The organism is Mesorhizobium sp. WSM4841, assembly GCF_055811515.1.
This window is the reverse complement of sequence record NZ_JBVVQC010000021.1, coordinates 1-109,298: the sequence shown is the minus strand read 5'-3', so window position 1 is coordinate 109,298 and position 109,298 is coordinate 1. Positions and strand designations below refer to the sequence as shown.

Genomic DNA, 109,298 nt, shown 5'->3' with positions numbered 1-109,298 from the left:
CCCCTCAGTTGGGACAAAGCGCTCCAACGCAGATCACTTTCAAGGTTGACGCGAAAATCGCTTTCTTCACGGACGACCGTTTACAGTCTTGAGTGGATGTGGACGGAACTTGATGTTCACGACCTACGCCGGTAGCGTCTGGCATCCTCAACGCTCCAAGCGCACCACATGCCGACGCGAGCCGGCCATGCCGATCTCGTGGAATCCGCGGGCCACGAACATCTCTCGAAAGCCCATGAAACGGTAACTCGGCGACGCCTGGTCGACCGGATAGGCCTCGATGGTCCTGGCGCCTTTGGCGAAGGCGTGATCGATGGCCGCGTCGAGCAGGGCGCTTGCCAGTCCACGGCCGCGCGACGCCCTCGGCACATAGAAGCAGACGATCGACCATACGCCCGCCTCGCTGTCGTCCTGCGCCTGCGACAGCTTGCGATAGGTCTCGCGTGGCGCCACGGAGCACCAGCCGACGGTCTTGCCTTCGGCATGGGCGACGATACCGACCGGCGTGCCGGCGTCGATGAGCGCCATCATGGCCCGTCTCCGCTCATCGTTGGACGCATGCTCGCGGTTTTCAAGGTGGCGCCAGGCCATGCACCAGCAGTATTTTGGTGCGCCAGGCTGCTCGAACAGGTTCTCGAAATCGGCGCGCGTGGATCGCGTCACCTCAGTAAAGCGGATTTGCCTCCGGTCAGCCTTTCCTGGCGAGCCGCTCGAGCGTTTTGGCATCGGAAAGCTCCCTTGCAGCGTCCTTGCCGATCCAGCGCGCCGTCTTGTCGGTCGATCCGGCCAGCTTCTGTGCCAGGGCAAGGGCAGCGCCGTGCAATTTCATCGATCGCTTGCCGATAGAGCGAAGCGCCCAGTTCACCGCCTTCTTCACAAAGTTACGGCCATCGCCGGCGTGCGCTTCGATGATCGACAGGAAGTCGAGGAAGGTCGCCTCTGGCTCCTTCTTCCGGTGGACGACCGACCAGGCCATCATGGCAAAAGCCGTTCGTCGAATGAACTCCCGTTCGTCGGCCGCGAACTCTTCTATCAGTTCCTTCCAGCAATCCGTATCGACAAAGAGATCGGAGACGCCGTCGACGATATCCCACGAGTCGAAAGTCGCCGCCCATCGTCTTGCATCCGCGGCAGAAAACCGCTTCGGATCGGCTGTGACGGAAGCGATGAACTGCGCTTCCATGATGCCCGACTCCCATAGTTCGAAGGCACGCTCATGGTTGCGCTTGATTTTCTTGGCAATCTGGCGCTGCACGCCATGCGAGATTCCGAGCGCACGTTCGATCTTGATGCCGTAGCGCAGCATGCCAAGGCGGTTCTCTTGCGAGCCGATCGAGCGCAGATGGGCGACAATCTCCTCGGCGCTGGATTGAGGCGAAAGCTCGGCCACGACAAAATCTACTTTTCCAATCGCGCCAGCAGCGAGGACGTGTCCCAGCGTTTGCCGCCCATCCCCTGCACATCCTTGTAGAACTGGTCGACAAGTGCCGTCACCGGCAGCTTGGCGCCATTGCGATCGGCCTCCGCCAGGCAGATGCCGAGATCCTTGCGCATCCAGTCGACGGCGAAGCCGAAATCATATTTGCCGGCATTCATCGTCTTGTGGCGGTTCTCCATCTGCCATGAGCCGGCCGCTCCCTTGGAGATCACCTCGATGACTTTCTCGATGTCGAGCCCGGCCTTCTTGCCGAAATGGATGCCCTCGGCCAGTCCTTGGACAAGACCGGCGATGCAGATCTGGTTGATCATCTTGGTGAGCTGGCCGGAGCCGGCCGGACCCATCAGCCCGACCATGCGGGCATAAGCATCGATGACGGGCTTTGCTTTGTCGAAGGCTTTCTGTTCGCCGCCGACCATGACGGTCAGCACGCCGTTTTCGGCGCCTGCCTGACCGCCGGAGACCGGTGCGTCGAGGAACGAGAAACCGCGCACTTGCGCCTTCTCAGCCAGTTCGCGCGCGACTTCAGCCGAGGCCGTGGTGTTGTCGATGAAGATGGCTCCTTTCTTCATCGACTGGAACGCACCCTCGGCTCCAATCGTCACCGCGCGCAGGTCGTCATCATTGCCAACACAGGAAAAGACAAAGTCCTTGCCGTCGGCCGCCTCAGCCGGCGTGTTGGCAACACTGCCGCCATGCTGGGCAACCCATTGCTCGGCCTTTGCCTTGGTGCGGTTATAGACGGTGACGTCGTGGCCGCCCTTGTTACTGAGATGTCCGGCCATTGGATAGCCCATGACGCCAAGACCGAGAAATGCCACCGATGCCATGTTTGCGAATCCCTTAGAAGCCTGTTTCCGGCCTTCTTAGCGGATCAGGCAAAGCTATGGGAGTCAGCGGTGCAGATGTATGGTAATGCGCCGTTCTATCCACTCGACCGCGTGGCGGAGCATCTCGACAATGATCAGATAGATGATCGCCGCCCAGATATAGGACTGGAAGTCGAAAGTGCGCGAATAGGTGAGCTTCGTAATGCCCATCAGATCATAGACGGTGATGAGGGCCACGATGGCGGAGCCTTTGATCATCAGGATTATCTCGTTGCCATAGGGACGCAGCGCCACGATCAGCGCCTGTGGCAGGATGATCTTGCGCAGTGTTTGCAGTTTGTGCAGGCCAAGCGAGGCAGCGCCTTCCCACTGACCTCTGGGGACGCTCTCGATAGCGCCGCGCAGGATCTCAGCCTGATAGGCCGCTGTATTGAGGGTGAACGAGAAAATGGCGCAGTACCAGGCTTCACGAAAAAAGCCCCACAGGCCGACAGCTTCAAGTGCCGGTCGAAACGAACCCACTCCATAGTAGATAAGAAAGACTTGTGTCAAAAGCGGAGTGCCGCGAAAGAAGTAGACATAAGCGTAGGCAACGCTGGACAGGATCCGGTTCCTGGACATCCGCGCGTAGGCGACAGGAACTGAAAGGACGGCTCCCAACACGATCGACACGGCGACAAGCGTGAGCGTCACGCCAAGGCCAGAGATGTAGCCCGGAGCGTATTTTTGGAAGAGTTCGGAATTCCACGCCTCGACCAAGTATACAATCATGCCGATGCCGAGCACGATCCAGAGACCGACCAACGCATATCCCAATACACGTTGCCGGGACCAGCCGCGCGGGATTGCTGGCGGTTTTTCGACCTTGGTCGCCACGTCGGCTGCTGCCGCACTCATCGTTGCACCTGTTGTCGGCCAACCCTGCGTTCAATGGCATTGATGCCGAAGGACGAGATGACGGCGAGGAGCAGATAGATAAGAGCAGCGACCCCAAAAAACAGGAATGCATGCTTGGTGACGCGAGCGGCGACGCCTGCCTGCCGCAATATGTCGGCAAGACCGATGGCGGATACCAGCGCTGTATCCTTGAGCAGGATAAGCCACAGATTGGCAAGACCCGGCAGGGCAATACGGATAAGCTGCGGCAGCACCACCAGTCGCATCGTCTGCCCGCCTGACAGGCCAACCGAATAGCCGCCCTCATACTGTCCCTTCGGAATGGCGCGGAACGCGGAGAGGAAGACCTCGCTGGCATAGGACGAGAAGACGACGCCGAGCGCGATCATGCCGGAAACAAATGCGTTCACTTCGACCGCAGCGGTCGGGTCATATAGGCGCATCAATTGCTGGATGCCGATTTGCGCGCCGTAAAAGATCATGAACAGGGTCAGCAGCTCGGGCAATCCACGAAAGATCGTGGTGTAGATATTGCCGGCCAGCCGCAGTGACGGTTCGTCAGATTGCTTGGCCAGTGCAACCAGGAAGCCGATCATCAGACCGACAGGCAGGGTCGCGGCTGCAAGCGAAACGGTGATGAAAACACCATAGGCGATGTCGTCGAGCCAGCCTTCGGGTCCCCAACTGAGCAGCGTCCAAACGCTTTGCATCCGCCTGCCTGTTCTCCTCTATGGCTTTTTTTGAGAGCGGCGCGTCACCCCTCCCGCGCCGCTCCTTGCAAACGGCGGGGATGTCCCGCCGTTCGCTGTCAATCCGGAAGGATTAGGACTCGCCGCCGTAGACGTCGTACTTGAAGTACTTGTCGTTGATTTCCTTGTACTTTCCGTTGGCGCGGATGGCGTCGATCGCCTTATTGAACTGATTGACCAACTCGGTCTCGCCCTTGCGTACGGCGATACCGGCGCCCGGACCATGGATCTCGATGTCGGGCGTGATCGCACCGATCAGCTTGCAGCAGGCGCCGTCCGGCGTGGCAAGCCAGCCTTCGAGAACAGTGATATCGTCGTTGACCGCATCAACGCGGCCATTGGCGAGATCGAGCTGATATTCCTGCGCGGTCGGGTACGGCTTGATTGTACTGTCGGTATAAGCCTTGGTTGAATAGTTGAAGTGGGTGGTGGACGCCTGCACGCCGATCGTCTTGCCGGCGAGATCTTCCTTGGTCACGCCCTTGATGTCGCTGTCCTTGGGCGCGGCGATCGCCGGCGGCGTGTTGTAGTATTTGTTGGTGAAGTCGACCTTCTCGGCACGCTCCGGCGTGATCGACATCGAGGCGACGATGGCGTCGAACTTGCCGGCCTGAAGCGCCGGGATGATGCCGTCCCAATCCTGCGCAACGAAATTGCATTTCACCTTCATCTCGTCGCAAAGCGCCTTGGCGATATCGATGTCGAAGCCCACGAGCTGGCCATCGGCAGTCAGGTTGTTGAACGGCGGATAGGCTCCCTCCGTGCCGATCCTCAAAGTTTTCTCCTGAGCTTGGGCAACGCCCAATGTCAGCAGCGCGGCCGAAGCGGCGAGCGCTATACGCAGTGCAGTACGCATGATGGTCCTCTCTGTATGTTCCCGGCCGTCGTTACAAACGGCTCTGTGGGCGGTTCTTTTGACCGCCCGCTGGCGCGATACTCCCATTCTTTCCCAAGAAAAAGCAACTGTAAAACCGTTGCTTGCGGGGTTTCGCATTCCCAGACAATGCTGACGTTGGGGCAGGCATACCAACGAGGAAATAGGGGGCGGCCGAATGTCCGTCGGCAGTGGCTCAGCGCGTCAAACCTGTCGTGCGCTCGATGAAGTCGGCTATCGATTTCGTGTCGTCGAGATCGAAGACAGGCAGGCTTTGGCCCGCTATGGCGAAGTCGGCGGCGATGGCGACGATATGCGGATCAGTTGCCGAAAGCGGTGCCCGGTCCTTAGCCTCCAGCCGCCGCGTCTCGATCTTGCTGTGCGCTTCGCGCTTGTAGCCTTCGACCAGCACGATGTCGGAGGTGCCGAGCCGCGACAGGATCGCATCCAGCGTCGGTTCGTCCTCGCCGCGCAATTCGTGCATCAGGGCCCAGCGCCTGTCCGACACGATGGCGACTTCCGTGGCTCCGGCCTGCCGGTGGCGAAAGCTGTCCGCTCCCGACTTGTCGATGTCGAAATCATGGTGGGCGTGTTTCACCGTCGACACCTTCCAGCCACGCCGAACGAGTTCGGCGACCAGCTTTTCGGTCAGTGTCGTCTTGCCGGAATTCTTCCAGCCGGTGACACCGAAGACGCGTCTCATCATGGCTCCATCCTCTGCAACAGACGTTCGGCCCGAACAAGGTCATCTGACGTATTGATGTTGAAGAAAGGGTCGTGCAGATGGCCTCCCGAGGTCAGCATCGGGAATTCCACATCGACAAATTCATGCCGGTCGATGAAAGCGGAAACCCGCCTGATGTCCTCGTCGACCAGAAAACGCCGCAGAGCCTCACGGAGCTCCAACGGCCAGAGCGCGAATGTCGGATGCCGTTTGCCGCCGGAACAGGCGACGGCGATAGTGCCGGGACGTTCGTCGACCGCCGCGGCCAGCCGTTCAACCAGATTTTCGGGCAGGAACGGTGTATCGCCCGCGGCCGTGACAAGGGCCTCGCAAGTCGTGTTCGCGGCAGCCCACTCGAGGCCGGTCAGGATCCCGGCGAGCGGTCCGGCAAAACCTTTTACCGTATCGGCAACCACCGGAAGCCCAACCCCGGCAAACCGTGCCGGGTCGCCATTGGCGCTGAGCACCAGCGGACCGACCTGCGGAGCAAAGCGCGCAACGACTTGGTCCAGCAGGCTGCCGCCGCCAAGCGCAAGCAGGCCCTTGTCGCCGCCGCCCATTCGCCGCGACTGGCCACCGGCCAGAATGACGCCGGCAATCTCTTTAGTCATCGTCTATCGTCCATGCGGTCACTCGCCGCGAACGGCAAGCCTATATGCCGTCCGGCGCCATATCAGGTCCAGCGCTTTCGGCGGCTGTCTTTCGCCGGCCGACGATCCGTTCGCGGTAAAGTGCGTAGAGGCCGGAGCCGACGATGACGATGGCGCCGAGGATCATCGGCAGGTCGGGGACGTCGCCGAAGATGAACAGGCCAAGCAGGATCGACCAGAGCAGGGCTGTGTAGCGGAACGGCGCGATGAACGAGATGTCGCCCACCCGCATCGCCATGATGATGAACTGGTAACCGATGACCACGAGCACTGCCGCCAATGCCAGGAACGCCGTGCTTTCACCCGTCATCGGTGTCCACCCGCCCATTGGCAAAAGCAGCGCCGCGCCGAGCATTGTCATGGCGAGTGCCGTTGTGGTCGACACCAGCAATGTCGGAATGGCTTGCGGTATCCGCTTGGTGGCCAGGTCACGCACCGCACAACAGCCGACGCAGGCCAGCGCCAGCAGCGAATAGATGCTGAACCCGTCGAAGCCGGGCCGCACGATGATCAGCACGCCGGCAAAACCGATGGCGATGGCCAGCCAGCGCCGCCAGCCGACGCCTTCGTTGAACACAAGCGCTGTGCCCATCGTCACGGCCAGCGGCAGCGCCTGCAGCACGGCCGAGACATTGGCAATCGGCAGATGGGCAAGGGCGATGAGGAACGACACCGTGGCACCGGCTTCGCCGGCGACGCGCACCGCAACCATCGGCTGCAGCATCGAGCCGGGCAGGGCAAGCGCACCGCGTTGCCAGGCAAGCAGGCCCACGAAAAGCGAAGCGAAGGCGCCGCGGATCAGCATGACCTGCGCCATGTTCATGGATTCCGACGAGACTTTGGTGATCGCGTCGTTGAGGGTGAAACCAATCATGGCCACCACCATGAACAGCGCGCCGCGAAGATTTGGGGAAAGAAGCAAAGGCGTTACCGGTTGTGGCTTTGCATCAAGCCTGTAGCAGCCGGTCATAAGACAGCAACGTCAAAGGGCTGGGCCACAGCCTTTCGGCCGCCCCTTACATCCTTCTCGCAAGAGCGGCAGGATGTGTTTCGGCGTTGTGACCGAGAAGATCAGCCGCCGGTGACACTCATGTGCCGCGACACCGAGGGACGGTTGGTACGGCGGTCGATGATGAAATCATGGCCCTTCGGCTTGCGGCCAATGGCTTCATCGATGGCGTCGGCGACCAATTCATTTCCTTCGGATGCACGCAATGGTGCACGCAGATCGGCGGCATCCTCCTGGCCGAGGCACATATAGAGCGTGCCGGTGCAGGTCAGCCGGACGCGGTTGCAGCTCTCGCAGAAATTATGCGTCATCGGCGTGATGAAGCCGAGCCTGCCACCAGTCTCGGCGACGTGGACATAGCGGGCCGGACCACCGGTCTTGTAGGGGATGTCGGTCAGCGTAAACTGCCGCTCCAGTGCCGCGCGCAATAGCGACAGCGGCAGATACTGGTCGGTGCGGTCGGCGTCGATCTCGCCCATCGGCATGGTTTCGATGACCGTCAACTCCATGCCGCGGCCGTGCGCCCAGCGCAGCATCTCGGGCAGCTCGGCGTCGTTGAAATCCTTCAGCGCCACCGCATTGAGCTTCACCTTCAGCCCCGCTGCCTGAGCGGCGCCGATGCCATCCATGACCTTGTCGAGATTGCCCCAGCGGGTGATCCGGCGGAATTTTTCCGGGTCCAGCGTGTCCAGTGAAACGTTGATGCGCTTGACCCCGCAATCGGCGAGCTCAGCGGCAAAGCGCGAAAGCTGCGAGCCGTTGGTGGTCAGCGTCAGTTCTTCCAGAGCGCCGCTCTCGAGATGACGCGAAATCTGACGCACCAGATGCATGATGTTCTTGCGCACCAGCGGCTCGCCGCCGGTAAGACGCAATTTCCTGACGCCCTTTTCGATGAAAACCGTGCATAGCCGGTCGAGCTCTTCCAGCGACAGCAGATCCTTCTTGGGAAGGAACGCCATGTCCTCGGCCATGCAATAGGTACAGCGGAAGTCGCAGCGGTCGGTGACCGACACGCGCAGATAGCTGATCGTGCGACCAAAAGGATCGATCATGTCCATGCTGGTGCGTTTCCCGTGGCTGCGAACGGCTTCGTTATATATGGCTATGTGATACGATCCAACCTGCCATTCAAGATAAGAAGTTTCGATCCTAGGCAACATCGCGCCGCCGACAGATCGTGTCGGAAGTTTCGAAGCGGCCTTTTCCCGCTGCGCGAAGCGGCGTAGGGAAAGGATAGATGATGCGGAACTTATCACCATGACGGCGCCGAAGGAACTCAGGGTCTCGAAGGACCGCAGGCTGCTTACCGTGACATTCCCGGACCATCAGCCATTCGAACTGCCGGCGGAGCTGCTGCGGGTGGCCTCGCCATCGGCCGAAGTGCAGGGCCATTCGCCCGAACAGCGCGTGACCGTTCCCGGCAAGCGCAATGTTGCGATCCTGAATGTCGAACCGGTCGGCAACTATGCCGTCCGCATCACCTTCGACGATTTTCATGATACCGGCATCTTCACCTGGAATTACCTGCATACGCTGGGTCATGAGAAGGACGCACGCTGGGCCGCCTATCTCGCCGAGCTGGAAGAGAAGGGGCTAAGCCGCGATCGGTAGCGCCGGCCCAGGCCCCGTCGTCAAAACGTCACCGATATCGAGTAGCGGCGGCGGATACGCGGAGACGAAAACATGTCCGTCATTACCACGGTCGAACAGCTCGAAGCGCTCTATGGTCTGCCCGGCGAGACCTCGCTGGTCAAGGAACTCGACCATGTGATCCCCGAGTACGCCGCCTTCATCGAGGCCTCGCCCTTTGTCGCGCTCGCGACCAGCGGGCCGGAGGGGCTGGATTGCTCGCCGCGCGGCGATCTCGCCGGCTTCGTCCGCATCCATGATCCGAAAACCCTGATGATGCCGGACCGGCGCGGCAACAACCGTGCTGATTCGCTAAGAAACATCATTCGCGATCCGCGCGTCGGCCTGTTGTTCCTGGTCCCAGGCTGCGGCACGACGCTGCGCGTCAGCGGCCGCGCCCACATCACCACTGATGCCGCGCTGTGTGCCTCGTTCAGCGTCGACGGCCGACCGGCGCGTTCGGTCACGGTCATCGATATCGATTCGGTCTATTTCCAGTGCGCCCGCGCCATTGTCCGGTCGGAATTGTGGAACCCGGCGAGGCATGTCGACCCGAAGTCGCTGCCGACACCCGGAAAAATCCTGGAAATCACCAGCCGGAAAGCCATCGACGGCGAGGCTTACGACAGGGAATGGCCGGAGCGCGCGAAAAAGTCGATGTGGTGAGCGGGTCACGCTTCCTTGAGCACGTCGGCAATCTTGCGCATCTGCTCGCCGATCATGTCGCATTGCTCCGGCGTCGACTGGCTCATCGCTTTCTCGATCAGCGCCATATGGACCTTCAGCGCCTGCATCAGCAGTTCCGTGCCGGCTTCGGTCAAGGTCAGCCGCAGCACCCGCTTGTCTTTCCGATCGCCTTCGCGGCGCAGCAGGCCGCGTGTCTCGAGTTGCGGCAAAAGCATGGTGATGTTGGAGCGGCCGACCAGCAGTCGGCGGGCGAGATCGTGCTGCGACATGCCGGGATGGCGGTACAGGTTCATCAGCACGTCGAGCTGCGCCGGCTTGAGGTCCAGCGGCGCGAGCTTCACCGCCAGCGTGCGCTCCAGCACATGGCAGGCGCGCGCCACTGCGACCCAGTTGCGAAAACGCGGGTTGTCCCAGGGTAGCTCTTGTTTAATGTTCATGTTTGAACTATTATGTTCATGCTTGAACGAATGGATGGATCGCCACTATGGCATCATTTGGATTGAAGGTCATCCGGGGCGTGTTTGCTGCCGCCGAACACGTGGCTCCGCGCCTTACCGGGCGCGCGGCATTCGAACTGTTCTGCCGCACGCCGAACGCCAAAATTCTCAGCGACGGCGAGCGACGCGCCGTCGACCGCGCCGCCGGCTTCATGGCCGAGGCGCGCCATCATCGGCTGAAGACCAAAAACGGCTGCGTCATGGTGCATGAATTCAGGCCAGAGCCGGGCAGGCGGGCCGCCGGCACGGTGCTCGTCATCCATGGCTGGCGTTCGCGCACTGAATATATGCGCACGCTGATCGAAGCCTATCGTGACGCCGGTTATAAGGTTGTCTCGCTCGACCTGCCGGGCCACGGCCAATCGCAGGGCCGCCGGCTCACACTGGTCAGCGCTGTCGAAGCCGCACGGCTGACCGGCGAATGGTTCGGCCCGTTCTTGGCGGTCGTCGGCCATTCCTTCGGCGGTGCCGTCGCCGCCAATGCCGTTGTCGGTTCGGTCAAGAACATTCCGCCGCTGGCGGCCGAGCGGCTGGTGCTGATCGCGGCGCCGAGCTCCCTGCCGGCGATTTTCAATGATTTCAGCCGCATGCTCAGTGTCGGCCCACGCTCGCAGGCCGCTATGGCCGACCGGGTCGAACGCATCGCCGGCCGACCGCTGCACGAATTCACCGGCGACCGCCAGCTTGCCAGCACGCCGGTGCCAACGCTGGTCATCCATGCGCCAGACGACCGCGAAGTGTCCGCCGACCATGCAAGGCTCTATGCCGGCGCCGGCGACCATATCAGGCTTTACTGGGCCGATGGGCTCGGCCATCGCCGCATTCTCGCCGATAGGGGCGTGGTCGAGCGCGCGATCGGTTTCGTTGCCGAACACCGGGAACCGTCGCTGCTGCATTGACCTGAACATCTTGCTTTTCCGGCCCAACCCGGAGTCCAGCCGCCATAGCGGTCGCGGTTGTCATGCCGCGTCCGTGCCGGCCATCACCTTCCACGCCGCCATGGCCCCAGACACCGTCGCCAGAAGGGCGGCGCGCGATGCGCCGTCGCGCGCCTGGATCGACATGCCGTGCTGCACCGTCGCATAGAAGGTCGCAGCCGTGCGGCAGTCGAAATTTTCCGGCAATTCGCCTTCCGCCACGCCGCGTTCCAGCCGTCTCAGCAAGGCTGCGCGGTTTTCGGCGCGACGGCGGCGCAGGTCATCGCAGATGGCGCCGCGGCTTGAGTCCTGATGCAGCGCGCCGAGTGCGATCAGGCAGCCTTGCGGACGATCGGTCTGCGAATAGGCCTTGGCCGTCTGGCGCAAGAAGCGCTCGACCGCCTGGCGCGCCGTCGGCGACTTTTCCAGTGCGGACCAGATATCGGTGCCTTCGACCTGCGTGTAGAGCTCGACCGCTTCGAGGAAGAGCGCTTCCTTGCTGCCGAAGGCGGCGTAGAGGCTGGGCGAGTTGATGCCCATCGCCGCGGTCAGCTCGCTCATCGATGCCCCTTCGTAGCCCTTGGCCCAAAACACCTCCATTGCGCGCCGCAAGGCAGCGGTTCGATCGAAGGTGCGGGGACGGCCTCGTTCGGGCATGGCATCCTTTCTGTGTTGATTGATACATAAATCTATTGACGCACCCGGGCAAGGCTGGCAGACATTTATGTATCGATCATTACAAAAAAGGAGAAAAGAATGTCATCGCAAGGCTTGAACGGCAAGGCTGCGCTCGTCACCGGCGGCAGCCGCGGCATCGGCGCAGCGATTGCGCGAAGGCTCGCGGCCGACGGCGCCAGCGTCGCACTCACTTACGTGAATGGCGAGGAGCAGGCCCGCGCTGTCGTCGGGGAAATCGAGGCAGCCGGCGGTCGCGCCATTGCTCTCAAAGCCGACAATCGCGACGCTGCCGCGATCCAGGAGGCGGTCAGCGAGGCAGTGAAGACCTTCGGGCGACTGGACATCCTCGTCAACAGCGCCGGTATCTGGCGCGCCGCGCCGATCGATGAATTGCCGCTCGCCGACTTCGATGAAACCATGGAGGTCAATGTCAGAGCCCCGTTCGTGGCCTCGAAGGCGGCAGTCGTGCATATGGGCGAGGGTGGCAGGATCATCTCGATCGGCAGCAATCTGGCGGAGCGTGTCACCGACACCAGCCTCAGCGCCTACTCGGCCAGCAAGGCGGCACTGGTCGGCTTGACCAAGGCATTGGCGCGCGACCTCGGTTCGCGCGGCATCACCGCCAACGTCGTTCATCCTGGCTCGACCGATACCGATATGAACCCGGCCAGTGGCCCGCACGCCGAGCACCAGCGACAGAAGATGGCGACGCCCCGCTTCGGCAAGGCGGAAGAGATCGCCGGGATGGTCGCCTGGCTGGCCGGTCCCGAAGGGCGCTTTGTGACAGGCGCCGCACTGACGATCGACGGCGGCGCCAACGCCTGACCCGTGCACTATTTTCGGGAACCGGAGCGGGCCCAATTCGCTTTAGTTGTCACGGCGTTGTGAAACTGTTCTGCAACAGGATAGCCGAAATTTATGGAAGCTTAACGAAATCGGTATGAATCGGTGTGGTCGCGTCTTACATCCCGCCGTGCGGTGGGCGAGACCGTCAAGCGATACGGAACGGGAACCGGTTGCAGCCGGAGCGGGTGATCCATGAAATTCCTCGGAAACAAAGCAACCGTGATGCCGCTTGCAGTTGTCACGGTAATGCTGGCCTTCGGCATGCCGCAGGCGGACGCGCAAGGGCTTTTCGAGAGGCTTTTCGGCGGTGGTATCAGGCGCGCGCCCCACGGTGATTTCCCTCCGCCGCCGAGGCACAGACCGAGGCCGAGAGAATTCGCTGGTGGTGGCAGCAGGATCAACAGCCCGTCCTACTATACCTATAAGGCCGACCGGCTGGTGCGTGTCGATTTTGCGACATTGATGGCAGCACCACAGCCGGTGGCACCACAGGACGCTGCCTTTGTACCGTCGCTCACCAGCGACGCCTTTCGCGAAGCGATTGCCGGGCTCGGCGACTACGAGCTCTATGCGGAACCTGACATTGCCAAGGCGTTGATCGCTTATTACTCGGCCAATCCGGATTTCATCTGGGTGACCGGGACCGGCCCAAACGGTCGCGCGCAGGATGCGGTGCGGGTGCTTGGCGAGGCGACGAGCTATGGCCTGACGCCGGCCGACTATTCGGTTGAAGTGCCCGCCGCCGGCGCATCGACCGGCGGGGCCGATGCGCGGCTGCAGGAGCTCGTCCGCTTCGAGATGGCGCTGTCGGCGCGCGTCTTGCGCTATGTCCACGACGCGCAAAGCGGCCGCGTCGATCCCAATCGCATCACCGGCTACTATGATTTCCCGGCCAAGCCGCTCGACATCGAAGGCGTGCTGAAAACGCTGGTGCGCACCCAGCAAGTGCGCACCTATCTCGAATCACGGCATCCGCAGAATGCGGAATACCAGGCGCTGCGCGTCGAACTGGAATCACTTCAGGCCAGCGCCGAAGACGAGATCGTCGTTGACCCCAAGCTGTTGCTGAAACCTGGGCAGACCAGCCCCGAACTGCCGAAGCTTCTGGCGAAGATCGCGCGCAATCTAGACGACGAGATGGGCGGCGCCTATGGCGAGATATTGGCCAGGCTCGCCACCAGCGAGGTCTATGATCCGGAACTGGTGCCGGTTATCAAGGCAGTGCAGAAGAAGGCTGGCATGAAGGGCGACAGCGTCATCGGTCCGCGCACCGTCGCGGCGCTGGTCGGGACGTCCAAGGCCGACAAGATTCAAAAGGTGCAGGTCGCGCTGGAAGAGTTGCGTTGGCTGCCATCCGATCTCGGCAGTCCGCGCGTCTTCATCAACCAGCCGGCCTTCACGGCGAGCTACATCGAAAATGGCGAGGAGAAGCTGAAGACCCGCGCCGTCATCGGCAAGACCACCAACCAGACTTCCTTCTTTTACGATCAGGTCGAGCAGGTCGACTTCCATCCCTATTGGGGCGTGCCGCAATCGATCCTCGTCAACGAGATGCTGCCCCGGCTGCGCAGGGATCCCGGCTATCTCGACCGCGCCGGCTACGAAGTGGTCAACGCGCGCGGCAAGCGCATTCCCTCCTCCTCGGTCAACTGGGGTGCCTATGGCGCGAAAGTACCTTATGGCGTGCGCCAGCTGCCGAGCGAGGCCAATGCGCTGGGCGAACTGAAGATCCTGTTCCCCAACAAGCACGCAATCTACATGCACGATACGCCGCAAAAGTCGTTTTTCCAGCGTGACATGCGCGCGCTCAGCCATGGCTGCGTTCGTCTGCAGGATCCGCGCGGCATGGCGGCGGCCGTGCTCGGCACCTCGGTCGACTACATTGCGGAGAAGCTGAAGCACGGACATTCGACCGAAAAGGTGGCGCGCACGATCCCGATCTATGTCGCCTATTTCACCGCCTGGCCTGATATGTCCGGCAAAGTCGAATATTTCAGCGACGTCTATGACCGCGACACGCGGCTGCAGCAGGCACTCGACAGCACGGAAGCGGTGCGCTCGCCGGCAAGCTGAGATTCTAAAGCGCGTCGCGTTTGACCGGCCTCATGCGACGCGCTTTAGGTTGCTGTTTTGTTTTATGCATGTCGTTATCGCAAAACCGCTGCACACTTTTGCGCGACATACATTAGCGTAGGGAGAGCGGGCGCCGGAAGCCGGCCTCGCGCCCGGCAATCAGCCAGTAAGCCAGGCCGGCGACCAGACCGGCGGCGGCGATGATGCCGATATCGGCCCAGCGCTCGGGGCTCAGGTCCTCCGGCGCGCTCGGCCAGATCAGGAAGAAGCCGGCAGCCGCTGCTGCGGCGCCGAAGACCATATGCAGCCAAAAACTGCGCAGCGAAAACAATTCGGCGATCAGCGCGAAGATCAGCGTCTGCAGGCCGGTCATCATGATCGTCAGGAAATAGATCAACATGCCGAGCGGCGGCACGACCAGCGCCGCGATGGGGGAGACCCCCATGAGATCGAAATACGCCGGTGCATCAGGCAGCGAACTCAATGCACCATAGATCGTTACTACTGCGAACAGTCCGACCAGCACCGCAACGAAATAGCCGGCGAGCATCATCAGAACGCGTTTCGCCACATGCTTTGCCGTCGCCATGCCCACCCCCGTGCGGCTCAATGATCACGCCGCAGTCAGCCATCAAAGGCGCATCGGCGCAAGGGGATGCCGAAAAGCGTGCGGGAACCGTCGCCCCGCTCTTGGTGAAGCCACGCCGCTGCCCGCTTCCGAGGGATCGTCCCCAGGCTGCGCTGTAACCTGCCGGAATTGTTCCCGGTCCTTCAAGAGAAAGCCGGCCGCACATATCGGCTGGGGGAAGATGGCCGCGATCTATTTCGGCTCGGCTGTCACCGGATCGTAGGTGATTTCGACCTTCGCCTTGTCGGTCGTGTAATAGGTGACGGTGTAGGAGCCGCTGTCCCAGCCGACCTCGTCGACGTAGCGAAAGTCGTCGCGCTGCTCGACCTTGGCGATTATTTCCGACAGTTTCCTGGCATTCTGCGGCGGCAGCTGGGTTCCGTCTGCGGCAAGGGCCGGTCCGCCGAGAAGGAGGACTACGACACCTGTCGCCAAAACACGTCTGGACATGGCTTTCCCTCACTCTTCAAGGAGTAGAAACTCGCGGCCATGCAGGTTTGTTCCGGGGTTCTGGAATGGACACTCGCGAATCGCGCCGCCGCATCGCGTTGTCGTTGCTCACGTCTGCAACTCACGCCTCGTCGGGGAAGAGATGGGCTAAGGCCGTGTCGAACGTGAGCTCCAGGGCGTCACCCGGTTCAAAGATCTTGTCTTCATCGAAGGCGGCAATGAGCTCGTGATCGTCGCGAAGTGTCAGGTCCACGACCGTCTCGCTGCCCAACCGCTCGGTATGTGCCACGACGCCATGCAGCATGCCTTCTCCAGGCTGCGCCGCCCGGAGGTACTGCGGACGGATACCCAGGATGGCCTTGCCGTCTTTCCGGAAGGAGCGCCTTCTGGTCGCTACCCTGATCGGCTCCAGGGATTGATTGCCAACTGTTGCCGCTTCGCCATCGAGGTCGAGGACGTCGACCTTCAGGAAATTCATCGACGGGGCTCCTAGAAAGCCGGCTACGAACCTGTTGGCCGGCTCGTGATAGAGTTCCATCGGCGCTCCTATCTGCATGACTTGACCGTCCTTGAGGACGACGATCCTGTCAGCCAGCGTCATCGCCTCGACCTGGTCATGGGTGACATAGATCATCGTTGTGCCAAGTTGCCTGCGCAGCCGGCCGATTTCCATACGCATGTCCATGCGCAGCGCGGCATCGAGGTTGGAGAGCGGCTCGTCAAACAGGAATACGGACGGTTTCCGGGTGATTGCGCGCCCGATAGCGACTCGCTGGCGCTGGCCGCCCGAAAGTTGACTTGGGCGGCGGTCGAGCAGATGTTCCATTTGCAGGATGCGTGCGGCCTCGGCCACCTTCTGCTCCTTTTCCTGCTTGGAAGCGCCCGCGATCGTAAGGCCGAACGCGATATTCTCGCGCACCGTCATGTGCGGAAAGATGGCATAGTTCTGGAACACCATCGCAACACCGCGTTCCTTGGGTGGGAGTTCGTTGACCACCCGGCCTCCGATCTCGAGGATGCCTTCGGTTATGTCCTCGAGTCCGGCGATCACCCGCAGCAAGGTGGACTTCCCGCAACCTGACGGTCCGACAAAGACGACGAACTCGCCATCGTTGATGTGGATATCGACGCCTTTGATGACGTCGACGCGACCATAGGATTTCTTGACGGCCTTGAGCGAGACCTCAGCCATAAGCAATGGCTCCCTGGTTCATGTGCGGCAATCCGGGATCACCGATCGATTGGTCGGCCTTGAGGAAATAGCCGTGCCCGCGCTTGCCGTCATGGGCGTACCAGTCGTCCCAGATCCACTGGCGTTTGAGCGCGAGAACCATGCATTCAGCCCTTCACACCGGTCGAGGCGATCGATGCGATGAAGGCGCGCTGCAGGAAGAGATAGAAGATCAGCACCGGGACGGTGATAAGGGTGAGATAGGCCATGACTTCGCCCCAGGCGACGTTGAGTTGAAAGAAGTAGCCGAGACCGACCATGACCGGGCGGTAGTTTTCCTGCTGCACGACGATGAGCGGCCAGAGATATTGGTTGTACATCACGAGGAACTTCAGGATGGCGGCAGTCGCCAGAACCGGCCCTGAAAGCGGCATGACAACGCGACAGTAGACCTGCCACCAGCTCGCGCCCTCCACCCGGCTTGCCTCGATTAGCTCGCCCGGCAGTCCTTTGAAATACTGCACGAACAGGAAGATCGTCAGCCCATCGGCGATCCAGGGGATGATCTGTACCCTGTAGGTGTTGAGCCAGCCCCAGTGCAGCCCATCAAGCCCGATCCAGGGCAGTTTCGAGACCAGGAGCAGGAGCGGGATAGCGATGGTCTCGAAAGGGATGATCAGCGTGGCGATGACGATCGAGAGCACCACGTCGCGCCCCTTCCACCGCAGGAAAGCGAAGGAGAATGCGGCCAGCGAACAGATCAACAATGAGAGAAGGACGGTCGCCCCGGTGACCAGAACCGAGTTTAGGACGAACAGGCCGACAGGCGCCCGCCGGAACGCTCCGAAATAGTTGTTGAGGCTGATGTCCCCGACGGGCAGGAAAGCACGCAGGCTGGAGGTGTCCGCGAGGAGCTGACTGTCGGGCTTGAAGCTCGAGTTGATCATGAACACGAGCGGAAAGATGAAGATCAAGGCAATCAGGCACAGCACCAGATAGCGGACGAAGAGCCTCAGGCCGTAATTGTCAGGATTGAAGGCCATCTTAACGCTCCCGTGTCAGCCAGCGCTGAGTGAGTGAGATCGCCAGCACGATCGCGAACAGGATGACCGAGATGGTCGAGCCGCCGGAGATGTCCTGCTTGCCGTAGCCGCGCTCGACCGCCTGGAAGACGAGGGTCTGGGTGCTGTCGAGCGGACCGCCATTGGTCATCACGTCGATCTGGGCGAAAAGCGCGAAGCCCTGCATGGTGATCACGACAAGGACAAGCACGGCGGTGTTGCGCAGGCCCGGCCAGGTGACATAGCGGAAGGTCTGCCATATCGAAGCCCCCTCGATGGCGGCGGCCTCGTAGAGCGTCGGGCTGATCGTCTGCAACCCGGCCAGCCAGATGACCATATGGAAGCCGACGGCCTGCCAGATCGACATGGCCATGACTGCGGGCAGCGCGGTCGAGGGATTGCCGAGCCAGTCGACGGGCGGGAAGAGGCCGAAGGTGAGGGCCTGGAGGATGCTGTTCAACAGCCCGTTCTGGCCGTCATAGATGAACCGCCAAAGGAGCGAGACCACGACGATGGAGACCACCACCGGCATGAAGTAGATGGTCCGGAACAGGTTGATGCCCCTGACCTTGTGGTTGATCAGCAAAGCAAGCATCAGCGCGAGGCTGCCCTGCACCGGCGCCACGACCAGGACGAACAGGACGGTGTTTACCAGCGCCTTCATGAACACAACGTCGCTGGCGATGACGATCATGACGTTCTCGCCGGACTGCCAGCGAAACCACTCGCGCATGCCGCGATACTGAGGATAGTCGTCGCTACGGGTGATCGCACGCAGGCGCGGATACTGGATTTCGCCGGCCTCGTTTCGGATCATTTCGCCAGCATCGTTGCGCTCTGGCTCAAGGGTCACCACCGCAAGGCCCAGGAGCTGCTGATAGTTTTCCAACCCGACGAACTGGGTGGGGTTCGGCGACAGCAGCCGCTGATTTGTCAATGACAGACCGATCGCGAAGAAAAACGGCAGGACGATGAATGTAAAGATGAGTGCGAAGCCCGGCAGGGCGAATGTCCAGCCCGCCCGGTTCGACAGGGTTAGTTTCGACGCCATTTGCCGTATCCGCCCAGCAAGCCAAAGAGGGTGGAGTCCGCGGCTGGCGAGGACCCCGGCGCGACAGATCTAGCGGTGGCCGTAGCCACCATTGCTTTCGATGTCGGCGTCGATCTCGTCGACCGCCGCGTCAAGCGTGTCGGCCACGTCGGCACCATTGGCGATATCGGCCAATGACTTGGTGAAGACCTTGGCCTGGACCACGTAGCCCGGGGTGACCGGGCGCACCAGAGCTTGTGCTTTGGAGAGGTCGAAGAACACCGCGAGCGGGCCGCCATCCTTGTAGTTCTTCGTCATCTGCGCCGCCGAGGGCGTCGGCGGGATCAGGCCGATGCCGTCGGAGAAGGCGGCCAGGTACTTGTCCTGCGCGGCGAACTTGATGAACTCGGCAGAGCCTTCCGGATGCTTGGACTTGGCCGAGACGCCGAATTGCCAGGATCCCGCGCCGATCTTGTTGCCGGCGCCGAAATCGGGGGCTGGAAGGAAGACAACGTCATCCACGGCTTCCATCGTTGCCACCGCGCGCCAATTGCCGTTCCACTGGAAGGCGAACTTGCCGCCGATGAAACCGGTCTGCTGATCGGCCGGGTCCTCACTGGTGCCCGGCGCATAGCCTCCGGTGAATAATGATTGCCACCACTTGCCAAAGGCCTGCGCAGCCTCGCCGTTCAGCGCGCCTTCCGCGGTCTTGTAGGTCGAACGGTCGACAATGTCGCCGCCGAAGCTCTGCAGGAACGGCGAGAAGGCATAGGAGTACCACTCGGCCTGGTCGTTCATGCCGAGATCAAGGGCGAATTCATATTTGCCGGAGGCCTTGGCGGCATCGAGCGCGGCCATGAATTCCTCTCTCGACCAGGGCTTGTCGAGGGTCGGGGTGCGCAAGCCCAATTCATCCAGCGTCGATTGGCGTGCAAAAAGCGCCACCGCCGCCTCCCACAGACCGACCGAATAGAGCTTGCCATCCCACACGCCTTTGGTGCCGGGCAGGAAGTCGGCGAACTCGCTCTCGTCGATCGGCAGCGGCTGCAGATAGCCGGCCCAGGCCCAATTGGGCATGACGGGCCCGTCCACATCCAGGATGTCGGGCAGGTTGCCCGCCAGGGCCGCCGCCGCAACGGAATCGTTGTAGCTCTTCTCGGGGAAGCTCTCGATGGTCACCGTCCAGTCGGACTGGCTGGTGTTGAAGTCGGAGATGATCTGGTTGAGGATTCGCGACTCCACCTCATTGCCGGCGCCGTGATACCACATGGTCAACTTGGTCTGCGCCAGCGCCGGCACACACAGACAGGTCGACGCGATCACCACACCGGCAAGGTGTTTTGTCAGGTTCATCGGTTATTCCTCCCTTTTGACTTTAAGGTCGCTGGCTGGATCCAGGGTCATCCCCGAGGCCGCCATGACAGCGGGCTGGGAAGCCAGGGCTCAGTTTCGGGTCGGCCGCTACGGGCCCTTGATGGGGTCCAGCAATGTTCGCGGAAGCCGGACGCATTTGCAATTGCGCAGTTTCAACTGGTCGGAGCAGGAGGTCGACGGCGATTCCCCTCGTCAGTTCGCGGGCCACTGAGATAGCAGTTCACCTAGGACGATTTTATCGTCCGTCAACTTTCTCCCGGCCGCGTTCAATGTGCAGCTCGAGCGATTCCAAGGGTAGACAGCGCTTAGTGATGTGTACCCAGCTGCCTGGCGAATCGCATGAACCGGGTCATGGCAAACCTGGCCATGAGGCGGAAGTTCGAAGCGTAGGCGGCTGCGAAGCGGATGGTAGCTTTGTACCGGAAGCGGGTATTGGTGGGCGATGCAGGGATTGAACCTGCGACCCCACCCGTGTGAAGGGTGGTTCTGCGCATTTCCGAAGGTTGCTGGCGATTTCCGGAATGGTGAATCTGATTGATTTCCTTGCATTGTTTGGTGCTGGTGTTTACCGTTGATTACGGAGAATTTCGTTTCGGTGACGATCCGAAAATTCGTGTCGTCACCGACCAGCAAGGGAATTCGATGCAAAAGCGATCGAAGAAACTGACCAAAACGACCGTTGAAGGTCTGGAGCCGGCGGCGAAGCCCTATCGCGTCTTCGACAGTGAGATGAAGGGCTTTTGTGTGCGGATCGCCCCGAGCGGCGACAAGCGCTGGCAGGTCGAATACCGGCCACATCCGGGAGGAAGAGGCATCGCTGTTAAGCGCATGACGCTTGGCGCCACCAACGTGCTTACTGCGGACGAAGGGCGCAAGGCAGCGCAGGCGATCCTCTCCGATGTCGCCAAGGGCGAAGACCCCGCCAGCGACCGCACGAAACAGCGGCGCGAAAAGAAAGTCATCGACTTGATCGATACCTATGAGGCCGAGGGCGGCTTCATCCTGCGCGGTGTCCGCATCGGCCAGCCTATGAAGCCGCGAAACAAGCAATGGATGGTGAACCGGCTGCGGCATCACGTCGTGCCGCTTCTCGGGTCCAAGCGCGTCTCCGAGGTCACGCCGACCGATATAGAGCGCATGGCGAAGGACATTGCTTCTGGCAAGACGGCCAAGGACGAAAAGGTCGGGCCGCGGAAGCGCATCATCGTGAAAGGCGGCGAAGGGCAGGGTCGAAAGGTGGTGCGCGATCTGTCTAGTGTCTTCACCTTCGCGATCCGACATCCGGCCTATGACGTGTCCGAGAATCCCTGCGAGAAGGCCGCGGTCAACAAGGTTGACGGTCGGCGGACGCGCTATCTGACCCTGGAGGAGGTTGGCCGGTTCGGCAAAGCGCTGGAGGAGTTAGAGGCCGAGGGCGCCAATCCGAAGGCGCTCGACATCGCGCGCCTTTGGGCGCTGACCGGCTGCCGTCGCGACGAGATCGCCGCTCTCAAATGGTCCGAGGTCAGGACCGATCTTGGCAGCCTCGTCCTTGACGACACGAAGACTGGAAAATCCGTCCGACCGCTAGCCGCGCCGGCTGCAGCGCTGCTGGCGTCGCTACCGCGCTATGCCGACATCAGTCAGTCGGACGGCCTGTCGCCGTGGGTTTTCCCGGCATCGCGCGGTGATGGCCATTTCCAAGGTACGAAGCGGATATGGCCGAAAGTCGTCAAGAAGGCCGGCTTGCCCGGCGTGACGCCCCACACGCTGAGGCATACGCTCGGCTCGCATTCCGTGTCGAGCGGCCAAGCGCTACCGATGGTCGGTGCTATTCTCGGTCACAAGGACGCGCGGTCTACGACAATATATGCGCACATGCAGCAGTCACCCGCCGTGAAGGCGGCAACACGCTCGGTCGGCGGTATAGCGGCGGCTCTTTCAGGCCAGAGGCCCGGTAAGCTGCTGCCAATTCGCAAGGCTGGCGAGAAGTAGGAATGCGACCTCGCCGGCCACATCGAACAGTCATCAGAGTCGCCGACCGCAAGCGCCGCCCAGCCGCTTACAAGGCGCGCCTGATTTCATGGTGCCTTGCTCGCTGGTACTCCCTGCCGCCGCTCGACAAATTACAGCTGGCTGAACTCACCCGAAGTCTCGAAACCGAACTCAGATGGAAGGCTGTGAGGGAGTCCTATGGCGAACTAACTCAGCCCGCGCGGCGAAACTGGTGGCGTCGCTGGCTGGCGATACGTGCGGAGCTTATCGAGCTTACCGGAGACGATAGCGCTGGCCATTTCCGTGACCTTTTCAAGCTGTCTAGCGAACAGGAGGAACTGGCCTTATTGGATCTGGGAACCCGGCTGCCGAACCTTACGCTGGTCCAGCCTTTCATAGAAAAGCACGGTTCCTCCCGACTCGACCTACGCACCTTCCTGATTGGGCACCGACTGCCGATGTTGTTCAAGGCCACATATCTCGGTGGCAAGCTGGAACGCCGGCACGACAGCGGCCCTCTCAGCGAACGTTGCGCCAAAATTCCGATGCGGTGGGGCCCTGGTGCGCTCTTCATCGCCATTGCGGCACGATTCCTCGGCGTCGAGCCGCCGGTTGATGTCGCCGAAATACACAAGGCGAGACGGCAGGTCGCCGCCTTGCGATCCAACGGAACTTGATCGATCAAATTCTTGGGCCGTGAGCTTCGACCGCAATTCATGCAGCTTTCCCGAAACATCTCGGGAGAGAAGTCATGCAAATGTTCACCCCTCGTGAGGCAGTTCAGTACTGGCGGGAAACCTACAATATTGTCCGTTCCAAGAACACGCTGGCCAAGTGGCGCGTAGTTGGCGGCGGCCCTGATTTCCGCAAGATCGGTCCCGATGTTCTCTACATGAAAGAAGCGCTCGACCGATGGGTTGCGCAGCATCTGTCGCAGCCGGTCCCTTCGACGTCGAGTCTGATGAAGCGCTCCCGCGCCCAGCCTGCCGAGAAATCCGCCGGAGTGGAACTCGACGACGAACTCGCCGCCTGCTTGGGCTCGACCGACAAGATGCCGTGGGACAGCTGACCGTTGGTTCGCAGGTTCCAATTTTTGGCCTTTCCGGCGCAGGTCCAAACAAATGAGCTTCGATGACATCAAATGGGCTCGCAACATCACTGGGCTGGATGACCCCATGCCTCGATTTCTCTTGATACTGATTGCGACCTATACAGGCGACGGAACCTCACCGAGCTCTCGCCCGCCACGCAGACATGAGCGGCCGGTTTGTTTTGCGTTGCGTTCGACATTGGCCCGCCAGATGGGTATTTCGACGCGCATGCTCGATCGGCACATCGCAACTCTGAAAAGAGCCGGGTTGATCCGCAGCGTACAGGTTGGCCGAGGCCCGGCGGAGATCACCCTGGTTCGCCATTTAGGCGGCGAAGCAAACAAAGCTTCGGTTCGCCACCCAGCCGCCGAAGCAAACGAAGTCTCGGTTCGTCACCCAGAAGGCGAAGCAAAAGCGGACCTTGGTTCGCCATCGGAGACCGGCTTGCTTCGCCAACAGGATGGCGAACATAAAGCCCTTAAAGCCCACTCGACGCCGCCGACGCCGTCGGAGCGGCCATTCCGCAAGGCAGGTGACGACGGCGTCTCGTGCAAACCTTCAATCGCAGCGCCTGAAATTCCGCCTGAGCAAAAAATCAATGACGCAGCCTCGGCGTCGCTAGGCTCGCCTAGCCGCTTGAATGGCGGCTCGCTCGCTCCGCCTTCGGAGACGGCGAGCCCATCTCCAGTGCGTGACGGGTGGGCGCCGGAGACATCGGGGCCCACCGACCAGACCGCCGGTCCGCAGCAGCGGGGGGTCAATCGAAAGCCAATCCTGCCGCCAATCCAAGATCAGGCGCTGTATGACCGTCTCACCAAGCGGTCGGTCCATAGTCCGGTTCCACCATCCCCGCGGAACAGGGGAGATCCCGACCCCACGGCAAACTCACAAACTCGAATGCGTCCGAACACACAGCGTCGCTGAACCGGCGATCTCAACTTGCAGCCGGCGCCCGGCGGTTCCGGGCAAATATGGAGGTAACGATGAGACAACCCAGCACCTCAAGGAGGAGAAATGACGTTGACCCTCGTGATGCGTCAATTTTTCAGGCGCTGCTCGATTTCTTCACCGATCGTTTGATGCACTCGGATCGTGATCCCACTGACAATATCGATGATGAGTTCAAGGTTGCCTTGTCAGCGGCGTTCCCCAATCCCGATGACGGGCTAGTCTCGGTGGCCTGGCGTCCCAAGATGATGCTGTTAGGTTTCGAGGTCTTTGAGGTCGCCGCCGAGTACGAAGCCGACGACAGACTGGTCGCGACCGGGCTGGTGGTGCGCCTACCGGGCGGAGGCTTGTGGTCCCTGGAAAAAGCACGCGACCTGGTCGCGTTGCGTGCAAGGGTCAACTCTGATCTGGCGCCGGCCGTAGTTGCCGGAGACCAAGCGTCGGCGCCGGGCGCAGGGCAGGTCCGCATCGATCAAACCAAAGGCGAGGACCCGCTTTGAAGTCGGCTCCACGCCCCTTCGGCGATTTCGGTTGCAACCGACGCCCGGCGGACCCGGCCAAACAAGGAGGTACGAATATGGATGAGCAACAGATTGAGAAGTGCACTGATCTTATCCAGGCGATCATGTGTGTCATTGGCCAGGAGGTCGAGATTGATGGCGTTGCGGGTATCAAGATCGGTCCCGATCTGGGACCTGCCATCGATGCCCTCATTACCTGCCTTGCCGCCACGATAAGTGGCCGCGCGAAAATGGCCGATCCAGCTTGCAGACCAGAGGTCTACCGCTACGTTTTGGACCTGCTAGAAGCGAACATTAACCGGTTCACCAGCGCTCCACAGTGCAAGTACATCCCCAGCCAATGATCGACTAGCGATGGGCATGACGAGGACAGCGCTTCTAATTCATTTCCCACCGGCATTGCCGACAGGCAGTTTTTTTGAAATGTCGACGATAGTGCACCCTACGGCCTGTCCTGTGGCGCAAGCCCAACATATGAGGTATCCTAACTCCGCAATGCCACATGCCAAATTGAACACACGTCAGGAGCGTTTCTGCCTTGGCCTCGCCGAGGGCCTTCCGCAATCTCGCGCCTATGTCGAGGCCGGCTATACAGCCCGCGGCAATGCGGCCGAGGTTGCCGCCGCACGCCTGTTCAGAAAAGTTCAGGTTCGGTCCCGCGTCGCCGAGCTGCAGGCCAAAGCCGCAAGGCGCTCGGAAGTCACGGTCGACAGCCTCGTCGCCGAGCTTGACGACATGTTGCAGTTGGCCACGAAGCTCGGCCAGCCGGGGGCTGGTGTGAGCGCGGTCATGGGCAAAGCGAAACTTTTGGGCTTGGTGATTGACCGCGCAGAGGTCGAGGGCACGCTCAGGAAGCCTTCGCGGACACCGACAACTGACAAATCGATATCTATGGACGACTGGGTCAGAAAGTTCGCGCCGAAGCGTGTCAACTAGGCGGGCCGCCCAGACTCGCATTCGGTGGCGCCCGGTCGAGGGCCGACCAAAGCGTTCGACCTACCGTGCGGCCTTCCTTGGCCCTGCGCGGGCCGATTTCGGGATCGGGGACGGCATCCGGTCGGCCGAGGCGGCCCGACGGGCGAGGTCAGCTTGCCTTAGGCACCAAACCCAATCACTCTGAGCGACCGAGTGCACGCTCTTGGACCCCAAAGGCGACCTACACGAGCCCATTTCGCTTCCGGAAAGCCGACATTCGAAAGACCAGCGCTTCTGGCCCAAAGGTGACCTTCATCGACGTAGCGTTGAATATTAGCTGTTGACGGGAAGCTGCAGTTCCGCCTGGCTGGGCGAGCGCATACGTGCGCCCACGGGTCGGCAACGTTGCTGCGGCCGCTGCTTACTGTCGATTTCTGAACCACAGCGGCTGTTCGGCTTCGGCGGCCCGAGGTACTCGAGGCGGCCCTTGTCGCCGAGCCCTTCGAGCAGTGCGCGGGCGTTCGCTTCGTCCTTGGTCGTCAACATGTCGTGCCCGCGCCGATCGTCGCCGAACCGATCGACCTCATAGGTGATGGGCTCGGGCATGGCGGTGTGGACGCGCCGAGGGCGCAATACCTCTATTTGGTGGCGCGAAGTTGGAAGTTGGTCACGCCGGCTGCAACGTTCAGGCCAGTCTGCGCCTGGACACTGACTGGCTGCAAGGTATAGGTTCTGTTGGATCCTCCAACCAGAAGATTGGCACCGGCGCCTACCACGACCGTTGCTTCGGCGCCGACGCCGCTGTAGTCGCCGGCCAGCACGCCGGGCGCATAGACGTTACCAGTTGGCGCAAGGATCCGCCACCGCAGCACTGCCCTCGGCGTCGGACCGACGTCCAGCCCCAACTTCGTGATGACCCCTACATATGTTTCGGGTGCGACCTTCGGGTTGGCCGACGTGAAGGTGCATGTCAGAGCTTTTTTTGAACCGATGATGAAGCGTGTGCCAGCTGCGACAACGCAGTCGAGCAGGCCGACCGTCGTGTTGGCCTGCTGAGCCGCCGCGCTGGGCACAATGGACGCTGCGACCGCGACAAGAGTGATGGCCGTGAGACGTTTACGCATTGTGGTTTCTCCTTGTGAGATGTTCAAGACTTCCCCGGAGGTGTGAGCGCTTCTAAGCATAATACAAAAGGATATTACCGGGACTTTGTTCCGGAACCTGTTTGGCCTGCGGCTATTGGGGCGGGTCGGCGTCTCGTCTCGCCCGGGTCATCACAGCACGCATCTCGGCGATTGGCGGCAGCCAACTGATTGAGGTTGCCCCTAGGCCGAGACCTGCCGCAAAGCCGCACAGGCGGGCCCTGGAGGCGGAAGCGGCCCGCCCGGTGAGATTTCTCTTCATGAGACATCGCGCGGTTCCACGAACGCCGACCGGCCTGCGATGCATCCGGCCCGGCGGCCGACAATGGACCATCTCCGGCTCTTGTAAGAACTTAGAACTAGCGTATAGTATCCTTACACTGTGCAGGATCGCTCATGAAACCCGTCATCTCCTATCTTCGCGTGTCGACCAACGGCCAGAGCAGAAGCGGCCTAGGCCTTGAAGCGCAGCGTCGAGCCATCGCCCGTTTTGCCGAAGCTGAAGGGTTCGACATCACCGCCGAGTTCGTCGAGGTTGAAACCGGCAAGGGTGCCGACGCCCTGTCGCGTCGTCCGCAGCTTGCCAGGGCCCTTGCTGCGGCGAAAAAGGCCGGGTGTTCAATTGTCGTCGCCAAGTTGGATCGGCTCAGCCGCGACGTTGCCTTCATCGCTGGCTTGATGGCAAGACGTGTGCCGTTCATCGTCGCCGAGCTTGGTCCGAACGTCGACCCCTTCGTGCTGCATCTTTTCGCGGCTGTGGCCGAGCGTGAGAGAGCTATGATCTCTGAACGCACGCGTGCCGCACTTGCCGCTGCCAAAGAGCGTGGTGTCAAACTTGGCGGCCCAAAGCTTGCCGAGGCACAGCAAAAATCGAGGGAGGCTCGCATGACGCAGGCCGACGCCTTCGCAGCCAATGTCCTCCCGATCATCCGCGACATACAAGCGAGCGGGGTCAAATCCCTAAGGCAGATCGCGGTGGCACTCAATGCGCGCGGCATCGCCACGGCGCGCGGCGGGACGTGGACTGCGGTTCAGGTGACGGACATCATCAACCGCGACGTTCGCTTGAAGTCCAATCCGCGTGAGCCAATCCCTGCTGCGTTGCAAGACGAGGCGGCAGAGGGTGCTGAACCCGCATCGCGGACACCACTTGGTTCGCGCTGGTAGCCATGCGACAATTTCTTTGTTTTTTGGGCGCGGAAATGGCTCTGCAGCTTTGGATAAACGATTGCGGCCACTATTTCGTCGACACCACGCTTGGCGGCATACAGGTTGGCCAAACTTGGTGCACGCCCTATGGCGACTGGGCGGTTGAGGTTAACGACGAGGAGCTTTCCGCTCCCGACCTCGAGGCAGCAAAGCGGCTGTTTGTCGACCTATATGATCGATCCAAGATAATGGTGAGCCCATTCGCTATCTCGGCGGAAGGAGACGGCTTGGAAGCGGATTTCAGAATTATCGACCTGCGCCGATGAGAACGCACAAGCAATCTGCCATCGTAGGCGCCCCGAGCCCCGCCCCGCCGGGTTTGTCGGTGGGCGGGGGTAGGGGTGGCTTGTGGGGCCCCTATAAGGCGCGCCCGGCCCCTCGTTCAGGTTCAAGACCCTCATAGCCGCCTCTCTCGCCCCCAAAACCCAAATCGCTCCGAAAGACGGAGTTCGACCCCAACGGCGTTGCGAATGACAGCTTTGCGCCCAATAACGGTCATCAAAGTTAGCTGTGTCACTGCCTAAAGCCGGACGTTAGTGAAGACCGCGCTGGAAGTGGCGGTAGCGCCAAAAAACAGACCGCCACAGCAATCGTGGGGCGCTCCGCCTTCCGTGCCAAGGTGACCCGGGTCGTCATGCCGGACCACCAAGTCGACCGGCATGACGATTTGCTGCGGGGGGATCGTTGGCGAACACCATCGCGGCGGCAAGCCGCCCCAGTGGCCGACGGAGAAACGCGATGGATTTTTCCATAGTCGACACGGTATGAGTGGTGGACGCCCCCACCCATACCAATTGGACGGAACTTCGGGTATCTTTCTCTATTGAATTGTCCGACGTCTCGTCGGTCGCTTTTGTGGGGCCAAAGCCGCTCCCATGCGTCGATCGCTATTCCGGAAATACTTTCTGGTCTTGTTCGCGGCGGCCATTTTTCCAATGGCTGCCGGTGGCATCAGCAACACGTGGTTCAGCTATGTCGACCAGCGAGCGATCCTCAGTGCCCTGCTGCGGTCCGAGGCAACATCGGCGGCCGACAAAATTGAGATCTATCTTGACGGCATCAAGATTCCGCTCGGCTCGACGATCCCGGAGGACGTGTCGGCCAATGCCGGCGTGAAACAGCTTCGGCTTCTTGTCCTGCGCGTGATGCACCAGGTCCCGGGAATTCTCAGCATCAGTTTCGTCGACGGCGCCGGCGCGGAACGGCTGCACGTCTCGCGCATTGGCTCAAACAGGACGGAAGGCGGGGCGGATCGCTCGGGCGATCCCGCTGTCGTGGGCGCCAGGACGGCGAAGGTCTGGTATGGCCCGGTCGCCTATCGCCAGGGTTCCGAACCGTCGGCAACCATGGCGATGGCGAACTACGACGATACAGGCCTAGAAAACACGATCATCGCCGAAATCAGTCTTAAGCCTATCTGGCTCATCGTTTCCGAAATCCGCGTGGGCCGCAGCGGCATGGGACTTGTCGTCGACCAGACCGGCCACCTCATCGCTCACCCCACGATCAGCAAAGTGATGCAGGGCGCCGACGAGAAAGCAGCTTTGGCGCTACGCGGATTGGGGGATGCGATCGCCGCCGCGGGCGGCACTGCGATTGCAAACCGCAACGCCGAGAATGAACGCGTTGTGACCGCCGGCGCGCCCGTTGCCGCGGCCGGGTGGACGGTATTTGTCGAGCAGTCGCAGGCAGAGGCTTTTGCACCCCTATACGCTTCATTGTGGCGGACCGGCGGGTTGTTCCTCGCCGCCACAGTCCTTGCGGCGGTACTCGCCTATTGGCTTGCCAGACGGATGAGCGGACCCATCCGATTGCTGGAAGAAGGCGCCCTCAAGATCGGTGCCGGGCAATTCGATCATCGGATCAACATTGTCAGTCGAGACGAACTCGAGCGGCTGGCTGCGCGGTTCAACCAAATGGCGCAGGAACTCGCCATATCGCGAGACCGCGCTGAGCGAATGACGCGTTTGAAGCGCTTCCTGGCACCACAGGTGGCGGAGCTCGTAGAAAAGGCCGGCGACGAGAGAATACTCGCCGGGCAGCGCGCGGAAGTGGTCGCTGTTTTTTGCGATTTGCGTGGCTTCACCGCATTTTCGGCGCACGCTGCGCCTGAGGACATCATGCAGCTCTTGCGTGAGTACTACGAGGCGCTCGGCGCGATCATCACCCGGTATGAGGTGACGCTGACCAGTTTTTCGGCGGATGGATTGATGATTCTCGTCAACGCCCCGGTTCCATGTGAAGAGCCGGCGCTTCATGCCGTAAAAATGGCTGTCGACATGCAGGAAGCAATTCAAGGACTCATATCCGGGTGGCGGCAGCGTGGCTATCAGATTGGCTTCGGCATGGGGCTTGCGATGGGGTGGGCAACGGTGGGTCGCATTGGTTACGAAGCCCGCGTCGACTACACCGCGATCGGCAATGTCGTTAACCTAGCGTCGCGGCTGTGTTCGTCCGCTGAGGATCGACAAACACTCATCGATTATTCCGTAGCGCGCCATCTGCATGACAAAATACCGATCATCGACCTCGGCACTCGCCAACTCAAAGGCCTCGACGGGCTCGTTCGCGTCTTCAATGTCGAGACGAAAGACAGACCGGATTTGGCTCCCAATCCGAATGGTGTGCCGCGCAAGGCTAGGCTCTAAGCTTGATGTCCGCTTTCCCTGCCTTTGGCAAACACGAGCTGCCAGTCTGGTTTCGGCCCCCAAAAAGCGACGTCCGAGTAGTGGCTTGGCGATGTCCGTAGTTGGCGCAACGTGCTCGTTCTGGCTATTGAGTCGAACGGCAACTTCCCATCCATCTCGCACATTGGCGGCAGCCAGCAGATAGAGTTTTGACCTTAGAACGCCAGCGTGTGAGATCGCCGCCGCCGGGACGGCCGGTCGGCGGCACCCGCCCCGCCGGGGTTCGTCGGTGGCGGGGGTGGGGGTGAATGTGGAGCCCCTATCAGGCGCGCGCTACCGACACCCTGGTTCAGGTTCGGGACCTACTCATGGCCGGCCGCTCTCGCCTCAAACCCAAATTACTCTAAACGGCCGAGTTCGACCCTTTTGCGGTCATTCAGTTGCGAGCGTTGCATGACGCGATCTGACCCGTTGAAGACGTTCATCCGCCACCCGGTCAAAAGTCAGGAACGGCTGACGAGCGGTCATTCACCGCGCGGCCAACGGCGCGTTCTGGCTCCGGCGCTTCCATGGGTGTAGGGTTGTGCCATAAAGAGGCGCATATGGCGGTTCCCCCTCTCAATCGGAAGCTGCTGGCGATCTTGGCGGCAGACATGGTCGGCTATTCGAAGGCTATGGAGGCCGACGAGGCCGGCACCATCGCGCGACTCAGAACCATCCGTGCCGAACTGACCGATCCGACCATCGCCCGGCACCATGGCCGGATCGTCAAGCTGATGGGCGATGGCGCGCTTGTCGCCTTCGACAGCGTGGTCGACGCAGTCGCCTGCGCAGCGGAAATCCAAAGCGCGGCGGCCGCACGCAATGAAGGTCTGCCAGAGCCTGAGCGCATCGTGTTCCGCATCGGGGTCAATCTGGGCGACGTGGCGCTGGTGGATGGCGATGTCTATGGCGACGGCGTCAATGTCGCCGCGCGGTTGCAGCAACTCGCTGAGCCGGGCGGCGTGATCGTATCGGGCACGGCCTTTGACCATCTGCAGGGCAAGCTTGATTGGCCCCTCGATTTCGCCGGCGAGCAGCAGGTCAAGAACATCAGCCGCCCGGTGCGGATGTATCGGCTGAGACTCGATGGCAAGCGGGTGCGCTGGACCTTACGCAAGGCGATGCCGCGCTGGACCAGGACGGCTGCGGCGGCCATCGCGGTGCTGGCTTTGGCGGGTGGAGGGACTTGGTGGTTCTTTCGGCCTGCTCCACTGGGGGCCAAGCCGTCGGTCGCGGTGCTGCCCTTCAATAATTATGGCGGCGACGAGGCCACCGGGCGTTTGGCCGATGGCTTGACTGAGGATATCATCACCGACCTCGCGCGGTTTCCCGAGCTTGAGGTCGTGGCGCGGAATTCGACGGAAGTTTACAAAGGCAAGCCGGTGGATGCCCGCCAGGTCGCAAGTGCGCTCGATGTCGGCTTCGTACTGGAAGGCTCTATCCAGCGGCAAAATGGGCGGGTGCGGATCACCGCGCAGCTGATCGATGCAAAAACCGGCAACCATCTTTGGTCGGATCGTTGGGATCGGCCCGCTGAGGACGTGTTCGCAGTCCAGACTGAGATTGCAGAGCAAGTCACCAACCGTCTGGGCGGCGGCGTAGGGTTAATTCAGGCGGCCGGGCGGGCTGCAGCCAAACGTAAACGGCCTGAAAACCTGAATGCCTATGATTATTATCTGCTCGGGACCGAGAAGATTGAAAAGATCACCATAGCGGATGAGGAGGAGGCCATCGCGCTTCTCAACCGCGCCGTTGAGCTGGACCCCGGGCTGGCCCGCGCCTGGGTCGAACTTTATCATGCTCATGGTATATTGGCTGGCTTCGGTATCAATCCCGAGAGCGAGATCAAGGCGGCTGCCGATGTGGCCGAACGCGCGGTGCGGCTCGATCCAAGTGACGCTGAGGCACACGCCGTGTTTGGTATGAGCCTCAGCCAGAAGGGCGACAACGCCCGCGCCAAGGCTGAGCTGGACACGGCCCTTCGTCTTGCTCCCGGTTCGTCCGAAATCCTGACATTCTATACCGGCTTTGCGGCACGCTTCGGTGAACCCGAACGCGGCGCTCAGATGGTCGACCAAGTAATCCGGCTCGACCCGAACTACCCGATGTGGACGTCCAACTTCTTCGCCCCTGCCTATTTTATGGCCGGCCGGTATGAAGACGCGTTGAAGATGCTGGAGCGCATGACGCCTAACAACTACGACAAGTGGAAGTGGGTGGTGCTTAGCAGCTCCCTTGCGGCTCTGGGTCGAATGGATGAGGCGAATGCTTCGGTTAGGGAAACTCTCAAGCAGTACCCGGACCTGACCGTCGAGAGCATGATTAATGAAGTCGGCTTGAGCACTAAAGAGCGCAGCCGGTTTATTGAGACAATGCCGCTCGCCGGCTTCCCGGCGTGCGCCAAGCCCGAGGCGCTGGCGAAACTCGCCAAATCTGTGCGACTGCCGGAATGCGAGGCGGGGAAGGCGAAGCCTCTCGGGCAGCCATAGAACACCCCTGTGCAAAGAAAGGCGAGGGCCGCTGCTCGCCAGCGCGCGAACGGCGCGCGTTGCCAGGAACGACCGCTGTGCATCGAAAGCGACAGTTCACTGGCCAAACTATAAATGGCGGCAAATGGCGCAACGTACTCGTTCTGGCAATTGAGCCGAACGGCAACTCCCCATCCATTTCGGCCGCTGGTGGCGGCCAGCTGGTAGAGTTTTGACCTTAGAACGCCAGCGTGTGAGATCGCCGCCGCCGGGACGGCCGGTCGGCGGCACCGCCCCGCCGGGGTTCGCCGGTGGCGGGGGTAGGGGGTCGAATGTGGGGCCAGGCCCCATCACCCCGCACGCTCGGCCTGCGTTAGGCCGAGGCGCTTGTGGATGGCACGGAACTCGGTCGGGGATAATGGCGGAACGATCCGCTCCGATTTCGCATGAGATGGATGACGATTATAAAAATAGACGGTCTGTGGAGTTGCATCGCTCATGAAACTTGCCTCCATGACTCGGGGCCACGCCAATCTTCGCAATCAGATTAGGCCATCAAAACAGCAAAAATGGCGCCGAGCAAAATAGGAAGCTATGAGCGCGTTTGATATAGCCGTGCGCTGATGGAACCGAATTGATCCGGTGTGACTTATCAGGCCCATGAGCAGCGATCCTGATAGAAGCGCGTCTCTTGCGCCGTGATCTACGGCCGAAGCTTTAAGGCTTCCCTGCGGCCGATCATCACGAACCTAGATAGGCCAGCCGGTTCTCATCATGGCACGGGCGATCGCGAGCTGCGCCTCGACCTTGGCATTTTCCTTTCGACGGCGATCAGCCGGCGTAGCGAGCGCACGATTTCCCCGCGTGTCCAGCCGGCCTCGAGCATGCAATCGACGATCGCCTGAAAGCCGGGCTCCATAGCCTCCTGGCAATCAATCTCACGGTCGAGATACTCGTCCTGTTGCCTTGGCGGTCTGATCATCAGGCTTCCTCATAGATATCGCTCGCCTTCGACGCGGTGCTCGAAACAGAATCAGTGGGATGGCTGCCTCGGCCTGGCAAAGCCCCATCCCGCATTCTTGCCGCAGCCGGGGATCCCAAAATCGGACGCTTTTTCAGCCGGAATAAATCGGGCGGGAGGAACGTTATCTCCTCATGGACGGCGGGTGAGGCAAAAGGGATATTTCGAGACATCCCTTCGTTGAAGCCGCCAGAATGGCTGCGGCTCGTTCTGGCCACTCAAAGGAGTCCAGAGATGAAAACGAACGCACTTATCCTTGCTGTCACATGCGCATCGCTCCTCGCCTTTGCTGGCGTTGCCAAGGCAGACGACCATCTGTTCGATGCCCTTCAGCATGGTCTCAGTCCGGATAGCCAACCCTTCCAGACCAACAAGGCTGGCCACAACGGCGATCTTGCGCCCGGGCAGGGCAGCCCGTTCACCGGTCATGATACACAGACCCCGGCCACGGACACGGAAGCAGCTAACGACCATGCGAATGTAAAGGCTCGCGAGCCGAAGTGATCAGAATCCGACGCGAGGGCCGGGCGCCAATCGGGCCGTGGATGGCATTGGACGAAAAAGGCCGGCGTTTCGCCGGCCTTTGAGTCATGAAGCAGTGATCCGGGCCTGTAGTCGTGCTTGAACAGATCCACCGCCCTTTGAACCGTGATGGCCTCGGCCCGTGGGATGTAGAGCGGCCGAACGCGCTCGCCTGTTTCAGGCGCAGTTTTGGCAGGGAGACGGACAACGCTCGACCTCATTCCGCGCGCCCTCCCGGCCAGCAGCGCCACAACTCGCGATCGAGCACGGCGGCCACCATGTCGACAGACGGCGATCGTGGCGCGTCATGCGCGGTCTGGTGCTCTGCGAGGAACACCGCTTCCGGCCTCGGCGAAGCAGGCAAGGGCCGTCTCAATTCAGGCCGCGGCCGCACGAAACGCGGCGCTTTTTTCCGGGGTCGCGAACTCTTTTCTACACGAATTGCGCAGGTGTTGGCCCCAGCGGTATCCGCTTGCGCGGCGCCTGAGATTGTTGCCCTCCCGCCCCTGGTCATGGCGCGTGCCCATTTGCGACAGCGTAGGTCCGACGTCGGAACGAAAGGCGGCTCCGCGAATTCTACTGCTAGATAATCGGAATCGTCGCCCATGAGGCTCGCGACCCTCCACCTTGAAACTGCGAGATACGGGGACGTTTATCGCGCCGCAAGGCTCGTGCTGCTAAGGCAGCAAATGATGCGGCACATCAAGCGCACGGACGCCTCGGCGCAGAAAGTCGAGCAAGCGCTGGCCAGGTTGGCTGAAGCCAACGCGCTCACTGACTGGCAGTAGGGCAGCGCTCATGCGCGCCTCCGCAACATCGGCACGATGTGCGGGGGATTCAAAGAAGGTCGAGGCGCACGCCAACGCGGTTGGCCTCCACTTCATGTACTACAATTTTGTCCGCATTCATGCTTCGCTTCGCATGACCCCCGCGATGGCCGCTGGCGTCACCGGCAAGCTTTGGGAGATTGGCGATATCGTGGCGCTGATCGAGCCCAAGGAGGCCGAAAAACCGGCCGCTCGCGGGCCATACAACAAGCAAAAAATCTGATATTGTCTTTTCCCCCACGTCGGTGAGCGTCAGTGTTGATAGGAACGGCACGCCACTCGGTCGCGTTCCACGTCATCCCCTGTTTCTAGGAGCGGTCGCGGCGGCCTGCGCGTGTGAAGGCCATCAAAACCGCCAACATATCCCGCTTGGGATGAAGTGGAACGCTTCGCTGCTCCTTACCGTTGAAGCGGGAAGGAGAACGCCCGTGGCCGACCAAAATGTGCCATTTCGATCCGGCAGCTGCATTTGCCGTGGCGTGACGTTTCGAGTAACTGGCGATCCGCTCCGGGTTGGCATTTGCCACTGCACAGACTGTCGCAAGGCCAGCGGGTCGACTTTCTCTGCGTTTGCGGTGTGGCCACTGGAGGCATATGAACAAAGGACGGGCTTCACCGGCACATATGCGGAGAGGAGCTTCTGTTTGACTTGCGGCGGACGTGTCACCTCGATCCGCGACGACGAAGTGGAGGTTATGATCGGCAGCCTCGACGAAGTACCAACGGACCTGACGCCCGAATATGAACTTTGGATCGGACATCGCGAGAGCTGGCTTAATCCTCTGCCATCCGCAACGCAGTTCGAAAAAGACAGAGAAGACCCCGGAAAAGAAACCGAGGTGGAACCACCTGAGCAGCCAGATCCCGACGCTGCAACTGAGCGCAATCCGCGTGGCTGACAACCTCGCCGGGCCGGGCCCTAACTTTAGCGACGCCTAGACGTATTGGGCGGTGTTCGGCGCGGCTCAACGCTGCCTCCTCTCAACCCTTATCTGGTGAGGGCCGCGCGCCACACCGAGCACGGTCTCGAGCATGTTCCTTGGAGCGTGGCGCCGAGCCACCGGAGCAATCCAAGGGCGGCAAGTTCCGTCAGATCGTTCCGCTTAAGTAAGGTGCCCTCCGCAACAATGGGATCATGGATTTGAATGCGTCGCTCCGCCGTGCCGTTATCGTCGTGGCGGCCCTCAATCTGAGTTATTTTGGCATCGAGTTCGCCGTGGCGCTGGCCATCGGCTCGGTGTCGCTTTTCGCCGACAGCGTGGATTTCCTTGAGGATACCTCGATCAATCTGCTGATCGCCTTCGGCCTGGGCTGGACGGCCCGCAATCGGGCACGGCTTGCCATGGTCCTGGCGGGCGTCATTCTGATCCCCGGTCTGGCGACGCTGTGGACGGCTTGGCAGAAGTTCAATGCCCCCGTGGCACCTGAACCTTTCATTTTGTCGGCCGCGGGTCTTGGTGCACTCGCCGTCAATCTGACCTGCGCACTCATCCTCGCCCACTATCGGCACCACAGCGGCAGCCTCACTCGCGCGGCCTTTCTGTCAGCGCGCAATGACGCGCTTGCCAACATAGCCATTGTCGGCGCGGGCCTGTTAACGGCGTATGTCTGGGCGACGGCCTGGCCCGACCTGATCGTGGGGCTGGCGATCGCGGCCATCAATGCCGACGCAGCCCGCGAAGTTTGGGAGGCCGCGCGCGAGGAGCATCGGGTCGAGACTTAGTGCGCCCCGAGGCCAAGAGCTGCCATGGCGAGGTCGTTAAGACGCGCTCGTCGGTGCCCGCACCATGTCATCGGCATGGCTCACGAGGGTCGAGATGTGAGCATCATTGGGGAAGTAAGTCGCTTCGCACCGGGGCAGTCTCGCCACATTCGCGCGTGCCTGAGCGACCGAAATTTCCTTGTCGCGTTCGCCGTGCCAAAGGCGCACCTGCGGAACACGATGTCTTCTAGCGAAAAGCCACCGGGACTCTGGACTGTGCGTTGGCGCGCGTTCGCTGCCCGGTGCTGGCGATCCACGGCGAGCGCGACGAGTACGGGATCGATCGAGCACCCTACGCGCATTGCGAACGGACGGGGAAGAGCCGAAATCCTACGTAACGTCGGACATGTTCCCTTTCGCGAGAACGAAGAGCACGTCCTGGACATGATCCGGCGGTTTCGGTCATTAAGCGCGTGCAGCGGCTCCCTCTGCGCTGGCCTCGGCCCGACTCTCCGACGTTGGTCATTTCGATGTTAGGCTATGTCACATCAAGCGTGCATTTCGATCTTGAAGGACGAACTTCCGCTTAGGGTCCGATCTCTGGCTTCCCCAATAAACGAAAGGTGGAAATCCACCCCTAAGGATCTGCAGTGAGCGGATGAGCTACCTGCTCCGGCTTCACGCGCTCTCCCGGCGTAGTGCGCGACCGCCGGAGGATGAGTAGCCTCTGTCGCATTACTAAATGGCTGCTACACTTTGACATTGCCTGATATCGATTATGGCGCTCCAACGGGGAGCGGAGATTAAGGGAATGGCCACACAGCAACCAAAGAGGGAGTTGAACGTCGCCACAGCTCATTTTGGATATGAGGTCAGGAGGCGCTCGCCATGGATACTTCTGAGCGTGGCCGCAGGAATCGTGATGATCTGGGTCGGCCAGACCTATGAGGAGGAGCTTTCCGAGCGCATCGAGCTAGTCTTCTTCGTTCCGATGATCGTCTATATGAGCGACAGCATCGGGACCGAGACGCTTGCTCTTTTTGTGAGAGAGCTAGCTCTGGGTCGTATACGTGCCCGGCGGATCTTCTTCAAGGAGTTGCTGGTCGGCCTGTGTCTCGGACTCGCGAGCGGACTGCCAATGGGCATTTTCAGCTATTTCTGGTTCCAGGATTTCGGCCTCTCCGTGACCGTGGCGACCGCGATGATCGTCAACGGCGTGATTGCCGTGCTGGTGGGCATGATCATTCCGATCGCTTTCCACAAGCTGGGAAGGGATCCCGCCGTCGGCACAGACGAAATCACGACCGCCGTATCCGACAATCTGAGCATGCTCGTTTATCTGATCGTGGCCACCGTGATTCTCTTCGGAACGTGACGGTCGAACAGGTTCTGGAGTTGATCCTCGCAGCAAACACTGCACAGGTCTCGGATCCGGCCCTTGCCGCGGAAATGAAATCCTGGTTGCGGTGGACTTGAAGGCAGCCAATATTACCTCCGTGGTCTGGGGCACGGGTTATGAGTTCGATTTTGGCTGGCTAAAGGTTCCGGTGCTCAACGAATGCGGTGCAACCCGTGCAGGAGCTAGGGAGTTACTGATTGTGCCAGCTTGTATTTCCTAGCTTCATTGGACGCACACATTCAAATCGGGCGTGCTTTTCGGTGTTGGTCATGCCGGTTACCTCGCCGATTCCTATCACGGCGAGAGCATAGGGGCCATTGTGTTGGCAGTGACGCTGTGTCAGGCGGCGCCGCGCATCTAATCGCACCAAACCAAATGTCCGGATCTGGTCAAAGACGGGCCAAAAATCTGCCGTCAGTGGCGGAACGCGACACATGACCAAAGCAGACGTATCAAAACCAACAGCCGCCGCCATCAGCTTTACGTCAGGCGCTCAGTCCTTCTTGAACTCGAATAGCTCGATGACGTTGCCCGACGGGTCTTCGAGCAAGATGGCGCGTCCGGCACCGCCGTCGCTGATTTCGCCACGGAATCTTGCATCAGCCCGGCGCAACCGCTCAATGAGGACATCGATCTCGTTCGTAACGATCATAAATCGGTTCCACCCGCCCGGCTTCGGATCGCCGCCCGCCTGACCACCGCTCCCCGCACCGGGGGCGCTGAGATACAGCGTCAAGTCGTCGCGCAGCAGCGCGGCGAACTTGCCCGGATTGTGCTTGTCGATCTTGAAAGCGAGATTGTCTCGATAGAACGCGACCGCCTCGTTAACGTCCGCAACGATGTATCGGACGGATGCCATTCAACCTTCTCCTCTGTCTTGTGGCCACAACGGTCAACTCGTGCAAAAGGTTTCCTGTCGGTGGCGCTGAATGCAGAAGCGGGCTGTCTGCGTGCCAGCCGAAGTAGTCGGATTGAGGGTTTTTGGACGTTTATGACACCCTATACGACCGAGATTGGGTCGCGAGCTGAATGGCTGCTTTTGCCAACTGGATGCTCGAAAGCTTCCGATCTGCTTACGGCCCCAATTGGAACAGCCGAATCGACAGGGGATGATGGCGCAGAATGCTCGGAGAAGCCGGCCAGAATAGCCGAGAGAGACGACTCGCCCGTCGAGTGAGCAGCTTTCCAGCCCGCATTTTCTGCCGCGGCGACGTTCGCAAGAGTGTCATCAACGAGCAAGATTTCGTTCGGAACGCGGCCCGTGCGCAGGCCGATCTTCTGGAAGAAATGCCCTTCGGGTTTTCGGCAGCCCATCTCTGCGGGGTAGAATATCCCGTCAACGTGCTCGGCGAGCCCAAGAACCTGCATCAGGTAGATGGCTCTCATATGCTCCTGGTTCGTCGCCAAGGTCGACGTCGCGTTCTGCGGGACAAGACCGCGCACGCTGGGGCGCGGTATCGGATGGTCTGGATTCATCCCAACCGTTACTGGAGACGCCCAGCGGTCCGGGTGACGGAATTTTTTGATCGCCTGCAACGTTTATATTCATTCGGCTGCATTCCGTTTCGCGCGGCCAGAACCCGCGAACCCGAGATGACCGCCGATTGGCAATCGTCTTTGGGAGGGACGTGTCATGCCTATGCGTTTCAACGGTACAGGGATAATTTTCGCCCTACTGCTCTCTTCAACCTTGATCCCCGCCGCGGCTCAAATGAGCTCGAAAGGAAAAATAAGCGGGAAGGATTTCGACAATGCTGCCGCCGAGCAGGCCAAGCGATATCTCGAGGAAGGCCGCGAGACATTCCGCTTTGACACGTTTGGCAGCGAGGATTTCTGGGGCGGCAAACTTAAACTCCACGAGGCAATCGCAGGTGAGAAGCTGGGCGGCACAGGACCCGGCCTGAGCCCAGAGAAAGCCCTCGAACTCGGCCTCAAGGTCGATGTGAACGCCATTCCCAAGGATGTGGCCGATGCGCTCAACAAGGGCGAGGTCGACCTCGCGGATCCCGCGAGCACGCTTGTTCTGCTGAAAGCCAATGCCGTTGTCGGGGTGACCGGGTTCTTCGCTGAGGATGGAAAGACGCTGACCTCGGTCGGCATCCAGTGCGCCGTGTGCCATTCGACGGTCGACGATACCTACGCCCCTGGCATCGGGCACAGGCTCGATGGCTGGCCCAACCGCGACCTCAACATAGGGGCGATCGTCGCCCTCGCGCCTGATCTCACGGCGTTCACCGAGATGCTGCAGATATCCGAAGCGGAGGTGAAGAAGGCGGTTGAGGCATGGGGGCCCGGGAAATTCGATGCTGAACTGAACCTCGACGGCAAGGCATTCCGGCCGGACGGCAAGACCGCCGCCACCCTCAATCCGCCCGCATTTGGATTGGCCGGCGTGAACAATCACACCTGGACGGGAGCCTGGGGCACGGTGAGCTACTGGAACGCTTATGTCGGCAATCTCGAGATGCATGGGAAAGGCGTGTTTTACGATCCGCGTCTTGATGACGCCGAGAAGTATCCGGTCGCAGCACGAACGAAGCAGGGCCACACACAGGACAAGCAAGACCGGATCACCTCTAAGCTGCCGGCGCTTCATTTCTATCAGCTTTCGCTACCGACACCGAAACCGCCGGAGGGCGCCTTCGAAAACGCCGCCGCGGAGAAGGGAGAGGCTCTCTTCAACGACAAGGCCAAATGCGGCACTTGCCACGTCCCGCCGCTCTTCACCGAACCCGGCTGGAACCTGCATACCGCCGATGAGATAGGGATAGACGATTTCCAGGCGATGCGATCCCCGGACGAGCGCTACAGGACGGCGTCCTTGCGGGCCTTGTGGGACGTGGAAAAGATCCACAAGGGCGGATTTTACCACGACGGCCGGTTCGCCACGCTCAACGATGTTGTCGAGCACTATGAGGGCCATCTGGGCCTTGATCTGACCGATCAGGAAAAGAGTGATCTGATCGAGTACCTCAAATCGATCTGACCCGGCACTTGACGGCACCGGCGCTTCTTTGGGTTGCTAAGGGAGGAAAGATCATGAAAGACGATCGTGGTGAGGCAAACGGCGGGTCGGCACACGGTGAGCCAAGCCAAGCGCTGTCTCGTCGGAAATTTCTGAAGGTGTCGATGACCGGCGCGGCGATTGCTGGGGCAGGTGGGCTTGCTTCCTGCATGACGGGCCAGCCTACGGCTCGAGGCGCGGGAACGACGCCGAAGCCCGTTGCGCTTTATCAGGATTCTCCAAACAAGGGCCGCCGCTGCGGCGGCTGCAAGCATTTCCTGAAGCCGAACGCATGCGAGATTGTTGCGGGTGAAATCAGTCCCGACGGCTGGTGCCGCTTCTACAAACCGCGGCCGGCCTGACGGGTCGAGCGGTTCCATGGCCGATTGGACGGCGTACGGCTACCTGTAAAGGTGCCTGCCACCTGGGGGTGGTCGAGGGGGTGCGGGCGATGATCGCCCTTCGGCGCTGGCAGGCAAATCGCTGCTCGGGCTTTGCGGGTCCACCGCGTTGCACTCATGACACTGCCGAAAGGCAGGCGCTCCCCACCATCTCCGACCCTCCGGAAGTCAGGCCTTTGTCCGTAACGGGATCGACTCCTGCCGTAGCGTTAATGTCCGCAAATGGAGACGCGCCACGAACGTCCATTATTGGCGTGCGCCGTGACAAGGCGGCGCTTTCCAGTGGGTGCAAGTCCCACCCGGCAAGATGCTCCAGCCGGAAGCAACCGGAGCAGGCATGGAGGAGACAAAATGTCTGAAGCCTTCGGATAGTGGTCACGTAGGTGACCGCGCGAGTGTGCAGGCCGCAACGTGAGTGAACGCTGAGCAAGCCTCGAAAAGGACGATGTGCAGGCCGACCCACCAGCCATTGTGGGGAAGGCTGACACGAAATGGGTGAGTGTGAGCGACGATTGAACCCACTTTCGCTGCACCGGGGTACTGGCGGCAGCATGTACACAAGGAAAGCGCACGCAACACGGGAAGCCCCAGGACGTGGTCAGGGATGATCAACCGGACGCCCGCGAGGGACAGGCCGGGCGCGCTGGGGTGGCGGAGAGGCGCGTAGTACCGTGGAAGCCGGGTAATGCCGGTGGAGGGAAGGGGCCTCAGTTCAAGACGAACGCAACAAGTGGAGAGGGACCGGAGATTGGGAAACCTATCAACTCCGAAAAGTGTCCAGAAACTGCAGATGGTGTTACACGCGAAAGCGAAGGCAGAAGCCGGTTATCGCTTCTACGCCCTGTACGACAAGATCAGCCGCGACGATATTCTTGCGCATGCCTATGCCCAGTGCCGCTCCAACAAGGGCGCGCCGGGTGTGGATGGTCAGGACTTCGCGGATATCGACGCGTACGGGCTTGAGCGATGGCTCGGCGAACTGGCGCTTGCGCTCAGGCAGGAGACTTACCGACCGGAACCGATCAGACGCGTGTTCATACCGAAGGCCAACGGCAAACTCAGGCCGCTGGGCATCTCGACCGTGCGGGATCGGGTCTGCATGACAGCAGCGATGCTGATGCTGGAGCCGATCTTTGATGCCGACCTTCCACCGGAAATCTATGCTTATCGTGCCGGGCGCAATGCCCAGCAGGCGGTGATCGAGGTGGAGGAGCTGCTGTTCCGTGGTCATCCGGAAGTGGTGGACGCCGACCTCGCGGACTACTTCGGGAGCATTCCCCATGCCGAACTGATGAAGTCAGTAGCGCGCCGGATCGTTGATCGGCGCGTGCTGCATCTCATCAAGATGTGGCTGGAATGCCCTGTCGAAGAAACCGATGATCGAGGACGGAAGACACGCACGACCGAGGCGCGGGACAACCGGCGCGGCATCCCGCAGGGCTCACCCATCTCACCATTGCTGGCAAATCTGTACATGCGCCGGTTCGTGTTGGGATGGAAGAAGCTCGGCCTTGAGCAAAGCCTCGGCACTCGCCTCGTCACCTATGCCGACGACCTTGTGATCCTGTGCAGGAGGGGTAACGCCGAAGCGGCGCTGCATCAACTGCGCGCGATCATGGGCAAGCTGAAGCTGACGGTGAACGAGGACAAAACACGAATCTGCAAGGTTCCGGAAGGCGAGTTCGACTTTCTGGGCTACTCGTTTGGACGGATGTACTCTCCGACAACTGGCAAAGCCCGTCTGGGCTACCGGCCGTCGAAGAAAAGCATCAGGCGGGCTGTGGAGAATATCCACGCGCTCACCGAACGCCGAACGACATGGCAAGAGACCACAAAGCTGGTGGCTAAGGTGAACCGGGCATTGCGTGGGTGGGCCAACTACTTCTCTGTAGGGACCACCAGCAGAGCATACCGAGCGCTCGACAGCTACACAGCGGTGCGGTTGCGTCGGTGGTTGCGCCTCAAGCACAAGACCAGACGACGCAAGGGCGGGGCTTATCCAGACTCGCACCTTTACGAGCATATTGGGCTCGTACGTCTGACACGGCTTGGGCGCGATGTGCCGTGGGCGAAGGCGTGAGATCTTGTCCGAGAGCCGGATGCGGGAGATCTGCATGTCCGGTTCGATGAGCGGGGTGTGGAAACGGAGCCATGGTCGAACCAGTGAGGCACCGCCAGACGAAAGAGGCGGCAAACAGATATGTTCAACCTACCGCCACCGCGCCACATCTCGACTCTACGCACCTTTCCGGTCCACGCTTTCAGAGATCGGAAACGCGGAAACTAGCATCGGAGGGTGGCTCCTGGCCTTCCCCAGGATGTCGCGATCGGTTTGAGGTACATCAAGGCGCCCCGGACTCCAGCGAATAGGATGGCACAAAGTGGATTTCGAGAATGGCGGTCATGGTCGGGATCAGATGGTTGTTATTGGCGGTCTCCATCGTTGTGCTGGCCGCCGGCGGACTGGTTTTCCTGTTCTACAACAATGAGATCAGCCGCGCGCGTGCCGCGGTCGAGAGCGGAGCCAAGGTTGCGAAAACCGCCGCCGGGCCGATCGAATACGCTGATAGGGGCGATGGCATTCCGTTCCTTTCTATCCACGGTGCGGGTGGCGGATGGGATCAGGGCTTGGCCAACGTTGCCGATCTCGTCGGGGACGGCTTTCGGGTCATCGCCCCGTCGCGTTTCGGCTATCTGGGGACACCAATCCCCTCCGTTGCTTCGCCCGCCGCTCAGGCCGACGCGCATGCGGCGCTGCTCTCCTCACTTGACGTCGACAAGGTCATCGTTGTCGGCATCTCGGCTGGCGCGCGCTCGGCAATCGAACTCGCTCTTCGCCATCCGGATAAGGTGACGGCGCTCATTCTGATCGTCCCTGGAACATACGCGCCCGAGAGCCCTGTCATGGTCGAGGGCAGTCGTGGCAGCGCGTTTGTCTTCTGGCTGGTCAATGCCGGAGCTGACTTCGCCTGGTGGGCGACCGAGAAGATTGCTCCGTCGGCTCTCATCCGTTTCATCGGCGTGCCGCCGGAATTGGTCGATGCAGCCTCGGAAGAAGAGCGGAATCGGGTGATGACCATCGTTAGGAGCATCGAACCGCTTTCGCGGCGCTTCCCCGGCTTCAACATCGACAGTACGCCCGATCTCCAACGCCTGCCTCTCGAAATGATCGCCACGCCAACTTTGGTCATGTCGGCCCGAGATGATCTGTTCAACACGCTGCCCGCGGCCGAGTTCGCAGCGAGCACGATTCCAAACGCAAAGTTGGTCGTCTACCACACTGGCGGGCATCTCCTTGTGGGGCACGAGGAGGACGCAAGGGAGGCGGTCGACGACTTTCTTGCCCGGGCCAGGGTGGCGCCGTCGTCTAAACCTCCCCTGGCCGCATCAGCCCGGCCATAGCCCCCGCTTTGAAACGGTCGCGACCTTCCCGGACTAAGGAGGAACGCATCAGATGACCAGGCGCATCGCTATTGTCCAGGGCCATCCAGACCCGGCTGGCCAACACCTCCTTCACGCTATGTCCGGCGCTTATGCCGAAGGCGCGACTGCAGCGGGGCACCAGGTACGCCGCATCGAAGTGGCCAAGCTCGACTTTCCGCTGCTGCGTACGATCGAGGATTTCGAGACCGGGGCGTTGCCGCCCGCCCTGGAGCAATCCCGGGAGGATCTGCGCTGGGCAGAGCATTGGGTGTTTCTGTTTCCGCTTTGGCACGGAACCATGCCAGCTTTGTTCAAGGCTTTCTCGAACACATTTTCAGGCCCGGATTTGCTATGGAATACAAAGAGGGCGGCTTTCCAAAGCGGCTACTCGCCGGGCGCTCCGCTCGCCTCGTCGTCACCATGGGAATGCCGGTGTTTCTTTATCGCTGGTACTTCGGCGCCTACGGTGTTCGCGGAGCGTAGCATCTTGAGCTTCGCCGGAATCAAGCCAATTCGCGAAAGTCTCTTTGGCCTCTCATTTTGCGGATGAGAAGAAACGCGCTCGCTGGATCGAGGACATACGCAATCACGGAGGGCGGGGAGACTGACCACCGCCCACACCAAAGACAACAAGAGTCCAGAAGCAGCCTAGCGCTCATGACCCGAACTAGTCATTGCTGCTGCACGGCGGCAACGTGAAGGTGGTTTGCGGTCGGCCCGTCTTCGAATACGGTTGCGACAAAGGGGACTTAGGTTGGCGGTCACTGGACCCGGTTGGTCCCAATCGCTCCGCCAACGGCTACGACAATTGCAGCCAACCCCCGGTGAATCCCGCCTTGTGCAGACCCTCGACAATGAGCGGGCATTTCTTCATCAACTCCCAAAGAAATCCCGTGCGGTGGTTCTCGATCATCAACACGATCGGCCCTTGATCGAGTCCGTAATAACCTTTTGAGATCCAACCCGGCTTGCTTTGATGCCCTGATTCGAAGGTTGGATTAAAGCTGCACTTGAAGCCGTACTCACTGGTCACTTCGGGGTATACTTCATTAAAGTGCCGCAGCGCTGGCAAGACGATCTCGGGGGCGAAAGGTAGCGATGCAATCGCGGCCCAGGGCGCGATGGTGCCATCGTCCGGACCAAATGGGATGCCGCGCGCCGTGTAGTCGAAAAAGTGACGCTCAACGCCCTCGATCTTCACACAGGTCGGACCCGGACCATCACTCGCGGTAATGCCCCAGCAATGCTCGCTGTACCCTTTGTAGTCCAATGGATTACGGATCGCGTATTGCTGTTGTGCGTAAGTTGCACGGCGGCTGTTCTCGAAATAATCGATCCCCTTTTCGCGCATGAATTCGTCCTGAATGCCGCGAAAGTCGATCCACATATGTGAGAGCTGATGAATGAATAATGGGCCGGCATAGAGAAACTCCACCCCATAGAGATTCTTCCAGCAGTAAGTCCCGGTTTGGGCCTTGTAGCTCTCGGCTGGAATTGGATGGGCCGGCGAAGCCATTGCCAACACGTAAAGGATCAGGGCTTCGTTATAGCCCTCCCACCGATCCGGCAGAAACCCGCACTCCGGCTTCCAACCCATCGATACGGTTTCTCCGGCGTTAAGCGCCCACTGCCAATCGGCCCGGGCGTAGAGCTCTTCAGCGAGCGAACGTATTTCGCGCTCTTCGGGCGCGTCCCCATCAAAGTACGCAGCGGCGGCCAACATGCCAGCCAGCAGAAATGTCGAATCAATCGTCGACAACTCCGACTCCCAGGCGCGACGGCCAGTGTCCATGTAAAGAAAGTGGTAATAGAAGCCTTTGTAACCGGTCGCATCCGCCTCCTCGCTCTGCTCACTGTTTCTAAAGAATTGAAGTGTCGTGAGTGTGCGCTCGATAGCTTCGGCTCGTGTGATAAAGCCGCGCTCGACGCCGATGGTGTAGGCCGTCAATGCAAACCCTATCGGGGCGATGCTCGCATGCGAGCCAGTGCGCGTGTTGTCAGGGACCATTCCATTGGCGCGATTGCTCTCTTTCAGGAAATATTCGAATGTGTCCCGTTGGAGTTTGTCCAACCTTTGCTCTCTCTGATTCATGCGGCCTCCTGGTTCGCGGTATTCCAGTCTCGATAAGGGACTTGGCGACCACGCTCACTGAGTGAAGCTATCGTATTGTCCTTGGGTTTCTGATTTCACGACCGTCTTGATCTTTGCCACGGCTTCGAGCGTGCGATAGCGGGGTCGGCGCCGAGGTTGCATCGGCGCCTTTGAGAGGCGCATTTTCAGCGCTCGTCGTCCTAGACTGTCTTGTCGAAGCCAGTGAATGTATTCGACTTTAAAAATACGTTCGGTCCATGGTTTCATGCATGCGGACCAAGGATGTTCGCCCTCGCTTCCATAATATGGTTGTACATACTTAGCTCCGCCCCTACGCTGTCCCGGTCCCTGATGGCCGCTAGAATTTCTCGATGCTTGGTGATGTATCCCCTCATTCTGTCCGGTGTGAGTGATTGCTCTTTCATCCGACCCCAAAGGTTTCCCGCCCGCACCTCATGGATTACTTCGTACAGTGACGAAAGAAGACCGTTTCTTGCCGCCTCAACGACGATGCGGTGAAAGACGGCATCCCACTTTTCGAACTCGACAAGCGTCTCGGCGGCGCTCCCCTTGTCGATCGATTTTTGTAGTTCATCGATCTCCTGCGGCGTCGCTCTGAGCGCGGCCAATCCGGCGACTTTTGGCTCGATGATCAAACGCGTCTCGAACACTTCTGCTGGATAGGTGCGGACCGCGTCGCCCGCGCTGCCTGGCGGACGGCGTAGTGCCGTTGACGTGACTCCGCTGCCTGCGATGAAAGTGCCCCTTCCCACGTGCCTTGTCAGGCGCCCCTCGTTCTCGAGCGAAGCGAGCATCCTCCGCAACGCGGTGCGAGGCAGGCCAAGCTTTAGCGCCAAATCGCGCTCGGGTGGCAGGCGGTCGCCTGGCGCCAATCCCTCCGCCTCGATGAAATCCTTCAGTACGACGCTCATCATCCTCCTCCCTTGAAACTTTTTTTCGCAACCAATTTGATCCATGTTGACACCAATATCAAGACCAATGTTAAGTTGATCGCAAGTTTTAAGCCAATTTGGTTGCGAATGGTGTCCTACGTGAAGCCAAATCCAGTGCAGAAGACTTACGCGGAATCCCAGAGTGACGTGGCCGCCGTCGCCGGCAAAGCGCGGATGCAACTCTTCATCGGCGGGGGGTGGCTGAATGCGAAAAACGCACTCGCCTTCGACGTGGTCGATCCTTCGACGGCCCGAGTCATTGCAACACTCCCCGACGGCGAAGTCGCGGATGCGATCGCCTCGGTAGATGCTGCCGCTGCTGCCGCCGAGCCTTGCAAGGAGGCGGCCGACCAAGTCGTCAGCTGCTCCATGGAACTCGGCGGGAACGCATCGTTCGTCGTGTTCGACGACGAGATGGTCGGTATCGCCAAGGCAGCTGTCGATGGCGTGCTCGAAGATCTGGACGCGCAAGGCGCGGTGGCCAGTTAGCTATGCTCTGTCGTAAGGCCTCACGCATGGGCGAAGTCCTGAAGGTCAAAGATCTCGTTAAGGTATTCGGTTCCACGAAGGTGCTGAGCGGCGTCAGCTTCAGCATGAAGGAGGGCGAGGTCGTCTCGATGATCGGATCGTCGGGATGCGGGAAAAGCACCGCGCTTCGCTGCACCAATTTTTTGGAGACGCCAACCTCGGGACAGATCGAATTCATGGGAGAGGCCTGTGACCTCCGACACGCGCGGAGAGCCGAAGATTGTCAACGCGGCCGCCGTCAGAGCATTTCGACGCCAGATCGGAATGGTGTTCCAGAACTTCAATCTCTGGCCGCATCGCACCGTCCTCGGCAACGTGACGGAGGCACTCGTTTACGTTCTTAAGCTTTCTCGGAAGGAGGCAGAAGAGATCGCGCTCTGGGCGCTGTCGAGGGTCGGCATGGAAACCTTCCGCGACCGCTACCCGCAGCAGCTTTCGGGCGGCCAGCAGCAGCGCGTCGCCTTCGCGCGCGTCCTGGCGATGCGCCCGAAATTGATGCTGTGCGACGAGCCGACCTCCGCGCTCGATCCCGAACTGGTCGGAGAGGTCTTGAAGATCATACGCAAACTTGCGGAGGATGGTGCGACAATCCTCCTCGTGACGCACGAAATGAGGTTCGCGAGAGACGTGTCGAACCGAATGATATTCCTGCAAAAGGGCCGCCTCGAGCAGGATGATACGCCGGGAGAGCTGTTTCGAAACCCCGCGAGCGAAGCGGTGAAGCGGTTTCTTTCGAGCGTCATGCCGGCCAATGCCTGATCGCAGGCCACCAGATAATTAGAAGCCAAACTTAGAAACCAAACAAAGGGGTAACAGAGATGAACGTCAGCAAGTTTATCAGGTACGTATTCGCATCCGGGCTGCTCGTCGCCACGGCGGCGACTATGGCCTCGGCCGAGGAAGGTGTTTTGCGAATCGGCACCGAAGGCGATGCGCCGAAGTTCAGCATGGCCGACCCGAGCGGCAACGTCACCGGCTTCGACGCGGACATCGCCAATGGCATCTGCGCCGAACTGAAGGTCCAATGTAAGTTCGTCGTCCAGACGTTCAGTTCGCTTGTCCCGTCAATGGACACCGACCGATTTGACGTCATCATCTCAGGTCTTGGCATTACAGCCGAGCGGGAAAAGAAGATCGATTATTCAATCCCTTATGCAACGACGCCTCTTTACTTCGTGGTCGCAAAGGATTCGCCGCTGGCCGCCTTGAAAAGCCTTAATGAAATCAAGGAGGCGATCGCCGGCAAGACCGTCGGTGTCGTCACAGGCACTACCTACGCTAGGTTCATCGAGAAGCGGATGACGGGCGCCGATCTGAAAACGTACGATGCTGTTACCCAGTTGACTGCAGACCTCGCTAGCGGCCGCATCGACGTAGCTTTCGGAGATTCACCGACCTGGGTCGACTTTCTGGCAACGCCGGACGGCGCGAACTTCGCGAAAATCGATGTCAGGATAATTTCCATGGACGATCCGGAAGTCCTCGGCCGAGGCATGGGCGTCGGGATGCGCAAAGGCAACACCGATCTCAAGGCAAAGGTCGACGCGGCCCTGTGCAAGATGATCAACGACGGCACGGTCAAGAAAGCTTCCATGCAATGGTTCCAGGACGACTACACCATTCCCTGCAAGCAGTGATCCTTCGATAGTAGCGGCCTGCCTTGGCGTCGCCCAAGGCAGGCGGATGGGATGGAGTTTATGCAGGATTTCGCGGTTCTGATGGTGGAGCATGGCTGGGCGCTGGCTCTCCTGCGCGGCAGTGCAGTGACAATTGCGATCGGGCTGCTCGGCATGCTGCTTGGTTTCGTGGTGGCGACGCCACTGGCCATCCTGCGCTGGCAGAAGGTCATGGTCGTCTCACAGATGGTGGACGCCTACAGCATCTTGATCCGCGGTATTCCGGGACTGCTGGTGATCTACCTGCTGTTCTACGGTTCCTTGGACTGGGTGAGAACGGTCGCGGGGACGTTCGGCTATGAGCAGGTTGCCGAGAATGCCTATCCGATGATCGTCGGCGTCATAGCGATTGCCTCGATCTCCTGTGCGTACTCGATCGAGGTCATCCGCGGCGCTCTCCAAGCCGTGCCCCCCGGGATGCTGGAAGCCGCCCGGTCCTTGGCGCTCCCGCCAATGGTGACATTCTTTCGCATCACCTTTCCGCTCGCCTTGCGGCTCGCGCTCGGCGGCATCAACAATGTGTGGCAGATGACGATCAAGGATACGTCGCTGATCTCGGTCGTTGGCCTCCAGGAACTGATGCGGACCGCTGCGATCGCCGCCGGCATCACCCGGTCGCCGCTGCTCTTCTACTGCATTGCCGCAGCCTTGTTCTTCGCCATGACGCTCGCGAGCCAAACCGCATTCTCGAGGATCGAACGGGTCCTCAACCGCGGCTTCGGAGGGATGTGACATGGACTTGGGCATCGTGACGTATGCGTTCCCGTTTCTGCTGGAAGGCGTCAAGATCACGCTTCTCATCGCAGTCTTCGGCGTTGTTCTGGGTCTGCCGCTAGGAGTCCTCGTCGGCCTTGCGCGCGGATCGAGAAACCGGGTGCTTCGCGGTTTTTGCGACGCCTATTGCGCGATATTTCGCGGCACGCCGATGTTGGTCCAGATCTTCGTAATCTATTTCGGATTGGCTCAAGTGAGCTTCATACGCCACAACCCGATCCTGTGGTGGATGATAGGCGACGGCCTAAACGCGGCCATTCTTGCCGTGGTGCTGAACTCCGGCGCCTACACCGCCGAGACATTCCGCACGGCTTTTCTCTCCTTGCCCAAGGGCGTGATCGAAGCCGCGCAAGCCTGCGGAATGTCGCCTTGGCATATTTTCGCGCGCGTCAAGTTCCCGCTGGCGGTGCGACAGGCGCTGCCCGCCTACAGCAGCGAAGTCGCCATCATCATCAAGGAGTCTAGCCTCGCCTCCACGATTACCGTTCTGGAGGTCACCGGCTACGCCAAGCGCCTGATGAGCGAGACGTTCGCGGTGATGGACATCTTCATCATAACCGCCGCCATCTATCTCACAATCAGTGTCGTTGCACTGATGGTGATGAAGCTCCTCGAAAAACGATTGTCGATCCCCGGCTGAAGCCAGTCCTGAAAGGCCAACAACATGTCCAACCTCACCTTTATCGACCAGAACGAGTTGCCCCGGCCCCGCGAAGGCAAGCCTGCGCCGGACAGGCTCATCGAAGGCGATCCGCGCTTTCTGAGCTGGGACATCGCACAGACCGCCGACGGAGTGATCCGGTCCGGCGTATGGGAGGCGACGCCGGGCGCCTATCGCTCGATAAAAGGCAAGACTTTCGAGGTCTGCGTCATCTTATCAGGCGTATCCGAGCTGACCGAGGACGGCAAGGAGCCGCGTCGCATTATGGCCGGCGACGCCTTTGTCATGCATCCGGGCTTCTCCGGCGTCTGGAAGGTCATCGAAACCACGCGCAAGCTCTGGGTTAGTCGAGACTAGTCGGCGCCCCAGCCTTCCTTGAAACGCAGCAGCAGTATCGGTTCATGACACAGACGCTTTCCACATCGATCAAATCGACGCCATACTGGTGGGAGGATTGCGCCTTTCCGCCTTTGCCGATCCGCAAGCTCGATCGGAGCTGCGACGTGGCGATCGTTGGCGGCGGCTATACGGGCCTGTCGGCGGCGATCGAGTTGACGCGTGCGGGCAAGCACGTCCAGCTTTTTGACCGCCAGTCGCTCGGTCAGGCGGCCTCCAGCCGCAACGGTGGAATGGCAAGCGGCAGCATCCGGCCCAGCCGCAAGGAGTTGATCAGGCGCTTCGGTCTGGACAGGGCGAACGGCATCCTCCTGGAGGGGCAGGCCGCGCGGCAGGACCTTTGGCGGTTTCTCGAGGCGGAGAATATTGATGCTGAGTTCGTGCTGACCGGATCGTTCCAGGGCGCGATGACCGCCGGGGAGACGGAAGAGCTTCGCCGTCATGCCGGCTTTCTTGGCGACAGCCTTGGCATCGAAGCCTTCCCCGTCAACGGATCGGACGTCCGGAAATATATCGGAACCGACCTCTATGTCGGTGGCATGGTCCGTATGGATATCGGCGGTCTTCAGCCCGCGAAGCTGCTCGCCGGCATGATCCGCGTCGCGCGCGCGACCGACGCCATTGTGCACGAGAACACTGCGGTCCTAGGTTCCACCAGCGATACCGCTGGCGTGCGGGTCACTACCGATCGCGGCGACGTCCTAGCGAAGAAACTCCTCGTATGCACCGACGGATACACGGACGGGTTCGATCCCTGGTTACGGCGTCGGCTCGTGCCGGTCCGCAGCCGGATTATCGCGACCGAGCCCGTCGGCAAGGAGTTTATGGACCGGCTGATGCCCGCGCGCATGATGCATGGCGACATGCGCAGGCTGAGCTACTACTACCGCCCGTCGCCCGACGGGTCCCGTATCTTGTTCGGCGGACGCGACGGCACGACCGCAGGCGATCCGCTCACGCCGACCGACAATCTGCGGACGGAGCTCGCCAGGCTTTTCCCGGAACTGGACAATATCGGCATCACGCATAGCTGGTTCGGCAATGTCGCCATGCACCGGGATATGATCCCGCGCATCTTTTCGCGCGGCAACACCATTTACGCGACTGGCTATTGCGGTTCCGGCATCGTCTGGGCGCGGTGGCTCGGCAAGAAGGCGGCGCTCAAGATCCTCGAAGACGCGGAGCAGCCGCGTTCCGCGTTCGATTTCGATCAGTCGCCCAAGGCCGTGCCGTTTTACCGCGGCCGTCCATGGTTCATTCCGCTCGTGTACTGGATGTATGAGCGCCATGACCGGAAGACGCTGCGCCGTCGCAAGGATGCGTGAGGCGGTATGGTATTCCTGTTCCTCTGTGATGCGACGCGAGGGGCCGTGTTCGCCGAGGTGTTCTCGAAGCACCTGCCGGACGTTCGGTTCTATGGACCCGGACGCGACGACATCCGCTTCATCAATGACGTGGGACGTGCCAGCAAACCTTCGGCGGTATCCCAACCTCCAGTCTGTGTTCTGCATCGGCGCGGGAGTCGACCAGTTTGCCTGACGCTACCTGCTCGTTCTGATTGACGAGGAAGGATGGCAACATTCCACCCTAGACGGTAATTTAGTGTCAGGAGGGGGGCGGGTGCAAACTTGCCGAACGCGCAGCACCGGGCCGGCGCGGGCAATACGCGCGGAATTTTTTCTGGCGGCGAAAAAATCGTGGCTCTGCTTCCGGGCATTTTAGGGATTCCGTAGATGGAGAAATGACGACGCAGCCAAACAAACGTGGCCGGCCGCCGCACAATCGGACGCGAGCAAGGCGGTTGGCGGTGGAGGCGCTCGCCGGTTCCGCCGTCCCGATCGCCCAAATATGCGATGTGCTCGATATCCCGCGATCAACGCTTGATCGACATTATCAGCCTGAGCTGCGCCGAGGCGCCGCGGGTCGAAGCCAAGCTCGTCGGTCATCTGCTGAGGCTGGCCGGTGGCGATGACGACGTGGCGCTAAAGGCGGTGATGTTCGCGCTCAGGTGCCGGTTCGGTTGGTCGAAATTTGCGCCGCAGAGATGAGCTCCGATGGCTCATTGCGGGCCGCCCATCACGATGCAAATCCGAAGCGTTTCAATAATTCTTCTCTACAGGGCTCTACGGCATCACCAGCGTCGCCGATGGCACTACTGCCGAGATTGTCGCGTGCGTTCGCGCCGTCACAAACAAAACCGGCCCTGTCCGGTAGAGCGCAGATCGCATCACTCTTGCGAACCATTATCAATCCGCCGCTGTGACCCACACCGTGCCAGATCAGACAGCCTTTGAATCTGGCGGCCAAATCTCGGATCACTTCGCTGTCCGTAGTTTGCAACGCTTCTGCGTCGCAAATGACCAGCCTGTCGGCACCGTTGGTAAGCGGCGTCCGCGGGTCCGGGAAATTGTCGTTGCGAATGTCCGTTAGCTTACCGAGAGGACAACCTTGCACATCCTGAAAATCAACCGTTATGGCCCCCGGGTGCGGTGCGTCTGGCAACCATTCATAGATGGAAATTACGCCGGAAACGAAACCTACACCAATGACTACTCCAGGCCACCAGCGACGCCACCACCCGCGCTTTTCAGGCATTTGGGGCCACCATATAGACAATCCAGACTTCCCCCACTTGGAATCCGATGCGCAGCCAGCCGCTAGTTGTGCCGACGCTGCAAGAGAACGGTGGTTTCGAAATTCCCTGGAATCCTCGCTTGCCTTCCCCCCAAGCTTTGAAGCTCTGGGTGCATTGAGCAATTCGTTCGCTGTTCTTATCGATAAGGGCCGGTATCTGCTTGCGCGCCTCGTCTAAGTCAAGCTCGACAGTTCTGCCCCCTGTGTCTGCGTAAGTGCTAAGAAACGCCTCGCTCTGTTCTCTTAGAAACCCAGTCAATGACTCCGGCGCATCGGCGTATTTGAACAGCGCCGCCACATGGTTCTGATGGTCACTACTCCCCTCCAGGCTTTGAACAGCAATGTCGCACCACTGCCGTTTCTCACTCTCTGTTGACCAGCACGCCGACGCATTACTGACCCTAGCGCCATTGTCCAAGGGTGAACCGGGAACAACGTCACAGGTGCATTTTTCCCTGTCGGGGTTCTCTGCATTGGCAACGACAGTAGACAGCAATCCAGTAGTGACCAGAAGCAATATTCCGAGAAATCGCGGCAATTTGTTCCCCCCGTGGCACGCCCATTCTTTCAACGGGCGATGCCGACCCCACGGCGGCCGTCGCCGACTCGCCACGATGCAAGGTGCCACATTGCTGCGAGATCGTCCAAGCATGCCCGGAGGTTATCGGCCGCCGTCAGCCGGCTGCCGACAGGAAGATTTTGTGGCCGTTGATGCTGGCAACAACCGAGGCCTCGCGATACGCCGCGAATTGCCGGTTATATTCCTCCGCGCCCCCCTGTTCGACTAGGTGGGCGCGGGCGACGGGATCGTTCCGGTCCATGGCGATCAGCTCGCTGCCTTGGCGGCTTTCCGCTGGGCTTCCAAAGCGGTTACCGCGAGGTTCCGATAGTGGTCCATTGCCTTCGGCGAGGAGGAAATCGGATTGATCGGTAGGCCTTCAGCGCCTTGATATCGCCAGCTTCGACAAGGGCGATAATCTCATCAAGCTTCTTGCGAAAGCGCGCGTGGGTCGCCGCCGAAAAATCCGGCTTGGCTGGCAAGGTTCCGGCCTCGGCGCTGGCGAGAATTTCCGCGCGCTTGCGGGCGGGCTTGTCAGCTTTCGCGGCCTTTGCCGCCTTGGGCGCCTGCGGGGCCTTGGCGGCTTTCGGGGCCTTGGATGCCTTTTCCGCCTTCGGGGCCTTGGGCGGTTTCGGAGCCTTTTCCGCCTTTGCCTTGGGCGCCTTGTGCGGCTTGCCAGAAACAACCGTCTGATTTCCGGTCGCGTCGAAAGCGACAATGATCGGCTTCGCGGTGGCGTTCGGATTGTCGGCAGAAAGCTGGGCGGCGGCGGCGTCGATAGCCTCGCGGGTATCAGCCCCGGCGTTGGCAAATTTGCCGCGCCCGAGGAAAAGCGAGGTGGCAAAGCGGGTGGCGTTCGCGGAAACCTCGGCGTTGTAGGCGTCGGCGGATTCCATGGTCGGGGTGTTGGTCTTGATGATCATTGCCTGAGTCCTTTTGGTTGGCGCGCCTCATTGGCGCGGACCCACACCCAATCGGAGCGGTCGTCGAAGCAACTCCCAAGTGCTTGTTTTTACTCCAAAAACCGGAGAAAAATGACACATCGCAAAGGCAGGCGGGTCGGTCGCCGCATGGCGCCGACCGACAAGGATAAGCAATGGTCGAAGTCCTCGCGGGCTTCGCAATTCCGACCGCCAAGATCGCGGCGGTGCTCGATATCACGCAAGCGACGCTGTTCAAGCACTACAGGCGCGAGCTGGTTCGCGGCGCGGCAAACGCCGAGGCCAAGCTGATCGGCAACCTGTTGCGGCCGGCCTATGGCAATGACGGCAGAAAAACCCGACGACCTAGGGGATGCCCGTCCCCTAGGTCGCAAGGCCGCAGCCGATGCCGCCGACCTTCGCCCGGTCAAGCCAAGACCATGTTTGCCGGCAGCCAAAAAGGGAAAGTCGGCGGCCCATCTTTCGATGGGCGTTGCCTGAACCCGCCGACCCGCGTTGCCACTGGCCTCGCGATTCGGAGCTTTGCGGAAAAGAAGGCGCGCCGTCTAGCAACGGGCGCGTGTAGCGGGCGTGTTTCCCGGCCGCCGCTACAAACCCGAAACGCGCGCTGACGGCCGGATAGGCGGCAAAGCGGGCCATCTACCGCCGCCGCGTCGCGATACCCCACAAGGCGGCAAGATCGTCCAGGCACATCCGCAGCATGTCGGCCGCCGTCAGCCTTTCGCGCTTGCTGGCGGCGATCTCGTGCAGCGCCATGCCCTGACCGTAGACGAGCGCCACGAGCCGATAGCCGCGAACGCCGAGCAGCGCCCGGCATTTTCTCAATTCGTGCCCGGCCGCGATCTGCCGCTGGCTGATCCCGTCCGGCATTTTGCCGCCGTCCACGACGAGCCGGCCCGGATCGATCGAGGAGGCACCCTTGCCGCCCATGGCCTCCCATAGCGCGCGGAACCGCTCGGCCGCCTTGATCTGCGCGGCGTCGAGCGTGCCGCGCGAGGCCAGCGTCGCGATTGCCGATTCTCGGATATTGACGGCGCCAGGATCGTGCGCGGGTTACTCGCGTCCTCGCGATGGGCGCGGCTGTAGAACGGGTTGTCGACAACGGTGGGGCGTAGGCGGGCTTGCGGCGACATGGCGGCGGCAAGGATGCCACGGCGAGACCGAATCGTCACCAGCGGCGCTGGGGCCAGCGCGTTCGCCAAAATACGCCGACGTTTATTTCACCTATATTTCACGGTTTTCAGTCAGGCGCCGCTAAGTGTTTGATTTTGCTGGTACGCCCAAGGGGAATCGAACCCCTGTTACCGCCGTGAAAGGGCATGAGTTCACAAGATTTACAGCCCGGCGCCAAAATGCTTCAGGTATTCAGTGAGGTGACGACACTGTGACGACACAGCAAAACACGATCCGATCGTCACTGCCGCAAGCTGCTCTTAACGCTTTGCTTTTATTGGGGAATATGGTGGGCGATGCAGGGATTGAACCTGCGACCCCACCCGTGTGAAGGGTGTGCTCTCCCGCTGAGCTAATCGCCCGCTCGTTGCCCGAAGGCCAAGCGCGCCGCGATATAAGGGAGGCCGGCCGGGGAAGTCAAGGCGATGTCCGGGCGTTCCGACGAAGACCGAATGCAACTCCGCCGGGAGCGACCCGGTCGCCGTCGTTCAGTGCCCCGCAGCGGCAATCAGGCGTTCGGCCAGACCAAGCGTCAGCGCATCGAAATGCGAGATCACCGCCGATGGTTCGAATTCGCGCACATGGCGGTCGGTGTAGCCGAAATCGACCGCCACCACGGGAATGCCCGCGGCTTTCGCCGTATCGATGTCGGTCTGCGAATCACCCACCATCAGCGCGCGGTGCGGATCGCCGCCGGCCAGCACGATGGTTTCGGTCAGATGGCGCGGGTCGGGCTTGCGGAACGAAAACGTGTCCTGACCGCAAATCGCCGCGAAATGCTTCGCCAGGCCGAGCGCCTCGATCAGCGCCACCGAGTTGGCTTCGTACTTGTTCGTGCAGACGGCCAGGAGATAGCCGGCTGCTTCGAATCGGGCGATCGTCTCGACGACGCCGGGGTAGGGGCGCGATTTGCCCGGGATGTTGTCGGTGTAGTGATCAAGGAACAGCTTTAGCAATCGGTCGTGTTCCTCCACTGCCAGCGATCTTTGCTGCGCGGCATGCGCGCGCTCGATCATCACCCGCCCGCCATGGCCGACGAAACGCTTGAAGCCGGCCTCGTCGACGGCTACCAGTTCGCTGGCGGCAAGGCTGTGGTTGAGGCTGTCGAGCAGGTCTGGCGCTGTATCGATCAGCGTCCCGTCGAGGTCGAACACGATGATCGGTCGGGTCATGGCCTGTCCTGTGACGATTGCGCTGCCGGCAGGCGATAGCCGCTTCAGCCCATCCAGGCAAGCAGTGCTTGGTCAATCCACAGGGCAAAGTCTTTGACCGGACGGGCAAAGATGCTAGGAGCGCCGATACAAATTTTGGGGCGCGACATGGATGCGAGACAATTGAAGGTCGAAGCCGCACGGGCAGCGCTCGCCCATGTGAGCGACGGCATGCGGCTCGGCATCGGCACCGGCTCGACGGCCGAAGAGTTCGTCCGCCTGCTCGCCGAAAAGGTCGCCACCGGCCTCACCATTATCGGCGTGCCGACCTCGGAGCGCACCGCCATCCTTTGCGGCGAGCTTGGCGTGCCGCTGTCGACGCTGGAAAAAACGCCCGAACTCGACCTTACCATCGATGGCGCCGACGAGATCGATCCGGCGCTGACATTGATCAAGGGCGGCGGCGGTGCGCTGCTACGCGAAAAGATCGTAGCGGCGGCTTCCGCTCGGATGATCGTCATTGCCGACCGTTCGAAGATGGTCGAGACGCTCGGCCGTTTTCCACTGCCCATCGAGGTCAACCCGTTCGGCCTGCGTGCCACGGAAATCGCGGTCGCCGCGGCGGCCGAAAGGCTCGGCCTTTCCGGTCCCGTCACATTGAGGATGACGGGGGGGCAGCCTTTTGTTACAGACGGCGGCCACTTTATCCTCGATGCATCTTTTGGCCGCATTCCGGATACAAGAGCGCTTTCGAATGCTCTCCATGCCATTCCGGGCGTGGTCGAGCATGGTCTTTTCATCGGGCTGGCATCAGCGGCCATCATAGCCGGCGACGGCATCCAAACCGTCCATGCCGCCCGAAAACCAGGGAGTTCTATCGATCATGACGTTGCATAACCGGGTTCGCCGTTTTTCTGCCATTCTGGCAGCTTCAGCCGTCTTTGCGTTTTCATCGCCGGCGTTCTCGCAGGACGTCACCGACGGGCATCTGAAGGCGGCCCGCGCCGCCGTCGCGGCGATCCACGCGACGGACCCGTTCGACAACATCCTGCCGCAAGCCGCCGCCGCGCTTCAGCAGCAGCTTATCCAAAAGAACCCGGACATGCAGGAGCTGATCGGCAGAACGGTTAGCGAAAAGGCTCTGGCGCTGGCCTCGCGCCGCGCCGATCTGGAGAAGGAAGCAGCCATGGCCTACGCCAAGGTATTTTCCGAAAAAGAGCTTACCGAAATCGCCGCTTTCTACAATTCCGATTCCGGCAAGAAGCTGCTCGACAGCGGCCCGGCCGTGACACGTGACCTGCTCAAGGCGGCCGACATCTGGCAGAACGGCGTCGCTCGCGATCTCGCCCAGCAGGTCGGCGAAACGCTGGCCGCGGCAGCGAAGGCCGCCGCGCCGGCCGCACCGGCGAACGCCGCGGCTCCTGCGGCTGGTACGGAGCCGGAAGCACCGAAGAACTGAGCATATTTCCCGGCGGCGTTATCGCTGCTGGACCGGAAAGCCCGGCGTCCGTTGCGCGTCCGACAGCATGCGCAGCGTGGTGGTCCGGGCTTTTCTTTCGGTGGTTTGCAGCCTACCTGTCTCAAACATTTTGAAGGGCAAGGAGCCGCACCATGGCCGGTTACGACTACGATCTTTTCGTCATCGGCGGCGGCTCCGGCGGGGTGAGGGCGGCGCGCATGGCGGCGGCACTCGGCAAGCGCGTCGGCATTGCCGAGGAATACCGTTTTGGCGGCACCTGCGTCATTCGCGGCTGCGTGCCGAAGAAGCTCTATGTCTATGCCTCGCAATTTCCCGAACATTTTGCCGACGCCGCAGGTTATGGCTGGACCGTGCCGCAGGCGAGCTTCGACTGGCAGACATTGGTTGCCAACAAGGATCGCGAGATCAGCCGGCTGGAAGCCATCTACAGGAAGAATGTCCAAGGTGCCGGCGGCGAGACGTTTCAGTCGCGCGCCATGCTGGTCGATCCGCATGTGGTGCATCTTCTCGGCGACGACCGCACCGTCACCGCCGACCAGATTCTCATCGCCACCGGCGGCCGCCCAGCGCCGCACCCGGCTCTGCCCGGCCACGAGCACTGCATCTTTTCCAACGAGGCCTTCGACCTCAAGGAATTACCGAACGCGATCATGATCGAGGGCGGCGGCTATATTGCCGTCGAATTCGCCAACATCTTTCACGGCCTCGGCGTCGACACAACGCTGGTCTATCGCGGCAAGGAGATTCTCTCGCGCTTCGATATGGATCTCAGGCGCATGCTGCACGAGACGATGGAAAAGAAGGGGATAAAAATCCTCTGCCATGCCGTATCCGAATGGATCAGGAAGCGCCCGGACGGTCGCCTCGATGCTGTCGTCACCGGCGGCAAGATACTGACGGTCGATCAGGTCATGCTCGCCATCGGGCGTCTTCCCAATACCGAAAACATGGGTCTTGAGGGCGTCGGCATCGAGATGACCAAGACCGGCGCTATCAATGTCGACCAATATTCGCGCACCAACATCGACAACATCTGGGCGATCGGCGACGTCACCAACCGCATGCAATTGACGCCGGTGGCGATCCACGAGGCGATGTGCTTCATCGAGACCGCCTTCAAGGGCAACCCGACCGCGCCCGACCATGATACAATCGCCACCGCGGTCTTTTCGCAGCCCGAGATCGGCACGGTCGGCCTGTCGGAAGACGAGGCGATAAAACGTTTTTCCGATATTGAGATCTACCGCGCCACCTTCCGGCCGATGCGGCACACGCTGTCGGGCCGCGACGAAAAAATGCTGATGAAGCTGGTGGTCGACGGCGCCTCGAAAAAAGTGCTCGGCGCCCATATCCTTGGGCCGGATGCCGGCGAGATGGCGCAGCTTCTCGGCATTCCGCTGAAGGCGGGGCTGACCAAGGATGATTTCGATCGCACGATGGCCGTGCATCCGACCGCAGCGGAAGAACTCGTCACCATGTACAAGCCGACCTACCGGGTGAAGGACGGCGAGCGCGTCTGACGTTTTGCTTTCGCCCGGACGGAACAGCCGCCGACACTGGGCAGCGATGTTGTGTCGCCGCTATTTCTGCCTCATGCGGCGAGGGAAGCGCAGCCATCTTTCCTCGACCGGCCTTGGGTGCTCGAGGATGGTGGTGAGCTCGACCGGCAGGCTCGGCGCCAGCGGCTTTTTGGTCGCGACGCCGTCCGCGATGGCAACGATGCTGTGGTAGAATTCGGCGCCTGAAAGCGACCTTGGCGGCACGGCCTCGTGCATGATCGAGATCACCGTGACGTCTGGACAATTGTCCTTGATCGCCTGATGGAAGGCGATCTTCCCTTCGGGGTCGAGCGCGCCGGTCGCTTCGTCAAGGAACAGCAGCCCGGGCTGCTGCAGCACGATACGAGCGACAACCAGCTTCTGTTTCTGGCCGCCCGAAAGCACCTGATCCCAGTTCATGCCCTCGCGGCTTTCATCGGCCATGTGTTCGATAAAATCGCCAAGGCCCGCTCTGTGCAAAGCCGATGCAACCTGCGTGTCGGCGTAATCGCGCTCTGAGCCGGGCAGGCAGACCAGTTGCTTCAGCGAGACCTGCTGCAGCTTGACCTCCTGGGCGGCATAGAAACTTTCGACCCCTTCCGGGAAGACGATGGTACCGCGGCCATAGGGCCACAAGCCGTTGATTGCCTTGATCAGCGATGTCTTGCCGCAACCCGACTCGCCCTTCAGGAACGTCCACTCACCGCGTCGGAAGCGCAAATTCGCAGCACTCAGGAACGGCGTGGCGTCCTCGCCCTGATGGGTCAGCTCGAGCTTCTGGATGGTCAAGCCGAAAACCGGGTTCTGGCGATCATAGCGGAAATCGGAGCAGCCGGTGAGACTGTAGAATTCCTGCGGGTGCTGGACGTTTTCGATCGCGTTGGCGAGTTCGGTCACGCGTTGGCTGTTGGCCCGCAGAGCCGCAATGGAAGGCATGACATGGATGAACCACGAACACTGACTGATCAGCGAGTTGACCATCTCGGAGCCGGTTATGTAGCCCTTGAGATCGAAACGGTTGTGGATGTAGGGGACGAGGCCCGGCCCGTAGGCGACAATGCGGGCGCCGATGAAATTGTAGACCAGCTCGAAAGAACGGTAGCCGGTGTTGACGATGTTCAGCCTTGCCCAGGTGCGGTCGATGTCGACATAAAGCCGGTCGTGCATCGTCTTTTGCACATTCTCGCCCTGTGAGGCGGCGACGTGGAAACTGCGACGCAGGAACGTCGTCAACTCGCCGCGATAACTGCCTTCGGACTGCTGCATCCGGATGTTGAGCCGCTCCAGCAGTCTGCCGAGCTTCACCGCGATCCAGGTGTTCAGCGGCACGTATATGGCGACCGCCAGGAAAGCCAGGACCGCGCTGCCATAGCTGCCGAGGAACTCCAGCCCTTTCACCTCCGCCGAGGTTTCAAGCAGTTTCCGGCCGACGAAATAAAGCGATGTGGCGACAGCCATGACCCCCATGGCGAGGCCGATGGCTCCGCCGGTCATGTCCTTGATCGATTCCTGGACGCGCTGGTCGATGTTGTCGGGAGCAGCAGTGCCGGAGGAACCATGCTGGGCATGGAAGTGCGTGTGATTGGTGTCGAGAAGCGCTTCGTTGAAACGGCTGTCCAGCCAACCGCGCCATTTGCGATGCAGCGTTGCGGAAACAAAGGTGCGGATGCCGGTAAAGCCCGCGTCCTTGAGCACGACCAGAAGGATGAGCATGCCGGCATTGGTGAGCAGCGATGCGAGCGGCGTGGTGTTCGCGGCATCGTGGTAAAAGGCGATCGAGTTGACCAGTTCCCCGGATGCTTCGGCGAACCAGACGCCGGCTTTGCTGGAGAGCGCGGTAAACAGCGCGATGACCAGCGTCAGCGTCCAAGCCTCCACCCAGCGGTCCGAGAACCAGTAGGCCCGCATCAGTCCCCAGAAGCTGCGCATCGAGGAAACCGATGTCAGGAGCGGCGGCCTTGCGGCACCGCGGAGCCATTTTTTCGATATTGAATGTCGCTCTGGTCTACCGACCCGAATCACAATCCCGCCCAAACCTCTTTTAGTTTTGTTACAGACAGTAACACCAATTGATCATTTTCCATTATCTTTTCTCGGTCTGTGGAGGATTGAACCCCTAGCCGTTGCCATTAAGCAACAGCGGCAACGCCATGCGATGTCGTTCTCGAAGCAGATTATCTCTATAATTTCAATGAGTTGTTGGTTCATGCAGGCGGGCGCCAGCACCTTCCCCAAGGGAAAGCTTTTTGCACAGTTTTGTTAAGCAAGAGCGTGGTCGATCAGCCGATTTTTATGTCGCGGAAGACGAACGGACGCAAAGACGAGTCGTCATCCTTGTTGCCATATCGACCTGGCGGCAGCCGGAAAGTGACCGGAGGGCGTTGGCTGCTGTGGCGATGTCGCCAAACGCGCCTATGGAATGGCGTCTATCAGTTCGCTTTCTCCAACTCGCCCCGCGCCTTTGCCGCCGCGACCTGGCGAATGGCGTCGGTGAGCGTGTCAACGTCTTGCGCGCCCATCACCGCATACTTGCCCTCAAGCAGGAAGCACGGCACGCCCGTGATACCCATGCGCGAAGCAGTGGCGATTTCGGTGCGCACCGCCTCGACATCGGCGTCCGTCGGCAAAAGCGTCTCGACCACGGACGCATCCATACCGGCCTCGCGGGCAGCGTTGATCAGTACGACATGGTCGCCGAGATTGGCGCCTTCCTCGAAATTCAACTGGAACAGACGCCGCACGAGCCGGTTCTGCATGACCTCGCCGGCGGCGCCAGCCCAGCGGATGACGCGGTGAGCGTCCAGCGTGTTGGGCGCGACCTTGATGGCGGCGAAGGCGAAGTTGATCCCCTCGGCTTCGCCCAGTGGCTCGATGCGGGCGTGGATCTCGCGGACGCGTTCGTCGCTGCCGAACTTGGCCACCATGTATTCGCGGCGATCCTTGCCTTCGGGCGGGATGGTCGGGTCGAGCTGGAACGGCCGCCAGCGTATGTGCACGTCGACATCGCTTGCCGCGGCGATCGCCTTGTCGAGTCGCTTCTGGCCGATGAAGCACCACGGACAGACGACGTCGGAGACCACATCGACGGTAATCGACTTCTCGTCGCTCATCTTGATCTCCTGTTCCGAAGAGGTCACTTCGGCTTGCGCCACCATGTCGGCAGTCGATAGCCGGATATGGGGGTCTTTTGCGGATGTTCCAGATAGCTCCAGTAGGCGAGCCATTGCTGCGTGTTGTGCTGCATCGGAACCATGTAGTGGCCGGAGATCAACAACCTGTCGAGGACCCGGACGGCGGCAACATAATCTTCGCGGCTGCGGGCGTCGAGCATCGCCTCTAGTGCGGCATCTATCGCCGGATCGGCGACGCCGGCAAGGTTGAATGACCCTTCGGCATTGGCGGCAGCTGATCCCCAGCGCCCGAGCTGCTCGATGCCCGGCGACAGCGAGTTCTCGAAGCCGCTGGTGCCGATCAGCACATCGAAATCGAAACGTTGCTTGCGCGACTGGATTTGGTCGCCGTCAAGGCTGCGGATGGTGACAGCGATGCCGATCTTCGCCAGCGTGCGCTGGTAGATGGCGGCAAGGCGCTCCTCGTTCTGAGAGGCGGTCAGGATCTCGAAGCCGAAGGGTTTCCCCTCGGGATCGAGCATCACTCCATCCTGCAAGGTATAGGCCGCGCCCTTCAATATGTCGAAGGCAGCTTTCAGCACCTTGCGGTCCTGGCCCGAGCCGTCGGTGACGGGTGGCCGCCAGGTGCCGTCCATGACATCGGCTGGCACACGACCCGGGTAGGGTGCCAGAAGCGCCTTTTCCCTGTCGTCGGCCGGATGGCCGAGCGCGGAAAGCTCGGAATTCTGCCAATAGCTCATGGTGCGCATGTACTTGCCGCCAAACAAGTTCTTGTTGGCCCATTCGAAGTCGTAGAGCATGCCGAGCGTGCGTCGAACGACCGGATTGGAAAACTTCTGCAGCCGTGTGTTGAACAGGAACCCCGTCACCACTGGCGGGATGCCGGTGTCGAACGTTTCGGCGATCACGCCGCCCTTGTGGAAGGCCGGGAAGTCGAGATCGCGCTCGCGCTTGACCGGATCGCTGTCGTCATCGATGGCGCAGATGCCTTTCTTGAAAGCTTCCAGCTTGGCGTTGGCATTGAGGAAATATTCTATGGTGATCTGGTCGTAATTGTCGAAACCGCGCTTGGCGGGGATGTCCTTGCCCCAATAATTTGGGTTGCGCTTGAACACGATGCGCTGGCCAGGCGCCACGTGCGCCACGGTGTACGGGCCGCTGCCGATCACAGGTTTCAGCGTGGTCCTGTCGAAGGTCTCCTTGTCGAAAGCGTGCTTCGGTACGATTGGCGTCATCGCGATAACCAACGGAGTCTCGCGGTTGGCCTTGTCATTGAATGTAAAGCGCACGCTGTGGTCGCCGATTTTTTCGAGTCTGGCGACCATGCTCATACGGGCGCTGTAGGGTGGCCGGCCTTTCTCGGTAAAGACGTCGTAAGTGAACAGCACGTCTTCCGCAGTCATCGGTTGGCCATCAGACCACTTGGCCCTCGGATCGAGATGGAATTCGATGCTCTTGCGCTCTGGATCCATATCGGCAGTGTCGGCAAGCAGGCCATAAAGACTGAAGGCTTCATCGTCATTGCGCTGCATCAACGGCTCGAAGACGAGATTGCCGAAGATCCTATCGATCATGCCGCGTGCCGTCGTGCGCAGGCTTTTCAGGATGAATGGGTTGAGATTGTCGAAGCTGCCGACGACGCAATAGGTGATGCTGCCGCCCTTCGGCGCATCGGGATTGACGTAGTTGAAATGCGTATAGTCGGCCGGCAGCGCCGGCTCGCCTTGCATGGCGATCGCGTGTTTCGGCTCCGATACAGCTGGCTGAAGCGAAAGTGTGATAAAAGAGATCGCGGCGATCAGCCAAACAAGAACGCGGCCCATGACCGTCTCCTTACTGGGTCGGCTTGATGATTCGGAGCGCACCCTAGCATGAGCCGGCCGCCTCCCGGTCAATCGCGCGTTCAAGAATTGCGAGTATCGGGCTGGATTCGGCACCGCTAGCGGTGTAACACGCCGTCCGAGTCATTCTGTTGCCTCATTTCGGCAACAGGTAGCTGGACCACACGGCGCGAAGAAGCCGGTCTTGGGATCATTTGAGAGGAAGTTCACGATATGACGAGCCTGAACAGCAACGCGTACCGCCTGTCGGTCCTGGCCGCCGGCGTGGTCGGCTTTCTGGGCGCACAACTTCCAGCAGCTCTTGCGCAGCAGCAACAGCAGATTCCGCAGGGTTGGTTCAAAGCCTGCACCAAGCAGGAAGACGTCGACATCTGCAATGTCCAGAACATCACCACTGCCGGTAACGGCCAGCTCGTCACCGGCGTCAGCCTGATCGAATTGAAGGGCAAGATAAACCGCAAGGTGTTCCAGGTGACGGTTCCGACCGGTCGTCTGGTTCCTCCCGGCATTGGCCTTCAAATCGATACCGGGAAGGCGCAGAAGCTCGATTATGTGATCTGCTTCCCCGACCGCTGCGTGGCGGAAGTGCCACTGACCGACCAGCTCGTCGCCTCCTTCAAGAAGGGTTCGAACCTGACGCTGACCTCGGTCAATTTCCAGAACCAGCCGAACCCGATCAAGATCGCGCTGACCGGCTTCAGCGGCGCCTTCGACGGGCCGCCGCTGCAGCAGTCGGACATCGAGGATCGGCAGAAGAAGCTTCAGGATTTCGTTGCCAAGAACAACCAGGACTTCGCCAAGAAGCTCAAGGAAGAGCAGGACAAGGCGAAGAGCGCCAACTGATCGCCCCTCAGGGGCAATTTCTCAAGCCAAGAGAAAAGCGGGGGCATGCCCCGCTTTTTTGTTGCGGCCGGCCATTTCTTGATCCCAATCAGGCCCCCAATCCCGTCAGGTCAATGTCTTGACTGGCGTCTCGGCTCGTAGCCCCCGTCCGGCCTCTTGTCGAACATCTCGCCGATCTCCGGATGCCGCACCGGTTCGCCAGACTGATCCTCGAGCAGGTTCTGCTCAGACACATAGGCGATGTATTCCGTTTCCGAATTCTCGGCGAGCAAGTGGTAGAAGGGCTGGTCCTTGCGCGGCCGCACATCCGCGGGGATCGCCTCGTACCATTCGTCGGTGTTGGCGAATTGCGGGTCGACATCGAAAATGATGCCGCGGAACGGAAACAGCCGGTGGCGAACCACCTGTCCGATCGAGAATTTGGCTGTTTTCATCATCGTACTCACCACTAAGTCCTAGGAGTGCCGCGTCCTTGGAATGCGCAAAGACTCTCTAAGACTTTGAATTTACGCATTACGCTTCAAAAAATCGAGCCCGACTTATGGCTGATGCCTAGCCATCCTTGACGCAGACGCCGCATCAATTCAATGCCGAAGTGCTTGATCAATGCCGAAGCGCTTGACGCCACGTCAAGCTACGGGCCAGCCCGCCCGGGGGCGTGCTACCGCCGGACCTGTTTCCTTAAGCCACCGGCGAGCGCCGCAAAACCACTGCCGGGCCGCAGCCCCTCGCGCATGAAAAAGGCGCGAAGCGGCGCGAAGCCGCCGAGCAAGCCGAGGCCGGCGCTGCGCGCCATCTGTGCCGGCAGCATGTCCGAGAGCAGCGACTTGTTGAGAAGGTTGACCGCGCCGCTGCGTGCCAGAATGTCGGGCCGCCGCCTGAAATCGTAAGCCGCGAGTGCCTTGACGGCACCTGGATCGGTTCTGTTTTCGCAAGCAATCCCAACAAGATCGTCGATATCCCTGATACCAAGATTGAGACCTTGCGCGCCGATCGGCGGGAACACATGGGCGGCTTCGCCGACAAGTGCCACCCGGTTACGCGCGAAGCATCGGGGCGTCACGCCCGAAAGCGCGTAGATCTGCCGGCCCGGCTCGACAGACACCCGGCCCAGCATTGATTGCATCCGCTGTTCGACCCGCATCGAAAGTGTCGCATCGTCCAGCGCGACGAGTTCCTTCGCCGTTTCCGGTTCTACCACCCAGACAAGGCTGGACCGGTTGCCGGGCAGGGGAACCTGGGTGAACGGGCCGGTCTCGGTGTGGAATTCGGTCGAGGTGAAAGCGTGGTCGCTGCGGTGGCCGAAATTGAGAACCAGTGCCGCCTGCGGATAGGACCGGGCGGATGTCGAGATGCCGGCAGCCTCGCGGGCCGGCGACAGACGCCCGTCGGCAGCGACCGCCAGCGATGCTGCAACCTCGCTGCCGTCAGACAGGATCGCATGGGCATGATCGGCGTCGAGGCGCCAGGTCGCCACCATCGATTTTCGCCATTCGATGCCGGAATGCGCGGCTACGGCCCCGGCAAGTGCGGGATTGAGCGCGCTGTTGGGTAAATTCAGCCCGAACTGCTCCTCGCCGATTTCGCTGGCGCGAAAAATGACCACCGGGCTGCGAATCAGCCGGTTGGTTGCATCGACGATGCGCATAACCTTCAGCGGTGCGGCCTTGGACCTCACCTCATCAAGGACGCCCAACCGCTCGAGGATCTTCAGGGCTGGGTTCATCAAAGCCGTCGTTCGGCCGTCTTGGCCATTTGCCTCAGGTCCGACGAGCGTCACCGGAAAGCCGGCATCCGCGAAGCCAAGCGCTGCGATCAGCCCTGCCGGGCCACTGCCGGCAACCAATATCCGTGCTGTTTGCTGATGGTCCAAGTTCGCTTCCGGATTGTGATGCGAGGCGGTCGGTCCGACCTGATAAGCATATAGGTCAGATCATACGGCTTGATCAACGCGGCGATTCGGCCCATTCGATTGCCATGATCGGCCAAGACCATGATTTCAGCCATCTCGATCGTGTCGGCCGCGCCATGGCGAGCGTCTCGCGCAATCCCCGACTGGCGGTGAACATCACTTTGGGCGCAGGCGTCCTCCTGGCCTGGCTGCTTCTCGGCGCGATGGCGATTCGCGGCGCCGAAAGCCGGGTTCCGGGCATCGATGCACCCGGCGACATGATGCTCAGATATCTGCCGCAGCTGCCGCTGCCGGATTTTCTCGAGCGCTTCTTCACCCTTTGTCTTGCACCCGCGCCGCTCGACGGAGGCGTCAGCGCGCAGGCCGGAGCGCTCATCGTCATGTGGTTCCTGATGGCGATCGCCACCATGCTGCCCTCGGCGGCGCCGATGATCCGCACCTATTGCGAGATTGCCGATACGGCGCGGATCAAGGGCGAACCGGTCGTCCATCCGCTGGTCCTGGTCGCCGGTTATCTCAACGTGTGGTTGGCCGCGTCGGCAGTGTTTGCGGCGCTGACGCTCATCGTCCACGCCTTCGCCTCACCTGTGCAGATGCTCGATCCGGTGGTCGGAGCGACCGGAGCAGTCGCGCTTTTGGTTGCCGGCCTCTACCAGTTCAGCGGCCTGAAGGAAGCCTGCCTGACGAAATGCAAAAACCCGTTCTCGATCCTGTTTTCGAACTGGAGCGCGAAGCCCGGCCGCATTTTCCGGCTCGGCGTGGAGCAGGGCGTCTGGTGCCTCGGCTGCTGCTGGGCGCTGATGCTGGTGATGTTCGCGGTCGGTGTGATGAACGTGTTCTGGATGGCGCTGATCGGCTTGTTCACCTTGATCGAAAAACAGACGGCGGGCAGGCTGCCAACCCGGGTCGCCGGTGCGATACTGCTTGTCTGGGCAGCCGCCCTGCTAGTAGTCTCGGCATAGGGAGAGAATTCGATGGCGGATCAAGACTGGGCAATGAAGGGAGAGCTGGTGCTCTCCTGCAATTGCACGGTTTTTTGCCCTTGCGTGCTGTCTCTCGGCAGTCATCCGCCGACCGAGGGCTATTGTCAGACCTGGGCGGGGTTCCGCATCGATGCCGGCCATTTCGGCGAGGTCGACCTGTCCGGCCTCAACCTTGGGCTGGTCATGGAAATCCCCGGCTATATGAGCCGCGGCAACTGGACCGCCGGACTGTTCATCGACAAGCGCGCCTCAGTCTACGCGGTAAAGGCGCTGACCAGGATTTTCACCGGCAAGGCTGGCGGAACCACCTCGCTGCTCTCCATCCTGGTCGGAAAGTTCCTCGGCGTCGAGCAAGCTCCGATCACCTATGAGACGCTCGACAGGACGCGGATTTTCCAGATTCCGAAGGTCATTGACGGGGCGGTGACGCCGATTGTCGGCAAGGACCGCGACAAGGATACGGTGATCAGCAATTCAGAGTACTGGATCGCACCGGAAATCATCGTCGCCCGGTCCGACAAGAGCAAGATGCGGGCCTTCGGCCGCAACTGGAATTTTGCCGGCCGCTCGGCCGAAATCTGCAAGCTGGACTGGCGGGGCCCGTGAGCAAAAAAACAACGGCCAGGAAAATCACGGACAGGATTCCGAGACCGAAGAAGAAAGTCACCTGGCCGCAGGCGCGCGCGTTTTCGGTCCATCTGCTGACCGCGTCGGGCTCGTTCCTGGCGTTCCTGTCGCTGGTGGCGGCGAGCGAGCAGCGCTGGACGGCGATGTTCTGGTGGCTGGGACTGGCGCTGTTCGTCGACGGCATCGACGGGCCGATCGCCAGGAAACTCGAGGTCAAGGAAATCCTGCCGACATGGTCGGGCGAACTCCTCGACAACATCATCGACTACGTCACCTACGTGCTGATACCGGCCTTCGCGCTTTACCAGCGCGGCTTCATGGGTGAGGGCCTGTCGTTCCTGTCGGCTGCGATCATCGTCGTATCGAGCGCGATCTACTATGCCGACACCGGCATGAAGACCAAGGAAAACTTCTTCAAGGGGTTTCCGGTGGTCTGGAACATGGTGGTGTTCACGCTGTTCGTCATCGATCCGGGACAATGGGTTTCCTTCGCCGTGGTCGTGGTGGCCGGCATTCTGACCTTCGTGCCGATCAATTTCATCCACCCGGTGCGGGTGGTGCGGCTGCGCCCGATCAACCTTGGGATGACGCTGCTATGGTGCGCTTTCGGAGCGCTGGCGCTGGCGCAGGCAGCTCTTGCCGCCTTCTACGACCAAATCGGCGTCCTGGGCGAGCAGGTCAGTGTCTTCACCAAGATCGGCATCACGGTCACCGGACTTTACCTCGCATGCATCGGCGGTATCATGCAGCTCCTTCCAACGCTCGGCGCCAAGAAAACCTGATCCCAATAGAGTCTGGTCCCAAGAGAGCCTCATCAATGTCCAAAGCAATACGCATCCACGCCAATGGCGGTCCGGAGGTTCTGATCTATGAGGACGCTGATCCGGGCCAACCCGGCTCGGGACAAATCCTGGTCAAGCATACGGCGATCGGCCTCAATTTCATCGACGTCTATCATCGCTCCGGCCTTTATCCGCCGCCAGGCGGTTTCCCGCTGATCCCCGGCAGCGAGGCGGCCGGGGTGGTGGTGGAAGTGGGCGCGGATATCGACTGGCTGAAGCCGGGCGACCGCATCGCCTATGCCGTCACGACTGGCGCCTATGCCGAGCAGCGCGTGATCGCCGCCGACCGCGTGGTGAGGGTGCCGAACGGCATCAGCGACGAGCAGGCGGCCGCCATGATGCTGAAAGGGATGACGGCGGAGTATCTGCTGCGCCGTACCTTTAAGGTGAAGGCGGGCGACACGATCCTGTTTCACGCGGCGGCCGGCGGTGTCGGACTGATCCTCGGCCAATGGGCCAAGCACCTTGGCGCAACCGTGATCGGCACCGCCAGCTCCACCGACAAGATCGAGCTCGCCAAGGCGCATGGCTTCGACCATGTCATCAACTACCGCGAGCAGGACTTCGTCGCCGGCGTCCTCGCCATCACCGGCGGCAGGAAATGCGACGTCGTCTATGATTCGGTGGGCAACGACACCTTTCCGGCCTCGCTCGACTGCCTGAAGCCGCTCGGCATGTTCGCCAGCTTCGGTCAATCGTCAGGACCGATCCCGCCGTTCAGCTTGTCGTTGCTGGCCCAGAAAGGTTCGCTGTTCGCAACCCGTCCGACGCTGTTCGTCTACAATGCCAAGCGCGAAGATCTGGAGGCGTCCGCCGCCGCGCTGTTCGAAATCGTGCTCAGCGGCGCGGTCAAGATCAAGATCAACCAGCGCTACGCGCTCAAGGATGCCGGCAAGGCGCATTCCGACCTTGAAGGCCGCAGGACGACCGGGACAACCATTCTTATCCCTTGAGCCTTGCTATCGCTTAAAGCGACGTGCGTCCACTTGGACGCACAAAAGCACGCTCTAACAGTTTGAATCTACGCATCGTGCTTTCCGAAAATCGATTTCGATTTTCGGGCCGATGCGTTAGGTTTCCGCTGAAATTCTTGAAGCTCTTTCAAGACGGGTGCCGCTTTGCGATGACAGCAGGCCGCGCATACCATGCCTGCGGGAACACAGAACATATCTGGCAAACCAGATGGGAGGCACTGTGAGTGCAAATCAGGACGGCGCAGACCTGCTTGAGGTTCGTGGCCTTACCAAGACGTTCAGCACGCTGACAGCGTGCGACCATATCGATCTCAACGTCGCAAAAGGCGAAATCCACGCATTGCTCGGCGAGAACGGCGCCGGCAAGTCGACGCTCGTCAAAATGCTGTTCGGAACACTGGAGCCCAATTCGGGCGAGATTTTCTGGAACGGTCAGGCGGTCACGATCACCAATCCCGGCTTTGCGAAGAAGCTCGGCATCGGCATGGTGTTCCAGCATTTTTCGTTGTTCGAGGCACTGACGGCGGCCGAAAACATCGCGTTGTCATTGGACGACGGTTCGCCGATCAGCACGATCGCCGCGAAGGCGAGGGCGCTTTCCTACAGCTACGGCCTGCCGCTCGACCCGCAGTCGCTGGTCGGCGATCTGTCGGTCGGTGAGCGCCAGCGTATCGAGATCATCCGTTGTCTTCTGCAGACGCCGCAGCTCATCATTCTCGACGAGCCGACTTCGGTGCTGACGCCGCAGGAAGCCGACAAGCTGTTCGAGACGCTCGAACGGCTGCGCTCGGAAGGAAAGTCCATCCTCTACATTTCGCACCGGCTGGAAGAGGTCAAGCGCATCTGCGACCGCGCCACCGTGCTGCGCCACGGCAAGGTGGTTGGCCATTGCAACCCGCGCAAGGAAACTGCGGCATCGCTGGCACGCATGATGGTCGGCAACGACGTTCAGGCCGTGGTGCGCGCGCCGGTTCAGGGTATTGAGACCGCGCAGCCGCTGCTTGAAATCCGTGCACTCAGCCGCAGGCCGGCAACGCCGTTCTCGATCCCGCTCAGGAACATCAACCTGACGGTACGCGCCGGCGAAGTGATCGGCATTGCAGGCGTTGCCGGCAACGGCCAGGGCGAGTTCTTCGAATCCGTTTCCGGCGAGGTGCGGCAGCAGGATGCCGCCTCGGTGCGCATCCGTGGCAAGGATGCCGGCGGCCTCAGCATCACCGGCAGGCGGCTGATGGGCGCTGCCTTCGTGCCGGAAGAGCGGCTCGGCCACGGTGCAGCACCCCGCATGAAGCTTTCGGAAAACCTGCTGCTGTCGCGCCATGCCACCGACGGCAAGGTGTTTGTCGGCGCCGGCGGAATGGTCAAAAGCGATGCGATCTATGCCGCTGCCCAGCGCATCATCAAGGCGATGGATGTGCGCAAGAGCGCCCTGGACCCGGAGGCGGCAGCGCTTTCAGGCGGCAATCTGCAGAAATTCATTGTCGGCCGCGAACTCGACCGCAGGCCAAGCGTCATGGTCGTCAATCAGCCGACATGGGGCGTCGACGCCGGTGCCGCCGCCCACATTCGCCAGACGCTGATCGAATTGGCGCGCAGCGGCTCGGCAGTGCTGGTCATCAGTCAGGACCTCGACGAATTGTTCGAGATATCCGACGCGATCGCGGTGATGCACAATGGCGAATTGTCGAAGCCATTGCCGATCGCTGAGGCCACGTTCGAAAAGATAGGACTGCTGATGGGCGGGGCCGAGCCAGGCCACGCCGAACACGCTCTGGAGACGTCATGATGCGCCTCGAACTCGTCAAACGGCCGCAGCGCTCGATGCTGTTCTCGGCGCTGTCGCCCTTCATTGCATTCGTGTTGACGATCATCGCCGGCGCCATCCTGTTCGCACTGCTTGGCGTCAATCCTTTGAAGGCGTTCCAAATTTATTTCCTCGAGCCGGTCAGTCAGGTCTGGCAGCTGCACGAACTGGCGATCAAGGCGGCACCGCTCATCCTGATCGGGGTCGGCCTGTCGGTTTGCTACAGGGCCAACATCTGGAATATCGGCGCGGAAGGCCAATTCATCCTGGGCGGCATCGTCGGATCGAGCATTCCGGTGCTGTTTCCGCAGTTTGAAGGGCCGCTGGTGCTGCCGCTTATGCTGCTGTTCGGCATGGTCGGCGGTGCCGCCTACGCCGCCATTCCCGCCTTGCTCAAGACGCGCTTCAACACCAACGAGATCCTGACCAGCCTGATGCTGGTCTATGTCGCGCAGCTGTTCCTCGACTGGCTGGTGCGCGGGCCGTGGCGCGATCCGAAGGGTTTTAATTTCCCGCAGACGATACAGTTCAACGACTCGGCCATATTGCCGGAACTGATGCCGTCCTCCGGCCGTGCCAATTGGGGTTTCGTGTTCGCGCTGGTCGCGGCGGTGCTGGTATGGATCCTGATGAGCCGCATGCTGAAAGGCTTCGAGGTTCGCGTGCTCGGCTCAAGCCCCAGGGCAGGGCGCTTCGCCGGCTTCGGTATCAACCGGATGGTGTTCTTCGCCTTCATGCTGTCGGGTGCACTGGCCGGACTTGCCGGCATCTCGGAAGTCTCCGGCGCCATCGGCCAACTGCAGCCGGTGATTTCACCCGGCTACGGCTTTGCCGCCATCATCGTGGCGTTCCTCGGCCGGCTCAATCCACTAGGCATCGTCGCGGCGGGCCTGGTGCTGGCGCTGACCTATCTCGGCGGCGAGGCAGTGCAAAGCGCGCTCGGCATCTCCGACAAGGTGGCGCGCGTGTTCCAGGGCATGCTCCTGTTCTTCGTGCTCGGCTGCGACACCCTCATTCACTACCGTATTCGTCTGATCGGCTTTGCCGCGCCGAAGCTTGAATCCGCGCCGAAGCTGGAGGAGGCCCGCTGATGGACATCACCGTCAACATTCTTTTGACCATCGCAACCGCGGCGACGCCTTTGCTGATCGCGGCAATCGGCGAGTTGGTGGTCGAACGTTCCGGCGTGCTCAATCTCGGTGTCGAAGGCATGATGATCATGGGGGCGGTCGGCGGTTTCGGCGCCGGCTATCTCACCGGATCGCCGTGGATCGGGTTGTTGGCGGCGATCGCCTTGGGTGCGGTGTTTTCGCTGCTGTTCGCTGTCATGACGTTGTCGCTGGCCACCAACCAGGTGGCGACCGGCCTGTCGCTGACATTGCTCGGCCTCGGACTTTCCGGCATGATGGGCACCAGCTTTGTCGGCCAGCCCGGCGCGAGGCTGCCAAACCTCGACATTCCCGGCCTGACAGCGATCCCCGTCATCGGCAGGTTGCTGTTCGGCCAGGACCCGATCTTCTACATCTCGATCGCATTGACCGCCGCCGTCATGTGGTTCCTGTTCAAAACCCGCACCGGGCTCACGCTGCGTTCGATCGGCGACAGCCACACATCGGCCCATGCGCTTGGCATACAGGTCATCCGCTACCGCTATCTGGCGGTGATTTTCGGCGGCGCCTGTGCAGGCCTTGCCGGAGGCCACCTGTCGCTGGTCTATACGCCGCAGTGGGTGGAGAACATGACCGCCGGGCGCGGCTGGATCGCGCTGGCGCTGGTCGTGTTCGCATCATGGCGGCCATGGCGGGTGCTGGCTGGCGCCTATATCTTCGGCGCGGTATGGATCGGCCAGCTTCATGCACAGGCTTTTGGCATTCCGGTTCCCTCGCAACTGCTTTCTTCGTTACCCTATCTGGCAACCATCGTGGTTCTCGTTCTAATCTCGCGCAACAAGCGTTTGACGATGATGAACACACCGGCTTCCTTGGGGCAGCCATTCGTTCCGGATCGTTGACAATAAAAGACAAACGGGAAGCTCCAAGGCTTAACTCAGAGAGGTAACACGATGAAAAAACTGCTTATTGCGCTGATGACCGCGGCGGCAGCATTGTCGCTGGCGGCGACCGCCGAAGCACAGGAAAAGCTGAAAGCCTGTTGGGTCTATACCGGCCCGATCGGCGATTTCGGCTATTCGTACCAGCATGACCAGGGCCGCCTGGACGTAGAGAACGCACTCGGCGACAAGGTCGAGACCGCATATCTGGAGAACGTCTCCGAGGGTCCCGATGCCGATCGTGCCTTCGAGCGCCTGGCGCGCGAAGGATGCAAAATCATTTTCGGCACGTCCTTCGGCTTCATGGACCCCGAAGTAAAGGTCGCCAAGAAGTTCCCCGACGTGATGTTCGAACACGCGACCGGCTACAAGACGGCCGAAAACCTCGGCATCTACAACGCACGTTTCTACGAAGGCCGCTACATCCTCGGCCAGATCGCCGCCAAGCAATCGAAGTCGGGCGTCGCCGGCTACATCGTTTCGTTCCCGATTCCCGAGGTGGTGATGGGCATCAATTCCTTCATGCTCGGCGCCCAGTCAATCAAGCCAGATTTCAAGGCGAAGATCGTCTGGGTCAATTCATGGTTCGATCCGGGCAAGGAAGCCGATGCCGCCAAGGCTCTGTTCGACCAGGGCGCCGACATCATCGTCCAGCACACCGACTCGACCGCTCCCCTGCAAGTCGCCGAAGAGCGCGCACTGCAGGGCTTCGGCCAGTCTTCGGACATGATCAAGTTCGCTCCCAAGGCACAGTTGACCTCGATCGTCGACGATTGGGGGCCGTATTATATCGGCCGGGTGAAGGCTGCACTCGACGGCACCTGGAAGCCCGGCAATGTCTGGCTGGGCATCAAGGACGGCGCCGTTAAGATGGCCCCTTACACCAACATGTCCGACGACGTGAAGGCGATGGCGGAAGCCACCGAGAAGAAGATTATCGACGGATGGAATCCTTTCACCGGGCCGATTGCCAAGCAGGACGGAACGCCGTGGCTGAAGGACGGCGAAGTCGCCGACGACGCCACGCTGCTCGGCATGAACTTCTACATCAAGGGCGTCGACGACAAGCTGCCGCAGTAAGCGCAAGCGGGGCCAAAATCTTGACAAAGAAGGGCGCCACACGGCGCCCTTTCGTTTAGCAAGAGCCCGAAATCGGGATCGATTTCGGAAAGGGTCATGCGCAAAAAATCAGGTGCTGCGGCGTCCTTTTGCGTCCAAAAGGACACGCGGCGCCGTAGAGCGAGTTGCGGTCAGACCGCTGAGCCGTAGAGATCGTAGGCGTCGGCGCGGTCGATCTTGACCGTGACGATGTCGCCGGCGCGCAACGGGCGCCGCGACTGGATATGCACCGAGCCGTCGATTTCGGGTGCGTCGTATTTGGTTCGGCCCTTCGCCGAGGTACCATGGGCCTCGTCGATCAGGACTGGCAGGCGCTTGCCGACCTTCCTGGCGAGCTGCGTCGCCGAGATCTTCTGCTGGCGCTGCATGAAGCGGTGCCAGCGCGCTTCCTTGATCCCCTGCGGTACCTGTTCGAGGCCGAGATCATTGGAGCGGGCGCCCCTGACCGGCTCGTATTTGAAACAGCCGGCGCGATCGATCTTGGCTTCGTCCAGCCAGTCGAGCAGCATCTCGAAATCGTCGTCCGTCTCGCCGGGAAAGCCGACGATGAAGGTGGAGCGGATCGCGAGATCCGGACAGATTTCGCGCCAGCCGCGAATGCGGTCGAGCGTCTTTTCGCCATGGGCGGGCCGGCGCATGTTCTTCAGCACCTGCGGCGAGGCGTGCTGGAACGGGATGTCCAGATAGGGAAGGATCTTTCCTTCGGCCATCAGCGGGATGACATCGGCGACATGCGGGTAGGGGTAGACGTAGTGCATGCGTACCCAGACGCCGAGCTTGCCGAGTTCCTCCGACAGATCGAGGAATTTCGCCCGCACTTCGCGATCGCCGAACATGCTGCTCTGGTACTTGATGTCGATGCCGTAGGCGCTGGTGTCCTGCGAAATGACCAGGATTTCCTTGACTCCGGCCTTGGCCAGTCTCTCGGCCTCACGCAGCACGTCGGCCGCCGGCCGCGAGACGAGATCGCCGCGCAGCGCCGGGATGATGCAGAAGGTGCAGCGGTTGTTGCAGCCTTCCGAAACCTTGAGATAGGCATAGTGGCGCGGCGTGAGCTTGACGCCTTGCGGCGGCAAAAGATCGACATAGGGATCGTGGCTCGGGGGCGCGGCCTGATGCACTGCAGCCATCACACTCTCGTAAGCCTGCGGACCGGTGATGGCGAGAACGTTGGGATGTTTTTCGCGGATGACGTCCGGTTCGGCGCCGAGACAGCCGGTAACGATGACCCTGCCGTTCTCCGAAAGGGCGGAGCCGATGGCATTGAGCGATTCATCGCGAGCCGAATCGAGAAAGCCGCAGGTGTTGACGACGACCAGATCGGCGCCGTCATGCTTGCGCGCGATCTCATAGCCCTCGGCGCGCAGGCGGGTGATGATGCGCTCCGAATCCACGAGGGCTTTGGGGCATCCAAGGCTGACGAAACTGACGCGAGGGGCAGACATGTGCGGTTTCCAATGGACGCGGGCCGGAAACCCTGAGGCCCGGCCCGGAAGTCTCGATGCTCAATTTGCACGGCGCAATAGCATAGTTCCGCAATCAAGCAAACCGGGAACGGCTTGGCGCCTCGGGCGGACCTGCACTGCTAAGGTTTCAATGACCGCCCGGCCCGAACCAGGGCGCCAGGAACGCAAACTGTTCGGGGAACTGCTGCACAGCACCATCCAAAAGCATCTTCACGGCGACGTAGAAAATGATCACCAGGCCGATATAGGCGATCCAGCGGTACTTATGCAGGAGGCGAGCGACAAACGAAGCGGCGAAGCCCATCAGCGCAATCGACAGCGCCAAGCCGATGATCAGGACCGTCGGATGGTCCATCGCCGCGCCGGCGACTGCAAGGACGTTGTCGAGAGACATCGAAACGTCGGCAATGACGATCTGCCAGGCTGCCTGTGCGAAGGTCTTGCGCGGTCCCTTGCCGCCAATCGTTCCATTCTTGTCGTAATCGAGATTTGACAACGATTCCGTCGCGTCATGTTCCTGCTCGTAGCTGACACGCAACTCGCGCCACATCTTCCAGCACACCCAAAGCAGCAGCAGGCCGCCGGCTATGAGGAGAATGGGGCCGATGGTGAGGAGCCACTGGGTGATCAGAGCGAAGAAGATGCGAAGCACGGTGGCCGCCGCAATGCCGACGAGAATCGCCTTCTTGCGCTGATCCGACGGCAGGCCCGCCGCCGCAAGGCCGATGACGATGGCATTGTCGCCGGCAAGCACAAGGTCGATGGCGATGACCTGGAACAGGGCCGCGAGGCCGGCGGCGGTAAAAATTTCCATCAGTTGGAATTTCCTTGCTTGGTCGCCAATCGTTCGTGCCCGGACGCCCTAACGTGTATGGTTCCCGCGCGTCAAGAGACGGCTTGAGAACAAGGCCGGCAAACCGCCTGATCGGGGTGGAAATCGCCGGCAGCCGGTGAAAGCTGCGATGATTGAGATACACTAGCAGAGGATAGGGTTGAAGCAGGCCGCCGTCGCAATAGATTTCGGGGGCCGAACAGTACGATGCCTGCGTACGATGCCTGCGAAAGTGTTCCTCACAGGAGAGCTCGTGACGTCTGACGACAACACACCCGTCCTTTCCGGGGCAATCGGAGAATACCGCGAGTTCGATCCTCCGGCCGCACTCGAAGGGCATTTCCAGTGTGTCTGGTCCAATACATTGCGCCCGGACGCGGGGAGCTTGTCGGCGGTGGTCCCCGACGGCTGCGTCGACATCACCTGGATCGACGGCGAGCTGGTCGTAGCAGGTCCCGACGTGGCGGTTGCCCACTCTGCGCTGACACCCGGCTCTACCGTGATCGGCACCCGCTTCCGACCGGGTGCGGCAAGCCGGTGGCTCGGCCTGCCGATGTCGGAGATCGTTGGCGGCCGGGTGGCGCTCAGCCACTTCTGGGGGGCGCTGGCGCGCGAAATCGCCCAGAGAATTGGCGATGCGTCCTCCACGGCGGAGCGGATGCGGGCGATGCAAGCGGCACTCTCCAGGCTTGCGCCCGATGTCGAGCCGCCGCCTCCGGACATGGGATTTGCCTTCAACGCGCTGAAAACGGAATCCGCCGGTCCGGGAATGGCGGTGATCCTCGACCGGCTCGACGTCAGCCCGCGAACGCTTCGCCGCCGCTGCCAGGAGGCTTTCGGCTATGGCCCGAAGACGCTCGACCGCATTCTCCGCTTCCAGCGGTTTCTGAACCTGGCGCGGCAGTCCGCCGAGCCGCGCCTAGCCGATCTTGCGTTCGAGGCGGGTTATTCCGACCAGGCGCATCTCACGCGCGAGGTGCGGCGCCTGTCGGGATTCTCGCCCGCGACGGTTCTGCGACAGCTCGGCGCCTGAGCTGGCCGTTTCGTTCAATACGCCACCGCCAACTCCGCCTAGTCTGCCTTCGTTGAAAGGAGGCAGATATGACGACCTACAAATCCCGCATCATCACCGTGTCCATCGACCGGGACTGGCGCGAAGTCTATGACTTCGCCTCCATCCCTGAGAATTTCCAGCGCTGGGCGGCAGGCCTCGGCAGGCGCTTCGAAAGATCGGGCGAAGAATGGACTGCGGAGGACCCCGACGGCCGGCTCATCCGCATCCGTTTCTCCCGGCCCAACGAACTCGGTGTCCTCGATCACATCGTCTTCGCCGAGGGCAAGGAAACCCGCAATGCGGTGCGCGTGGTTCCCAATGGGACCGGCGCGGAGGTCATGTTCGTGCTCTTGAGGACGCCGGACATGACGGAGGAGACATTTGCTGCCGACGCCGAAGCGGTGCAGCGCGACCTCAACACCCTGAAGGCAATGCTCGAACGCTGACCTTCCAAAGACCCCGAAAGGAGAAGATCATGGCCAAATCCAGCAACGACAAGCGCATCGACTATGTCGAGTTTTCCGTCGGCGACATCGCGCGTTCGCGCGGCTTCTACGGCAAGGCCTTCGGCTGGTCCTTCAAGGACTATGGGCCGAGCTATTGCGAGTTCAACGACGGCCGCCTGACCGGCGGCTTCGCTCTCGGTGGCCAGAGCAAGGCGGCAGGCGGGCCGCTGGTGATCCTCTATGCCGACAAGCTCGACGAGACCCAGCGCCGCGTCGAGGAGGCCGGCGGGAAGATCGTCAAGCCCGCCTATTCCTTCCCGGGCGGCCGCCGCTTCCACTTTTCCGATCCGGACGGCTACGAGCTGGCGGTGTGGTCGGATAAGTGAAGAAGGTGAGGGGGCGCCGAGCCGAGCCCGGTGCCTCTTTCGAATGGTTGGGCGGGGCCATCGGGACTAATGCCGCTCCTAGCGCCAGCAGCGAATATTGAACACTGACTCGGCGAGCCACCAAGGTCCGATTGCGCGGCTGGTTGTCCCTGCACTGAACCCCCTTAAGATGACAGCGCTGCTGTTTAAACGATGTAACAATTATTGTCCGATGGCGTAGCTCGCATCGTATAAGGCTGGCTTGAGGACCATCGCATACCGCACCGCGCATGACTGGACAGACACGAACGACAGTACGGCAAAGGCTGTATGCTTTTTTGATTGCAGGCCTGGGCGGGCTGGCCGCATCGGCAATCTCGTTTTCGATGACGCTCTACGAAGCTGCCCATCCGCCAAAGGTGCCGGTTGTGCAAGCGGGCCAGCAGATCGATTCCGGTCGCTGGTTTGTGACCTTGCGAACGGCACGTGTCGGAACAGTGCCGCCGACAGGCGTTCCCCCATCGCAACCCGTACAGCTTGTGATGGTGGATCTGGATGTGGTGAACCGTTCCGCCACACCGAACAACGTGCTCTACCGCGTCGTCACGCTCAGCGCGCCGGCGCAAAAGCTGCCGATGCCAACGGTTTATCTCGATCGCGACAAGTATCTGGCGGGATACTTCAATCCCAACATGCCGGAACGCCTGACGATGGCTTGGGAGTGGCCGGCCGGTGTGCCCGTGCCGGACAAGGTGACGGTCACCGTCACCGGCCAGATCTACAAGCTGCGCGACAATCTTTACGGCGCAAGCGGGTGGTACGACCGTGATCCCGTTGCGACGGTCGATCTGCCGGTGGAGAAGGCGCCATGATGCGCATAGTGCGTTCGGCGCTTGCGATACTGTTCGCTGCCGCCGTGCTCTACGGCATGCAGCATACGCGTCCGCTGTACAGCGACATTACATCGCCGATCGTCTCTTCAGGTGGCATGAACAAGCGTGTGGAGGCTAGCGCGTTCGCGCTTTCGCTGGACAGCGCCAGGGCAGCGCGTGTTCTCAATGTCGAGACCTTCGGGAAGTCAAAGACCTACACGAGTTCCGGCGTATGGGTTGTGGTGGAAGGCGAGGCCGAGGCGAAATTCGAGACCTTGGGTCTCACATCGGGCGAGTGGCTGAGCAGCAGCGGCGTCCGCTATGTCCTGACCGACCGGGTGCCGGCTACGATCGAAATGATGCCAGGCGATGCCTACCAGCCCGGCCTCCCACGCCGTGTCCTTCTAATGTTCGAAGTGCCGGAGGATGCCGTCGCCGGCGGGACCGTGGTGGTCGCAGGCACAAAATTGCTGCCGCTCGACGATGAGATCCGCATCACCACGGATGTTTCCGGCAAGGACATCGAGCCCGCGATCACCATCCGCCGCAACGAAGAGAGGCCGCCATGGACAGTTCTCCCGCAAAGGTGACGTCAACGCGGCGAGTCTACTGGCTGAGCATGATGGCGCTGGTGGTCGCACTGCCTGCCGCGCTAGCCGCGCAGACGTGGGGAAGCATCAAGGACTGGCGCTCCCAACATTTGCGGCAGCCGCTATCTGGGACGTTGGGGCAACCGATCGATTATGCCGGCGCAAGCTGGACCGTGACGCGCCTCACCAGGCTGGCAGGCAGCGAGGGAAGCGCCGTCGTCCTTGCCGAATTCGAAGCTCTCGCTGCTGACCCGAAAGCGCTCGGCGCCGTTCCATGCGAGGTGCGGCTTTCCGATGGGAGCGGTCGCGAATGGCGGCCAACCCTATTTGCCGATCCGGTGGTCAGGACGCAATATCCGGCGGCCGAGCAACGGTCCCTGTGTGGCGGCATGGCATTCGCGGCGACGGAACCCGGCAAACCGGCACGGATGGCTGCCAGCTTTTCGATCCCACATGCGGCGAGCAGCCTCACGCTATCGATTGCCCTCTACTCGGCACTGCCGAATTATCTCAGCGTCAGCGAGCCGCAGACCTGACGCCACGCGCCTCGCCAGCCATGGCGACTGTAGTCTCGAGCACGGCTGCAAGCAGCGCGACCCGGACCGCGTCGAGCAGGATTCCTCCGTCGAGTTCGCTTGGGCTGCCGATGAACAGGCTGATGGTATCGGCGAAGATCTGCCAGGTCCCGAGATCATGCGCTCCGATCAGCCTTGTCAGGCCATACCATATCCAGGCGCCGGCCCAGGAGATGGCCTGATAGGCGATGACGAAGGTGACAAGCGTGGCAAGGCCGGCACTGAGCGTCAGCTTGAGGCAAGTCCAGACCGGCGAGTAGCGGCTGCGGTAGCCGCCAACGAAGTGAGCCGTGAAATCCTTGAGCCACTTCTGCCAGGAGGTCGCGCGCGAGGGCGCAGGACCGGGAGCGGCCGGCGCGGAAAGTTCATAGCCGTTGATGATCGCCGCCATCACCAGCCAGACAATCGGCAGCAACGCGAAAAAGAAAAGATTCTGAAGCTGCTCGCCGAAGGAAAGCGGCCGGAATTCCACGGGAACGAACTGGCCGGCCGCAGCCGCCTGGCTTACCGGCGCAAGCAAATCGAGGCTGAGCTGTTGCAGCGCGGCGCCTGCGCCGAGCCAGCGGATGAGCTGGTCTTTCCATACGCCGAGCGCGTAGAGACCGATGAAGACCCAAGTTGCGTCCGTCCCTACGATCAGCAGCCGCCAGTAGGGGTGCGAGGCGCGCGCATTCAGTCGCTTGGCGGCAAAACGCACCAGCCAGCATATGGCGATCGACAGTACCACGCCGCTTGACTGAAGAATGGCGAAGATATCGACGCTTTTGCCGAGATCGGCCTGGGCCAGCGCCATGCGCGAATATTCGCGAACCGTATCGCCAAGGAAACCCCAGGCGGCATAGTAGGCGAAGAACGGCAGGATCGCGGCGGCGGTAATCGCCAGGATCGGCTCGCGTTTTGTTTCGTCCGCTTGCTTTTTTGCTTTTTGTCTCAGTGCCGCGACCGCCGGCATGTGCGGCCGGAGCACCACGAACATCATGACCAATACCGTCAGCTTAGCGAGAACCACCAGCGACAGTATGGCCATCCCGCCCAGTGGGAATTGGAGGCCAATCGTCACGGCGCCCTGAAGCAGCAGATCATGAGCGATCATGCCGAGGCAGCCGACAAGCAAAAGCTGCGGCCAGCACTGGACAAGCAACCGCCCGGTTAACGCCAGTGGCCGGTATATGTCTTCAATCGTCGTGGTCATCGCGTCGGGGTGGCTTTCGTGCTCCGGTCCTGGACTTTAAGACCGCGTTCGCCGGTCGGTCCTCCTCCATTCCTGTAGGCGGTTCGTCAAAATTCAAACCACCTGAGGTTGAATTTGATCGGAGGTAACGCAAGTTTACCTCATCCGCTTTTCCGGGCCTGACCCGACGGGCATGTCCCAAAACCTGTGAACCAAGATTCACAGGCTCCCAAGTTTGGAGAATAACGCGATGAGACTCTCTTTCATCCGAAACGGCAGCGACAGCATTTCTTCAAAACCCGTACTTCTGAAAGGTTCGTGCACCTACAAATTCAAAAGGAAAACTTAGGGCAGGGTGCAAATGGCGGAGGGGAGGGAACTGCAATCCAACATTCTCCGTGCGCCGGCAAAACCGGCGGGCGGTAGCACTTCCACTCGGCGCGCCAGCACACCGCATCGCCGAAACCATCGCTCTTGGAGCGAATTTCTTCATCCCCCTGCCAGCCGTGGCGCGCGGATCATTTCGGCTTCGCCGGAGAGCGTGGCGACCCACGCCATCAGCTAACCACTTCTCGCGACGCGATAGAGGGGCAAAGAAAGCTTTGCGACAGAGCCAGTTTGGGTCCCAAGCGACACACACCGTGGCCAGCAACGGTAAGACTGTGATACCATTGCACAAGTTGCGTCGCCGCCGGCAGACTGCCGTTCCCGCGAAGCCGGACAAGCGCAAGTGCTCAGTGTCGTAAGTCTCAACCCGTTGAACACGTAGCTGCGGATTATGGAACTTGTCTTCGCCCTTGGCCTGATCGCATTCAAGGTCGCGTTGCTGATTGCGATCCTGCTGCTGCTGCCCTTGCCGCTGACGTGGCTCGAACGCAAGATCGCCGGGCACATCCAGCAGCGGATGGGGCCGATGCGCGTGGGGTGGCACGGGCTGCTGCAGCCGGTGGCGGACGGCATCAAGCTCTTGACCAAAGAGGACCACATCCCGGCCGAAGCCGACCGCTTCCTGTTCAAACTGGCGCCGATCCTGGCGCTCGCCCCGCCCTTCGTGGTGTTCGTCGCGATCCCCTTCGGCGAAAGCGTCTCGGTCCTCGGCGCCGAGATCACGCTCTACGTCTCCAACATGAACGTGGCGCTCCTTTTCGTCTTCGCGGTGATCGGGATCGAGGTCTATGGCGTCATCTTCGGCGGCTGGGCCGCGAACAGCAAATACGCGGTCCTGGGCAGCCTCAGGACTTGCGCGCAGATGATCAGCTACGAGATCCCGATGGGGTTCGCGGTCATCGGCGTGGTAATGCTGGCGCAATCCATGAGCCTGCTCGAGATCGTACGGGCGCAGGCCGATGTCTGGAACATCGTCTACCAACCGGTCGGGTTTTTCGTATTCTTCGTCGCCGGGCTGGCCGAAGCGCAGCGCATACCTTTTGACTTAGCGGAGGCGGAAGGCGATCTGGGGGCCGGGTTCCATACCGAATACAGCGGCATCCGCTTTGCGTTCTTCATGGTCAGCGAATACGCCGTCATGCTGCTGGTGTCGGTCCTGTCGGTCATCCTGTTCTTCGGCGGCTGGAACGGCGTGCTGATCCCGTTGCCACCGCTCCTCTGGTTCGCGCTCAAGGTCGCGTTCTTCCTCTATGTGTTTATGTGGTTCCGCTTCACCTTCCCGCGCTATCGATACGACCAACTGATGGCGATCGGTTGGAAAGTCTTGCTTCCACTGTCACTGGGGAACATAATTATAACTGGTGTTGCTTTCCTTTAGGGATAGCAGCGGCTCGTAGCGAGGCGCTATGTCGCGCGCACTGGACAGAAGTGGAGCATGGATCGGCTGGGCGTTCTTCGCCGATCTGGCGGGCGCCTTGGCGCTGACCTTCGGCTACATGTTCTCCAGATCCGTGACCATGCAGTATCCTGACAAGGAAAAATGGTTGCCCTATTCGCGTTACCGCGGGCATCACTTCCTGACGCGCGACGAAGAGGGCGAGATCAAGTGCGTGGCCTGCGAGCTCTGCGCGCGGATTTGTCCCTGCGACTGTATCGAAGTCATTCCCTACGAGGACGAGAAGGGCAACCGGCATCCAGCAAAATTCGAGATCGACATGGCCCGCTGCCTGTTCTGCGGGCTGTGCGAGGACGCCTGCCCGGCCGACGCGATCGCGCTTGGCCAAGAGTACGAATTCTCGAGTTTTTCCTCGCGTGACCTGGTGGTCGGACGTGACGATCTGCTCGGCAAACCGGGCAAGGCGACGACCGGCGGCGGTGTGGTCGCGGCGCGCCTGAACACCGAACAGGACGTGCTGGTCGAGACGAGTGAGCCGCAGGGATACAACTGGTGGCGGAATATCCGCCGAACGTGAACGCGCGGTAGCCGTCAAGCCGGAGCACAGGAGGCTCAGATGCTTGTCTACCAAATCTTGAAAACCAAATCTCCCGAGCTCATCTCGGTCACACCAGATCAGACGGTCGTAGAAGTCCTGCGGCTGTTTCGGGACAACAACATCGGATTCGTGGTCGTCAGCCGTTCGCCCGGGGAATGCTTGGGCACGCTGTCGGAGCGGGACTGCTGCTATGCGGTGGCTGAATACGGAATCGAGGCGCCCACAATGCGGGTCGCCGACATCATGAACCGCAGTGTGGTGACCTGTTCGACACAGGATTTGCTGCCCTTTGTGATGTCGCTCATGACCGACCGACGCACGCGCCATGTGTTGGTCATGGACGGCGACGCTTCTGTCGGCGTGGTGAGCATCGGCGACGTGGTCAAGCACCGGCTCGACGAATTGCTCCGTACCGAGCAAGCGTTGAGCGATTACATTGCCGGGACCCCTTATCACTGAGGATACAAACCCGGGGGAGCCGGTTAGGGTTAACTGCCCGGAAGCTCGGCAATGCCTCGGCCGCGACTTTCAGGGCGCGCCTCGACTCCGGTGGCGAAGGCAGCGTGCGCCTTTTGAACCTCCACCGGACAAGGGTATTCGCCCCGCCGCATAAGGCTGTTGAGACGCAGGTCTCTATAGTTTTCCGGCACGAACACGAGCCCCCCGGGAAAATGCCTGTTGACCTTGAGCTGCGCCCTCAGTTCGCCCTGGGTGGATCGTACGATCACCTGATCGCGATCCGAAAGGCCAAGCTGCGCGGCGTCCCACGCGCTCATCTCAACATATGGGTCATCCGCCACCGTATTTAGGATCTCCGAGCGTTCGGAGAGATATCCATTGTGGAACAGGCAGTTGCCGGTGACCAACATGAGCCGGTCGGCCGCATTCGGGTTAGGCGGAAGGGCGAAGAACTCGCCAGCCGGCGGCGTCGGGTCCGCCGTGGTGAATGCTCCGTCGGCGCCAAGCCCGTCCTGCGTCAGCCCTTGGTAGGCCGGAACCAGCCGGGCAATCTCGCGGAAGATTTCGCCTTGCATCGACGGTTGCATTGCCTGGTTGCGGAGCGCTGCGACGAAGTCCAAGATCGCCAGATTGCCCCGCGCCTCGAAGGCGGGTTCGCGGAACTTGCGGACCGCCTGGATCCGGCCCTCGTTGTTGGTGAAGGTGCCGGATTCCTCTCCATAACCCGCCGCAGGCAGGACGACATCGGCCAGACCCACGGTATCGGTGAGGAAGGTGTCCTGCACGATCAGGAGATCGGTGGCATCAAGCGCCCGCTTGACGAATCCCCGGTCGGGATAGGTCATCAGGGGGTCGCTTCCGACGATATAAAGCGCGCCTACCCGCCCCTTGTCACAAAGCGCCAGCATTGCGTCGAGATCCGCGCCCGGCTCAGGCGGAATTTCGGCGCCCCAGGCCCGTATGAGAGCTGTGCGCGCCGTGTGATCGCCGACCGGGCGCAGCCCCGGCAGGGCCGCCGGCAGAACCCCCATGTCCCAGGCGCCCAGCTGATTGGCTCGGTCGAAGAGGAACTGCATCGCCGGGCCCTTGCCGAGCACGCGGAGAACCCGCAACAGGTTGGTGAGCTGCTGCAGCGTTGCGCGCGCTTCGGAAAGCCTCAGAAGGTCGGCGCTGACAAGAACGGTGACGCTGCGGCCTTCCAGCAGCGCGGCGACCAGACGGTCCGGCCCGTTACTCTCTGCGGTCGCTTCCGGCCCACCGCTTGTCGCGCCCCTGTCGGCAAAAACGTCACGCGGCAAGGCCTGACCAGCCGCCGCCACCAGCCCGGCCACTACCGCGGCAAGGCTCGCTGCCTCACCGCCCGGCCGAACGCGAACGACCACCCGGGCATCGGCGTCCAGACGGGATGGCCGCGCCGAGAGCATGAGCAACCCGGTCTGCCGCCGCCGGGCGCTGTCTCGCAGCAGGTATTCAGTGACCGGGTTCTCGTCGGTCACGTTGCCACCGACGACAAGCACGCAGTCGTTGCCGATCACCTCCTCCAGCGGCGCGCGGGTGTAGAAGCCCGCCACCAACGGGCCGAGCGTCTCGAAGGGCGTGGACCAGCGCGACGAGCAGTCGATGTTGTTGGTCCGGAATACCATCCGCATCAGCTTCTGGAACTGATAAAGCACCTCGTTGGGCAGGCGCGGCGAGGCCAGCCCGCCCGCAGCCTTGCTCTCAACGGCCGACAGGCCTCGGCGCAGGTAGTCCCCGGCTTCGTCCCAGGAAACCGGAACCAGTGCGCCGTCACGACGGATCATCGGCCGCTTGATCCGGTCCCGGCTCCCGACGAAGTCGAGGCCGAAGCGCCCCCGAACGCAAAGCGTTTCGCGGTTGACGCCATGCTCCCACTTCGAGCGGACCCGCATGAACTCGCCCTTGCGCGCGCCGACGGTGAGCTGGCAACCGGTGCCGCAATGCGGGCAGACCGTGTCGGTCTCGACCAGATCCCAGGGCCGCGCCTTGTAGCGATAGGGGAAGCTCATCAGTGCGCCAACCGGGCAGACCTCGACGCAATTGCCGCACTGGTCGCAACTCGCGAGACTGCCCTCGAAGCCGGTGACGGCGGTATCCATGCCTTTCTCAACGGTGCCCAAGGCGACTGCGCCGACCACGTCCTCACACATCCGGACGCAGCGCTGGCACTGGATGCAGCGGTTGACGTTCATGATGATGACCGGGCTGAGACGGATGTCCTCGGAGTGGAACACACGTTTGGCATCGCGGAACCGGCTTTCCCGGGGCCCGTATGCCATCACCATGTCCTGAAGCTCGCACTCGCCGCCCTTGTCGCAGATCGGGCAGTCGAGGGGGTGGTTGGCGAGCAGCATGTCGAGCATGGAAGAGCGCGTTTCGTCGATCAGCGGCGTGTTAGTCCGCACTACCATGCCGTCGGTGACCGCGGCGGCGCAGGAAGGCTGCAGCCGCCGCTGCCCTTCGATCTCTACCAGGCACATGCGGCAGGAGGCCAGCGCCGGCAGCCGCTTCAGATAGCAGAAGGTCGGGATTTCGATGCCCAAACGCTCGGCGGCCTGCAGCACCGTAGAGCCTGCCTCCACTTCCAGCGTTTGTTCATCGATCGTGACGCTAACCATGACTTCTTGCGGCCTTCTCCCTGCGCGCTCCTTAGTGAAACGAGCACCTGCCCTCCTCGATATGGGCGACGAATTCATGCTCGAAATGCGCCAGTGCCGCCCGCAGCCCCATAGCCGCGCCGTCGCCAAGAGCGCAGAACGTGTTGCCGAAAATGCCCTTGCAGAGCGCCTCCAGCTGTTCCAGATCGTCCGGCACGCCCTGTCCCGCCTCGACCCGACGCAGCACTTTCACAACCCAGTTGAGCCCTTCGCGGCACGGCGTGCACTTGCCGCAGGACTCGTGGTGGAAGAACTCGATGATCCGGGTGGCGACCTTGACCATGCAGGTCGAGTCGTCGATCACGATCACCCCGGCCGAGCCAAGCATCGAGCCGACCGCAGCCAGCGAGTCGAAGTCCATCCCGACATCCAGCCCGCGCTCCGGGATCAGCGGCGCCGAGACCCCGCCGGGGATCACCGCCTTGATCCTGCGCCCCGGCGGCGGCCCGCCCGCGCGGTCCTCGACCAGTTCACGCAGCGATATGCCCATCGGCAGTTCGTAAAGGCCCGGTTTCCGCACGTGCCCGCTGAGGCAATAAAGCTTCGGACCGGGGCTCTTGTCAGGGCCGATGCCGCGAAACCAGTCCGGCCCCCGCGCCACAATATGCGGCACGCAGACCAGAGTCTCGACATTGTTGATCACGGTCGGGCTGGCGTAGAGCCCCGCGACCGCCGGAAATGGCGGTTTCAGACGGGGCTGCGCCCGCTTGCCTTCGAGCGAGTCGAGCATCGCCGTCTCCTCGCCGCAGATATATGCCCCGGCGCCGCAATGGATGTGCACGACGAAATTGAAATCCAAGCCCAGAATCCGTGTTCCCAGATAACCCTTCGCATGGGCCTCGGCGATCGCCTGCTCCAGCCGGTGGATCGCCAGCACGTATTCCCCGCGGATGTAGACATAGGCGGTTTCCGCCCCGATCGCGTAGGCGCTGATCGCCATGCCCTCGATTAGCTGGTGCGGATCACGCTCCATGATGATCCGGTCCTTGAACGTGCCGGGCTCGCCCTCATCGGCGTTGCAGCACAGGTATTTCGGCTTGTCGGCCCGTTTCGGCACGAAGCTCCATTTCAACCCGGTCGGGAATCCGGCGCCGCCGCGACCGCGCAGGTTCGATTGCTTGACGAGGTCGATGATCTCGTCGGGCGTGTGCTCGCGCAGCGCCTTCGCCAGCGCCTGGTAGCCGCCGCCCGCCTCATAGCTCGAAAGCAGATGGCCATCCGGCACGTCCATGTTTCTGAGAAGGACCGGTTCGAACATGGCGGCTATTCACCCGGCGGTCCTGCGGCGGCGAGTTCGGCGCCAGTCGCTTGCCCTGCCGCCGCGCGCAGCCTGTCCAAGAGCGCGTCGATCCGCGCAATGTCGAGGTCGCCGTGATAGTCGTCGCCGACCTGCATCACCGGGGCCATCTCGCAAGCGCCGAGGCATTCGACGGTCGAAAGCGTGAACAGCCCGTCCGGGGTCGTGCCGCCCTTTTCGATCCCCAGCACAGTCTCCAGATGCCTCAGCAGGTCCTCGGATCGGCGCAGCATGCAGGAGAGGTTGTCGCAGAGTTGCAGGTGGAACAGACCCACCGGCTCGGTGTGGAAAAGGGTGTAGAAGGTCGCCAATTCGTAGACCCAGACCCGCTCGACACCGAGGATGTCGGAGACCTCTTCCAACACCGGGCCGGGCAGGTGGCCATGTTCCTTCTGCGCGATCAGAAGCGCGGGCATGATCGCCGAGCGCTGGTCGGGATACCGCGCCGCCGCCGCCTCGATCTGTTCACGCATGTTCATCGCGTCCAAAATCTCCTGCTACTTGTCCACCTCGGCCATCACAGGGTCGAGGCTGCCCAGCACGGCGATCATGTCCGCCAGGTAGCGGGCATTGCCGACCCCGAACAGTCCCTGAAGGTTGACGAATGACGGTGCCCGCACTTTCATCCGGAACGGTTTTTGCGACCCGTCGCTGATGATGTAGAACCCGAGCTCGCCCTTTGGCGCCTCGATCGCCGAATAGACCTCGCCCTTCGGTACCTTGAAGCCATAGGCCGAGAGGTCGAAATGCTGGATCAGCGCCTCCATCGAGCAGTGTACTTTGTCCTTGTTCACCGGGAAAGCGATTGTCGGCATATCGATCTGGAACGGCCCCTCGGGCATCTGGTCGAGGCATTGTTCGATGATCCGGACGCTCTCGCGCATCTCCTCGACGCGGCATCGCCAGCGCGCGTAGCAATCACCCTCATCGCGGGTAATGACGTTGAAAGCCAACCGGTCGTAGATCTCATAGGGCTCGTCGCGGCGGATGTCCCAGTCGACGCCCGAGGCCCGCAGGTTCGGGCCGCTCAGGCCAAGATCGATGCCGTCCTCGGCGGAGATCACGCCGATCCCCTGCGTGCGCTTCAGGAACACCCGGTTGTTCTCGACCAGCCGTTCATAGTCGCGGATCCGGTTCGGGAAGATGTCGCAGAACTCCCTGATCTTGGGGAAGAATCCGTCAGGCAGATCCTCGCGCACGCCGCCGACCCTGCAGAAAGAGGTGTGCATACGCGCCCCGCTGATCATCTCCAACAGGTCCATGATCATTTCACGCTCGCGCATGGCGTAAACCAACGCGGTCATGGCGCCCAGGTCCATCGGCAACGCGCCGGTGATCAGGAGGTGACCGGAGATCCGCGCGAGTTCGGCCATCAGCACGCGGATATATTGCGCGCGGATCGGCGCTTCGATGCCCAGGAGCTTCTCCACCGCTAGCGCGAAAGCGAGGTTGTTCGAGGGCGGGCAGAGGTAGTCGAGCCGGTCGGTTAGCGGAAAAATCTGGGTGTAAGTGAAGCTCTCGGCCAGCTTTTCGGTGCCGCGGTGGAGGTAGCCGATGTGTGGGTCCACGCGCGCGACATACTCGCCGTCCAGCTCAAGGACGAGCCGCAGCACCCCATGCGTGCTGGGATGCTGCGGGCCGAGGTTGAGAAGCACCTCCTTTGTGTCGAGCGCTTCACCTGCCTGCCTGCTCAGTTCCGTGACTTCGGTCATCTCACTTCCCGGCGTCGAACGGCCTCCCTTATGGAATGTCCTTGGTGGCGAGATCGGGCTGCGTCGGCGGCGGGCCTTCCGCGCCAAACGGGTTCAGCGTGTCCTTGTAGCCCCGGAGCGGAAAGTCCTTGCGCTGCGGAAAGCCCTCGAAGCCTTCCCACATGTAGATCCGGCGCAGGTCGGGATGGCCCTCGAACCGGATGCCATACATATCCCAGGCCTCGCGCTCGTGCCAGTTGGCGGTCCGCCAGACCCCCGTCACCGACGGGACCCGCGGCGGATCGCCGAGGCGGCATTTGATCCGAACGCGCCATTTGTTCGGCAGCGAATAGAGGTGGTACACCGCCTCGTAGCGCAGCGTTTCGGGATAATGGTCGACCCCGCAGATGTCGGACAGGAAATCGAACCGCAGCGTCGGATGGCCCTTCAGGAATTGGCAAAGCTCGACGATCATGTCAGGCGGTGAGGCGAAAGCGTGAACCCCATGCGAGAAGCCAAGCTCCTCGATTTCCCCCCCGAAACGTTCCGCGATCAGGGTGCGGATGAGGGACGTCTCCACGCTCATGAGGCTGCAACCCGATCCAGAGGCGTCCCGGCCAGCGCGCGGGACCTCTTGATCTTCTCTTGGAGCAGAAGGATGCCATGCATCAGTGCCTCGGGCCGCGGCGGGCAGCCGGGCACATGCACGTCCACCGGCACGAAAGTCTCCGCCCCCTGCACCACGGCGTAAGTGTTGTAGACCCCGCCCGAGATCGCGCAGGTGCCCATGGCGATGACCCAGCGTGGCTCCGGCATCTGGTCGAAGAGCCGGCGCACGACCGGAGCGAACTTCCGCGTCACCGTGCCGGCGATGATCATCACGTCGGACTGGCGCGGCGAAGGCCGAAACACCACGCCGAAGCGGTCGAGGTCGTAGCGGGCGCAGCCGGCCGAAATCATCTCGATGGCGCAGCAGGCAATCCCGAAGGTCTCGGGCCAGAGCGCCGACCGCCGGCTCCAGCTGATGACGCTGTCGGCGGTGGTGAACAGCACGCTGTCGCGGATCGTTTCGCCTACTCCTCCCATTCCAGCGCTCCTTTCAGCCAGGCGTAGGCGAAGCCCACGATAAGCAGCAGCATGAAGACAAACATCTCGACATAGCCGACGAGCCCGATCTCCTTCAGCACGACCGCCCAGGGAAACAGGAACATCGCCTCGACGTCGAACACCACCAGCAGGATTGCGAGGATGAAGAACTGCACCCTGAAGCGGCCCCCGGCGGCCTCGCCGGCCGGGTCCATACCGCACTCATAGGGCATGTTCTTCGCGGGATAGGGGTTGGACGGGCGCAGGAGCGAGGAGACGAACAGCGTCGCCACGGCCACCAGCACAATTCCGGCGACCATGAAGAGAACCGGCAGGAATTCCATTCCAGTCATGTCGCGCTGCCCCGGTCACCCACCGAGGGCTTGCTCAAGCTGCGACCGACCAATCTTCTGGCCGGCGGTGCGGCCCTCGTGCAGCGACTAGGGCATCCTTTCGTAGCGCCAAGACTATTCGGTTGGCCGGTTCATTGCAAATCCAATCGTAGTCAACCGCCGAACACGGAACTCTGGGCAAGCCTCAGAAACCACGCCGGAAACAGTCCGATGCCGATGGTGCCGGCGGCGGTCAAGGCGAGCGTGGCGCGGACGGACGGCGTCAGGGCAGGCTCGAACGCGCGCTCCGGCTCGCGCATGTAGATCACCATGACGATGCGGATGTAGAAGTAGGCGGCGACGGCGCTCAGCAGCACCGCGATCACCGCCAGCGTGACGAAACCCCGCTCGACGAGCGCGACCAGCACGTAGAACTTGGCGAAGAACCCGGCTGTCGGCGGAATGCCGGCGAGCGAGAACAGGTAGAGCAGCATCAGAAGCGCCAACCCGCGATGCGATTTGGCGAAGCCGGCGTAGTCCTCGATGACCTCGCCGGAGAAATCGCCATTCCGCATCATGATGACGATGCCGAAGATACCGAGATTCATGAAGGCGTAGATCAGCAGGTAGAGCATCACGCCGGCAATCCCGTCGGCGCCACCCGCCACCACGCCGAAGAGCGCGAAGCCCGCATGGGCGATGCTGGAATAGGCGAGCAGGCGCTTGAAATTGTCCTGCACCAGCGCCACGAAGCTGCCGAGCGCCATCGTCACCACCGCGATCACCGCGACGATGATCCAGGCGTCGGAAGCGGCGACCAGCGGGTTGAGGAACACGCGCAGGATCACCGCGAACCCCGCCGCCTTGGGGCCCACTGACATGAAGGCGGTGATCGTCGTCGGGGCGCCTTCATAGACGTCCGGCACCCACATGTGGAACGGCACGGCGCCGACCTTGAAGACCAGCCCCGCGACGATGAAGACCACCGCCAGAAGCAATCCGGGATCGAGCGGGTCGCCGGTCACCGCCGCTGCCATCCCGTCCAGCTGCGTCGTGCCGGTGATCCCGTAGATCAGCGAGACGCCGTAGAGGAAGATTCCCGTCGAGACCCCGCCGAGAACCACGTATTTCAGCGCCGCCTCGTTCGACCGCCGCTCCTTCCTGAGGAAGCCGGTGAGCACATAGGTGGAGAGCGACATCAACTCGAGGCCGACATAGACCGACAGAAGATCGGTTGCCGAGGCCATGATCATCATGCCGGAAAGCGCAAAGAGCAGCAGGACATAGTATTCGCTCAACGCGATCCGCTCGATCTCGGCATATTTTCGCGACAGGAGGAACGTCAGGATGGTCGAAAGGTAGAACACCATCTTGAAGAAAACCGCGAAGCGGTCGGCGATAAACATGCCCGAATAGGCCGACCGCACCTCGCCCGCCAGTAACAGTGTCGCCAGGGCCGCAACCAGGACGGTTGCAGCGGAAGCCCAGACGAGGAAATGCCCCCGCCCCTTTGGCAGAATCTGACCCAGGATCAGGAGGATGCAGGCGCCGGTGACCACGACGATCTCGGGCAGGCTCGCAAGGATCGACTGGTAGAGCGCGGCGTCGGTCACGGGTTGCCCCCCCTGCCGTGCACCTGCGCGAGCAGATGCTTCGCCGATGCGTCGATGATGTCGAGAAAGGGTTTCGGATAGAGCCCGACCCAGAGCACGAAGGCGGCCAGTGGCACGATCGCCACCAGTTCGCGGGCGTTCACGTCGCGTATCTTGAACCGCGCGCCGACGCTGGCCGGACCGAGCGCGACTTTCCTATACATGCCAAGCAGGTAGGCCGCGCCCAGCAGAGCCCCCAGAACGGCGGCGGCGCCGACAGCCAGATTGGCCGCGAACGCGCCTGACAGCACCAGCAACTCGCCCACGAACGAATTCGTTCCCGGCAGCGCCATCGACGACAGGGTGAACAGCGCAAGAAACGCGGTATAGACCGGCGCCGCCTTCATCAGCCCGCCATAATCCGCGATGCTGCGGGTATGGGTCCGCTCGTAGATCAGGCCGACGAACAGGAACAACGCGCCCGTCGTTACGCCATGATTGAACATTTGCAGGATGCCGCCCTCGAGCCCGCGGAGGTTCAACGTGAAAATCCCCAGCGTCACGAAGCCCATGTGGCTGATGCTGGAATAGGCCACCAGCTTCTTGAGGTCATCCTGCGCCAAGGCAAGTAACCCGCCATAGACGATCGCAAGCGCCGAAAGGGCCAGCATCAGCGTCGAATAGTGCACCGACGCCTCCGGCAGCATCGGCAGCGAGAACCGCAGGAACCCGTAGGCGCCCATCTTCAGGAGCACTCCGGCGAGGATGATGCTGCCCGCCGTCGGCGCTTGCACATGGGCGTCCGGCAGCCATGTATGGACCGGGACCATCGGCACCTTGACTGCGAAAGCGATCAGGAAAGCAAAGAACAGCCAGGACTGAACCCGGAACGGCAAATCCTGCGCCGTCAGGGCGAGGATGTCGAAGGTCTCGCCGCCGTGGAGATAGAGCACGATGACCCCGATCAGGAACAGAAGGCTGCCCGCCAGCGTGTAGAGGAAGAATTTGAACGCCGCATAGACCCGGCCGTCGCCGCCCCAGACGCCGATGATCACGTACATCGGGATCAGCATCGCCTCCCAGAAGACGTAGAACAGGAACAGGTCGAGCGCGCAGAAAACCCCCAGCATCAGCGCCTGCATGGTGAGCAGGCTGACCATGAACTCCTTCACCTTGCGGTCGATCGCCACCCACGAGGCGAGCACGCAGATCCAGCCCAACAGCGCGGTCAGGAACACAAAGAGCGCGCTGATTCCGTCGATGCCAAGCGCGTAAGTGATCCCGAGCGCGGGCACCCAGGGGCGCGTCTCGGTGAACTGCATCTCGTGGGTAGTGGTGTCAAAGCCGGCCAGCATGACGATGCAGAGAGCAAAGTCGAGGACGGTGACGCCCAGCGCCGTCCACCGCACCGCATCGTCGTTGCGGAGAAACATCAAAACCGCTGCCCCGGCGGCGGGCATGAACACGATGAGGCTAAGCAGCGGGAACGCCATCGCACCCTTACCGCCACACCACGGCGAAGACGGCGATGGCTGCGATCACACCGACGATCATCGCCAGCGCGTAATGGGTCACGACGCCGGTCTGCAACTGTCGCAGCGCGCCGCCACCGCGCAGGATCGAACGGGCGACGCCGTTGACGACGGCGTCCACACCGTTGAGATCGATCCGCAGTCCAGCCCGTGCGGTTCCGTGCAGGAAGGGCAGCACCGCGGTCTCGGAGATGTCGCTCACCGCCTGCTCGTAGCGCGCCAACGGTTTTTCGGCGAGCCACATGAAATGCCGCGCGCCTTTGCGGTAGAACCAGTCGGTGTCGAGGCTGATCGTGTTCTCGGGGTCGAGCGCCCTGAGGAACAGCACGAAGCCCAGTGCGGTGAACATCAGCACACCGAGGCTCTCGGTGACATGGACGCCGGTGTAGGGTTCGAAGTCGACCCGATAGGGCAGAAGCGAGTAGAGCGGCTGGGGGAAAACCCCGATCGCAATGCAGAGCACCGCCGCCATGCCCATCGCAACGAGCATGTTGCGGGGCGGCTCGCGCGCCTGAAGCCCCCGGTCGGTGCCGAAGAACATGTAGTAGGGCAGCTTCAGCCCGGTGTGCAGGAAGGTTCCCGACGACGCCATGGTGAGCGCTAACACCACCAGCGCGCGGTGGTCCTGCCCGGCGGCGGCGACCACCATCGACTTGGTGACGAAGCCCGAGAAGAACGGAAATGCCGAGATCGCGAAGGCGCCGACCATGTAGAGCGCCACGGTCAGCGGCATGGTCCTGTAGAGCCCGCCGAGCTCGGTGAGCTTGCGCCGCCCGGTGACGTAGATCACCGCCCCCGCGCCCATGAACAGGAGCGCCTTGTAGAGGATATGCGCGAAGGCATGGCTGGAAGCCCCGTTAACCGCCATCTCGGTACCGATGCCGACGCCCGCCACCATGTAGCCCACCTGGCTGACGATGTGATAGGCCAGGAGCCGCCGGCAGTCGTTCTCCAGCACCGCGTAGATGACGCCGTAAAGCGCCATGATGGTGCCGAGCCAGATCAGAAGTTCGGTCCCCGGAAACGCCCGCGCCAGCACGTAGACGGCGGTCTTGGTGGTGAAGGCGCTCATGAACACCGCCCCGGTGACGGTCGCCTCCGGGTAGGCGTCAGTCAGCCAGGCGTTGAGCGGCGGCACCGCGGCGTTGAGCATAAACCCGGCAAGGATCAGGTAGGCGGCGACGTCCATCCCCCCCTCGATCGGGCCGAAGAGGAAAGAGCCGGTGGCGAGCCCGTGGAGAATGACGCCGCCGAGCAGGGCGACGCCGCCAGTGATATGGACCATGAGGTAGCGGAACGCGGCGCGGATCGCCTGCTCGCCTCCCTGGGCGAAAACCAGATAGGCAGAGGCAAACGCCATGGCTTCCCAGAACAAGAACAGGGTCAGGTAGTCGCCAGCAAACACCACGCCGAGCGCGCTGCCAGCATAGACGAACGCCGCCACATGCTCTCCGGCGCCCGTCAGGTGCAGCGCATAGACCATGCCGATCAGCGCCATGATGGTGAAAACGGTGGCGAAGACGATGCTCAGCTTGTCGACCTTCGCAATCAGGATTTCCTGCCCGATGAACTCCGCCACGCCATAGCTGCCCGGCTGCGCGGTGAGCACGGCGAGGATCGCCAGCGCCGGGATCAGCAGCAGATAGGCCTTGCGGATTGATCCTTTCAGGAAAGGGATCGGCAGGGCGCCAAGAATGAACAGCAGGGCGGGATGGACGAAGTCAATCATAATAGTCCTCGCGCCGCATCAACCCGCCCCGATGGCCGAGGAACTTGGAGACGAAGATCAGCAGGACGCAGGACAAGAAGCCATAGACGGCCGACCAGCCCGGCAAGCGGTCCCACAGGTATTCAGCGTGTTCGCGGGGGACCAGAAAATCGGCGATGACGATCAGAACGAGCGCCAGATAAAACAGCCGGCGGCGTTGCTCCGCGTATCTCGCCTCACCAAAGAAATCGACGACACGCCTGATCATCTGACCACTCCTTCCGCCAGGGTGAGAAAATAGCCGGGGAAAATACCCATCGACACCGACAGGATCGCGGTCGCGACCAGCGGGATCGTCACCATCGGAATTTCACGGACCGTCGCCGGACTTTCCTGTGTCTCCGTCCCGAAAAAAGCGACATAGCTGACCGGCAGGAAGTAGGCGGCGTTCAGGACCGAACTCACCAAGAGCACGACCAGGAACGCAATCTCCCCCGCCTCCACCGAGCCCAGCGCCAGATACCACTTGCTGACGAAGCCCGCGGTCGGCGGCACCCCGATCATGCTGAGCGAGGCCACGAAGAACGCCCCCATCGTCCAGGGCAGCCTGCGGCCGATGCCGGCCATGTCGCTGATGTTCCGCTTGCCAGACGCGCAATAGATCGATCCGGCGCAGAAGAAGAGCGTGATCTTGGAGAAGGCGTGCGCCGCGATGTGAATGATCCCGCCGACCATCGCGACCGGCGAGAGCAGAACCGCGCCCAGCACGATGTAGGAGAGCTGACTGACCGTCGAATAGGCGAGCCGAGCCTTCAGGTCGTCCCGCGTCAGGGCGTAGACCGACGCCATCAGGATCGTGAACGAAACCAGATAGGCCGTGGCTACGCCAAGGCCCAACTCCCCGACCAGCCCTGTGCCGAAGACATGGAAAACCACCCGCAGCACGCAGAACACGCCCATCTTGACCACGGCCACTGCATGCAGGAGCGCGCTGACCGGCGTTGGCGCCACCATCGCGGCAGGCAGCCAGGCGTGCATCGGCATCACCGCGGCCTTGGCGAAGCCGAACAGATAGCAGAAGTAGACCACGGTCAGCAGCGCCGGCGAGGCATCGACCCCGGCTAGCAGCCCGCCTGGCACGAAGTCGAGCGACCCCGCCAGATGGTAGGTCAGCGCCAGCGCTGCGAGCAGGACGCTCTTCGACGCGCCCATCAGATAGACGAGGTACTTCCGGCTGCCCGTCCATCCCTCTTCGTCCTCGTGGTGATAGACGAGCGGATAGGTGACGAGGCTGAGCACCTCGTAGAAGATCACCAGCGTGAACAGATTGGCGGCGAAGGCGCCTCCGACGGCCGCCGCGAGACTGGCGGCAAAGCAGGCGAAGAACCGGGTCTGCGCGTGCTCGTTCAAGTGGCGCATGTAGCCTATGGAATAGATCGCCGCCACGATCCACAAGAGCGACGAGACGGTGGCAAACACCATGCCGAGCGCATCGACCCGGAAAGCGAAGTCAATCCCCGGCAGAATCTCGAACAGGCGCAAATCGACCGTCCCGCCCGCCAGCACCGTGGGCGCCATCGAGGCGACAATTGCGAACATGGCGATCGCGGCCAACGGCGAGACGACATCGCGGAGTTTCTCGCGGTTGTTCAGAAGGAGAACGGCCAGGGCCGCCAGGCCCGCAACGCCGACGGCAAGCAGCGGCCGGATCGATATCACCGGTTCCAAGCCGCTATCCTTTCATCATGGTCACGTCGTCGACCTTGAGAGTGGACTTGTTCCTTACGAGGGCAACCAAGATGCCGAGGGCGACGGCAACCTCCGCCGCGGTGATTGCGATGACGAAGATCGCGAATATCTGCCCGCGGAAATCGTCGTCGTAATGCCCGAAAGCGATGAAATTGATGTTGACCGAGTTGAGCAGGAGCTCCAGCGACATCAGCACGACCAGGATATTGCGCCTGAGCAGTACGCCTGCTGCTCCGATCACGAACAGGACCACTCCGAGCAAAATATACCACGAGAGCGGAACCATCACCCCTGCTCCTTCCGCGCCAGCACGATGGCGCCGACCAGGGCGGCCAGCAGGATGACCGAGGCGGCTTCAAACGGCAGGAGATAGTCGGCGAAAAGTGTCGTGCTGAGTTGCCTGATCTGATCGCCGCCGCGCACAACGACGGGCTCCGTGACCGAAAAGCGGTCGCTCCAGAGCACCAGCACAAGCATCTCGACCCCAAGCAGGACGAGCAGCACCATGGCCGGCAGGTTGCCGCCCGGCACGAAGCGCTGCAACACCGCTTCGCGCACATCTATCATCATGATCACGAACAGGAACAGGACCATGATCGCGCCGACATAGACAAATATCTGGATGACCGCGAGCAACGGCGCCTCGAGCAAGACGAAGATTGCCGATATCTGCAGGAAACACGCCATCAGCGCCAATGCGCTGTGAACCGGATTCCGCGCCAGGACCACGGTCAGTGCCGTGATCACGGACGCCGCAGCGAACAGAAGAAAGAACGCCTGATCCATCGACGCCGACCCTCCGCCGCGATCTGTCGCTCGGCGCAAGACGGCCGGGTTTGAGATAGCTGCGCACTTCAGATGCGTCTACAAATTGTGCCCTAGTATCGAATTTTTCTCAAGATTGCATGGTTTGGCGCTACGTTATGCCCAAGTCTCAGCATCTGATATGGTGTGCGATCCCGCAGCCTGCCTATCCGTTATTCAGGCTGCCGAAGGAGGTTCGGCACGGGATCAGAAACCCTGAAAAAAGGACGTCGCGGCCAGACGGCGGGCCTTTGGCGAGCTTACCCCGCCCAGATGTAGTGAATAATCTCTTCGGCCTCGCGCTCGACCTCCTCGATGCGCTTCTTCACCACGTCGCCGATCGAGACGATGCCGTCGAGTTGGCCGTTCTTTACCACGGGCAGGTGGCGGAAGCGGCCTGTGGTCATGATCTCCATGACCTGGTTGATCGTGTGGTTCTCGGTGCAGAGGTTGACCTTGGCGGTCATTGCGTGACGGACACTCTGCTGCAGGGCCGCAGCCCCATACTTGTCCATGGCGCAGACGATGTCGCGCTCGGACACGATGCCGACCACCTTGCGATCATCATTGGTAACGACCAGTGCGCCGATCCTGTGTTCGGCGAGCCTGTTGATCGCCACGGCGAGCGTCTCGTTCGGGCCGATCGTCTCGACGGCTCGACCCTTGTCCTCGAGAATCGCTTTGACGTTCATGGCTTCCTCCAAGCGCTGCTACGCTCCAGCCCTCGACCCCGTCTCCCTCTCGGTGCATTTCTGCGCCATCGTGCGCCGCGCGCCTTCATATTTCAAGTCCGATTTGCGCGCTCAGGCACCAGTGCTTCCTGGCGGTAGGCCTTCATGATTGGCTCACACAAACCGCCGCCTGCTACAGGGGTCGCCTTGCCGTCGCCGATGCTCATCGATCAGCCGAGAGCGCCGAGCGCCAGACTCCTTCCTCGATGCCTACAACTTCGCAAAGCGACTAAAGACCCTCAGGGGCCATCCTTCGCATTGGTGCTGTCGCCGCAAATCAGCCGATGCTTGCCGAGCGTCCAGACATCGCCGGGGAGGGTGGTTGGCTGCTCCGGCGGGTCAGGCACGTCATCTGGATCGGTAAGGCCAGGTTTACCAATGTTGGTCAGGCGGCAATTTCCAAATCGTCGAAGCCGGTGAGGAACAGATCGAAGCCAAGCTCGCCCAGGTCGGCCAGTTCGAGACCCAGCAGTTCGGTGTCCCAGCCGGCATTGAGCGCCAGCTTGTTGTCGGCTATGACCAAGACTCTTTTCTGCGCCTCGCTCAGGCCAAGGAGTTCGATAACGGGTACTTGCTGCAAGCCGAGCTTTCTCGCTGCCAGGAGGCGGCCGTGGCCAGCTATGATACCGTTCGCGCCGTCGACCAGGACCGGGTTCGTCCAGCCGAATTCCCGGATCGAGGCGGCGATCTGCGCCACCTGGGCATCGGAGTGGGTGCGGGCGTTCTTCTCGTAAGGGATCAGAGCCGCGGCAGGACGGTACTCCACTGCGAGGCGAGGAGGAGCATTCCCGACGCCGCCGATTTGACCGACAGCAGGCGGAGAGATAGCAGCCCCATCCGCCACAGGCGCGAAAACGATAAGGGCTTCATCGCCGTGCTCCACCTGCATCGGAGTTCCTTTCCGTGCAGGCTCATCGGCCAAGTACGTCCGCCTGCTTCAAGTCCCGATTATAGCAGGGCCGCTATGTCTCTGTAATCTCTGCTGTTCTCGTGGGAGAACAATTGTTTGCGAAGAACTTCGATCGGCCCATGCAACGGGGAGTCCTGCGCCAGTCCCGCCGCTTCAAATTTATAAAGCCGCGGGCTTGTTTCGGATGGTTAAGGCCAGGAGCGCCTCCGAAAGTCGTTTCTTCGCCCGCTCGACCCCGTTCTCGTCGATTGCCTCGACATCGAGGAACAAGTCGAGGCCAGTCGCGTGCTCGCTGATGACCTGAGGGCGCTGGGCCAGTTCACCCAGGAGGCCCTCGACTTCGTAGGGGACGACCTCCCGGCTGATCCCCTTCATGGCAATCGGTGCTAACGGACGCGCCCGGACAAGGTCGCGGACGAGCGCGTAAGTCTCATAGCTGAGGCAGATGCCGCCGGGCTCGGCAATCGACTGCAGACGGGCCGCCAAGTTCGCTTCGGCTCCGATGATCGTGTAGTCCATCCGATCATCGGAACCGAAGTTCCCAACATTGCAATAGCCCGTGTTGATGCCCATGCGAACTCGGAAGGGCCGTTCAACTCCGCGGTCATGCCACACCCGGTTCAACTGCTCCAGCCGATGCTGCATGTCGACAGCCATGCGCAAGCAGGCTCTCGCGTCTTCCTCGACGCCTTGCGTCTCGGGGTCTCCGAAGAACACAAGAAGCGCGTCGCCGATGAACTTGTCGATGGTGCCGCCGTGTTTGAGCGCGATTGTCGACATCTCGGTGAAGTACTCGTTGAGGAGAAGCGTCAAGTCCTCCGGCTGGAGCCGTTCCACGATCGCGGTGAAATCCTTGACGTCGGAGAAAAAGATCGTGAGCTTCTTGCGCTCGGTCGCGATGGTGACGTCCTTCTGGCCGCTGAAGATGCTTTTGTAAATTTGAGGCGAAAGATATTTGGCGATCTTCAATGAAATCGCGGCCAGGAAGTCGTTTGCCTCGGAAAGCTCCTTGTTGATGCCCTGAACCAAGGCGGACTGCCGACGCTGCAGGAGAATGAACGTCAGGCCCGCCGCCGCCGCGAAGCCGAAATATAGGAGCAGATACTTGAAGGTGAGGACGTTCGCAGCGATAGGCTGATTGACTGATATCTCCTGGATCCCTCGGACATCCCCTACCTTCCAGTCCGTCTTGGGGCTGTCCGGGTGTGAGTTATGGCAGGTCACGCAGACTTGTCCCATTACAACAGGGGCCGCGGCGCGGACGTGCCGGTCAAACAGCGAACCCGAGACTTCGATGATCGGCTCCCTCGGGTTGGCGCGCAAAGCAAGGATCGCATTCCGCTCGAATACATCGAGCTGGTGGGGGTCTCGACCTTTGAAAGGTAGATCCGAGACGAACCGATATTTGACGGACCCATCGTGAGCGCTGATGCGCTTGCCGAGTTCGATCGAGAGGGTTGCTGGAATAGGGATCGCACCTGGAACGTCCCGGTAGTTGTGCGTCGCGGTCACGGCGTCGTCTGCTTGCAGCACGCGTCCCACAACGTCGCTGCCGTAGAATCCGCGCATTTCATCGATGATCCGGCTGATTTCGCTGGCTTGCGTGCGCAGCATCCGTTCCGATAGGTCTCGCAGGTCGAGCCAGGCTGCGACGGGCAGACCTATAAGGCCGATGACCACTGCCGCCACCAGGAGCGGTCCCATGGTTCGCTGCTGACGCGCAATCTGTTCACCCACTCCGGCCATTATCCAAGCGCCCGGCAGTCATTAGCATCTGAATTATAGCTCATTCCCGGCACGGTACCTAGCGCCAGTCTTGGCTCGATGAAAACACGTCAGTCCTGCAACGACGGATCGACCTTGAGCGGTTGTTGCTAAGCCCCACCGTCACAGCGGATTTCGCATTCTGGCGCTAGACGGGCCGTGAATCAGTGAAGGGGAAGTCGCAAAGTCGGTTGTGGCCCGGAATGCGCTCCGGCAAGGTTGAGACTTCTGCGGCCGGAGAGCGCGCCGGAAAAGAAAGTGTCCCGCGAAGCGTATCCTTCGGCGCCCGGCCAACTGCGGACTGTGACGAATGCCGGGGTGACACCCAACACAGTTTATGACGCAGTAGAACTAATTTGGAGCATCGCTCGAAAAAGAGGTCACCGGTTTTTCGAACAAAGCGATGCGCAAACAAGAAGTCACAGCGGTGCGCTCGATCTCTTTTTCACGCGCACCGCTGAAGGCGCCGGATCAGATCACGAAAAAATCGTCGGCCAGCAGCGTCGGCCTGTTCGTCAGCGTCGCGAGCTGTGTCACGCCGCCTGCGACGTTTCCGTTGGAATCGTAAAACAACGCACCTGTAACGTTGTCATAGACGATGTGGTCGTCGGCGTCGTGCGCGCCAGTCCCAGCGAAGAAGTACCTTGGCTCGAGGGCTCCGGTGGTGGCTCCAAGCCCCTGCATTACCGAATTCTGGAGCCTGAATGCATCGGCCGTATGGTTGAAATCCGTGATGATGTCGCGGTTGGCCACTGAGAGCGGCGCGCTGAAAACGAAGAAATCGTTGCCGGCGCCACCAGTAAGCCAGTCAATGCCCAGGCCGCCCGTTAGTGCATCGTTGCCACCCTGCCCAAGCACGGTGTCATTGCCTCGGCCGCCGTCTAGTTTGTTGTCGCTGTCGTTGCCGTCGACCACGTTGTCGAGGGAATTCCCCGTGGCTCCGACGTTGGCGTTTCCGGTCAGACGCAGATTTTCTACCAGCCTGCGATCGACCGCCAGTGAGTACGTGACCAAGCTGAAAATCTGGTCGAGGCCCGCTTCGTCGATGACGGTGTCCAGTACATTGTCCACATAATAGGTATCGTTGCCGGCACCGCCATTCATCAGGTCGGCCCCGGTCCCGCCATCGAGAAGGTCGGCGCCATCATAGCCCGCTAACCGGTCGCTACCCGCCCCGCCCCTTATGGTGTCGTTGCCGGCAAGGCCGTCCAGCGTGTTGTTCCCATTGTTCCCGGTCAGCTCATTGTCGGAAGAATTGCCGCGACCATTGATAGCGCCAAGGCCGATGAGAGTCAGATTTTCGACATAGCGTGGCAGTGAATAGGTGCTCGAGCTGAACACCCAATCGTTGCCCGCCGCATCGCCCTCGACCAGGCGGTCGAGCGCATTGTCGACATAGTAGGTATCGTCGCCCGCGCCGCCCTCCATGCTGTCGATACCGACCCCGCCGTCGAGCAGGTTGCTGCCGTCGTTGCCGACCAGCCTGTTGTCGAGTTCGTTACCCATCGCGTCGATGTCGGCAACGCCGGTGAGCGTGAGCTGCTCTATTTGCTGGCCGGACAGCGAATACGTCATCGAGGTGATGACCAGATCGATGCCGGCGCCGTGAGCCTCAATGACTACGTCGAATGCGTTGTCGACGCGGTAGGTATCGTTGCCGAAACCGCCGGACATTTTGTCAGCACCAGCTCCGCCGTCCAGAACGTCATCAAAGCTGCCGCCGTTCAGGATATCCGCCGCATCCGTCCCGGTCGGGTGCTGCTCCATCACGTCCGGCGCAGCATAGGCGCGGACGTAGTCGACGACCATGTCGTACGTGCCGGAAGCCTGCTCGGAGGAATACATGCTTAACGTGACCAGCATATAGAGCGGCGTGCGGAAAAAGTCGCTCATTGGAAAGCGGCTCAGCTCTTTGCCGTCATAATATGTGGTGATCCAGTCGGTCGTTATCCTCGCGCCGTACGTGTGAAACGCTCCGTCGAACAGCGAACCGTCGAGGCCCGTATAGTTGCTTTCCCAAGCGTGGCTTTCCTTATTGCTCAAGTGCACCGCCTGGTGATGACCATCGGGATCGCCGCCATACGCTTCAACGATGTCGACCTCGACGCGTGGCACAGTCTGATCGGGCGACAGCATCCAGAAAGCCGGCCAGGCTCCCGCCCCGCCGTGAAAGGCGGCGCGCATCTCGAAGTACCCGTACTCTTGCGCGAAACCCTCGCCGGCGCTGTTAACCGTTTGCATCGTTCCCGACTGCCAGGCGCCGTCCACCTGCTTCATGGTTATCGTCAGCTGCCCGTCAGAGACGGAAAACGGGTTGGTTTCTCCGACCGGCGGCATGTACTTTGCGGCCCCAGCGGGGGCGTGAACAGGCGCGAACCACTTGCCGGTGCCGTTGTTCGGCACGACATCAAGCGTATTGAACTCGTCGGAAAAGGAGAGCTTGAAACCGGAGAGGTTCAGCTCCGATCCTTTGTACTGTTCAGTCCAATCGCCAGGAAGGGCAATCGCAGCCATTGATGGGCTCCTCGTTCGCGCAACATTTTCGCGGTGACCCCACCAAGATCTAATCGTGCATTTGTTAACGGAACGGTAATGGACACCGATTCCGCCGCAAATGGGGTCAGTGCGGTTATCCCCAACGCTTCACGAGATTTGGGAGAAGTCGCAAATCGGTTGACGTAGCCGGCACACGATACTGCGCGCGTCGTGTTAAGACAGGAGAAAGAATATGAAGCGAATCCTTTTGGCCTCGGCCGTGTTGGCGCTTTCCGCCGGGCTTTCCTTTGCCCAGACGACGAGCGGAACTTCGGGCGGAACCTCCATGACCACAACCACGACCACGCCTAGCACCGATCAGGGGACTGACACCACCACCACCAGCGGCACGAACCCGAACTCGGCCAAGGATTGCGCGCCTGGTCAGCAGGACACGGACGCCAAGACCGCCGCCCCCGGGCGAATGAAGAAGACCACCGAAGATTGCTGATTGGCAACGCCATACAAGGGGAAGCAGGGCAACGAGTTCAGGTTAACGACGGCGTGTAATTTGTGGCCCGCCGCAGGTTAGCGTGATTCAAAGAGGCTTC

The 109,298-nt window shown here is 61.3% G+C and carries 115 protein-coding genes, 1 tRNA gene and 3 pseudogenes; 58 read left to right on the top strand and 61 right to left on the bottom strand.

From position 1 onward, the window contains the following. Positions 1-147: 147 nt before the first annotated feature. The 10 genes from AC0L14_RS22830 to moaA all read right to left on the bottom strand — a co-directional run bounded on the left by AC0L14_RS22830 (position 148) and on the right by moaA (position 8,229). The gene (locus tag AC0L14_RS22830; protein WP_473750836.1) at positions 148-591 is read right to left on the bottom strand and encodes a GNAT family N-acetyltransferase; all 444 of its coding nucleotides are present in this window, start codon (positions 589-591) and stop codon (positions 148-150) included. Between the two features lie 97 nt (positions 592-688). Continuing rightward, positions 689-1,390, bottom strand: a complete 702-nt coding sequence (locus AC0L14_RS22825; RefSeq protein ID WP_473750832.1) for a DNA alkylation repair protein — start codon at positions 1,388-1,390, stop codon at positions 689-691. A gap of 8 nt (positions 1,391-1,398) precedes the next feature. Beyond that, on the bottom strand, positions 1,399-2,268 hold the full coding sequence (locus AC0L14_RS22820) for an NAD(P)-dependent oxidoreductase (protein WP_473526697.1): 870 nt from the start codon (positions 2,266-2,268) through the stop codon (positions 1,399-1,401). A gap of 63 nt (positions 2,269-2,331) precedes the next feature. Next, positions 2,332-3,165, bottom strand: coding sequence for an ABC transporter permease (locus AC0L14_RS22815; RefSeq protein WP_473487373.1), 834 nt, complete (start codon positions 3,163-3,165; stop codon positions 2,332-2,334). Beyond that, the gene (locus AC0L14_RS22810; RefSeq protein ID WP_473487372.1) at positions 3,162-3,875 is read right to left on the bottom strand and encodes an ABC transporter permease; all 714 of its coding nucleotides are present in this window, start codon (positions 3,873-3,875) and stop codon (positions 3,162-3,164) included. The genes AC0L14_RS22815 and AC0L14_RS22810 overlap by 4 nt, the downstream gene beginning before the upstream one ends. A gap of 112 nt (positions 3,876-3,987) precedes the next feature. Continuing rightward, positions 3,988-4,770, bottom strand: a complete 783-nt coding sequence (locus tag AC0L14_RS22805) for an ABC transporter substrate-binding protein (protein ID WP_473526695.1) — start codon at positions 4,768-4,770, stop codon at positions 3,988-3,990. A gap of 214 nt (positions 4,771-4,984) precedes the next feature. Further along, positions 4,985-5,494, bottom strand: coding sequence for a molybdopterin-guanine dinucleotide biosynthesis protein B (gene mobB / locus AC0L14_RS22800; RefSeq protein WP_473526694.1), 510 nt, complete (start codon positions 5,492-5,494; stop codon positions 4,985-4,987). Continuing rightward, positions 5,491-6,123: a molybdenum cofactor guanylyltransferase MobA gene (gene mobA / locus AC0L14_RS22795; RefSeq protein ID WP_473526693.1), complete on the bottom strand. Its 633-nt coding sequence runs from the start codon at positions 6,121-6,123 to the stop codon at positions 5,491-5,493. The genes mobB and mobA overlap by 4 nt, the downstream gene beginning before the upstream one ends. A 40-nt stretch (positions 6,124-6,163) precedes the next feature. Further along, positions 6,164-7,084, bottom strand: a complete 921-nt coding sequence (locus AC0L14_RS22790; protein ID WP_473750831.1) for a DMT family transporter — start codon at positions 7,082-7,084, stop codon at positions 6,164-6,166. Between the two features lie 149 nt (positions 7,085-7,233). Then, positions 7,234-8,229, bottom strand: a complete 996-nt coding sequence (gene moaA / locus AC0L14_RS22785; protein ID WP_473750830.1) for a GTP 3',8-cyclase MoaA — start codon at positions 8,227-8,229, stop codon at positions 7,234-7,236. Positions 8,230-8,428: 199 nt separating this feature from the next. On the opposite strand from moaA, the gene AC0L14_RS22780 reads away from it, so the two are divergent. Together AC0L14_RS22780 and AC0L14_RS22775 are read left to right on the top strand one after the other, a co-directional pair. Further along, positions 8,429-8,782: a gamma-butyrobetaine hydroxylase family protein gene (locus tag AC0L14_RS22780; RefSeq protein ID WP_473526692.1), complete on the top strand. Its 354-nt coding sequence runs from the start codon at positions 8,429-8,431 to the stop codon at positions 8,780-8,782. Between the two features lie 72 nt (positions 8,783-8,854). Further along, complete coding sequence (locus tag AC0L14_RS22775) at positions 8,855-9,466, top strand: pyridoxamine 5'-phosphate oxidase family protein (protein WP_473487367.1); 612 nt, start codon at positions 8,855-8,857, stop codon at positions 9,464-9,466. A gap of 5 nt (positions 9,467-9,471) precedes the next feature. On the opposite strand, the gene AC0L14_RS22770 is transcribed toward AC0L14_RS22775, so the two are convergent. After that, complete coding sequence (locus AC0L14_RS22770; RefSeq protein WP_473750829.1) at positions 9,472-9,924, bottom strand: MarR family winged helix-turn-helix transcriptional regulator; 453 nt, start codon at positions 9,922-9,924, stop codon at positions 9,472-9,474. A 47-nt stretch (positions 9,925-9,971) separates the two neighbouring features. Between AC0L14_RS22770 and AC0L14_RS22765 the strand changes: the two genes are divergently transcribed. Beyond that, positions 9,972-10,883: an alpha/beta hydrolase gene (locus tag AC0L14_RS22765; protein WP_473750828.1), complete on the top strand. Its 912-nt coding sequence runs from the start codon at positions 9,972-9,974 to the stop codon at positions 10,881-10,883. Between the two features lie 60 nt (positions 10,884-10,943). Here AC0L14_RS22765 and AC0L14_RS22760 read toward each other — a convergent pair whose 3' ends face one another. Next, positions 10,944-11,558, bottom strand: coding sequence for a TetR/AcrR family transcriptional regulator (locus AC0L14_RS22760; RefSeq protein ID WP_473487364.1), 615 nt, complete (start codon positions 11,556-11,558; stop codon positions 10,944-10,946). A 99-nt stretch (positions 11,559-11,657) separates the two neighbouring features. On the opposite strand from AC0L14_RS22760, the gene AC0L14_RS22755 reads away from it, so the two are divergent. Together AC0L14_RS22755 and AC0L14_RS22750 are read left to right on the top strand one after the other, a co-directional pair. Next, the gene (locus AC0L14_RS22755; RefSeq protein ID WP_123151336.1) at positions 11,658-12,404 is read left to right on the top strand and encodes a 3-oxoacyl-ACP reductase family protein; all 747 of its coding nucleotides are present in this window, start codon (positions 11,658-11,660) and stop codon (positions 12,402-12,404) included. Between the two features lie 213 nt (positions 12,405-12,617). Next, complete coding sequence (locus AC0L14_RS22750; RefSeq protein WP_473549555.1) at positions 12,618-14,498, top strand: L,D-transpeptidase family protein; 1,881 nt, start codon at positions 12,618-12,620, stop codon at positions 14,496-14,498. A 112-nt stretch (positions 14,499-14,610) separates the two neighbouring features. On the opposite strand, the gene AC0L14_RS22745 is transcribed toward AC0L14_RS22750, so the two are convergent. From AC0L14_RS22745 to AC0L14_RS22715, 7 genes are all read right to left on the bottom strand, one after another. Next, the gene (locus tag AC0L14_RS22745; RefSeq protein WP_473750827.1) at positions 14,611-15,087 is read right to left on the bottom strand and encodes a hypothetical protein; all 477 of its coding nucleotides are present in this window, start codon (positions 15,085-15,087) and stop codon (positions 14,611-14,613) included. A 231-nt stretch (positions 15,088-15,318) separates the two neighbouring features. Beyond that, positions 15,319-15,576: a PepSY domain-containing protein gene (locus AC0L14_RS22740; protein ID WP_123151342.1), complete on the bottom strand. Its 258-nt coding sequence runs from the start codon at positions 15,574-15,576 to the stop codon at positions 15,319-15,321. A gap of 121 nt (positions 15,577-15,697) precedes the next feature. After that, positions 15,698-16,768, bottom strand: coding sequence for an ABC transporter ATP-binding protein (locus AC0L14_RS22735; RefSeq protein WP_123151343.1), 1,071 nt, complete (start codon positions 16,766-16,768; stop codon positions 15,698-15,700). Then, complete coding sequence (locus AC0L14_RS22730) at positions 16,761-16,910, bottom strand: hypothetical protein (RefSeq protein WP_473487360.1); 150 nt, start codon at positions 16,908-16,910, stop codon at positions 16,761-16,763. Before AC0L14_RS22730 ends, AC0L14_RS22735 begins: the two co-directional genes overlap by 8 nt. Positions 16,911-16,914: 4 nt before the next feature. After that, the gene (locus AC0L14_RS22725; RefSeq protein ID WP_123151345.1) at positions 16,915-17,790 is read right to left on the bottom strand and encodes a carbohydrate ABC transporter permease; all 876 of its coding nucleotides are present in this window, start codon (positions 17,788-17,790) and stop codon (positions 16,915-16,917) included. 1 nt (position 17,791) lies between these two features. Next, on the bottom strand, positions 17,792-18,859 hold the full coding sequence (locus AC0L14_RS22720; protein ID WP_473487359.1) for a carbohydrate ABC transporter permease: 1,068 nt from the start codon (positions 18,857-18,859) through the stop codon (positions 17,792-17,794). 69 nt (positions 18,860-18,928) lie between these two features. Continuing rightward, positions 18,929-20,191 carry an ABC transporter substrate-binding protein gene (locus tag AC0L14_RS22715; RefSeq protein ID WP_123151349.1) on the bottom strand — a complete coding sequence of 421 codons (1,263 nt, stop codon included), beginning with the start codon at positions 20,189-20,191 and terminating at the stop codon, positions 18,929-18,931. Positions 20,192-20,854: 663 nt separating this feature from the next. Between AC0L14_RS22715 and AC0L14_RS22710 the strand changes: the two genes are divergently transcribed. The 7 genes from AC0L14_RS22710 to AC0L14_RS22680 all read left to right on the top strand — a co-directional run bounded on the left by AC0L14_RS22710 (position 20,855) and on the right by AC0L14_RS22680 (position 25,682). Next, positions 20,855-22,186, top strand: coding sequence for a tyrosine-type recombinase/integrase (locus tag AC0L14_RS22710; RefSeq protein ID WP_473750826.1), 1,332 nt, complete (start codon positions 20,855-20,857; stop codon positions 22,184-22,186). Between the two features lie 2 nt (positions 22,187-22,188). Continuing rightward, the gene (locus AC0L14_RS22705; protein WP_473750825.1) at positions 22,189-22,863 is read left to right on the top strand and encodes a hypothetical protein; all 675 of its coding nucleotides are present in this window, start codon (positions 22,189-22,191) and stop codon (positions 22,861-22,863) included. A gap of 74 nt (positions 22,864-22,937) precedes the next feature. Next, positions 22,938-23,255, top strand: a complete 318-nt coding sequence (locus AC0L14_RS22700) for a hypothetical protein (RefSeq protein WP_473750824.1) — start codon at positions 22,938-22,940, stop codon at positions 23,253-23,255. A gap of 52 nt (positions 23,256-23,307) precedes the next feature. After that, positions 23,308-24,201 (top strand): hypothetical protein, encoded by an 894-nt coding sequence (locus AC0L14_RS22695; RefSeq protein WP_473750823.1) that lies wholly within the window; start codon positions 23,308-23,310, stop codon positions 24,199-24,201. A 59-nt stretch (positions 24,202-24,260) separates the two neighbouring features. Continuing rightward, complete coding sequence (locus tag AC0L14_RS22690; RefSeq protein WP_473750822.1) at positions 24,261-24,725, top strand: hypothetical protein; 465 nt, start codon at positions 24,261-24,263, stop codon at positions 24,723-24,725. Positions 24,726-24,802: 77 nt separating this feature from the next. Further along, a complete protein-coding gene (locus AC0L14_RS22685; protein WP_473750821.1) occupies positions 24,803-25,090 on the top strand; it encodes a hypothetical protein in 288 nt (95 codons plus the stop codon). A 166-nt stretch (positions 25,091-25,256) separates the two neighbouring features. Further along, a complete protein-coding gene (locus AC0L14_RS22680) occupies positions 25,257-25,682 on the top strand; it encodes a terminase small subunit (RefSeq protein ID WP_473750820.1) in 426 nt (141 codons plus the stop codon). 312 nt (positions 25,683-25,994) lie between these two features. Here the strand turns inward: AC0L14_RS22680 and AC0L14_RS22675 are convergent, their stop codons facing one another. Together AC0L14_RS22675 and AC0L14_RS22670 are read right to left on the bottom strand one after the other, a co-directional pair. Next, positions 25,995-26,267 (bottom strand): hypothetical protein, encoded by a 273-nt coding sequence (locus AC0L14_RS22675; RefSeq protein WP_473750819.1) that lies wholly within the window; start codon positions 26,265-26,267, stop codon positions 25,995-25,997. A 32-nt stretch (positions 26,268-26,299) separates the two neighbouring features. Then, on the bottom strand, positions 26,300-26,785 hold the full coding sequence (locus tag AC0L14_RS22670; RefSeq protein WP_473750818.1) for a DUF992 domain-containing protein: 486 nt from the start codon (positions 26,783-26,785) through the stop codon (positions 26,300-26,302). Positions 26,786-27,199: 414 nt separating this feature from the next. On the opposite strand from AC0L14_RS22670, the gene AC0L14_RS22665 reads away from it, so the two are divergent. The 4 genes from AC0L14_RS22665 (at position 27,200) to AC0L14_RS22650 (ending at position 33,170) form a co-directional block, all read left to right on the top strand. Next, positions 27,200-27,970 carry a recombinase family protein gene (locus tag AC0L14_RS22665; protein ID WP_473750817.1) on the top strand — a complete coding sequence of 257 codons (771 nt, stop codon included), beginning with the start codon at positions 27,200-27,202 and terminating at the stop codon, positions 27,968-27,970. A gap of 35 nt (positions 27,971-28,005) precedes the next feature. Beyond that, positions 28,006-28,278 (top strand): hypothetical protein, encoded by a 273-nt coding sequence (locus AC0L14_RS22660; RefSeq protein WP_473750816.1) that lies wholly within the window; start codon positions 28,006-28,008, stop codon positions 28,276-28,278. Between the two features lie 609 nt (positions 28,279-28,887). Continuing rightward, positions 28,888-30,660 (top strand): adenylate/guanylate cyclase domain-containing protein, encoded by a 1,773-nt coding sequence (locus tag AC0L14_RS22655; protein ID WP_473750815.1) that lies wholly within the window; start codon positions 28,888-28,890, stop codon positions 30,658-30,660. Between the two features lie 581 nt (positions 30,661-31,241). After that, entirely contained in the window at positions 31,242-33,170 is a 1,929-nt protein-coding gene (locus AC0L14_RS22650) for an adenylate/guanylate cyclase domain-containing protein (protein WP_473750814.1), read from the top strand. 329 nt (positions 33,171-33,499) lie between these two features. Here AC0L14_RS22650 and AC0L14_RS22645 read toward each other — a convergent pair whose 3' ends face one another. Both AC0L14_RS22645 and AC0L14_RS22640 read right to left on the bottom strand, forming a co-directional pair. After that, positions 33,500-33,649, bottom strand: a complete 150-nt coding sequence (locus AC0L14_RS22645) for a hypothetical protein (RefSeq protein ID WP_473750813.1) — start codon at positions 33,647-33,649, stop codon at positions 33,500-33,502. Between the two features lie 272 nt (positions 33,650-33,921). Next, positions 33,922-34,131, bottom strand: coding sequence for a hypothetical protein (locus AC0L14_RS22640; protein ID WP_473750812.1), 210 nt, complete (start codon positions 34,129-34,131; stop codon positions 33,922-33,924). Between the two features lie 273 nt (positions 34,132-34,404). Here AC0L14_RS22640 and AC0L14_RS22635 point away from each other — a divergent pair, with 273 nt between their 5' ends. After that, the gene (locus tag AC0L14_RS22635; protein WP_473750811.1) at positions 34,405-34,674 is read left to right on the top strand and encodes a hypothetical protein; all 270 of its coding nucleotides are present in this window, start codon (positions 34,405-34,407) and stop codon (positions 34,672-34,674) included. A 235-nt stretch (positions 34,675-34,909) separates the two neighbouring features. Here the strand turns inward: AC0L14_RS22635 and AC0L14_RS22630 are convergent, their stop codons facing one another. After that, a complete protein-coding gene (locus tag AC0L14_RS22630) occupies positions 34,910-35,056 on the bottom strand; it encodes a hypothetical protein (RefSeq protein WP_473750810.1) in 147 nt (48 codons plus the stop codon). Positions 35,057-35,297: 241 nt separating this feature from the next. Between AC0L14_RS22630 and AC0L14_RS22625 the strand changes: the two genes are divergently transcribed. The 5 genes and pseudogenes from AC0L14_RS22625 (at position 35,298) to AC0L14_RS22605 (ending at position 38,596) form a co-directional block, all read left to right on the top strand. Next, entirely contained in the window at positions 35,298-35,480 is a 183-nt protein-coding gene (locus AC0L14_RS22625) for a hypothetical protein (RefSeq protein ID WP_473487484.1), read from the top strand. Between the two features lie 49 nt (positions 35,481-35,529). Beyond that, positions 35,530-35,742: pseudogene (locus AC0L14_RS22620) on the top strand (IS1 family transposase); the annotation flags it as partial. Between the two features lie 205 nt (positions 35,743-35,947). Next, positions 35,948-36,418 carry a GFA family protein gene (locus AC0L14_RS22615; RefSeq protein ID WP_473750809.1) on the top strand — a complete coding sequence of 157 codons (471 nt, stop codon included), beginning with the start codon at positions 35,948-35,950 and terminating at the stop codon, positions 36,416-36,418. A 236-nt stretch (positions 36,419-36,654) separates the two neighbouring features. Further along, positions 36,655-37,242, top strand: a complete 588-nt coding sequence (locus AC0L14_RS22610) for a cation efflux transmembrane domain-containing protein (RefSeq protein ID WP_473750808.1) — start codon at positions 36,655-36,657, stop codon at positions 37,240-37,242. 790 nt (positions 37,243-38,032) lie between these two features. After that, positions 38,033-38,596, top strand: coding sequence for a magnesium transporter (locus tag AC0L14_RS22605; protein ID WP_473750807.1), 564 nt, complete (start codon positions 38,033-38,035; stop codon positions 38,594-38,596). Between the two features lie 517 nt (positions 38,597-39,113). On the opposite strand, the gene AC0L14_RS22600 is transcribed toward AC0L14_RS22605, so the two are convergent. Both AC0L14_RS22600 and AC0L14_RS22595 read right to left on the bottom strand, forming a co-directional pair. Beyond that, on the bottom strand, positions 39,114-39,479 hold the full coding sequence (locus AC0L14_RS22600; protein WP_473487314.1) for a VOC family protein: 366 nt from the start codon (positions 39,477-39,479) through the stop codon (positions 39,114-39,116). A gap of 140 nt (positions 39,480-39,619) precedes the next feature. After that, complete coding sequence (locus AC0L14_RS22595; protein WP_473750806.1) at positions 39,620-40,156, bottom strand: HAD family hydrolase; 537 nt, start codon at positions 40,154-40,156, stop codon at positions 39,620-39,622. Positions 40,157-40,331: 175 nt separating this feature from the next. On the opposite strand from AC0L14_RS22595, the gene AC0L14_RS22590 reads away from it, so the two are divergent. From AC0L14_RS22590 to AC0L14_RS22570, 5 genes and pseudogenes are all read left to right on the top strand, one after another. Then, complete coding sequence (locus AC0L14_RS22590) at positions 40,332-41,606, top strand: hypothetical protein (RefSeq protein WP_473750805.1); 1,275 nt, start codon at positions 40,332-40,334, stop codon at positions 41,604-41,606. An 8-nt stretch (positions 41,607-41,614) separates the two neighbouring features. After that, a complete protein-coding gene (locus AC0L14_RS22585; RefSeq protein WP_473750804.1) occupies positions 41,615-41,986 on the top strand; it encodes a twin-arginine translocation signal domain-containing protein in 372 nt (123 codons plus the stop codon). Positions 41,987-42,815: 829 nt separating this feature from the next. Next, on the top strand, positions 42,816-44,105 hold the full coding sequence (gene ltrA / locus AC0L14_RS22580; RefSeq protein ID WP_473750803.1) for a group II intron reverse transcriptase/maturase: 1,290 nt from the start codon (positions 42,816-42,818) through the stop codon (positions 44,103-44,105). A gap of 314 nt (positions 44,106-44,419) precedes the next feature. Next, positions 44,420-45,427, top strand: coding sequence for an alpha/beta fold hydrolase (locus AC0L14_RS22575; protein WP_473750802.1), 1,008 nt, complete (start codon positions 44,420-44,422; stop codon positions 45,425-45,427). Positions 45,428-45,479: 52 nt separating this feature from the next. Continuing rightward, positions 45,480-46,056, top strand: a pseudogene (locus AC0L14_RS22570) (NAD(P)H-dependent oxidoreductase). 191 nt (positions 46,057-46,247) lie between these two features. Here AC0L14_RS22570 and AC0L14_RS22565 read toward each other — a convergent pair. Together AC0L14_RS22565 and AC0L14_RS22560 are read right to left on the bottom strand one after the other, a co-directional pair. After that, a complete protein-coding gene (locus AC0L14_RS22565) occupies positions 46,248-47,540 on the bottom strand; it encodes a glucoamylase family protein (protein ID WP_473750801.1) in 1,293 nt (430 codons plus the stop codon). Positions 47,541-47,803: 263 nt separating this feature from the next. Beyond that, positions 47,804-48,472 (bottom strand): FadR/GntR family transcriptional regulator, encoded by a 669-nt coding sequence (locus AC0L14_RS22560; protein ID WP_473750800.1) that lies wholly within the window; start codon positions 48,470-48,472, stop codon positions 47,804-47,806. A gap of 12 nt (positions 48,473-48,484) precedes the next feature. Between AC0L14_RS22560 and AC0L14_RS22555 the strand changes: the two genes are divergently transcribed. The 8 genes and pseudogenes from AC0L14_RS22555 to AC0L14_RS22520 all read left to right on the top strand — a co-directional run bounded on the left by AC0L14_RS22555 (position 48,485) and on the right by AC0L14_RS22520 (position 54,576). Then, the gene (locus tag AC0L14_RS22555) at positions 48,485-48,982 is read left to right on the top strand and encodes a hypothetical protein (RefSeq protein ID WP_473750837.1); all 498 of its coding nucleotides are present in this window, start codon (positions 48,485-48,487) and stop codon (positions 48,980-48,982) included. Between the two features lie 26 nt (positions 48,983-49,008). Further along, positions 49,009-49,780 (top strand): annotated as a pseudogene (locus AC0L14_RS22550) (amino acid ABC transporter ATP-binding protein). A 59-nt stretch (positions 49,781-49,839) separates the two neighbouring features. Next, positions 49,840-50,658, top strand: coding sequence for a transporter substrate-binding domain-containing protein (locus AC0L14_RS22545; protein WP_473750799.1), 819 nt, complete (start codon positions 49,840-49,842; stop codon positions 50,656-50,658). Between the two features lie 60 nt (positions 50,659-50,718). Then, positions 50,719-51,429, top strand: a complete 711-nt coding sequence (locus AC0L14_RS22540; RefSeq protein WP_473750835.1) for an ABC transporter permease — start codon at positions 50,719-50,721, stop codon at positions 51,427-51,429. Position 51,430: 1 nt separating this feature from the next. After that, entirely contained in the window at positions 51,431-52,111 is a 681-nt protein-coding gene (locus tag AC0L14_RS22535) for an ABC transporter permease (protein WP_473639321.1), read from the top strand. Between the two features lie 24 nt (positions 52,112-52,135). Continuing rightward, positions 52,136-52,489: a cupin domain-containing protein gene (locus AC0L14_RS22530; RefSeq protein ID WP_473750797.1), complete on the top strand. Its 354-nt coding sequence runs from the start codon at positions 52,136-52,138 to the stop codon at positions 52,487-52,489. A gap of 44 nt (positions 52,490-52,533) precedes the next feature. Further along, a complete protein-coding gene (locus tag AC0L14_RS22525; protein ID WP_473750796.1) occupies positions 52,534-53,853 on the top strand; it encodes an NAD(P)/FAD-dependent oxidoreductase in 1,320 nt (439 codons plus the stop codon). A 555-nt stretch (positions 53,854-54,408) separates the two neighbouring features. Then, positions 54,409-54,576, top strand: coding sequence for a hypothetical protein (locus AC0L14_RS22520; RefSeq protein ID WP_473750795.1), 168 nt, complete (start codon positions 54,409-54,411; stop codon positions 54,574-54,576). A gap of 28 nt (positions 54,577-54,604) precedes the next feature. Here the strand turns inward: AC0L14_RS22520 and AC0L14_RS22515 are convergent, their stop codons facing one another. The 4 genes from AC0L14_RS22515 to AC0L14_RS22500 all read right to left on the bottom strand — a co-directional run bounded on the left by AC0L14_RS22515 (position 54,605) and on the right by AC0L14_RS22500 (position 56,644). Beyond that, on the bottom strand, positions 54,605-55,123 hold the full coding sequence (locus AC0L14_RS22515) for a hypothetical protein (RefSeq protein ID WP_473750794.1): 519 nt from the start codon (positions 55,121-55,123) through the stop codon (positions 54,605-54,607). Then, entirely contained in the window at positions 55,116-55,700 is a 585-nt protein-coding gene (locus AC0L14_RS22510) for a hypothetical protein (protein WP_473750793.1), read from the bottom strand. Before AC0L14_RS22510 ends, AC0L14_RS22515 begins: the two co-directional genes overlap by 8 nt. Before the next feature lie 136 nt (positions 55,701-55,836). Further along, positions 55,837-55,983, bottom strand: a complete 147-nt coding sequence (locus AC0L14_RS22505; RefSeq protein WP_473750792.1) for a hypothetical protein — start codon at positions 55,981-55,983, stop codon at positions 55,837-55,839. A gap of 49 nt (positions 55,984-56,032) precedes the next feature. Beyond that, the gene (locus AC0L14_RS22500; RefSeq protein WP_473750791.1) at positions 56,033-56,644 is read right to left on the bottom strand and encodes a hypothetical protein; all 612 of its coding nucleotides are present in this window, start codon (positions 56,642-56,644) and stop codon (positions 56,033-56,035) included. 173 nt (positions 56,645-56,817) lie between these two features. Here AC0L14_RS22500 and AC0L14_RS22495 point away from each other — a divergent pair, with 173 nt between their 5' ends. Further along, positions 56,818-57,273 (top strand): hypothetical protein, encoded by a 456-nt coding sequence (locus AC0L14_RS22495; protein ID WP_473750789.1) that lies wholly within the window; start codon positions 56,818-56,820, stop codon positions 57,271-57,273. Between the two features lie 28 nt (positions 57,274-57,301). Here AC0L14_RS22495 and AC0L14_RS22490 read toward each other — a convergent pair whose 3' ends face one another. The 3 genes from AC0L14_RS22490 to AC0L14_RS22480 form a co-directional block, all read right to left on the bottom strand. Next, the gene (locus AC0L14_RS22490; RefSeq protein WP_473750788.1) at positions 57,302-57,592 is read right to left on the bottom strand and encodes a hypothetical protein; all 291 of its coding nucleotides are present in this window, start codon (positions 57,590-57,592) and stop codon (positions 57,302-57,304) included. Positions 57,593-58,122: 530 nt separating this feature from the next. Further along, positions 58,123-58,197 (bottom strand) — tRNA-Val (locus AC0L14_RS22485). A 126-nt stretch (positions 58,198-58,323) separates the two neighbouring features. Then, a complete protein-coding gene (locus tag AC0L14_RS22480; RefSeq protein ID WP_123151353.1) occupies positions 58,324-59,007 on the bottom strand; it encodes a phosphoglycolate phosphatase in 684 nt (227 codons plus the stop codon). A gap of 147 nt (positions 59,008-59,154) precedes the next feature. On the opposite strand from AC0L14_RS22480, the gene rpiA reads away from it, so the two are divergent. The 3 genes from rpiA to gor all read left to right on the top strand — a co-directional run bounded on the left by rpiA (position 59,155) and on the right by gor (position 61,986). Then, a complete protein-coding gene (gene rpiA, locus AC0L14_RS22475; protein WP_123151354.1) occupies positions 59,155-59,883 on the top strand; it encodes a ribose-5-phosphate isomerase RpiA in 729 nt (242 codons plus the stop codon). Further along, positions 59,870-60,445: a DUF2059 domain-containing protein gene (locus AC0L14_RS22470; protein ID WP_473487357.1), complete on the top strand. Its 576-nt coding sequence runs from the start codon at positions 59,870-59,872 to the stop codon at positions 60,443-60,445. Before rpiA ends, AC0L14_RS22470 begins: the two co-directional genes overlap by 14 nt. Positions 60,446-60,597: 152 nt before the next feature. Next, positions 60,598-61,986, top strand: coding sequence for a glutathione-disulfide reductase (gor, locus tag AC0L14_RS22465; protein WP_473487356.1), 1,389 nt, complete (start codon positions 60,598-60,600; stop codon positions 61,984-61,986). Between the two features lie 60 nt (positions 61,987-62,046). Here the strand turns inward: gor and AC0L14_RS22460 are convergent, their stop codons facing one another. The 3 genes from AC0L14_RS22460 to AC0L14_RS22450 all read right to left on the bottom strand — a co-directional run bounded on the left by AC0L14_RS22460 (position 62,047) and on the right by AC0L14_RS22450 (position 66,958). Beyond that, on the bottom strand, positions 62,047-63,933 hold the full coding sequence (locus AC0L14_RS22460) for an ABC transporter ATP-binding protein/permease (protein WP_473750787.1): 1,887 nt from the start codon (positions 63,931-63,933) through the stop codon (positions 62,047-62,049). 500 nt (positions 63,934-64,433) lie between these two features. Continuing rightward, positions 64,434-65,114 (bottom strand): DsbA family oxidoreductase, encoded by a 681-nt coding sequence (locus tag AC0L14_RS22455; protein WP_473527982.1) that lies wholly within the window; start codon positions 65,112-65,114, stop codon positions 64,434-64,436. 23 nt (positions 65,115-65,137) lie between these two features. Then, positions 65,138-66,958 (bottom strand): extracellular solute-binding protein, encoded by a 1,821-nt coding sequence (locus tag AC0L14_RS22450; protein ID WP_473750786.1) that lies wholly within the window; start codon positions 66,956-66,958, stop codon positions 65,138-65,140. Between the two features lie 231 nt (positions 66,959-67,189). Here AC0L14_RS22450 and AC0L14_RS22445 point away from each other — a divergent pair, with 231 nt between their 5' ends. Further along, positions 67,190-67,819: an invasion associated locus B family protein gene (locus tag AC0L14_RS22445; protein ID WP_473487352.1), complete on the top strand. Its 630-nt coding sequence runs from the start codon at positions 67,190-67,192 to the stop codon at positions 67,817-67,819. A 110-nt stretch (positions 67,820-67,929) separates the two neighbouring features. Here AC0L14_RS22445 and hspQ read toward each other — a convergent pair whose 3' ends face one another. Further along, positions 67,930-68,253 (bottom strand): heat shock protein HspQ, encoded by a 324-nt coding sequence (hspQ, locus tag AC0L14_RS22440; RefSeq protein ID WP_473487406.1) that lies wholly within the window; start codon positions 68,251-68,253, stop codon positions 67,930-67,932. A 227-nt stretch (positions 68,254-68,480) separates the two neighbouring features. After that, a complete protein-coding gene (locus AC0L14_RS22435; protein ID WP_473527981.1) occupies positions 68,481-69,692 on the bottom strand; it encodes a UbiH/UbiF family hydroxylase in 1,212 nt (403 codons plus the stop codon). A gap of 104 nt (positions 69,693-69,796) precedes the next feature. Here AC0L14_RS22435 and AC0L14_RS22430 point away from each other — a divergent pair, with 104 nt between their 5' ends. The 8 genes from AC0L14_RS22430 to AC0L14_RS22395 all read left to right on the top strand — a co-directional run bounded on the left by AC0L14_RS22430 (position 69,797) and on the right by AC0L14_RS22395 (position 78,091). Then, positions 69,797-70,693, top strand: coding sequence for a DUF2182 domain-containing protein (locus AC0L14_RS22430; protein ID WP_473750785.1), 897 nt, complete (start codon positions 69,797-69,799; stop codon positions 70,691-70,693). A gap of 12 nt (positions 70,694-70,705) precedes the next feature. Then, positions 70,706-71,320 (top strand): DUF1326 domain-containing protein, encoded by a 615-nt coding sequence (locus AC0L14_RS22425; RefSeq protein ID WP_473750784.1) that lies wholly within the window; start codon positions 70,706-70,708, stop codon positions 71,318-71,320. Between the two features lie 35 nt (positions 71,321-71,355). Beyond that, entirely contained in the window at positions 71,356-72,123 is a 768-nt protein-coding gene (gene pcsA, locus AC0L14_RS22420) for a phosphatidylcholine synthase (RefSeq protein WP_473750834.1), read from the top strand. Between the two features lie 35 nt (positions 72,124-72,158). Then, positions 72,159-73,136 (top strand): quinone oxidoreductase family protein, encoded by a 978-nt coding sequence (locus AC0L14_RS22415; protein ID WP_473750783.1) that lies wholly within the window; start codon positions 72,159-72,161, stop codon positions 73,134-73,136. Positions 73,137-73,365: 229 nt separating this feature from the next. Then, complete coding sequence (locus AC0L14_RS22410) at positions 73,366-74,943, top strand: ABC transporter ATP-binding protein (RefSeq protein ID WP_473527977.1); 1,578 nt, start codon at positions 73,366-73,368, stop codon at positions 74,941-74,943. After that, positions 74,940-76,052, top strand: coding sequence for an ABC transporter permease (locus AC0L14_RS22405; RefSeq protein WP_473750782.1), 1,113 nt, complete (start codon positions 74,940-74,942; stop codon positions 76,050-76,052). Before AC0L14_RS22410 ends, AC0L14_RS22405 begins: the two co-directional genes overlap by 4 nt. After that, a complete protein-coding gene (locus tag AC0L14_RS22400) occupies positions 76,052-76,972 on the top strand; it encodes an ABC transporter permease (RefSeq protein WP_029352466.1) in 921 nt (306 codons plus the stop codon). Before AC0L14_RS22405 ends, AC0L14_RS22400 begins: the two co-directional genes overlap by 1 nt. A gap of 51 nt (positions 76,973-77,023) precedes the next feature. Further along, positions 77,024-78,091, top strand: coding sequence for a BMP family ABC transporter substrate-binding protein (locus tag AC0L14_RS22395; RefSeq protein WP_473750781.1), 1,068 nt, complete (start codon positions 77,024-77,026; stop codon positions 78,089-78,091). Between the two features lie 170 nt (positions 78,092-78,261). Here AC0L14_RS22395 and rimO read toward each other — a convergent pair whose 3' ends face one another. After that, positions 78,262-79,575, bottom strand: a complete 1,314-nt coding sequence (rimO, locus tag AC0L14_RS22390) for a 30S ribosomal protein S12 methylthiotransferase RimO (RefSeq protein ID WP_473487344.1) — start codon at positions 79,573-79,575, stop codon at positions 78,262-78,264. 148 nt (positions 79,576-79,723) lie between these two features. Beyond that, positions 79,724-80,410 (bottom strand): TerC family protein, encoded by a 687-nt coding sequence (locus tag AC0L14_RS22385; protein WP_473527974.1) that lies wholly within the window; start codon positions 80,408-80,410, stop codon positions 79,724-79,726. A 271-nt stretch (positions 80,411-80,681) separates the two neighbouring features. Between AC0L14_RS22385 and AC0L14_RS22380 the strand changes: the two genes are divergently transcribed. From AC0L14_RS22380 to AC0L14_RS22355, 6 genes are all read left to right on the top strand, one after another. Continuing rightward, positions 80,682-81,461, top strand: coding sequence for a DUF6597 domain-containing transcriptional factor (locus tag AC0L14_RS22380; protein WP_473527973.1), 780 nt, complete (start codon positions 80,682-80,684; stop codon positions 81,459-81,461). Positions 81,462-81,529: 68 nt separating this feature from the next. Further along, positions 81,530-81,928, top strand: a complete 399-nt coding sequence (locus AC0L14_RS22375; protein WP_123151380.1) for an SRPBCC family protein — start codon at positions 81,530-81,532, stop codon at positions 81,926-81,928. A gap of 29 nt (positions 81,929-81,957) precedes the next feature. Next, positions 81,958-82,314: a VOC family protein gene (locus tag AC0L14_RS22370; protein WP_123151382.1), complete on the top strand. Its 357-nt coding sequence runs from the start codon at positions 81,958-81,960 to the stop codon at positions 82,312-82,314. A gap of 365 nt (positions 82,315-82,679) precedes the next feature. Next, positions 82,680-83,165: a hypothetical protein gene (locus AC0L14_RS22365; RefSeq protein ID WP_473750780.1), complete on the top strand. Its 486-nt coding sequence runs from the start codon at positions 82,680-82,682 to the stop codon at positions 83,163-83,165. After that, entirely contained in the window at positions 83,162-83,755 is a 594-nt protein-coding gene (locus AC0L14_RS22360; protein ID WP_473527970.1) for a hypothetical protein, read from the top strand. The genes AC0L14_RS22365 and AC0L14_RS22360 overlap by 4 nt, the downstream gene beginning before the upstream one ends. Continuing rightward, positions 83,731-84,291, top strand: coding sequence for a hypothetical protein (locus AC0L14_RS22355; RefSeq protein WP_473527969.1), 561 nt, complete (start codon positions 83,731-83,733; stop codon positions 84,289-84,291). Before AC0L14_RS22360 ends, AC0L14_RS22355 begins: the two co-directional genes overlap by 25 nt. Here the strand turns inward: AC0L14_RS22355 and AC0L14_RS22350 are convergent. Next, positions 84,272-85,522, bottom strand: a complete 1,251-nt coding sequence (locus tag AC0L14_RS22350) for a hypothetical protein (RefSeq protein ID WP_473527968.1) — start codon at positions 85,520-85,522, stop codon at positions 84,272-84,274. The two genes, AC0L14_RS22355 and AC0L14_RS22350, sit on opposite strands and share 20 nt — an antisense overlap. A gap of 757 nt (positions 85,523-86,279) precedes the next feature. Here AC0L14_RS22350 and nuoH point away from each other — a divergent pair. Genes nuoH through AC0L14_RS22335 form a run of 3 tightly spaced genes read left to right on the top strand, consistent with a single transcriptional unit; the run spans position 86,280 to position 88,341 of the window. Further along, the gene (gene nuoH / locus AC0L14_RS22345) at positions 86,280-87,266 is read left to right on the top strand and encodes an NADH-quinone oxidoreductase subunit NuoH (protein ID WP_123151391.1); all 987 of its coding nucleotides are present in this window, start codon (positions 86,280-86,282) and stop codon (positions 87,264-87,266) included. A gap of 28 nt (positions 87,267-87,294) precedes the next feature. Further along, positions 87,295-87,861 (top strand): NADH-quinone oxidoreductase subunit I, encoded by a 567-nt coding sequence (locus tag AC0L14_RS22340; protein ID WP_292396800.1) that lies wholly within the window; start codon positions 87,295-87,297, stop codon positions 87,859-87,861. 39 nt (positions 87,862-87,900) lie between these two features. Further along, complete coding sequence (locus AC0L14_RS22335; RefSeq protein ID WP_473487336.1) at positions 87,901-88,341, top strand: CBS domain-containing protein; 441 nt, start codon at positions 87,901-87,903, stop codon at positions 88,339-88,341. Between the two features lie 29 nt (positions 88,342-88,370). Here the strand turns inward: AC0L14_RS22335 and nuoG are convergent, their stop codons facing one another. The 18 genes from nuoG to AC0L14_RS22245 form a co-directional block, all read right to left on the bottom strand. Next, positions 88,371-90,977 carry an NADH-quinone oxidoreductase subunit NuoG gene (nuoG, locus tag AC0L14_RS22330; protein ID WP_473487335.1) on the bottom strand — a complete coding sequence of 869 codons (2,607 nt, stop codon included), beginning with the start codon at positions 90,975-90,977 and terminating at the stop codon, positions 88,371-88,373. A 31-nt stretch (positions 90,978-91,008) separates the two neighbouring features. Next, positions 91,009-92,274 (bottom strand): NADH-quinone oxidoreductase subunit NuoF, encoded by a 1,266-nt coding sequence (gene nuoF / locus AC0L14_RS22325; protein ID WP_128245415.1) that lies wholly within the window; start codon positions 92,272-92,274, stop codon positions 91,009-91,011. A gap of 5 nt (positions 92,275-92,279) precedes the next feature. Next, a complete protein-coding gene (locus tag AC0L14_RS22320) occupies positions 92,280-92,792 on the bottom strand; it encodes an NADH-quinone oxidoreductase subunit NuoE (RefSeq protein WP_065007026.1) in 513 nt (170 codons plus the stop codon). 18 nt (positions 92,793-92,810) lie between these two features. Next, positions 92,811-94,025 (bottom strand): NADH dehydrogenase (quinone) subunit D, encoded by a 1,215-nt coding sequence (gene nuoD / locus AC0L14_RS22315; protein ID WP_473527967.1) that lies wholly within the window; start codon positions 94,023-94,025, stop codon positions 92,811-92,813. A 28-nt stretch (positions 94,026-94,053) separates the two neighbouring features. After that, positions 94,054-94,590 carry an NADH-quinone oxidoreductase subunit C gene (locus tag AC0L14_RS22310; protein ID WP_128179632.1) on the bottom strand — a complete coding sequence of 179 codons (537 nt, stop codon included), beginning with the start codon at positions 94,588-94,590 and terminating at the stop codon, positions 94,054-94,056. After that, complete coding sequence (locus AC0L14_RS22305) at positions 94,587-95,090, bottom strand: NuoB/complex I 20 kDa subunit family protein (protein ID WP_027152448.1); 504 nt, start codon at positions 95,088-95,090, stop codon at positions 94,587-94,589. Before AC0L14_RS22305 ends, AC0L14_RS22310 begins: the two co-directional genes overlap by 4 nt. After that, entirely contained in the window at positions 95,078-95,443 is a 366-nt protein-coding gene (locus tag AC0L14_RS22300) for an NADH-quinone oxidoreductase subunit A (RefSeq protein WP_023800384.1), read from the bottom strand. The genes AC0L14_RS22305 and AC0L14_RS22300 overlap by 13 nt, the downstream gene beginning before the upstream one ends. Before the next feature lie 152 nt (positions 95,444-95,595). Next, positions 95,596-97,035: an NADH-quinone oxidoreductase subunit N gene (locus AC0L14_RS22295; protein WP_473527966.1), complete on the bottom strand. Its 1,440-nt coding sequence runs from the start codon at positions 97,033-97,035 to the stop codon at positions 95,596-95,598. Next, complete coding sequence (locus tag AC0L14_RS22290) at positions 97,032-98,507, bottom strand: NADH-quinone oxidoreductase subunit M (RefSeq protein ID WP_473750779.1); 1,476 nt, start codon at positions 98,505-98,507, stop codon at positions 97,032-97,034. Before AC0L14_RS22290 ends, AC0L14_RS22295 begins: the two co-directional genes overlap by 4 nt. 7 nt (positions 98,508-98,514) lie before the next feature. Continuing rightward, on the bottom strand, positions 98,515-100,275 hold the full coding sequence (locus AC0L14_RS22285; protein WP_473750778.1) for a Na(+)/H(+) antiporter subunit D: 1,761 nt from the start codon (positions 100,273-100,275) through the stop codon (positions 98,515-98,517). Next, positions 100,268-100,522, bottom strand: a complete 255-nt coding sequence (locus AC0L14_RS22280; protein ID WP_473527963.1) for a hypothetical protein — start codon at positions 100,520-100,522, stop codon at positions 100,268-100,270. Before AC0L14_RS22280 ends, AC0L14_RS22285 begins: the two co-directional genes overlap by 8 nt. Continuing rightward, positions 100,519-101,982 carry a monovalent cation/H+ antiporter subunit D family protein gene (locus tag AC0L14_RS22275; RefSeq protein ID WP_473527962.1) on the bottom strand — a complete coding sequence of 488 codons (1,464 nt, stop codon included), beginning with the start codon at positions 101,980-101,982 and terminating at the stop codon, positions 100,519-100,521. Before AC0L14_RS22275 ends, AC0L14_RS22280 begins: the two co-directional genes overlap by 4 nt. A gap of 4 nt (positions 101,983-101,986) precedes the next feature. Next, positions 101,987-102,289, bottom strand: coding sequence for an NADH-quinone oxidoreductase subunit NuoK (nuoK, locus tag AC0L14_RS22270; RefSeq protein ID WP_123151419.1), 303 nt, complete (start codon positions 102,287-102,289; stop codon positions 101,987-101,989). Then, a complete protein-coding gene (locus AC0L14_RS22265) occupies positions 102,289-102,789 on the bottom strand; it encodes an NADH-quinone oxidoreductase subunit J family protein (RefSeq protein ID WP_473527961.1) in 501 nt (166 codons plus the stop codon). Before AC0L14_RS22265 ends, nuoK begins: the two co-directional genes overlap by 1 nt. A 278-nt stretch (positions 102,790-103,067) precedes the next feature. Further along, a complete protein-coding gene (locus AC0L14_RS22260) occupies positions 103,068-103,499 on the bottom strand; it encodes a CBS domain-containing protein (protein ID WP_473487326.1) in 432 nt (143 codons plus the stop codon). A 424-nt stretch (positions 103,500-103,923) separates the two neighbouring features. After that, complete coding sequence (locus AC0L14_RS22255) at positions 103,924-104,427, bottom strand: ParB/Srx family N-terminal domain-containing protein (protein WP_473750777.1); 504 nt, start codon at positions 104,425-104,427, stop codon at positions 103,924-103,926. A 180-nt stretch (positions 104,428-104,607) separates the two neighbouring features. Beyond that, positions 104,608-106,194 (bottom strand): adenylate/guanylate cyclase domain-containing protein, encoded by a 1,587-nt coding sequence (locus AC0L14_RS22250; protein WP_473750776.1) that lies wholly within the window; start codon positions 106,192-106,194, stop codon positions 104,608-104,610. 489 nt (positions 106,195-106,683) lie between these two features. Beyond that, positions 106,684-108,726 (bottom strand): family 16 glycosylhydrolase, encoded by a 2,043-nt coding sequence (locus AC0L14_RS22245; RefSeq protein WP_473750775.1) that lies wholly within the window; start codon positions 108,724-108,726, stop codon positions 106,684-106,686. 214 nt (positions 108,727-108,940) lie between these two features. Between AC0L14_RS22245 and AC0L14_RS22240 the strand changes: the two genes are divergently transcribed. After that, complete coding sequence (locus tag AC0L14_RS22240) at positions 108,941-109,198, top strand: hypothetical protein (RefSeq protein WP_473750774.1); 258 nt, start codon at positions 108,941-108,943, stop codon at positions 109,196-109,198. Positions 109,199-109,298 lie beyond the last annotated feature (100 nt).

Coding starts and splice junctions, on each gene's coding strand:
- AC0L14_RS22815 (WP_473487373.1), bottom strand. CDS start 3,165: ATGAGTGCGGCAGCAGCCGACGTGGCGACCAAGGTCGAAAAACCGCCA.
- AC0L14_RS22705 (WP_473750825.1), top strand. CDS start 22,189: ATGCGACCTCGCCGGCCACATCGAACAGTCATCAGAGTCGCCGACCGC.
- AC0L14_RS22725 (WP_123151345.1), bottom strand. CDS start 17,790: ATGGCCTTCAATCCTGACAATTACGGCCTGAGGCTCTTCGTCCGCTAT.
- AC0L14_RS22635 (WP_473750811.1), top strand. CDS start 34,405: ATGAAAACGAACGCACTTATCCTTGCTGTCACATGCGCATCGCTCCTC.
- AC0L14_RS22265 (WP_473527961.1), bottom strand. CDS start 102,789: ATGGATCAGGCGTTCTTTCTTCTGTTCGCTGCGGCGTCCGTGATCACG.
- AC0L14_RS22480 (WP_123151353.1), bottom strand. CDS start 59,007: ATGACCCGACCGATCATCGTGTTCGACCTCGACGGGACGCTGATCGAT.
- AC0L14_RS22565 (WP_473750801.1), bottom strand. CDS start 47,540: ATGAATCAGAGAGAGCAAAGGTTGGACAAACTCCAACGGGACACATTC.
- AC0L14_RS22545 (WP_473750799.1), top strand. CDS start 49,840: ATGAACGTCAGCAAGTTTATCAGGTACGTATTCGCATCCGGGCTGCTC.
- AC0L14_RS22560 (WP_473750800.1), bottom strand. CDS start 48,472: ATGAGCGTCGTACTGAAGGATTTCATCGAGGCGGAGGGATTGGCGCCA.
- AC0L14_RS22320 (WP_065007026.1), bottom strand. CDS start 92,792: ATGAACATGCGTGAACAGATCGAGGCGGCGGCGGCGCGGTATCCCGAC.
- AC0L14_RS22645 (WP_473750813.1), bottom strand. CDS start 33,649: ATGAGCGATGCAACTCCACAGACCGTCTATTTTTATAATCGTCATCCA.
- rimO (WP_473487344.1), bottom strand. CDS start 79,575: ATGTCTGCCCCTCGCGTCAGTTTCGTCAGCCTTGGATGCCCCAAAGCC.
- AC0L14_RS22665 (WP_473750817.1), top strand. CDS start 27,200: ATGAAACCCGTCATCTCCTATCTTCGCGTGTCGACCAACGGCCAGAGC.
- AC0L14_RS22720 (WP_473487359.1), bottom strand. CDS start 18,859: ATGGCGTCGAAACTAACCCTGTCGAACCGGGCGGGCTGGACATTCGCC.
- AC0L14_RS22730 (WP_473487360.1), bottom strand. CDS start 16,910: ATGGTTCTCGCGCTCAAACGCCAGTGGATCTGGGACGACTGGTACGCC.
- AC0L14_RS22505 (WP_473750792.1), bottom strand. CDS start 55,983: ATGGACCGGAACGATCCCGTCGCCCGCGCCCACCTAGTCGAACAGGGG.
- AC0L14_RS22460 (WP_473750787.1), bottom strand. CDS start 63,933: ATGCGCAGCTTCTGGGGACTGATGCGGGCCTACTGGTTCTCGGACCGC.
- AC0L14_RS22605 (WP_473750807.1), top strand. CDS start 38,033: ATGGCCACACAGCAACCAAAGAGGGAGTTGAACGTCGCCACAGCTCAT.
- rpiA (WP_123151354.1), top strand. CDS start 59,155: ATGGATGCGAGACAATTGAAGGTCGAAGCCGCACGGGCAGCGCTCGCC.
- AC0L14_RS22750 (WP_473549555.1), top strand. CDS start 12,618: ATGAAATTCCTCGGAAACAAAGCAACCGTGATGCCGCTTGCAGTTGTC.
- AC0L14_RS22360 (WP_473527970.1), top strand. CDS start 83,162: ATGATGCGCATAGTGCGTTCGGCGCTTGCGATACTGTTCGCTGCCGCC.
- AC0L14_RS22305 (WP_027152448.1), bottom strand. CDS start 95,090: ATGGGAGGAGTAGGCGAAACGATCCGCGACAGCGTGCTGTTCACCACC.
- AC0L14_RS22685 (WP_473750821.1), top strand. CDS start 24,803: ATGGATGAGCAACAGATTGAGAAGTGCACTGATCTTATCCAGGCGATC.
- AC0L14_RS22375 (WP_123151380.1), top strand. CDS start 81,530: ATGACGACCTACAAATCCCGCATCATCACCGTGTCCATCGACCGGGAC.
- AC0L14_RS22745 (WP_473750827.1), bottom strand. CDS start 15,087: ATGGCGACGGCAAAGCATGTGGCGAAACGCGTTCTGATGATGCTCGCC.
- AC0L14_RS22810 (WP_473487372.1), bottom strand. CDS start 3,875: ATGCAAAGCGTTTGGACGCTGCTCAGTTGGGGACCCGAAGGCTGGCTC.
- AC0L14_RS22735 (WP_123151343.1), bottom strand. CDS start 16,768: ATGGCTGAGGTCTCGCTCAAGGCCGTCAAGAAATCCTATGGTCGCGTC.
- AC0L14_RS22675 (WP_473750819.1), bottom strand. CDS start 26,267: ATGCCCGAGCCCATCACCTATGAGGTCGATCGGTTCGGCGACGATCGG.
- AC0L14_RS22250 (WP_473750776.1), bottom strand. CDS start 106,194: ATGGCCGGAGTGGGTGAACAGATTGCGCGTCAGCAGCGAACCATGGGA.
- AC0L14_RS22400 (WP_029352466.1), top strand. CDS start 76,052: ATGGACATCACCGTCAACATTCTTTTGACCATCGCAACCGCGGCGACG.
- AC0L14_RS22260 (WP_473487326.1), bottom strand. CDS start 103,499: ATGAACGTCAAAGCGATTCTCGAGGACAAGGGTCGAGCCGTCGAGACG.
- AC0L14_RS22370 (WP_123151382.1), top strand. CDS start 81,958: ATGGCCAAATCCAGCAACGACAAGCGCATCGACTATGTCGAGTTTTCC.
- AC0L14_RS22255 (WP_473750777.1), bottom strand. CDS start 104,427: ATGCAGGTGGAGCACGGCGATGAAGCCCTTATCGTTTTCGCGCCTGTG.
- AC0L14_RS22430 (WP_473750785.1), top strand. CDS start 69,797: ATGATCGGCCAAGACCATGATTTCAGCCATCTCGATCGTGTCGGCCGC.
- AC0L14_RS22770 (WP_473750829.1), bottom strand. CDS start 9,924: ATGAACATTAAACAAGAGCTACCCTGGGACAACCCGCGTTTTCGCAAC.
- AC0L14_RS22700 (WP_473750824.1), top strand. CDS start 22,938: ATGCAAATGTTCACCCCTCGTGAGGCAGTTCAGTACTGGCGGGAAACC.
- AC0L14_RS22805 (WP_473526695.1), bottom strand. CDS start 4,770: ATGCGTACTGCACTGCGTATAGCGCTCGCCGCTTCGGCCGCGCTGCTG.
- AC0L14_RS22495 (WP_473750789.1), top strand. CDS start 56,818: ATGGTCGAAGTCCTCGCGGGCTTCGCAATTCCGACCGCCAAGATCGCG.
- AC0L14_RS22775 (WP_473487367.1), top strand. CDS start 8,855: ATGTCCGTCATTACCACGGTCGAACAGCTCGAAGCGCTCTATGGTCTG.
- AC0L14_RS22445 (WP_473487352.1), top strand. CDS start 67,190: ATGACGAGCCTGAACAGCAACGCGTACCGCCTGTCGGTCCTGGCCGCC.
- AC0L14_RS22395 (WP_473750781.1), top strand. CDS start 77,024: ATGAAAAAACTGCTTATTGCGCTGATGACCGCGGCGGCAGCATTGTCG.
- AC0L14_RS22780 (WP_473526692.1), top strand. CDS start 8,429: ATGACGGCGCCGAAGGAACTCAGGGTCTCGAAGGACCGCAGGCTGCTT.
- moaA (WP_473750830.1), bottom strand. CDS start 8,229: ATGGACATGATCGATCCTTTTGGTCGCACGATCAGCTATCTGCGCGTG.
- AC0L14_RS22310 (WP_128179632.1), bottom strand. CDS start 94,590: ATGAGCGTGGAGACGTCCCTCATCCGCACCCTGATCGCGGAACGTTTC.
- AC0L14_RS22300 (WP_023800384.1), bottom strand. CDS start 95,443: ATGACTGGAATGGAATTCCTGCCGGTTCTCTTCATGGTCGCCGGAATT.
- AC0L14_RS22830 (WP_473750836.1), bottom strand. CDS start 591: ATGGCCTGGCGCCACCTTGAAAACCGCGAGCATGCGTCCAACGATGAG.
- AC0L14_RS22625 (WP_473487484.1), top strand. CDS start 35,298: ATGAGGCTCGCGACCCTCCACCTTGAAACTGCGAGATACGGGGACGTT.
- AC0L14_RS22690 (WP_473750822.1), top strand. CDS start 24,261: ATGAGACAACCCAGCACCTCAAGGAGGAGAAATGACGTTGACCCTCGT.
- AC0L14_RS22650 (WP_473750814.1), top strand. CDS start 31,242: ATGGCGGTTCCCCCTCTCAATCGGAAGCTGCTGGCGATCTTGGCGGCA.
- AC0L14_RS22740 (WP_123151342.1), bottom strand. CDS start 15,576: ATGTCCAGACGTGTTTTGGCGACAGGTGTCGTAGTCCTCCTTCTCGGC.
- AC0L14_RS22710 (WP_473750826.1), top strand. CDS start 20,855: ATGCAAAAGCGATCGAAGAAACTGACCAAAACGACCGTTGAAGGTCTG.
- AC0L14_RS22515 (WP_473750794.1), bottom strand. CDS start 55,123: ATGCCTGAAAAGCGCGGGTGGTGGCGTCGCTGGTGGCCTGGAGTAGTC.
- AC0L14_RS22425 (WP_473750784.1), top strand. CDS start 70,706: ATGGCGGATCAAGACTGGGCAATGAAGGGAGAGCTGGTGCTCTCCTGC.
- AC0L14_RS22540 (WP_473750835.1), top strand. CDS start 50,719: ATGCAGGATTTCGCGGTTCTGATGGTGGAGCATGGCTGGGCGCTGGCT.
- mobB (WP_473526694.1), bottom strand. CDS start 5,494: ATGATGAGACGCGTCTTCGGTGTCACCGGCTGGAAGAATTCCGGCAAG.
- AC0L14_RS22405 (WP_473750782.1), top strand. CDS start 74,940: ATGATGCGCCTCGAACTCGTCAAACGGCCGCAGCGCTCGATGCTGTTC.
- AC0L14_RS22590 (WP_473750805.1), top strand. CDS start 40,332: ATGAGCTCGAAAGGAAAAATAAGCGGGAAGGATTTCGACAATGCTGCC.
- AC0L14_RS22335 (WP_473487336.1), top strand. CDS start 87,901: ATGCTTGTCTACCAAATCTTGAAAACCAAATCTCCCGAGCTCATCTCG.
- AC0L14_RS22365 (WP_473750780.1), top strand. CDS start 82,680: ATGACGCTCTACGAAGCTGCCCATCCGCCAAAGGTGCCGGTTGTGCAA.
- AC0L14_RS22695 (WP_473750823.1), top strand. CDS start 23,308: ATGAGCTTCGATGACATCAAATGGGCTCGCAACATCACTGGGCTGGAT.
- nuoF (WP_128245415.1), bottom strand. CDS start 92,274: ATGTTCGAACCGGTCCTTCTCAGAAACATGGACGTGCCGGATGGCCAT.
- AC0L14_RS22410 (WP_473527977.1), top strand. CDS start 73,366: ATGGGAGGCACTGTGAGTGCAAATCAGGACGGCGCAGACCTGCTTGAG.
- AC0L14_RS22610 (WP_473750808.1), top strand. CDS start 36,655: ATGGATTTGAATGCGTCGCTCCGCCGTGCCGTTATCGTCGTGGCGGCC.
- AC0L14_RS22245 (WP_473750775.1), bottom strand. CDS start 108,726: ATGGCTGCGATTGCCCTTCCTGGCGATTGGACTGAACAGTACAAAGGA.
- AC0L14_RS22340 (WP_292396800.1), top strand. CDS start 87,295: ATGTCGCGCGCACTGGACAGAAGTGGAGCATGGATCGGCTGGGCGTTC.
- AC0L14_RS22455 (WP_473527982.1), bottom strand. CDS start 65,114: ATGAGCGACGAGAAGTCGATTACCGTCGATGTGGTCTCCGACGTCGTC.
- AC0L14_RS22385 (WP_473527974.1), bottom strand. CDS start 80,410: ATGGAAATTTTTACCGCCGCCGGCCTCGCGGCCCTGTTCCAGGTCATC.
- mobA (WP_473526693.1), bottom strand. CDS start 6,123: ATGACTAAAGAGATTGCCGGCGTCATTCTGGCCGGTGGCCAGTCGCGG.
- AC0L14_RS22280 (WP_473527963.1), bottom strand. CDS start 100,522: ATGATCAGGCGTGTCGTCGATTTCTTTGGTGAGGCGAGATACGCGGAG.
- hspQ (WP_473487406.1), bottom strand. CDS start 68,253: ATGAAAACAGCCAAATTCTCGATCGGACAGGTGGTTCGCCACCGGCTG.
- AC0L14_RS22470 (WP_473487357.1), top strand. CDS start 59,870: ATGACGTTGCATAACCGGGTTCGCCGTTTTTCTGCCATTCTGGCAGCT.
- gor (WP_473487356.1), top strand. CDS start 60,598: ATGGCCGGTTACGACTACGATCTTTTCGTCATCGGCGGCGGCTCCGGC.
- AC0L14_RS22240 (WP_473750774.1), top strand. CDS start 108,941: ATGAAGCGAATCCTTTTGGCCTCGGCCGTGTTGGCGCTTTCCGCCGGG.
- nuoK (WP_123151419.1), bottom strand. CDS start 102,289: ATGGTTCCGCTCTCGTGGTATATTTTGCTCGGAGTGGTCCTGTTCGTG.
- AC0L14_RS22765 (WP_473750828.1), top strand. CDS start 9,972: ATGGCATCATTTGGATTGAAGGTCATCCGGGGCGTGTTTGCTGCCGCC.
- AC0L14_RS22535 (WP_473639321.1), top strand. CDS start 51,431: ATGGACTTGGGCATCGTGACGTATGCGTTCCCGTTTCTGCTGGAAGGC.
- AC0L14_RS22715 (WP_123151349.1), bottom strand. CDS start 20,191: ATGAACCTGACAAAACACCTTGCCGGTGTGGTGATCGCGTCGACCTGT.
- AC0L14_RS22600 (WP_473487314.1), bottom strand. CDS start 39,479: ATGGCATCCGTCCGATACATCGTTGCGGACGTTAACGAGGCGGTCGCG.
- AC0L14_RS22660 (WP_473750816.1), top strand. CDS start 28,006: ATGGCTCTGCAGCTTTGGATAAACGATTGCGGCCACTATTTCGTCGAC.
- AC0L14_RS22820 (WP_473526697.1), bottom strand. CDS start 2,268: ATGGCATCGGTGGCATTTCTCGGTCTTGGCGTCATGGGCTATCCAATG.
- AC0L14_RS22490 (WP_473750788.1), bottom strand. CDS start 57,592: ATGGGCGGCAAGGGTGCCTCCTCGATCGATCCGGGCCGGCTCGTCGTG.
- AC0L14_RS22575 (WP_473750802.1), top strand. CDS start 44,420: ATGGCGGTCATGGTCGGGATCAGATGGTTGTTATTGGCGGTCTCCATC.
- AC0L14_RS22755 (WP_123151336.1), top strand. CDS start 11,658: ATGTCATCGCAAGGCTTGAACGGCAAGGCTGCGCTCGTCACCGGCGGC.
- AC0L14_RS22290 (WP_473750779.1), bottom strand. CDS start 98,507: ATGGCGTTCCCGCTGCTTAGCCTCATCGTGTTCATGCCCGCCGCCGGG.
- AC0L14_RS22350 (WP_473527968.1), bottom strand. CDS start 85,522: ATGACCACGACGATTGAAGACATATACCGGCCACTGGCGTTAACCGGG.
- AC0L14_RS22670 (WP_473750818.1), bottom strand. CDS start 26,785: ATGCGTAAACGTCTCACGGCCATCACTCTTGTCGCGGTCGCAGCGTCC.
- nuoG (WP_473487335.1), bottom strand. CDS start 90,977: ATGGTTAGCGTCACGATCGATGAACAAACGCTGGAAGTGGAGGCAGGC.
- AC0L14_RS22655 (WP_473750815.1), top strand. CDS start 28,888: ATGCGTCGATCGCTATTCCGGAAATACTTTCTGGTCTTGTTCGCGGCG.
- ltrA (WP_473750803.1), top strand. CDS start 42,816: ATGGTGTTACACGCGAAAGCGAAGGCAGAAGCCGGTTATCGCTTCTAC.
- nuoH (WP_123151391.1), top strand. CDS start 86,280: ATGGAACTTGTCTTCGCCCTTGGCCTGATCGCATTCAAGGTCGCGTTG.
- AC0L14_RS22415 (WP_473750783.1), top strand. CDS start 72,159: ATGTCCAAAGCAATACGCATCCACGCCAATGGCGGTCCGGAGGTTCTG.
- nuoD (WP_473527967.1), bottom strand. CDS start 94,025: ATGACCGAAGTCACGGAACTGAGCAGGCAGGCAGGTGAAGCGCTCGAC.
- AC0L14_RS22760 (WP_473487364.1), bottom strand. CDS start 11,558: ATGCCCGAACGAGGCCGTCCCCGCACCTTCGATCGAACCGCTGCCTTG.
- AC0L14_RS22355 (WP_473527969.1), top strand. CDS start 83,731: ATGGACAGTTCTCCCGCAAAGGTGACGTCAACGCGGCGAGTCTACTGG.
- AC0L14_RS22285 (WP_473750778.1), bottom strand. CDS start 100,275: ATGATTGACTTCGTCCATCCCGCCCTGCTGTTCATTCTTGGCGCCCTG.
- AC0L14_RS22525 (WP_473750796.1), top strand. CDS start 52,534: ATGACACAGACGCTTTCCACATCGATCAAATCGACGCCATACTGGTGG.
- AC0L14_RS22450 (WP_473750786.1), bottom strand. CDS start 66,958: ATGGGCCGCGTTCTTGTTTGGCTGATCGCCGCGATCTCTTTTATCACA.
- AC0L14_RS22500 (WP_473750791.1), bottom strand. CDS start 56,644: ATGATCATCAAGACCAACACCCCGACCATGGAATCCGCCGACGCCTAC.
- AC0L14_RS22640 (WP_473750812.1), bottom strand. CDS start 34,131: ATGATCAGACCGCCAAGGCAACAGGACGAGTATCTCGACCGTGAGATT.
- AC0L14_RS22530 (WP_473750797.1), top strand. CDS start 52,136: ATGTCCAACCTCACCTTTATCGACCAGAACGAGTTGCCCCGGCCCCGC.